70 protein-coding genes, 2 tRNA genes and 1 pseudogene (1 of these 73 cut by a window edge) are annotated in these 82,892 nt (G+C 67.3%); 31 read left to right on the top strand and 42 right to left on the bottom strand.

Features of this window, described 5'->3' with window-relative positions; all coding sequences use genetic code 11:
* The first annotated feature begins 525 nt into the window (after positions 1 to 525).
* The gene (locus FHS02_RS17535) at positions 526 to 1,239 is read left to right on the top strand and encodes a DUF4198 domain-containing protein (protein WP_137313674.1); all 714 of its coding nucleotides are present in this window, start codon (positions 526 to 528) and stop codon (positions 1,237 to 1,239) included.
* 30 nt (positions 1,240 to 1,269) lie between these two features.
* Here FHS02_RS17535 and FHS02_RS17530 read toward each other — a convergent pair whose 3' ends face one another.
* The 7 genes from FHS02_RS17530 to FHS02_RS17500 all read right to left on the bottom strand — a co-directional run bounded on the left by FHS02_RS17530 (position 1,270) and on the right by FHS02_RS17500 (position 10,147).
* Positions 1,270 to 4,293, bottom strand: a complete 3,024-nt coding sequence (locus FHS02_RS17530) for a glycoside hydrolase family 2 TIM barrel-domain containing protein (protein ID WP_175424787.1) — start codon at positions 4,291 to 4,293, stop codon at positions 1,270 to 1,272.
* A gap of 79 nt (positions 4,294 to 4,372) precedes the next feature.
* Positions 4,373 to 4,771, bottom strand: coding sequence for a DUF779 domain-containing protein (locus tag FHS02_RS17525; RefSeq protein ID WP_137313676.1), 399 nt, complete (start codon positions 4,769 to 4,771; stop codon positions 4,373 to 4,375).
* A gap of 13 nt (positions 4,772 to 4,784) precedes the next feature.
* Entirely contained in the window at positions 4,785 to 6,305 is a 1,521-nt protein-coding gene (gene adh, locus FHS02_RS17520; protein ID WP_137313677.1) for an aldehyde dehydrogenase, read from the bottom strand.
* A gap of 190 nt (positions 6,306 to 6,495) precedes the next feature.
* On the bottom strand, positions 6,496 to 7,431 hold the full coding sequence (locus FHS02_RS17515; RefSeq protein WP_137313678.1) for a nucleoside recognition domain-containing protein: 936 nt from the start codon (positions 7,429 to 7,431) through the stop codon (positions 6,496 to 6,498).
* Between the two features lie 85 nt (positions 7,432 to 7,516).
* The gene (locus FHS02_RS17510; protein ID WP_137313679.1) at positions 7,517 to 8,074 is read right to left on the bottom strand and encodes a glutathione peroxidase; all 558 of its coding nucleotides are present in this window, start codon (positions 8,072 to 8,074) and stop codon (positions 7,517 to 7,519) included.
* Between the two features lie 69 nt (positions 8,075 to 8,143).
* A complete protein-coding gene (locus FHS02_RS17505) occupies positions 8,144 to 8,395 on the bottom strand; it encodes a hypothetical protein (RefSeq protein WP_137313680.1) in 252 nt (83 codons plus the stop codon).
* A gap of 129 nt (positions 8,396 to 8,524) precedes the next feature.
* Positions 8,525 to 10,147, bottom strand: coding sequence for a mechanosensitive ion channel family protein (locus FHS02_RS17500; protein WP_137313681.1), 1,623 nt, complete (start codon positions 10,145 to 10,147; stop codon positions 8,525 to 8,527).
* A gap of 164 nt (positions 10,148 to 10,311) precedes the next feature.
* On the opposite strand from FHS02_RS17500, the gene FHS02_RS17495 reads away from it, so the two are divergent.
* Positions 10,312 to 11,730 carry an arylsulfatase gene (locus FHS02_RS17495; RefSeq protein ID WP_137313682.1) on the top strand — a complete coding sequence of 473 codons (1,419 nt, stop codon included), beginning with the start codon at positions 10,312 to 10,314 and terminating at the stop codon, positions 11,728 to 11,730.
* A 1-nt stretch (position 11,731) separates the two neighbouring features.
* Here the strand turns inward: FHS02_RS17495 and FHS02_RS17490 are convergent, their stop codons facing one another.
* Positions 11,732 to 12,727 carry a formylglycine-generating enzyme family protein gene (locus tag FHS02_RS17490; RefSeq protein ID WP_217496926.1) on the bottom strand — a complete coding sequence of 332 codons (996 nt, stop codon included), beginning with the start codon at positions 12,725 to 12,727 and terminating at the stop codon, positions 11,732 to 11,734.
* A 111-nt stretch (positions 12,728 to 12,838) separates the two neighbouring features.
* On the opposite strand from FHS02_RS17490, the gene FHS02_RS17485 reads away from it, so the two are divergent.
* Positions 12,839 to 13,705 (top strand): MipA/OmpV family protein, encoded by an 867-nt coding sequence (locus FHS02_RS17485; protein ID WP_137313683.1) that lies wholly within the window; start codon positions 12,839 to 12,841, stop codon positions 13,703 to 13,705.
* 74 nt (positions 13,706 to 13,779) lie between these two features.
* On the opposite strand, the gene FHS02_RS17480 is transcribed toward FHS02_RS17485, so the two are convergent.
* The 8 genes from FHS02_RS17480 to FHS02_RS17445 all read right to left on the bottom strand — a co-directional run bounded on the left by FHS02_RS17480 (position 13,780) and on the right by FHS02_RS17445 (position 24,286).
* Positions 13,780 to 15,426, bottom strand: a complete 1,647-nt coding sequence (locus tag FHS02_RS17480; protein WP_175424788.1) for a DUF5060 domain-containing protein — start codon at positions 15,424 to 15,426, stop codon at positions 13,780 to 13,782.
* A 211-nt stretch (positions 15,427 to 15,637) separates the two neighbouring features.
* Complete coding sequence (locus FHS02_RS17475) at positions 15,638 to 16,279, bottom strand: glutathione S-transferase family protein (RefSeq protein WP_137317376.1); 642 nt, start codon at positions 16,277 to 16,279, stop codon at positions 15,638 to 15,640.
* Between the two features lie 262 nt (positions 16,280 to 16,541).
* On the bottom strand, positions 16,542 to 17,537 hold the full coding sequence (locus FHS02_RS17470) for a bile acid:sodium symporter family protein (RefSeq protein WP_371861479.1): 996 nt from the start codon (positions 17,535 to 17,537) through the stop codon (positions 16,542 to 16,544).
* 7 nt (positions 17,538 to 17,544) lie between these two features.
* A complete protein-coding gene (locus FHS02_RS17465) occupies positions 17,545 to 19,128 on the bottom strand; it encodes a gamma-glutamyltransferase family protein (RefSeq protein ID WP_137313686.1) in 1,584 nt (527 codons plus the stop codon).
* A complete protein-coding gene (hpxZ, locus tag FHS02_RS17460) occupies positions 19,118 to 19,537 on the bottom strand; it encodes an oxalurate catabolism protein HpxZ (protein WP_137313687.1) in 420 nt (139 codons plus the stop codon). Before hpxZ ends, FHS02_RS17465 begins: the two co-directional genes overlap by 11 nt.
* Positions 19,538 to 19,549: 12 nt before the next feature.
* Positions 19,550 to 22,195, bottom strand: a complete 2,646-nt coding sequence (locus FHS02_RS17455) for a branched-chain amino acid ABC transporter ATP-binding protein/permease (protein ID WP_371861463.1) — start codon at positions 22,193 to 22,195, stop codon at positions 19,550 to 19,552.
* Entirely contained in the window at positions 22,192 to 23,067 is an 876-nt protein-coding gene (locus FHS02_RS17450) for a branched-chain amino acid ABC transporter permease (RefSeq protein ID WP_137313688.1), read from the bottom strand. Before FHS02_RS17450 ends, FHS02_RS17455 begins: the two co-directional genes overlap by 4 nt.
* Before the next feature lie 37 nt (positions 23,068 to 23,104).
* Positions 23,105 to 24,286 (bottom strand): ABC transporter substrate-binding protein, encoded by a 1,182-nt coding sequence (locus FHS02_RS17445; protein ID WP_137313689.1) that lies wholly within the window; start codon positions 24,284 to 24,286, stop codon positions 23,105 to 23,107.
* Between the two features lie 203 nt (positions 24,287 to 24,489).
* On the opposite strand from FHS02_RS17445, the gene FHS02_RS17440 reads away from it, so the two are divergent.
* The 4 genes from FHS02_RS17440 (at position 24,490) to FHS02_RS17425 (ending at position 27,988) form a co-directional block, all read left to right on the top strand.
* Positions 24,490 to 24,930 carry a nuclear transport factor 2 family protein gene (locus tag FHS02_RS17440; protein WP_371861464.1) on the top strand — a complete coding sequence of 147 codons (441 nt, stop codon included), beginning with the start codon at positions 24,490 to 24,492 and terminating at the stop codon, positions 24,928 to 24,930.
* Positions 24,927 to 25,910, top strand: a complete 984-nt coding sequence (locus FHS02_RS17435) for a polysaccharide deacetylase family protein (protein ID WP_229422602.1) — start codon at positions 24,927 to 24,929, stop codon at positions 25,908 to 25,910. The genes FHS02_RS17440 and FHS02_RS17435 overlap by 4 nt, the downstream gene beginning before the upstream one ends.
* A complete protein-coding gene (locus FHS02_RS17430; RefSeq protein WP_137313690.1) occupies positions 25,907 to 27,124 on the top strand; it encodes an amidase in 1,218 nt (405 codons plus the stop codon). Before FHS02_RS17435 ends, FHS02_RS17430 begins: the two co-directional genes overlap by 4 nt.
* An 87-nt stretch (positions 27,125 to 27,211) precedes the next feature.
* A complete protein-coding gene (locus FHS02_RS17425) occupies positions 27,212 to 27,988 on the top strand; it encodes a GntR family transcriptional regulator (RefSeq protein ID WP_229422603.1) in 777 nt (258 codons plus the stop codon).
* A 24-nt stretch (positions 27,989 to 28,012) separates the two neighbouring features.
* On the opposite strand, the gene FHS02_RS17420 is transcribed toward FHS02_RS17425, so the two are convergent.
* A complete protein-coding gene (locus FHS02_RS17420) occupies positions 28,013 to 28,876 on the bottom strand; it encodes a serine hydrolase (RefSeq protein ID WP_137313691.1) in 864 nt (287 codons plus the stop codon).
* A gap of 274 nt (positions 28,877 to 29,150) precedes the next feature.
* Between FHS02_RS17420 and FHS02_RS17415 the strand changes: the two genes are divergently transcribed.
* The gene (locus FHS02_RS17415; protein WP_137317380.1) at positions 29,151 to 30,596 is read left to right on the top strand and encodes an NAD-dependent succinate-semialdehyde dehydrogenase; all 1,446 of its coding nucleotides are present in this window, start codon (positions 29,151 to 29,153) and stop codon (positions 30,594 to 30,596) included.
* A 367-nt stretch (positions 30,597 to 30,963) separates the two neighbouring features.
* Here FHS02_RS17415 and FHS02_RS17410 read toward each other — a convergent pair whose 3' ends face one another.
* Complete coding sequence (locus tag FHS02_RS17410) at positions 30,964 to 33,012, bottom strand: TonB-dependent receptor (RefSeq protein ID WP_229422604.1); 2,049 nt, start codon at positions 33,010 to 33,012, stop codon at positions 30,964 to 30,966.
* 178 nt (positions 33,013 to 33,190) lie between these two features.
* The gene (locus FHS02_RS17405; RefSeq protein WP_137313692.1) at positions 33,191 to 34,852 is read right to left on the bottom strand and encodes a serine hydrolase domain-containing protein; all 1,662 of its coding nucleotides are present in this window, start codon (positions 34,850 to 34,852) and stop codon (positions 33,191 to 33,193) included.
* A gap of 349 nt (positions 34,853 to 35,201) precedes the next feature.
* Between FHS02_RS17405 and FHS02_RS17400 the strand changes: the two genes are divergently transcribed.
* Genes FHS02_RS17400 through FHS02_RS17390 form a run of 3 tightly spaced genes read left to right on the top strand, consistent with a single transcriptional unit; the run spans position 35,202 to position 40,196 of the window.
* Positions 35,202 to 37,397: a TonB-dependent receptor gene (locus tag FHS02_RS17400; RefSeq protein ID WP_175424789.1), complete on the top strand. Its 2,196-nt coding sequence runs from the start codon at positions 35,202 to 35,204 to the stop codon at positions 37,395 to 37,397.
* Complete coding sequence (locus FHS02_RS17395) at positions 37,398 to 38,885, top strand: M81 family metallopeptidase (protein ID WP_137313694.1); 1,488 nt, start codon at positions 37,398 to 37,400, stop codon at positions 38,883 to 38,885.
* A 15-nt stretch (positions 38,886 to 38,900) separates the two neighbouring features.
* Positions 38,901 to 40,196, top strand: a complete 1,296-nt coding sequence (locus FHS02_RS17390) for an MFS transporter (protein WP_137313695.1) — start codon at positions 38,901 to 38,903, stop codon at positions 40,194 to 40,196.
* 21 nt (positions 40,197 to 40,217) lie between these two features.
* Here the strand turns inward: FHS02_RS17390 and FHS02_RS17385 are convergent, their stop codons facing one another.
* Positions 40,218 to 41,351, bottom strand: a complete 1,134-nt coding sequence (locus tag FHS02_RS17385; RefSeq protein WP_137313696.1) for an NAD(P)/FAD-dependent oxidoreductase — start codon at positions 41,349 to 41,351, stop codon at positions 40,218 to 40,220.
* Between the two features lie 144 nt (positions 41,352 to 41,495).
* Positions 41,496 to 42,161, bottom strand: a complete 666-nt coding sequence (locus tag FHS02_RS17380; RefSeq protein ID WP_137313697.1) for a helix-turn-helix domain-containing protein — start codon at positions 42,159 to 42,161, stop codon at positions 41,496 to 41,498.
* Between the two features lie 202 nt (positions 42,162 to 42,363).
* On the opposite strand from FHS02_RS17380, the gene FHS02_RS17375 reads away from it, so the two are divergent.
* Both FHS02_RS17375 and FHS02_RS17370 read left to right on the top strand, forming a co-directional pair.
* The gene (locus FHS02_RS17375) at positions 42,364 to 43,344 is read left to right on the top strand and encodes an aldo/keto reductase (RefSeq protein WP_137313698.1); all 981 of its coding nucleotides are present in this window, start codon (positions 42,364 to 42,366) and stop codon (positions 43,342 to 43,344) included.
* A 112-nt stretch (positions 43,345 to 43,456) separates the two neighbouring features.
* Positions 43,457 to 44,383 (top strand): LysR family transcriptional regulator, encoded by a 927-nt coding sequence (locus tag FHS02_RS17370; protein WP_137313699.1) that lies wholly within the window; start codon positions 43,457 to 43,459, stop codon positions 44,381 to 44,383.
* Positions 44,384 to 44,399: 16 nt separating this feature from the next.
* Here the strand turns inward: FHS02_RS17370 and FHS02_RS17365 are convergent, their stop codons facing one another.
* On the bottom strand, positions 44,400 to 45,299 hold the full coding sequence (locus FHS02_RS17365; protein ID WP_137313700.1) for a LysR family transcriptional regulator: 900 nt from the start codon (positions 45,297 to 45,299) through the stop codon (positions 44,400 to 44,402).
* Positions 45,300 to 45,404: 105 nt separating this feature from the next.
* Between FHS02_RS17365 and FHS02_RS17360 the strand changes: the two genes are divergently transcribed.
* On the top strand, positions 45,405 to 46,250 hold the full coding sequence (locus tag FHS02_RS17360) for a pirin family protein (protein ID WP_137313701.1): 846 nt from the start codon (positions 45,405 to 45,407) through the stop codon (positions 46,248 to 46,250).
* 113 nt (positions 46,251 to 46,363) lie between these two features.
* Entirely contained in the window at positions 46,364 to 46,921 is a 558-nt protein-coding gene (locus FHS02_RS17355; protein WP_137313702.1) for a flavin reductase family protein, read from the top strand.
* Positions 46,922 to 46,931: 10 nt separating this feature from the next.
* Here FHS02_RS17355 and FHS02_RS17350 read toward each other — a convergent pair whose 3' ends face one another.
* Positions 46,932 to 47,240: an Atu4866 domain-containing protein gene (locus tag FHS02_RS17350; protein WP_137313703.1), complete on the bottom strand. Its 309-nt coding sequence runs from the start codon at positions 47,238 to 47,240 to the stop codon at positions 46,932 to 46,934.
* Positions 47,241 to 47,552: 312 nt separating this feature from the next.
* Between FHS02_RS17350 and FHS02_RS17345 the strand changes: the two genes are divergently transcribed.
* The 3 genes from FHS02_RS17345 to budC are packed head-to-tail and all read left to right on the top strand — an operon-like array spanning position 47,553 to position 49,480.
* Positions 47,553 to 47,807 (top strand): putative quinol monooxygenase, encoded by a 255-nt coding sequence (locus tag FHS02_RS17345; protein ID WP_371861480.1) that lies wholly within the window; start codon positions 47,553 to 47,555, stop codon positions 47,805 to 47,807.
* 10 nt (positions 47,808 to 47,817) lie between these two features.
* The gene (locus tag FHS02_RS17340) at positions 47,818 to 48,657 is read left to right on the top strand and encodes an oxidoreductase (RefSeq protein WP_137313705.1); all 840 of its coding nucleotides are present in this window, start codon (positions 47,818 to 47,820) and stop codon (positions 48,655 to 48,657) included.
* A gap of 55 nt (positions 48,658 to 48,712) precedes the next feature.
* The gene (gene budC, locus FHS02_RS17335; protein WP_137313706.1) at positions 48,713 to 49,480 is read left to right on the top strand and encodes a meso-2,3-butanediol dehydrogenase; all 768 of its coding nucleotides are present in this window, start codon (positions 48,713 to 48,715) and stop codon (positions 49,478 to 49,480) included.
* Positions 49,481 to 49,496: 16 nt separating this feature from the next.
* On the opposite strand, the gene FHS02_RS17330 is transcribed toward budC, so the two are convergent.
* The 6 genes and pseudogenes from FHS02_RS17330 to FHS02_RS17305 form a co-directional block, all read right to left on the bottom strand.
* A complete protein-coding gene (locus FHS02_RS17330) occupies positions 49,497 to 49,895 on the bottom strand; it encodes a helix-turn-helix domain-containing protein (RefSeq protein WP_137313707.1) in 399 nt (132 codons plus the stop codon).
* Positions 49,896 to 49,998: 103 nt separating this feature from the next.
* A complete protein-coding gene (locus tag FHS02_RS17325) occupies positions 49,999 to 50,538 on the bottom strand; it encodes a Cif family virulence factor (protein ID WP_137313708.1) in 540 nt (179 codons plus the stop codon).
* Between the two features lie 112 nt (positions 50,539 to 50,650).
* On the bottom strand, positions 50,651 to 51,421 hold the full coding sequence (locus FHS02_RS17320; RefSeq protein WP_137313709.1) for an SDR family oxidoreductase: 771 nt from the start codon (positions 51,419 to 51,421) through the stop codon (positions 50,651 to 50,653).
* A gap of 34 nt (positions 51,422 to 51,455) precedes the next feature.
* Positions 51,456 to 51,902 (bottom strand): ester cyclase, encoded by a 447-nt coding sequence (locus FHS02_RS17315; protein ID WP_137313710.1) that lies wholly within the window; start codon positions 51,900 to 51,902, stop codon positions 51,456 to 51,458.
* A 24-nt stretch (positions 51,903 to 51,926) separates the two neighbouring features.
* Positions 51,927 to 52,568, bottom strand: a pseudogene (locus tag FHS02_RS17310) (NADPH-dependent F420 reductase); the annotation flags it as partial.
* 75 nt (positions 52,569 to 52,643) lie between these two features.
* Positions 52,644 to 53,561 carry an AraC family transcriptional regulator gene (locus tag FHS02_RS17305; protein WP_137313712.1) on the bottom strand — a complete coding sequence of 306 codons (918 nt, stop codon included), beginning with the start codon at positions 53,559 to 53,561 and terminating at the stop codon, positions 52,644 to 52,646.
* A 297-nt stretch (positions 53,562 to 53,858) separates the two neighbouring features.
* Here FHS02_RS17305 and wrbA point away from each other — a divergent pair, with 297 nt between their 5' ends.
* Entirely contained in the window at positions 53,859 to 54,464 is a 606-nt protein-coding gene (gene wrbA / locus FHS02_RS17300; RefSeq protein WP_137313713.1) for an NAD(P)H:quinone oxidoreductase, read from the top strand.
* A gap of 103 nt (positions 54,465 to 54,567) precedes the next feature.
* Positions 54,568 to 55,338, top strand: a complete 771-nt coding sequence (locus FHS02_RS17295; RefSeq protein ID WP_137313714.1) for an SDR family NAD(P)-dependent oxidoreductase — start codon at positions 54,568 to 54,570, stop codon at positions 55,336 to 55,338.
* Here FHS02_RS17295 and FHS02_RS17290 read toward each other — a convergent pair.
* Entirely contained in the window at positions 55,261 to 56,271 is a 1,011-nt protein-coding gene (locus FHS02_RS17290) for a helix-turn-helix transcriptional regulator (protein ID WP_137313715.1), read from the bottom strand. The two genes, FHS02_RS17295 and FHS02_RS17290, sit on opposite strands and share 78 nt — an antisense overlap.
* A gap of 136 nt (positions 56,272 to 56,407) precedes the next feature.
* On the opposite strand from FHS02_RS17290, the gene FHS02_RS17285 reads away from it, so the two are divergent.
* Positions 56,408 to 57,118 (top strand): response regulator, encoded by a 711-nt coding sequence (locus FHS02_RS17285; RefSeq protein WP_229420752.1) that lies wholly within the window; start codon positions 56,408 to 56,410, stop codon positions 57,116 to 57,118.
* Here FHS02_RS17285 and FHS02_RS32110 read toward each other — a convergent pair.
* The 4 genes from FHS02_RS32110 to FHS02_RS17265 form a co-directional block, all read right to left on the bottom strand.
* Complete coding sequence (locus FHS02_RS32110; protein WP_175424790.1) at positions 57,105 to 60,068, bottom strand: sensor histidine kinase; 2,964 nt, start codon at positions 60,066 to 60,068, stop codon at positions 57,105 to 57,107. The genes FHS02_RS17285 and FHS02_RS32110 overlap by 14 nt on opposite strands.
* A 172-nt stretch (positions 60,069 to 60,240) precedes the next feature.
* The gene (locus tag FHS02_RS17275; protein WP_137313717.1) at positions 60,241 to 60,498 is read right to left on the bottom strand and encodes a hypothetical protein; all 258 of its coding nucleotides are present in this window, start codon (positions 60,496 to 60,498) and stop codon (positions 60,241 to 60,243) included.
* A 656-nt stretch (positions 60,499 to 61,154) separates the two neighbouring features.
* On the bottom strand, positions 61,155 to 61,910 hold the full coding sequence (locus FHS02_RS17270; protein ID WP_130188492.1) for an SDR family NAD(P)-dependent oxidoreductase: 756 nt from the start codon (positions 61,908 to 61,910) through the stop codon (positions 61,155 to 61,157).
* 306 nt (positions 61,911 to 62,216) lie between these two features.
* Complete coding sequence (locus tag FHS02_RS17265) at positions 62,217 to 63,131, bottom strand: helix-turn-helix domain-containing protein (RefSeq protein WP_137313718.1); 915 nt, start codon at positions 63,129 to 63,131, stop codon at positions 62,217 to 62,219.
* 240 nt (positions 63,132 to 63,371) lie between these two features.
* Between FHS02_RS17265 and FHS02_RS17260 the strand changes: the two genes are divergently transcribed.
* Positions 63,372 to 63,791 (top strand): DoxX family protein, encoded by a 420-nt coding sequence (locus FHS02_RS17260; RefSeq protein ID WP_137313719.1) that lies wholly within the window; start codon positions 63,372 to 63,374, stop codon positions 63,789 to 63,791.
* Positions 63,792 to 63,859: 68 nt separating this feature from the next.
* On the opposite strand, the gene FHS02_RS17255 is transcribed toward FHS02_RS17260, so the two are convergent.
* Positions 63,860 to 64,780: a LysR family transcriptional regulator gene (locus FHS02_RS17255; RefSeq protein WP_137313720.1), complete on the bottom strand. Its 921-nt coding sequence runs from the start codon at positions 64,778 to 64,780 to the stop codon at positions 63,860 to 63,862.
* A gap of 85 nt (positions 64,781 to 64,865) precedes the next feature.
* On the opposite strand from FHS02_RS17255, the gene FHS02_RS17250 reads away from it, so the two are divergent.
* Positions 64,866 to 65,843, top strand: a complete 978-nt coding sequence (locus FHS02_RS17250; protein WP_229422605.1) for an MBL fold metallo-hydrolase — start codon at positions 64,866 to 64,868, stop codon at positions 65,841 to 65,843.
* Between the two features lie 19 nt (positions 65,844 to 65,862).
* On the opposite strand, the gene FHS02_RS17245 is transcribed toward FHS02_RS17250, so the two are convergent.
* Both FHS02_RS17245 and FHS02_RS17240 read right to left on the bottom strand, forming a co-directional pair.
* Positions 65,863 to 66,831 (bottom strand): quinone oxidoreductase family protein, encoded by a 969-nt coding sequence (locus tag FHS02_RS17245; RefSeq protein ID WP_175424791.1) that lies wholly within the window; start codon positions 66,829 to 66,831, stop codon positions 65,863 to 65,865.
* Between the two features lie 332 nt (positions 66,832 to 67,163).
* Positions 67,164 to 67,391: a hypothetical protein gene (locus tag FHS02_RS17240; protein ID WP_137313721.1), complete on the bottom strand. Its 228-nt coding sequence runs from the start codon at positions 67,389 to 67,391 to the stop codon at positions 67,164 to 67,166.
* Positions 67,392 to 67,422: 31 nt separating this feature from the next.
* Here FHS02_RS17240 and FHS02_RS17235 point away from each other — a divergent pair, with 31 nt between their 5' ends.
* Positions 67,423 to 68,706, top strand: a complete 1,284-nt coding sequence (locus FHS02_RS17235) for an aminotransferase class V-fold PLP-dependent enzyme (RefSeq protein WP_137313722.1) — start codon at positions 67,423 to 67,425, stop codon at positions 68,704 to 68,706.
* 79 nt (positions 68,707 to 68,785) lie between these two features.
* Here FHS02_RS17235 and FHS02_RS17230 read toward each other — a convergent pair.
* Both FHS02_RS17230 and FHS02_RS17225 read right to left on the bottom strand, forming a co-directional pair.
* A tRNA-Gly gene (locus tag FHS02_RS17230) sits at positions 68,786 to 68,861 on the bottom strand.
* A gap of 37 nt (positions 68,862 to 68,898) precedes the next feature.
* A tRNA-Gly gene (locus FHS02_RS17225) sits at positions 68,899 to 68,974 on the bottom strand.
* 755 nt (positions 68,975 to 69,729) lie between these two features.
* Between FHS02_RS17225 and FHS02_RS17220 the strand changes: the two genes are divergently transcribed.
* The 4 genes from FHS02_RS17220 to FHS02_RS17205 all read left to right on the top strand — a co-directional run bounded on the left by FHS02_RS17220 (position 69,730) and on the right by FHS02_RS17205 (position 76,185).
* A complete protein-coding gene (locus tag FHS02_RS17220) occupies positions 69,730 to 71,868 on the top strand; it encodes a TonB-dependent receptor (protein ID WP_175424792.1) in 2,139 nt (712 codons plus the stop codon).
* 82 nt (positions 71,869 to 71,950) lie between these two features.
* Positions 71,951 to 73,321 carry a glycoside hydrolase family 1 protein gene (locus FHS02_RS17215; RefSeq protein ID WP_137313724.1) on the top strand — a complete coding sequence of 457 codons (1,371 nt, stop codon included), beginning with the start codon at positions 71,951 to 71,953 and terminating at the stop codon, positions 73,319 to 73,321.
* A gap of 12 nt (positions 73,322 to 73,333) precedes the next feature.
* Positions 73,334 to 74,806 (top strand): DUF1593 domain-containing protein, encoded by a 1,473-nt coding sequence (locus tag FHS02_RS17210; RefSeq protein WP_137313725.1) that lies wholly within the window; start codon positions 73,334 to 73,336, stop codon positions 74,804 to 74,806.
* Between the two features lie 86 nt (positions 74,807 to 74,892).
* A complete protein-coding gene (locus FHS02_RS17205; protein ID WP_137313726.1) occupies positions 74,893 to 76,185 on the top strand; it encodes a sugar MFS transporter in 1,293 nt (430 codons plus the stop codon).
* Here FHS02_RS17205 and FHS02_RS17200 read toward each other — a convergent pair.
* Both FHS02_RS17200 and FHS02_RS17195 read right to left on the bottom strand, forming a co-directional pair.
* Entirely contained in the window at positions 76,157 to 77,131 is a 975-nt protein-coding gene (locus FHS02_RS17200; protein ID WP_137313727.1) for a LysR family transcriptional regulator, read from the bottom strand. The two genes, FHS02_RS17205 and FHS02_RS17200, sit on opposite strands and share 29 nt — an antisense overlap.
* 368 nt (positions 77,132 to 77,499) lie before the next feature.
* Complete coding sequence (locus tag FHS02_RS17195; RefSeq protein ID WP_137313728.1) at positions 77,500 to 79,197, bottom strand: GH39 family glycosyl hydrolase; 1,698 nt, start codon at positions 79,195 to 79,197, stop codon at positions 77,500 to 77,502.
* A 229-nt stretch (positions 79,198 to 79,426) separates the two neighbouring features.
* Here FHS02_RS17195 and FHS02_RS17190 point away from each other — a divergent pair, with 229 nt between their 5' ends.
* The 3 genes from FHS02_RS17190 to FHS02_RS17180 all read left to right on the top strand — a co-directional run bounded on the left by FHS02_RS17190 (position 79,427) and on the right by FHS02_RS17180 (position 82,716).
* Complete coding sequence (locus FHS02_RS17190) at positions 79,427 to 80,791, top strand: glycosyl hydrolase (protein ID WP_137313729.1); 1,365 nt, start codon at positions 79,427 to 79,429, stop codon at positions 80,789 to 80,791.
* Positions 80,792 to 81,031: 240 nt separating this feature from the next.
* On the top strand, positions 81,032 to 82,108 hold the full coding sequence (locus FHS02_RS17185) for a 2,3-butanediol dehydrogenase (RefSeq protein WP_183444263.1): 1,077 nt from the start codon (positions 81,032 to 81,034) through the stop codon (positions 82,106 to 82,108).
* Positions 82,109 to 82,125: 17 nt separating this feature from the next.
* A complete protein-coding gene (locus FHS02_RS17180) occupies positions 82,126 to 82,716 on the top strand; it encodes a VOC family protein (protein ID WP_137313731.1) in 591 nt (196 codons plus the stop codon).
* Between the two features lie 33 nt (positions 82,717 to 82,749).
* Here the strand turns inward: FHS02_RS17180 and FHS02_RS17175 are convergent, their stop codons facing one another.
* Positions 82,750 to 82,892, bottom strand: the end of a protein-coding gene (locus FHS02_RS17175; RefSeq protein ID WP_137313732.1) for a sigma-54-dependent Fis family transcriptional regulator. The gene runs 1,822 nt beyond the window's last position; the window shows 143 of its 1,965 coding nt (coding positions 1,823-1,965); its start codon lies off the right edge, out of view; its stop codon occupies positions 82,750 to 82,752.

Raw genomic sequence — 82,892 nt, 5'->3', positions numbered from 1 at the left:
AGCAGGGGTTTCGCGGAGTACACTCCGCGCCTGCGCAGCGGTACTCCCGTGCACGGGAGTACTCCTTCCTGTCCCCGCCAGTCCGCGACCACCGCTCCAGTTGCCGGCCTCAATCAAGGGGACTGACCCCGGTTTCCCTGCATAGGATGTCGCAGATAGCAGTCGCGTTGCAGGGGGCGAAGCAGGGGTTTCGCGGAGTACACTCCGCGCCTGCGCAGCGGTACTCCCGTGCACGGGAGTACTCCTTCCTGTCCCCGCCAGTCCGCGACCACCGCCCCAGTTGCCGGCCTCAATCAAGGGGACTGACCCCGGTGTTGCTTGTGTAGCAGTGTTGCTGACAAAAACCGGGGTCAGTCCCCTTGATACGAGCCGACGACTGGAGGTATGCAGTATCGACTGGCGGGGACAGACCCCTGCCGCTCCACCGCCATTTGCGACATCTAACTTGCGCAACCCCGCGCCCATTTGTCAATGCGAATGATTCGCATTACAATAGCTGCCCACCACAACCCTCCCCAAGGCCCCATGAACAAACTGCTGCTCTCCCTCGCCCTCCTGGCCGCCCCGGCCGCCCACGCCCACCACGTCTGGCTGGAACAGGACGGCAAGACCGTCAAGCTGCAGTTCGGCGAGTTCGCCCTGAACCAGCGCGAAACCACGCCTGGCCTGCTGGACAAGTTCGTGGCCCCGGCCGCCACGCTGATCGGTGCCGCGGGCGAGCGCGCGCTGACGGCCGACAAGACCGCGAAAGGCTTCGTGCTGTCCGCCGTGCCGGCCGTCGGCGAATCGATCGTGGCCGAGGAAGCGAACTACCCGTCGTGGGATACCACCGAGAACGGCAAGGTCAGCACGCATGTGTGGATTCCCGCCGCGCGCCTGGTGACGAACTTCGCCGCACAGGCGCCGAAGCTGGCGCTGGACATCGTCCCGACCGGCAAGGCCGGGCAGTTCAAGGTGTTCTACAAAGGGCAGCCGCTGCCGAAGGTGGCGGTGAATGCCATCGTGCCGAGCGGCTGGGCCAAGGAAGCCACGACCGACGAACAGGGCGCGGTGCAGTTCGACCTGCCGTGGCGCGGCGTGTACGTGCTGGAGACGGAGCACACCGACAAGGCCGGCGGCGAGCGTGCCGGCAAGGCCTATGCGAGCGCCAGCTACGTGACGTCGCTGACGGTCAGCCAGCCGAAGGGCCTGGCCGCGCTGCCGGCCGGGCCGGTCATGGCACCCGAGGCGGCGCACTGATACCGATGCCGCGCCACCCTGCGCGGCTGCCTACTGGTCATAGCTGTGATGGAAAGGCCGGTACACGTCCGTGGCGCCGGCCGGCTTGCCGAACCAGCGCGCCAGCGGCGCCGGCCAGGCCGGCGAAACGGGGTAGAGCCGGAACGTGCCGGCGATCTCGGCGATGCCGGCGACCGGCAGCGCGACTTCCGGCTTCGTCAGCTTGTTGCCCAGGCTGCCGATCAGCGCATTGTGGCTGACGAGGATCCGCCCTCCTTCCCTTTCGACCGCCACGTCGCCGGCCGGCATCGCGACGACGAAGCCCGCGCCGGCGGCCGTCGTCAGCGCCGCCACTTCCGTTTCGCGGCGGTTGCCGCGGAAACGCAGGTCGGCCTCGTTCAGGTGGAACAGCCCGAACTCATTGAGCCGGTCCTTGCCGGGATAGCCGGCATGCGGCCCCTGGCCGATCCAGCGGAATTCGCCCAGGCTGGCCGGCGCGGCGATGGACAGTCCCGCCTCCGACAGCGTGCCCTTCGCATGATCCAGCCTGAACGCATACCGCACGGCGATGGCGCCATTGGCATCGATATCGAGCCGGTAGCCGCCCGCCAGCGCCTCGTCGTCGGCGCCGGGCTTCGGATAGCGTCCTGCCACCTCCACCTGCACGCCATTGCCCTCGCGCGTCAGGATGACCTTGGCCTGCTGCAGCGCCGTGAGCGCCGTGGCATGCCACAGCCCGCCCTCCTTGCCGTTCAGCTGTTCGGCCATCGTCGGCCGCCGGCCGGTATGCGGATACAGGCCCGCCACCAGCACGCGGCCATCGCGGTCGGTGATTGTCAGGTTGCCCGAATGGCGGCCCACCGTCAGGATCCATTGCGCCGCCGTGACCTTGAACTCCGCGTGCGTCTCGCCGACCCGGAGCGCTTCGCCAGCCGGCGATGCCAGTTCGCCGTCGAGCGCCCGGTGCAGGGATGCGGACGGCAGGTCCAGCCGGACCACCCGTTCGTTGACCTGCATGCCCGCCTCGTCGACGGCGCGCACTTCCAGCGCCAGCACGTCGCCGGCGGCGTCGGCGGGAATCTCGACCGGGATGCGCACCGTCTCCGTGCCGCGCGCCGGCGCCTTCGGCGCTGCCTTCCCTTGCTGGACCGCCTTGCCGTTGCGCCGCAGCGCCCAATGCAGCGTGATCCCGGCCAGCGAACGGAAATCGTGGCGGTTCTCGACCGTCAGCGCGACCAGCTGCCTGCCGGGGCGCACGGCGGCCTGGCGTTCGGCGATCTGCACCGGCGCATAGACCTTGCGCATCTGCCAGAAATCGGACTGCGGCGTGCGGTCCGCGTAGGTCACGCCATCGGCGCCGTCCAGCCCATGCGTGTCGAAGTACTGCTGTTCGTTCAGCCAAACCAGCTGGGTGGGCTTGCCGGTATCGACGGGCTGCGCGCTGTTGCGCAGGATGCCCTGGTCCATGAAATGCCAGATCGAGCCGCCGGCGAATACCGGGTGCTTCTGGATGATGTCCCATTGATCCTGGATGCGGTCGGTCGCCAGCCCCAGCGCGTGCGCATACTCGGTGAAGATGGTGGGCCGGTCCAGCTTTGCCGCGTAGTCGGCCATGCGCGCATTGGTCGGGTAATGGGGCGCATGGAGTTCGACCGAGGCGGGAATCTTCCCGTGGTTGGCGGCGAAGTAGCTGCCGATCTTCGGGATCGTCACCGGCCGGCTGGGATCGAGCGACTTGGCCAGCCGGGCCGCTTCCAGCTCGGCCTCGGTGATCGGGTTTTCATTGCCGATGCTCCAGACCAGCACCGACGGCCGGTTCTTGTCGCGCCCGATGGTCGGCGCCACGCGCGCCAGGATATTGGCGCGGTATTCCGGCTTTTCCAGGTTCTTCTCGCCGTGGCCGATCGACACTTCGTCCATCACGTACATGCCCAGTTCGTCGCACAGTTCCAGCAATCGCGGGTCCGGCGGGTAGTGCGACGTGCGCAGGTAGTTGACGTTGCCCTTCTTCATCAGTTCGATATCGCGCCGCATCTGCTCCACGGTGATGGCGCGGCCGTGGCGCGGCTCCAGGTCGTGGTGGTTCACGCCGCGCATCTTGATCGGCCGCCCGTTCAGCAGCAGCACGCCGTTGGCGATCGAGACTTCGCGCAGGCCCACGCGTTCCTCGATGACGTGCACCGGCTTGCCGCCCGCCGACACGGTGACCCGCAAGCGGTACAGCGACGGCGTCTCGGCGGTCCACAGGCTGGGTTTCGCCACGCGGATGGTGCCGGCATTACCCTGCTCCCCGCTGCGTGCAAGCGCCGCCTCGCCCGCCAGGCGGCCATCGGGCCCGTACAGTTGCGCGCGCACGTCGCCATCGGGACGGCTCAGCGCCACCGCCACCGTCAGTTCGGCCGCGCCGCCGGCGCCCAGCTTCGTGGTGGCGGCCAGGTCGCGCACGTGGGTTTCGGGCACCGAGAACAGCGTCACGTCCCGGTAGATGCCGGACAGCGACCAGTCGTCGTTCAGGTCGAACTCGAAGCCGTGCGGCCTGGTGGTGACGCGCACTGCCAGCACGTTGTCGCCGCCGTCGCGCAGCAGTTCGGTGACGTCGAAGGTATGCCGGTTGAACGCGCTGGCCGTCGATTCACCGGCCTTCGTGCCGTTCACCCACACTTCGTAGCCGAACGCCACGCCTTCGAAACGCAGGAAGGTACGCCGGCCCCGCCAGTCCGGCGGCACGGCGAACGTGCGGCGGTACAGGCCGAGGCCTTCCTTCAGTTCGTCGGCATACGACGGTTCGGCGAAGCCCTTCAGTTCCCAGTTGGCGGGAACGGCAATCGTGTCCCACCGCGCCACGTCGAACTGCGGCGCAACGAAGCCGGCGTCGCCGCCGGCCTCCAGGCCCGGCACGTAGCGGAAAGCCCAGTCGCCGTTCAGCGAGCGGATGAACGCAGGATCGCGCGGCGCATGCGCTTCGGCGGCGATGGCGGGCGTGCCGGCGAGTGTGTCGGAAAACGGCGTGGCGAGCAGGAAGACGAGCAGGAAGACGAGCAGGAAGGCGGGGACGGTGCGTTGGCGGGTGTTCATCGGCGGTCGAATGAAAGTGGCACGAGGACGCATATCTTGGCGGCTTTCGCCACGCCATGCGCCCTCGCCCGTCAATCACTCACGCCGATGATCGGCTGCGCGCGCCGGGCGGCTCGCGCTGCAACTGCCTGCACTCCTCGTCCGTAAACAGCCGCGAACGGGTGAGGAAACGCCGCCCGGTACCGTTATCGAGCGAGAACATGCCGCCGTTGCCGGCGACCACGTCGATGATCAGCTGCGTATGCTCCCAATACGCGAACTGCTCCATGCCCATGTAGAACGGCGCGCCATCCAGGTCGCCCAGGTGCACGTCGGTGTCGCTCAGGTTGAACTCTCCGTGCGGGTAGCACATCGGCGCGCTGCCGTCGCAGCAGCCGCCGGACTGGAAGAACATCAGCGCGCCGTGGCGCCGCCGCAGCTCGCCGATGAAGGCCAGCGCGGCGGGCGTCGCGGTCACGCGTGCGATCGAAGTCCCCATGGCAGCGGCGGCTTCAGAAGAAGCCCAGCGCCTTCGGGCTGTAGCTGACCAGCAGGTTCTTCGTCTGCTGGTAATGGTCGAGCATCATCTTGTGATTCTCGCGGCCGATGCCCGACTGCTTGTAGCCGCCGAACGCGGCGTGCGCCGGGTACAGGTGGTAGCAGTTGGTCCACACGCGGCCGGCCTGGATGGCCCGGCCGACGCGGAAGGCGCGGGCGCCGTCGCGCGTCCACAGGCCGGCGCCCAGGCCGTACAGCGTGTCGTTGGCGATGCGCAGCGCGTCGGCTTCGTCCTTGAAGGTCGTCACGGAGACGACGGGGCCGAAGATCTCCTCCTGGAAGATGCGCATTTTATTGTCGCCCTTGAACACGGTGGGCCGCACGTAGAAGCCGCCCGACAGGTCGCCCTCATGCACGGCCCGTTCGCCGCCGGCCAGCACCTCGGCGCCTTCCTGGCGGCCGATGTCGAGGTAGGACAGGATCTTCTCCAGCTGTTCCTGCGATGCCTGGGCACCGATCATCGTGTTCGCGTCGAGCGGATTGCCGGCCCGGATCTTCGCCACGCGCGCCAGCGCCCGTTCGATGAATTTCTCGTAGATCGATTCCTGCACCAGCACGCGCGACGGGCAGGTGCACACCTCGCCCTGGTTCAGCGCGAACATGGCGAAGCCTTCCAGGCACTTGTCGAAGAAATCGTCGTCGGCATCCATCACGTCGGCAAAGAAGATGTTCGGCGACTTGCCGCCCAGTTCCAGCGTGACGGGGATCAGGTTCTGCGCGGCGTACTGCATGATCAGCCGGCCGGTGGCGGTTTCGCCGGTAAACGCGATCTTGGCGATGCGCTTGGACGATGCCAGCGGCTTGCCCGCTTCCAGCCCGTAGCCGTTGACGATATTGAGCACGCCGGCCGGCAGCAGGTCGCCGACCAGTTCGGCCAGCACCATGATCGAGGCGGGGGTCTGCTCGGCCGGTTTCAGCACCACGCAGTTGCCGGCGGCCAGCGCGGGGGCTAGCTTCCATACCGCCATCAGGATCGGGAAGTTCCACGGAATGATCTGGCCGACGACGCCCAGCGGTTCGTGGAAGTGATAGGCGTAGGTTTCGTCGTCGATCGTCGAGATCGCGCCTTCCTGCGTGCGGATGCAGCTGGCGAAGTAGCGGAAATGATCGATGGCGAGCGGGATGTCGGCCGCTGTCGTTTCCCGGATCGGCTTGCCGTTGTCGATGGTCTCGGCGGTGGCCAGCAGCTCCAGGTTCTCCTCCATGCGGTCGGCGATGCGGTTCAGGATGTTGGCGCGTTCGGCCGGCGACGTCTTGCCCCACGCTTCGCGGGCCGCGTGGGCGGCATCGAGCGCCAGTTCGATGTCTTCGGCCGACGAGCGGGCCACCTCGCAGAACGGCTGGCCCGTGATCGGCGTGACGTTGGCGAAGTATTCGCCCTTCACCGGCACGGTGAAGCGGCCGCCGATGTAGTTGTCGTAGCGTTCGCGGAACGGGTTGGCAACGCCCAGTTTGCTGATGTCGGCAAGATTCATGTCGTCTCCTGTGCTTTCTCTGTGGAAGTAAGGGAACGCTTGCGCGTGATGCAGTGCCCGCAAGCGCCGCGGCGCCCTGTTTCCGGTCTGCCGCCGGCTGGACGTCACCGGACGATTATTCCACAACGGAGCAGCTCAACAATGCGGCGCGGTACATCGTGGTGCCGGCCCGACGGCTATGGGGCAGCGATCAGCCCAGGAGAACGTGCGCCACGGTGCGCGCCCCGATGCCGATGCAGCCGCCGAGGACGGCGGGCGCGCACACCTTCGCCACGCGCTTGCCGGCGGAAATCAGGATGGCCACGCCGGGAACGTCCATCGTGTGGATCAGCCAGCCCGCGCTCTGGTTGACCAGCGCAGCATGGGCGGTTCCCTCGCGGTGCATGTCGTCCAGCAGGCCGAACACCGCGGTGCCGCCGGCCAGCGCCTTGGTCAGCGTCAGCAGCACCAGGCTGGGATCGATGGCGGCGGCCTGCAGCAGCGGCGCGAGCAGGCCGGTGAGCCAGGCGAACAGCCCGACCCCGCGCAGGATGGTGATGGCGACCAGCGACAGCACCAGCATCGGGATCACGCCGACGGCGATCCTGAAGGCTTCCGCCCCCGCGCGGTTGATGACGTCGAGGATGCCCTTGCCGTCTTCGGCCACCGGATGCTTCAGCGTCTCGTCCATCGGTTTCTCGGCGCCGGACAGGCCGCGGCCGAAGCCGTAGTACGTCGCCGCGGCGGCGAGCAGGCCGCCGGCCAGCGATACCGCCAGCGCGAAGCCCAGACGCAGGTCCAGCGCGGCCATCGGGAACATCACGTTGGCCTGGCCCATGGCGAACACCATCGCCAGCGTGGCCGCCAGGTGGCGGTCGGACGCGCCGCGCTGTTCCATCATCGCCAGCGTGGCGATCGGCGCGGCGAAGCTGACAAAGCTGATCTGCAGCGCGGCGAAGACGCTCAGGCCCGTCAGGCCGACCGGCTTCAGCACGGGCGCCAGCCTTGCCACCACCCAGTCCATCACGCCGCGTGCTTCGAGCAGGCGCATCAGGCACAGCATGACGACCATGATGGGCAGCAGGATGAACAGCGACAGTTCGACGGCCGAGCGGCCCGCCTTCAGCACGATGTCGATCAGTTCCATGGCATGCGGGGAACGCTGGAAAGTGCGCGAGGTCCGCGCGTGCAAAAGCCGCGCGCGAAAACTTCGCGGCGCGGCACCACGACGCTTACGCCCTGGCGAGTTCGGCGTCGATCGCGGCCACCAGGCGCGGATCGTCGGCCGTGACGTCCGGCGCGAAGCGGCCGGCGACGTCGCCGTTGCGGCCAATGAGGAATTTCTCGAAGTTCCACAGCACGTCTTCCTTGCGTGCCGGGTGCACGCCGTACTGCGTGAGCTTTTCGCGGAACGGGCCGTCGCCGGTGGCTTCCGGCTGCGCCGCGACCAGTGCGGCATACAGCGGATGCTGCGTGTCGCCGAGCACGGAGATCTTTGAATACAGCGGGAACTTGACGTCGTAGTTCAGCGAGCAGAACGAACTGATCTCTTCGTCGCTGCCCGGTTCCTGGCCCTTGAAGTCGTTGGCGGGGAAGCCCAGCACTTCGAGGCCCTGCGCGCGCTTGTCCTGGTACAGCGCCTCGAGGCCCGCGTATTGCGGCGTCAGCCCGCACTTCGAGGCGACGTTGACGACCAGGAGCACCTTGCCGCGGTGCGCGGCCAGCGTGTCGTCGGTGCCGTCGATGCGTTTCAGGGGGATGTCGGCCAATGCTTCATGCGTTGCGGTCATGGAAGTCCTTTCGTTGTCTGAAAGGCCATTGTACCGGCGCACGCCGGCGCGTGCTTCAAGGCCAGTACTTCAGACGAACGGCCAGCCGAGAATGCGTTTCGCGTGCAGCACCGAGCGCAGCACGAGATAGCCGACCGCGCCGCCGAACACGAGCAGGCTGCGCAGGTCGCCCATGAACGCCAGCCAGAAACCGCCGACGGTGGCGGCGGCCACGGCCACCATCAGCCACGTTTCGATACTGAGGAAAAACGGCATCGCTGCGCGGCAGGCGCGCAGGACGAGGGCAATGGCTTCCCTGACGGTGGTGGCTTCGCTGTTCATGGTACGTGGTGGCTTCTGGACGGGACCCGACATCTTACGCGCAATCAACTAAATTGACTACTTTTGCATGGCGGAAGCGGCCACGATGTTGCGCGATGGCACCCGATACATGCCCGATCCGTGCGCCCGTCAGCGGGGCAGTTCCTCCGCCAGTTCGGCGGGTGCCCGCTCGCCGCCCGCCGACAGCAGGATGGTCTGGTTCGGGAACGCCAGGTCGATGCCGGCCGCCTCGAGGCGCTCGTAGATCGCCAGCAGCAGCGCTTCGCGGATGACGACCTGCACGTCGAACTCGCGCACGTCGATATAGGCGAACACGTCGATGTTGAAGGAGCGCTCGCCGATGCTGCCGAGCCGGGCCCGGGCGCCGTCGGCGATGTGTTCGTGCTCGGCCAGCACGCCCTGGACGATGGCGATCGCCTCCTTCAGCTTCGCCGACGGCGTGGCATGGTCGACGGCGATCACGGGATTGAACAGGAAGCGGTCGCGCGCGGCGAAGTTCTCGATCTGGCGGGCCGACAGGTCGCCGTTGGGAATCGTCACGACGGTGCGTTCGCCCGTGCGGATGCGCGTCGAGCGGATGCCCACGTCCTCGACGGTGCCGACCACGTCGCCGACCTTGATGAAGTCGCCCACCTGCAGCGGGCGGTCGGCGATCACGGTCACGCTGCCGACCAGGTTTTCCACCGTTTTCTGCGCGCCCAGCGCCAGCGCGATACCGCCGATGCCCAGCGCCGCGATGCCGGTCGTGACGTCGATGCCGAACGTGTCGAGGATGCCGATGCCGGAAAACAGCAGCAGCAGGACCTTGACGGTACGGCGCGCCAGCGTGATGACGGAAACGATCTGCCGCCGGCCGCGCCGCTGCATGCGCGTGATGGCCAGTTCGGCGACCGCGTCGACCAGCCGCAGGCCGAACCAGACCACGGCGATCACGGCGACGATGCCGGCGTAGCGCAGCAGGGTCTGGCGCGCAACGATGGCGACGGGTAGCCGGTCCGCCCAGTTATAGAAGATGCCGACAGCGATCAGGAGGCTCAGCGGCGGCAGCGCCGCCTCGACGAACCGGTACATGGCATTGGCCGCCGGATCGGCCACCAGCCGGCGCGCGGCCGCCACCAGCAGCGCCGCCAGCATCCACAGGCCGCCGAAGACCAGCACGCCGAGCCCCACCAGGATCGCCCAGTCCTTCAGCGGCGCGCCGGCAACGACGAATTCCTTCTCCTGCGCCGCCTGCTCCGCCTCCTGCGCGGCGGTCATGCGCCCGGTGGCGGCGGCGATCTGGGACAGCGTTTCCTTCGAGACGCGCCATACCTGCCGCTCGCCATCCTGGCCGCGCGTCAGCAGCACCGGCACCGCCTTGCCCTTCACGGTGATTTCGCCGATGGCTTCCTGGTCGATCGGCAGGTCGTCGTCGAGCGAGCCGCCGGCTTCGTTCGACAGCGCGGCAAAGGGCCGCAGCGAACCGCCATCGTCGAGCAGCGCATGGAAACCGCGCGCCTGGCCGATCGCCTGCATGCGCTGCCGGTTGCTGCTCACGGCGGGTATGTCGAAATACAGCGCGGCGCGGTCGTAGTCCAGCTCGGCAAGAGCCTCGATCAGGCCGGACACCATCGCGCGCGGCGTTTCGCGGCCCAGCGGGTCGGGCTGGATGACGACGGCGGTCGGTGCGGGAGGCTTGGCAAACAGGGCGTGGCCCGGAAGGCTGGCCAGCGAAAACAGCAGGAAAATCAGGCTACGGAAAATATAACGCATGCGTGGGACGCCTCCTTCGGCTACTACTTGTCAAGATGTAAAGTTTAACATCGTTGCCGGCAGGCAGCCGCACAGTTGCCAACTTGGAAACTTTACCAATGCTCAACAACTTGAGCAACCGTGGATTTTTCACATGCTAAGCTCGTGCGCTACGAGGAAACCACATGATCCGCAGAGAATTCATCGCCAGCGCGCTGGCCGCCATCGCCACCGCTTCGGCCTCCGCCCTTGCTGCGCCGCCGTCCGGTACCCGGCGCCCCAACATCATTTTCATCCTGGCCGACGACATGGGTTATGGCGACACGGCCGTGTATGGCCAGCGCCGCATCGCCACGCCCAATATCGACCGCCTGGCCAGGGAGGGCATGCGCTTCACGCAGGCCTATGCGGGCGCGCCGGTGTGCGGGCCGTCGCGCTGCTCGCTGATGACGGGCATGCACACGGGCCACGCGCGCATCCGCGACAACACGGCGCTGGCCGGCGGCAAGCTGGGCACGAAGGGAAAAGGCAAGCAGCTGTGGCGCCGCCCGAACCTGCTGCCGGAAGACAGGACGGTGGCGCAGTACCTGCGCGATGCAGGCTACCGCACGGGCCTGATGGGCAAATGGCACCTGGACGGCTTCGAGACGCAGGCCACGCCCATCCAGTTCGGTTTCGACGAGTTCAAGGGCTGGCTGACGCCGCTGGAGACCACCCACGGCTACTGGCCGGCGCAGCGCATGCACGGCGACACGCTCGTCGATATCCCCGAGAACGCGAACGGCAAGCGCGGCCGCTACGACACCGCGATGATCACCGGCGATTCGATCGATTTCATCGAACGGCACAAATCGCATCCGTTCTTCCTGTACGCCGCCTACAACAGTCCCCATTCACCGTTCACCGCGCCCGACTTCGGCCCGTATGCCGACCGGGCTGGCTGGTCGGACGATGAAAAGACCTATGCGGCGATGATCCACTATCTCGACCTCGGCATCGGCCAGCTGCTCGACAAGCTGGCCGCCTCAAGCCTCGACAGGGATACGGTGGTCTTCTTCGCTTCGGACAACGGGCCGCGCTCGGAACCGACGACGCAGCAGACCCGGGTCGCCGACTTCTTCGATTCGAACGGCGGCCTCACCGGCTACAAGCGCGACATGTACGAAGGCGGCATCCGCACGCCGTGGATCGTGCGCTGGCCGGGCAAGGTCGCCGCCGGCGCCGTCACCGACGTGCCGGTGTACTTCCCCGACTTCCTGCCCACCGCGCTCGACCTGGCCGGCGCGCCGCGCGAGAAAAGCGATGGCGTGAGCCTGAAGCCGTTCCTGGCCGATGCGCAGCGCTCCGGTGAACAGCGCTTCCTGTACTGGGAGTTCTACGACCCGGAGTTCCGCCAGGTGGCGCGCTGGGGCAAGTGGAAGGCGCTGCGCATGAAGCGCGGCGGGCCGCTGGAACTGTACGACCTGGAACGCGATCCGAAGGAAAGCAGGAACATCGCCGACCGGCATCCGGACATCGTGAAGCTGATGGCCGACGGCATGGCGCGCGAACACGTGGCTTCCGTCGAATACCCGGACCCGGCGCCCGAACCCGTCAAGGGCTAGTTCACGCGACCGGCCTGGCGCAGCGGAAGCCGATGTTCGAGGCCGCGCTGTCCGGCGTGTTCATGGTGCGCGCGGCGGGCCGGTAGCGGTTGCAGTACGACGCGTGGCACAGGAAGGAACCGCCCTTCATCACGCGCGCGGTGCCGCGATCCAGACCTTCAGGGCCTTGCGGATCCCGGGCCGGCGCGGCGCTGAATCCGGTGCTCCAGAAGTCCGCGCACCACTCCCAGGTATTGCCGGTGACCGAATACAGGCCATGGCCGTTGGGCGGAAACGCGTCGACCGGGCTGGTGCCGGTGAAGCCGTCGTCGCCCGTATCCAGCACCGGGAACTCGCCCTGCCACACATTGCACAGGTGCCGGCCCTGCGGCGCCAGCTCGTCGCCCCACGGGTACAGCTTCTGTTCAAGGCCGCCGCGGGCGGCATATTCCCACTGCGCCTCGGTCGGCAGGGTCGCCCCGCTCCACGCCGCATAGGCCATCGCGTCGTTCCAGGAAACGTGCACCACCGGATGCGCCATGCGGGTGTCGATCGACGAACCGGGGCCCTCCGGCGTGCGCCACGCGGCGCCCCGCACCAGGCACCACCAGGGCGCCGCCGCCAGCGTATCCTCGACCACTTCCCCGTAGCGTTCGTCCGGGATCTGCCCCTGGAACACGAACGAGGTGCCGAAGCGCTCGGCCTCGGTGACGTAGCCGGTGGCGTTGACGAACACGGCGAAATCGGCGTTCGTCACCGGATGGGCATCGATCCAGAACGGCGAGAGCGAGACCGGCCGCACCGGGCCTTCGCCGTCGCCCGGATTGGCGCCGGCGTAATCGGTTCCCATCAGGAAAGTGGCGGCCGGCAGCAGGACCGCGGCGCGCCGCGGTGCCGCCATAGTGGAAGGCGACGGCGATGATGGCGGCTCCGCTATCGCCGCAGCACTGGTGCCGGCGCGCGATGCGGCGCAGCAGGGTTTCACGGGCGCGGCGGGAGTCGTGGGCTTGGTCGTCATGCGCGGTCGGCTACGAAGGCAAAACCCGAGTATAAGGGCGGCACGCTTCCCTTACTACAGACGGTCCGCGCATGGTAATGTGCCGGCATCGTCATCAGCCCGCGACCGCCCATGCCCAGCCATCCAGTATCGACCTCGCTAGCCACTTCCCTGTTGACCTCTTTCTGGACCTGCCTCGCCGTGATGGCGCCGGCTGCCGCGCAGCAGGCTCCGGTCCCGGCCCCGGACCTGCCGCTGTGGGAAGTCGGCGTGTTCGGCGGCGCAGCTTCCACGCCGGCGTATCCCGGCGCGGACGATCGCTCCGCGCGCGGGCTCGTGCTGCCGCTGGTGATCTACCGCGGCAAGATCATCCGCGCCGACCGTTCCGGCGTCAGCGCGCGCCTGATCAACAGCGACCGCGTGGAACTCGATCTGGGCTTCGCCCTGTCGCTGCCGGCTCGTTCCGACGACGTGGAAGCACGCGAGGGCATGCCGGATTTGAACTCGCTGCTGGAGTTCGGGCCGCGCCTGAAAGTGCTGCTGGCGGAACCTTCGCCGAACAGCCGCCTGCGGCTGGAACTGCCGCTGCGCATGCCGCTGGAATTGAGGAATGGCTTCGAGCGCCGCGGCCTCGTGTTCGAACCGCGGATGGTGTTCGAGACCGGCGACGGCACCGGCAAGTGGCAGGCCGACGCCACCGTGGGTGCGGTGTTCGGCAATGCGCGGCTGAACGCGTATTTCTATGACGTGGCGCCGCAATATGCGACCGCCGCGCGCCCGGAGTACCAGGCCTCGGGCGGCCTGTTGATGACGCGGCTGGGCCTGAGCCTGTCGCGGCGGCTGACGCCGGACTGGCGCGTGTTCGGATTCACCCGCTACGACAACCACAGCCACGCGGCCAACCGCGACAGTCCGCTGTTCCGCAAGACCAGCGGGGTGTCGGTGGGCGCCGGATTCACGTGGACGATCCACCGGTCCGCGGCGCGGGCCTGGGAATGAGCACTGCGCGCCAGTTGACGCCATACGGCAACGCATGCGCCGCCTCATCGAAGCCATCGCGCGAGACAGGCAGCCTATAACTCTTCCTCGACGATCGCGCCGGGCGCCGGCTTTGGGGCGGTCTTCGGCATTTCGCCGACGCGCTGGATGCGCAGCGCCATGTATGGCTTGCCCGGCAGCCTGATGACCCGGCTGTCCACGTCGGCCACGCGGTAGCGGGGCGGCTCGCCGATCTCGAACGTGTCCGGCACGGGCGTGACCGTCATGTTCCACGTGTCGATGATGTCGGCCCTGAACTTCATCCCCTTGCGCAAGGCCTTGACGGGCAGGACGAACGGGAATTCGGTGGGCCTGTCGTCGCCGAAATAGTAAAGATAGTATTCGCCGGCCTGGCCGGCGGCGTTCATCACGAACAGTTGGTCGATCGGCGCCAGGCCGCCCTTCGGACCGGTTTCGACGATCTTGCGCAGGAAGCCGATGCGTTCCGGGCTGGTGCCCGCCAGGTGGCCGCCGCCGGCGATCCAGCCGCGCGCCTTGCCCGAGTCCAGCACCTCGCCGTGGGTCGCATAGGCGCCGCCGACCAGCGCGACCCAGAAGCGGCGCGTCAGCTCCTCGCCCGACAGCTGCCCCCAGCGGCTGGGCGAATTGCCCTCGTAGTTGATCTCGTCGTGCACGATGGGCTTGCGGTACATGTCGCGCAGCATCGGCGATACGCCGAACACCTTGACGGCGTTGTAGTACTGCAGGCTGACGTGCGTGACCCACGGCTTGTTGTAGTCGTAGATGCGGTCGGCGTTGTGGATCGAGCGCAGGTGGTTGTACGGGTCGTACTTCCGCACGATCTGGAAGTAGCGGTCGAAATCCTCGTCCGTCAGGTGCCGGATGTAGCTGTTCTCGTTGGCCAGGCTCCACCAGATGTTCTGGAACGCGGCGAAGCGCGCCACCATGTAGCGCACGAAGCGCTGGTTGACCGCGTCGCTGGTCGTGTCGAAGCCCCATTGGCCCTTGTCGTACGGCCGGAACAGGATCAGGTCGACCTGGATGCCCAGGTCCGACAGCCGCTTCACGTCGCGCTCCAGGCTGCGGAAGTACGCGGGATTGAAGCGCGAGAAGTCGAAGTTGTCGCGCGCCGTGCCGACGAACGGGAAGTCGGTCAGCTTGCCGGGACCGTCGAGGTAGCCGGGCTTGTACGGCGGCACGGCCAGCATGCGCGCCTTGTTGAACGGCGCCTTCTTCAGCGTGGCCAGCGTTTCCAGCTTCTGCGCTTCGGGCTGGAACGCCCACTCGTAGATCGTGGTGCCGAACGGCAGGAACGGCGTGCCGTCCGCATGCGCGAAGTGATGCGTGTTGGCCACGCGGACCGGCCCCCTGTTCGCCCCCTTCACGACGGTGAACGCCCCCTTCTTGCCGTCCAGGTCCGGATGGTTGCTGTGCGTGACATAGGTCCACTGCCCCGCGCTGGGCGGCATGAAGCGCACGCGGTAGGTGCCGTCGCCGTCGTAGAAGCCCTCCGGCGTGAAGCTTTCGCCGCCCCGCGTGAAGGTGGCGGTCAGTTCCAGGTCGATGAACGGATTGCCGGCGTCCTTGCCTTTCAGGACGACTTCATGCACGCCGTATTGTTCCACGCGCTCCTGGGCGGCGGCGGGCGCGCACAGGGTCCATGCGAACAGCAGCGATGCCAGGAGGCAAGTGAGCCGATGAGCAAGCCGATGAGCGGACAAGCGGGTGCTCGTCCGTACGTGCCCGTGCGTTGCCGAGCCCGGCGGGAATGGTCGTGCCATGCCGTGGATGTCTCCGTTTTATCGTTCAGCAGCAGGTTGTCTGATGACCTTGCCACCGTAGCAGAGCCATGCACCGAACTCAAGCGCCGACGCGCGACGATCAACGGCGTGATCGATCAGGGCCGGGCAGCGTGCCAATCATGCGTGCCGGCTATGCGCGCGCATTGATGGCCAGCTGCGCGGCAAACGCGCGCCGGTAGGCCTGCCGGGCTTCGCCGCGGGCGACGTAGGCGGCCAGGTTCGGATACTCGTCCAGGATGCCCGACGACCTCGACCTGAGCAGCACCGACACCATCATCAGGTCGCCGGCACTGAACGGGCCGTCGAGCCATTCGGCGTCGCCCAGGCGGCTGGAAAGCAGGTCCAGGCGGTCGCGCACCCTTGCCTCGACCATCGGCAGGCGCTCGGCGTACCAGGGCTGGTCGCGTTCCAGCAGCGTGACGGTGGACAGTTCGAGGATCGGCGGTTCCACGGTATTGAGCGCGGCGAACAGCCAGGCGATCGCGCGGGCCCGCGCATTGGCGTGGTGCGGCAGCAGCCCCGCGTGGCGTTCGACGATGTGCAGCACGATCGCACCGGACTCGAACAGCACGAGATTGCCTTCCTCGTAGGTGGGGATCTGGCCGAACGGATGCTGCGCCAGGTGGGCCGGCTGCTTCATCGCCTGGTTGGCCACCAGGCGGACCTTGTACGGTTGCCCGGTTTCCTCCAGCGCCCAGCGCACGCGCATGTCCCGCGCGAGTCCTTTGCCGCCGTCGGGCGAATGTTCGAAGGCGGTAATGGTAATGGTCATCATGCGTCTCCTCGTCGGCAAACCGGCCAGCGGGCGGGCGCCGGTGCCGGACTGCTACCGGCCCGGACCGGCAACCCGCACCAGCCGTTCGACGACGAGTATAAATGAGAGTGCGGCCCGCCCGATTGGCCCTGCGTTGCCGTTGCGGGACAGCGCACGATTGAACCGCCGCTAAACGGACTGGTGTCGGACACCGGCTGTTCGGTGTCGGACACCGGTTTTCACGCATTTCCATTGCCGCGCCTGCCGCGAATTCAGAACACTACGCCTTCACCTCCGCCGCCTTGCCGCCTGCCGCCGCGTAACGCTGGGCAAGCACGGCGCAGGCCATCAGCTGCAACTGGTGGAACAGCATCAGCGGCAGGATCACGCCGCCCAGTGCGCCGCCGGCGAACAGCACCTTGGCCATGGGCACGCCGCTGGCGAGGCTTTTCTTGGAGCCGCAGAACACGATGGCGATGCGGTCGGCCCGGCCGAAGCCGAGCCGGCGGCCCAGCCACGCGGTGGTGCCCAGCACCAGGGCCAGCAGCACCGCGTTCACCAGCAGCAGTCCCGCCAGCGCGCCGGGCGTCAGGCGCGTCCATACGCCCTGCACCACGGCTTCGCTGAAGGCTGTATAGACCACCAGCAGGATGGCGCCCTGGTCGACGGCGCGTGCCAGTTTCTGGTGGCGCGCCACCCATGGGCCGATCCAGCGCCGGGCGACCTGGCCGGCGGCAAACGGCAGCAGCAGCTGGAGCGCGATCTTCAGCGCGGCGTCGCCCATCCCGCCGCCGCCGGCGTGGCCCGCCACGAACAGTCCGACCAGCAGCGGCGTGAGGGCGATGCCCAGCAGGTTGGAGGCGGACGCGCTGCAGATGGCCGCCGGCACGTTGCCGCGCGCGGCCGCCGTGAATGCGATCGACGACTGCACGGTGGACGGCAGCATGCACAGGAACAGGATGCCGACGTACAGTTCCGGCGTCATCAATGGTTCGAGCGCCGGCCGCAGCGCCAGGCCCAGCACCGGAAACAGCAGGAAGGTGCACAGCAGTACCGTCAGGTGCAGGCGCCAGTGCACGATGCCCGCCACCACCGCCTCGCGCGGCAGCCGCGCGCCGTGCAGGAAGAACAGCAGGCAGATGGCGGCATGGGTGACGTGGCCGAACGCTTGCGCGGCCGCGCCGCTGCACGGCAGGAGGCTGGCGACGGCAACGGTAGCCAGCATGGCCAGCGTGAAGCGGTCGAGCTTGAAGCGGTCGAAGTTTGGACGTGGCAGCTTCATGTCAGGCTCCGGCGCAGGCGCCGTCGGCGCGCGGATCGGTGGCCCCTTCGATCATGCCGTTCGGATGGAAGGCCACGGCGCCGGCATGGCCCATCATGTCCTCCCAGGCACCCACCACTTCCAGCTCGTGGCCGCTGGCCGCGAGCTGCCCGATCACTTCCGGTGCCACGCGCGACTCCACCTTCAGGTTAGTGGACGCGGCGCCCCACGTGCGGCCCAGCAGCCAGCGGGGCGCGTCGATGGCGGCCTGCATGTCCTGCCCGAACAGCACGTGGCGCGTGAAGAAGGCCGCCTGCGTCTGCGGCTGCCCTTCCCCGCCCATCGTGCCGTAGGCCAGCGTGCGGCCGTCGGCCAGCCGCGCGAGCGCCGGGTTGAGGGTATGGAACGGCAGCCGGCCCGGTCCCAGTGCATTTGGTCCGTCCTCCAGCGTGAAGCTGGCGCCCCGGTTCTGCCACAGCACGCCCGTATCGCCGGCCACCACGCCGCTGCCGAATTCCCAGAAGATGCTCTGGATGTAGCTGACCACCCGGCCATCGCGGTCGGCCGCGCCCAGCCACACGGTGTCGCCCGGCTTCGCCGGATGGGGCCACGGCGCGGCGCGCGCCATGTCGATCGACGCCGCCTCCCGCGCTAAATCGGATTCGCGCAGCCAGTCGGCCGGATCGAACGGCATGCGGCCGGGGTCGCCCACGTGGGCATTGCGCAGGATGAAGGCGCGCTTGGTCGCCTCCACCAGGCCATGCACGTGCTCACGCCCCTCGGCACGCGCCACCTCCAGCCGGTCGAACAGCGCCAGGATCATCAGCGAGGACACACCCTGCGTGGGCGGCGGCAGGTTGTACACGCGGCCCGCGCGCAGCTGCACGCTCAGCGGCGCCAGCGACCGTGCGCGGTAAGCCTCCAGGTCGGCCAGGCGCAGCGGGCTACCCACCCGCTCCAGGCCGGACGCCAGCGCGCGCGCCACGTCGCCCCGGTAGAAATCGTCCAGTCCCGCCTCGGCCAGGCGCGCCAGCGTGGCGGCCAGCGCTTCCTGCCGCTGGATCGCGTGCAGGGCGGGCGGACCGTCTGGCGCATACGTGGCGGCGTAGCCCGGCTGCGCCTCCAGCTCGGCCTTTTTCGACAGTGCCAGCGCGGCCTGCGACGCGGTGACGGGAACGCCGTTGCGGGCGTGCGCAATGGCGTCTTCCAGCAGGCGCGACAGCGGCATACGGCCGCCGGCGGCGCGGGCGTGGCGCAGCGCCTCGTCCCAGCCGCCGATCGCGCCTGCCACCGTCAGCGCGGCACGCGGGCCGCGCGTGGGGATGGCCGTGTCGCCGTGCGCCGCGTAGAAATGCGTATCGGCCAGGCCGGCGGCCGGGCCGCAGGCGCGGATGGCCACCGGTTCGCGCCCCGGCTCGGCGATCAGCCAGAAGCCGTCGCCGCCGATGCCGTTCATGTGGGGATAGACGACGGCGATGGCGGCGGCCGCCGCGACCATCGCCTCGATCGCATTGCCGCCCTCGCGCAGCACGGCGGCGCCGGCCTGCGCGGCCAGGTGGTGCGGCGCGGTGACCATGCCGCCGGTACAGGTTCGGCTACGCAGCATGATGGGCCTCCGCTTGCCGGGCCTGCGGCGCTTCGATCACGGAAACATGGGCGGCGACGATGCGCCAGCCCTGCTCCGTGCGCAGCCAGGTGTGGCTTTGCCGCCCGACTGTTGCCGAACCCTCGCGGCTAAATTCCGTGTTCGCCGTGGCGAAATCGTGGCCATAGGTCGTGATGACGGTGTGGCGCAGGCTGCGCGCCAGCCCCGCCGCCGGCCGCCCCTTGCGGAATGCCTGGATGGCCGCATGGCCGTGCAGGTTCTCGGCGGCGCCATAGCGGATCGTGTGTTCGCTGTGCCAGAACAGGTCGTCCAGCGTGGCGAGGTCGTTGCCCGTCAGCGCCAGCTCGTAGCGGGCGAAGGCCGCCGCGACTTCGGCGTGGACGGCGGGCAGGTTGATAGCGTGTTCCATGAAATCCTTTGGTTAATGTCCGCCCAGGTAGGCCTTGGCCAGGGCGCTGTCGCCGGCGATGTCGGCCGCCGTGCCTTGCGCGACGACCTTGCCGCCTTCCAGCACATAGGCGCGGTCGGCAAGCGCGAGCGCGAGCGACGCCATCTGGTCCACCAGCAGGATCGTCAGCGCTTCGCCGCGCAGCCGGTCCAGCACGGCGAACAGGTCCTCGATCACTTTCGGCGCCAGGCCCAGCGACGGTTCGTCCAGCAGCAGCACGCGCGGCTGCGCCATCAGGCCGCGGGCGATGGCCAGCATCTGCTGCTCGCCGCCGGACAGCAGCCCGGCGCGCTGGTGGGCGCGCTCGCGCAGCCGCGGGAAGCTGTCCAGCATGGCTTCCAGCCGCGCCTCGGTGCCGGCCGGGCAGCGGAAGGCGCCGAGCCGGATATTGTCCAGCACCGACAGTTCAGGGAAGACCTGGCGGCCCTCCGGCACCAGGATCAGGCCCTGCCGCACCACCTGCTCGGCGCTCATGCCGTCCAGCGCCACGCCGTCGAGGTGCATGCCGCCCTGCACGGGCCGGTGCAGCCCGGCCAGCGCGCGCATCAGCGTCGACTTGCCCGCGCCGTTGGCACCCAGCAGCGCCACCAGCTCGCCCTCGCGCACCTGGATGTCGACCTGCTGCAGTACGGGGGCGGCGCCATAGCCGGCGCTCAGCGCACCGATGCCCAGCAGTTCGGCGCCGGCGTGGCGGGCACTGCCCGAGGCGGCCAGGGCGGGCACGCCTTCGCCCTCGCCGAGATAGGCGCGGCGCACGGCGGGATCGTCGCGGATCTCGGCGGGCGTGCCTTCGGCCAGCGGCTTGCCGGCGTCGATCACGACGATCCGGTCGGAGATGCCCATCACCAGCGGCATGTCGTGTTCGACGACCAGCACGCCGATGCCGGCCCGCGCCACGCGCGTCAGCAGCTCGGCCAGGCGTCCCTTGTCCTCGCGCGACAGGCCGGCGGCCGGTTCGTCGAGCAGCAGGATGTCGGGATCTGTGGCCAGCGCGCGGGCGATTTCCACCAGCCGGCGGTCGACGTGCGCCAGCCCCGAGGCCGGCGTCGCCAGGTCGCCGCGATAGCCGCAGAAGGCCAGCAGCCGGGCGGCCCGCTCGCGCGCGGCCGGCGCCGCGCACCGCGCGCTGCCCAGGAAGCCGCCGAGCCGTCCGCCCGTCATGGCCAGCGTCACGTTGTCGAGCACCGTCAGGGAACCGAACAGCAGCGAGGTCTGGTACGTGCGCGCCACGCCGGCCCGCGCAAAGCGGAAGGCCGGGCGGCCGCCGCATGCAACGTCACCGACGGTGATCTGCCCTTCCGTCGGCCGATAGAAGCCCGTCAGCATGTTGATGACGGTGGACTTGCCCGCGCCGTTCGGCCCGATCAGGCTGGTCAGCGCGCCGGGCTGCACGGTCAGGCTGATGCCGGACGCGGCGCGCAGGCCGCCGAACACCATGGCCAGCCCGCTGGCGCGCAGCGGCTGCCGGTCCCGCACGGCGATCGCTTCGCCGGCCGGCACGTCCGGCATGGGTGGCAAGGCGATTGCCGCCGGGCGCGCAGCAGCGGGCCGCACGCGGCGCGCCAGTCCCTGCAGCAGCCCCACCGCGCCGCCCGGCGCCACCAGCAGCACCACCAGCAACAGCGCGCCGAAGAACAGCAGCCGGAATTCCTCCAGGCTGGCCAGCCACTCCGGCAGCAGCCCGACGATGACGGCGCCGATCAGCGGCCCGGCGATGGCACCGGCGCCGCCGATCATCACCACCAGCACGAACAGGATCGACAGCGGGAAGTTGAAGCTGTGCGGCGTCACGAACCCGGACAGCGGCGCGAACAGCCCGCCCGCCAGGCCGGCCAGCGCGGCCGAGAACACGAACGCCGCCGCCTTGACCCGTAGCGGATCGATGCCGAGCGACTCGGCCGCCGTTTCGCTGTCGCGCACCGCGCGCATGGCGGCGCCCCACGTGCCGCGCGCCAGCAGCGCGCAGACCCACATCGCCGCGACGGCCGCCAGCAGCGCCAGGATGGCCACCGTGCGCTCCGTTTCCAGGCTGCCGAACGCGGGCGCGGCGATGCCCATGATGCCGTTCTGGCCGCCCGTCAGGTCGCGCATCTCGACGATGCCGTGTTCGACGATGAATGCAAACGCGATCGTCACCATCGCCAGGTAGGGGCCGCGCACGCGCAGGGCCGGCACGGCCAGCAGGCCGCCGGCGAATGCCGCGACCGCCACGCCGGCGGGCCAGGCCAGCCAGAAGCTCCAGCCCGCACCGGTGGTGAGCATGGCCACCGTGTAGGCGCCCAGTGCATAGAAGCCGACATGGCCGAACGACATCATGCCGCCCAGGCCGATCAGCACGTTCAGGCCGAAGCCGACGATCGCCAGCAGGGCCACGCTGGCCAGCACGAAGGCATGGTACGCATTCAGCGTGAGCGCCAGCACGATGCCCGCGACCAGCATGGCCAGGACGCCGGCCACCTGCCCCGGCGTGCCGGGCAGCCAGGCGCGCTGGCGCAGCGGCGCGACGGCGGCGGGCGCCGCGGCGGACGATTTGCCGGCGAACTTCCGGTCGCCGCGTTTCAGATTCCCGGATTTCAGGTCGCCGAGCTTCAGGTCGCCCAATTTCAAGTCTCTCTTCATACCTTCCTCACCTGTGCGCGGCCGAACAGGCCATCGGGACGGACCGCCAGCACCGCGATCACCAGTCCGAACATCAGCAGCTGCGTGTAACCCGATCCCAGCGTGGCGGCGATCAGGGCCTCGGCGATGCCGAACAGCAGGCCGGCGATCATCACGCCCCAGGCGCTGGTGATGCCGCCCAGGATGGCGACGGCGAACGCCTTCAGCCCGAACAGCGTGCCCATGTCGGCATGCACGTTGAACAGCGGCGCCACCAGCACCCCGGCCACGCCGGCGAGCAGCGTGGACAACGCGAACGCCGCCGCCACCACGCGCCGGATCGGGATGCCCATCAGCCGCGCCGCATCGCGGTTCTGCGTGACGGCCAGCATGGCGGTGCCCCAGCGGGTGCGCCGCGACACCATATGCAGCAGGGCCGCCAGCGCCAGCCCGATCATGGGAATCAGCACCTGCAGCGGATACACGCCCAGGCCCGTGCCGCCGAACTGCAGCGGCGTCACCGCCAGCGGCGACGGCAGGTTGCGCGGCTCCTTGCCGAACGCGTACATCACCAGGTTGTCGAGCAGGATGCCGAGCGCCACCGTGGCCATCAGCCACGCATCGGAGCCGCGGCTGACGAACGGCCGCACCGCGATGCATTCCACCAGCAGCCCGTACAGCGCGCACAGGGCCAGCGCCAGCACGATGGACGGCACCAGCGGCCAGCCCAGCGTCTGGGCGAACATGAACGTCAGCACCGCGCCCAGCATCATCGAACTGCCCTGGGCGAAGTTGACGGTGCCGGACACCGCGTACGTCAGGTAGAAGCCCAGCGCCATCAGGCCGTAAATGCTGCCGAGGCCGATACCGCTGATCAGTGCGGACAGGAGCATGGCATCTTCCTTGTGAAGGTTATCGGGGACCGCGGTTTCACTGGCTCACGCCCACCGGCAGGATGCGCTCGCCGACGAAGCGGGCCCACACGTAGTCGTCCTTGCTCAGCGCATCATGCACGCCGGGCGCGAACGGTTTCTTGTACGTCTTGATCAGTCCCGCGTATTCGTCGATCTGGTAGAGCGACTTGCGCACCGCGTCGCCATTCGTCGTGCCGGCCTTGGCGATGGCCCTGGCCACCAGCTGCATGCCGTCGTAGGCATTGGCGACACCCACCGCCGGCGTGATGTTCTCCGGTCCCTTGACGTCCGGGTACTTGGCCATCATCGCCTTGATCACCTTGGCGCCGACCGGCGACTGCTGGCCGAAGAAGCTGTACGTCTGCACGAAGTGCACATTGGCCGCGCTGGGTCCGGCCAGCTCGGTGAAGCGGCCGCCCAGCGGTCCCCAGTGCGACACGATCGGCACTTTCCAGCCCATGCGGTCGAGCGAGCGCACCACCAGCGCCGACGGTCCCACGTTGCCGACCATGAACAGCGTATCGGCGCCGGCCGCCTTCAGCCGCGACAGCTGCGGTACGACGTCGACATCGTTGCCCTCGAATTTCTCCACGCCGACCGGCGCCATGCCCTTCTCGCGCAGCGCGGCGCGCAGGCCTTTCTCGTTCGATTCGCCCCACGGATTGTTCACCAGGATCATGCCGAACTTCTTGCCGTTGAAGGTCTTCAGCCCATAGTCCAGCATGGCCTGGTCGACGATCTCGTCCACCGCCGACACGCGGAACACGAAGTTCGGCTCGGTGCCATTCTTCGTGATGCCCGTGCCCGCGGCCCACGCGCCCATGAACGGAATCTTGGCCTGGTTGGCCAGCGGCACCACGGCCAGCGAAACCGGCGTATCCAGGCCGCCGAACAGCACCGCCACCTTCTCGCGGAAGATCAGCTCGCGCGCCGCCACCACGCCCTTGGCGGGATTCGATTCGTCGTCGCGCCGCACCAGCACCAGCTTGCGTCCGCCCAGCAGGCCGCCACTGGCATTGATCTCGTCGATGGCGATGGTCAGACCGCGCGTGATCGCTTCGCCGGAACGGGCGGACTGGCCCGACAGGGCGGTCATCAGCCCGATTTTGATCGGCTCGGCCGCCTGGGCGGGCGCAGCCAGGTGGAAGGCCGCGATGGCGGAGGCGGTGGCGATGAAGACCCTGCGTGACATGTTCATGCTGGAAAACTCCTGTAGGAAAAAATGCGGTCGTCCCACAGCAATGCAATCGCCGTGCCAGGTGATGGCAATTCAGCCACTTAATCTGCCAGCACTATGAAAATCAAAGTGTCGACACTCTGGCACTCATCTTGCGTGCAGTAGCGCCAGATACCGTTTTCGACCCAACCAGCACCCCACTGGTGCACAAAGGAGAATTTTCGATGCAGGACGCACCAATTCCAGTCATTGCCGACAACGACAGTGCACGGCGCGCCGCCGTGACGGTCGACACTTACCTGCGCACGCTGATGATCCCCGACCCGGACGGCGCGCGGCGTTTCATCGCCCCCGGCCTGCGCATCCGCTTTACCGGCGGGCGCGCGATGAACGACCCGGCCGAATGCGCCGCCTTCAATGCGACCCGCTACGCATGGGTGAAGAAGCGCTTCGAACGCATCGAGGTGGTGTGCGGCGCCACCGACGACGAGGCCATCGTCTACAACCTCGGCACGCTGCATGGCGCCTGGCCGGACGGCACCCCGTTCGAAGGCAACCGCTACGTGGACCGCTATATCGTGCGCCACGGCCTGATCGCCGAGATGCAGGTGTGGAACGACAGCGCCGAGTGGCTGCTCGACCGCGCGGAAGTGGAGCGGCCATGACCGACGCGTCACTCTTTGCACGGCCGGCCGACCACGGCCGCTTCGCCTACCAGCCCATCACGCGCCGTCCGGCCTACCGCTGGCCTGCCGGCAAGGGCCTGGCGGTGTACATCGGCTTCAACCTGGAGCACTTCGCTTTCGGCGAGGGACTGGGCGCGCGCCTCGGTCCCGCCTCGCCCGAGCCGGACGTGCTGAACTTCAGTTGGCGCGAGTACGGCAACCGGGTGGGCGCGTGGCGCTGCCTGGAACTGTTCGACCGGCTCGACCTGCCCACCGGCGCGCTGGTCAATACGGCGCTGTACGAGCACTGCCCGGAACTGGTGGCCGCCTTTGCCGCGCGCGGGGACGAACTGATCGGCCATGGCCACACCAATTCGGCGCGCCAATCCGAACTGGGCGAACACGCCGAGGCGATCCTGCTGGCAGGCTGCCGCGAACGGATCGCCGCCGGCAGCGGCACCGCGCCGGCCGGCTGGCTGTCGCCATGGATCTCGGAAAGCCGCCTGACGCCCGACCTGCTGGCCGAAGCAGGCTACCGCTACACGCTGAACTGGTGCCACGACGACCAGCCGATGCCGATGCGCACCCGCTCCGGACGTCGCCTGTGGTCGATCCCGTATCCGCAGGAACTGAACGACATCCCGATGCTGGTCGGGCGCGCGATGGACGCCGCGCCGTTCGCCGACATGATCATCGACAATTTCGACGAAATGCGCGAGCAGGCCACCCGGCAGCCGCTGGTGATGGGCATCGCGCTGCACCCTTACCTGGTGGGCCAGCCCTATCGGCTGCGGCACCTGCGGCGTGCGCTGGAACACATTGCCGCCGCGCGCGACCGCGGCGAGATCTGGTTTACCACGCCCGGCGCGATCTGCGACCACCTCGATGGACTGGCCAGCATGGACCACGACATGGGCCACGCCGATGCCGGCCAACCGCCCTGCCACTCCCCCTTACTCTCCACCGAACGATGCGCATGAACACGAATACCGCCCCGCACACCTGCGACTTCCCGATCCACGACACCGTCAACGCCTGGGTGGCGCACGGCCGCTTCACCGTGCCGCCCACCGCCAGCGGCCCGCTGGACGGCCTGCGCTTCGCGGTGAAGGACATTTTCGATGTCGCCGGCTACCCCACCGGCGCCGGCAACCCGCACTGGCTGGCCAGTAACCCGCTGCCGGTGCGCAGCAGCCCCCTGGTCGACACGCTGCTGGCAGCCGGCGCGACCCTGGTGGGCAAGGTGCTGACCGACGAAATCGCCTACAGCATCAACGGCGACAATGTCCATTACGGCACGCCGCTCAATGTGCGTGCTCCCGGCCGCGTACCCGGCGGCTCCTCCAGCGGGTCGGCCGCGGCCGTGGCCGCAGGCCTGTGCGACTTCGCGCTCGCCAGCGACACGGGCGGCTCGACGCGCGTGCCGGCCAGCTACTGCGGGCTGTGGGGACTGCGCACCACGCACGGCGTGCTGCCCTGCACCGGCATGGTGCCGCTGCATCCTTCCTTCGATACGGCGACCTGGCTGGCCCACGATGCCCGGACGTTCGCGCGCGTGGCCGCCGTGCTGCTGCCGCCGTCCTCGCACCGGTTCCGCCGCGTGCTGCATCCCGAAGCCGTCTGCGCGCTGGCCGATCCGGCATTCGCGGCGCCGCTGGCGCAGGTGCTGGCGGCAGCCACGCGCGTGCTGGACGCCGCCGCCGAACCGGTGAGCCTGACGCGCGACGGCGAAACGCTGGATGACTGGCGCCAGGCGTATGCCACCGCGGGCGGCCACGAAGCCTGGCAGACCCATGGCGCGTGGATCACGGAGCACCAGCCCGTGTTCTCGCCCGCCATCGGCGGCCGCTGGACCAGCGCGGCCGGCATCGGCGCCGAGGCGGCGCGCGCTGCGTGGGACCGCGTGCACGGCATCCGTGCGCACGTGCGCGGACTGCTCGGCAACGATGCCATCGCGGTCATTCCGTCCTCGGCCGGCGTGGCGCCGATGCTCGACGCCAGCGGCGCCGCGGTGGATGCGCTGCGCATGCGCACGCTGCAGATCACCTGCATCGCCGGCATCGCCGGCCTGTGCCAGGTGAGCATCCCCTTGAGCTGCGCCGATGGCCTGCCGCTCGGCATCTCGCTGGTGGGCCCCGCCGGCAGCGATGCCGAGTTGGTAAAATTGGCCCTGCATGTCGCCGCGGCGCTGTAACGAGCCGGCGCTGTAACAAGCGGAAATATGCAGCAGAACACGAATCGCCGCCCGCCAGTACGCCGGGCGGCCCATCCGACAAACACGATGAAGCAGATGCCCCCCACTTCCCACGCCGCCGAACACCAGCTGCATGACGACCTCGCATCCGCCGCGGCGGAAGCGAACGACGCGCCCTCCGGCGGCCGCCGCGGCAGCGGCGACATCGAGGCGCGGATCTACCAGTCGATCTACGAAGGCGTGATGAACCAGCGCCTGTCCCCCGGCACCCGCCTGCCGGAGGCGGTGCTGGGCAAGCTGTTCAAGGTGAGCCGCTCGACCGTGCGCAAGGTGCTGCAGCAGCTGGCGCACGACCACATCGTCGAACTGCGGTTGAACCAGCAGGCCGTGGTGGCCACCCCGACGCCGGAAGAAACCCGTGCCATCTTCGAGACGCGCCAGGCGCTGGAAGCGGCCATCGTGCGCCTGGCCGCTCAACGGGTCACGGCCGACGACATCGCCGCGCTGCGCACCCAGCTGGCCGAGGAACATGCGGCCATGCACCGCTACGACCAGCCGGCCTGGGCCCGGCTGGCCAGCAGCTTCCACCTGAAGCTGGCCGAACTGTCCCGCAATCCCGTGCTGTCCGGCTACCTGGCCGAGCTGGTGCCGCGCTGCTCGCTGATCGTCGCGCTGTACGAACCGCCCGGCAACGCCAGCTGCGAGCACGACGAGCATGGCCAGATCGTCGACTGCCTGGAGCGCGGCGATGCCGACGGCGCCGTGGCGCTGATGCAGGCCCACCTGGCCACGCTGGAACGCAACGTCTGCCTGGACCGCTCCGGCGAGGAACACGGCCTGGCGCGCCTGCTGGGACTGAGCTGACGCGTCGGCGGCAGGCGGCAACGGTCAGCGCCGCTTGCGCCTTGCCGCCGCGGCCTTGCGGCGCACCGCCTTGCTGGCGGCCGCGTTCGGCGTGGCCGGCTTGGCGAGCATGCGCCGGATGTTCAGCGCATCCGCGATCCGGGTAGCCGAGGTGCCGGCGTTCAGCAGCACCATCGTGGCGCTCTTGCCCGCGGCGCGGATCCGCATGATCAGGCAGCGCCCCGCCTCGTTCGTGTAGCCCGTCTTCGACAGGCGCACGTTCCATCCCCTGGCGCCGACCAGGCGGTTGGTGTTGTGGTATTCCACGTCGCGCCCCTTGATGCGGATGATGTCGCGCCGGTCGGTCGTCAGGCGCTTGATGACGGGATAGCCGGCCGCCGCCGCCGCCATCCTGACCAGGTCTTCCGCGGTGGACGTGTTGGCGGGCGACAGGCCGGTTGGTTCCTGGATGCGGGTATTGTCCATGCCCAGCGCGCGCAGCTTCGCATCGACCGCCGCCTGGAAGCCCGCGGGCCCGCCGGGAAAGGTGCGCGCCAGCGACGCGGCCGCGCGGTTATCCGACGACATCAGCGCCAGGTGCAGCACGTCGGCGCGCGACAGCGTGGCGCCGACCGGCACGCGCGACCGGCTGTATTTCAGGCGGTCGACGTCCTCGCTGTCGATCCTGATCCGCTCGTTCATGTCGAGCCGGGCGTCCAGCACGACCATCGCCGTCATCAGCTTCGTCAGGGAGGCGATCGGCATCACCCTGTCGGCGTTCTTTTCGAGGAGGACCTTGCCGGTGCGGTTTTCGACGACCAGCACGGACTGCGATCCCAGGGACACGGCGGCGACGGCGGGGACAGTGGCCACCAGGAACGGCAAGGCAGCAACGAATTTCTTGATCATTTGGCGAAGTGAAGGGAAAACGGACGCAGGATGGGAATACATTTCCGCAAATGTATTTCATCATAACATCGAAATCGCCGGCTGGTGCCGTTCCCGCAGCCGGGACGGCGGCCGCATCCCTGCCGATGCCTAATTGCCGGAGTTCCCGGCGCGGCAATCGTCCGCCGCATCGCACACGCTGTCGCAGCCCGCTTCACGGCAGCGTGCACGCACTCGCCTGCAGGAGATCGGCGTACGAGGTAACATGTTTTTCCCCACACAGAGATTCAACACCATGACGACGTCCAGCTATCCCGATACCCGCCTCCTCATCGCCAACGAGTGGATCGATGCAACCGGCGGCAAGACCATCCCCGTGATCAATCCCGCCACCGGCCAGCCGATCGGCACGGTGGCCCACGCCAGCGTGGCCGACCTCGACCGCGCGCTGGCGGCCGCCCAGCAGGGCTTCGAAACGTGGCGCGCCGTCCCGGCTGCCGAGCGCGCCGCCATCATGCGCCGCGCCGCGACGCTGCTGCGCGAACGTGCCGGCGACATTGCCCGCCTGCTGACCCAGGAACAGGGCAAGCCGCTGGCCGAAGCCAAGGGCGAAGCGCTGGCCGGCGCGGAAATCATCGACTGGTTCGCCGCCGAAGGCATGCGCGTGTATGGCCGCATCGTTCCCTCGCGCAACCCAGCCGCCCAGCAGCTGGTGCTGAAGGAACCGGTCGGCCCCGTCGCCGCCTTCACGCCGTGGAACTTCCCGATCAACCAGATCGTACGCAAGCTGTCGGCCGCGCTGACCACCGGCTGCTCGTTCCTGTGCAAGGCGCCGGAAGAGACTCCGGCGTCGCCGGCGGCGCTGCTGCAGTGCTTCGTCGATGCAGGCTTGCCGCCCGGCGTGGTGGGCCTGGTGTTCGGCAATCCTGCCGAGATTTCCGGCTACCTGATCCCGCATCCGGTCATCCGCAAGGTGACGTTCACCGGTTCCACGCCGGTCGGCAAGCAGCTGGCCGCCCTGGCCGGCGCGCACATGAAACGGGCGACGATGGAACTGGGCGGCCATGCGCCGGTCATCATTGCCGAGGATGCCGACGTGGCGCTCGCGGTCAAGGCCGCCGGCGCGGCGAAATTCCGCAATGCCGGCCAGGTCTGCATTTCGCCCACCCGCTTCCTGGTGCATAACGCGATCAAGGCGGAATTCACGCGCGCCCTGGTGCAGCATGCCGAGGGCCTGAAGCTGGGCGACGGCCTGCTGGAAAGCACCACGCTCGGCCCGCTGGCCAACGCGCGCCGCGTCAGCGCCATGTCGCAGGTGGTCGAGGATGCGCGGGCCAAGGGCGCCACCGTCGCCACCGGCGGCCTGCGCGTCGGCGATACGGGTAATTTCTTCGCGCCGACCATCCTGGCCGACGTGCCGCTGGACGCGAGCATCTTCAACGACGAGCCATTCGGCCCGGTCGCCGGCATCCGCGGCTTCGACAGCCTGGAAGACGCCATCAGCGAAGCCAACCGCCTGCCGTATGGCCTGGCCGGCTACGCGTTCACCCGTTCGATCAAGAACGCGCAGCTGCTGATGAACCGCATGGAAGTGGGCATGCTGTGGATTAACCAGCCGGCCACGCCGAGCGCCGAACTGCCGTTCGGCGGCATCAAGGATTCGGGCTACGGTTCCGAAGGCGGTCCGGAAGCGCTGGAGTCGTACCTGAACACCAAGGCGGTGTCGATGGTCGGGGTGTAACGCTAATGGCGCTTAGATAGCGCAATTAGATGTCGCAAACAGCGGTCGCGTCACTGGGGGCATAGCAGGGGTTTCGGGAAGCTTGCTTCCCGCCTGCGCAGCGGTAATTCCGTGCACGGAATTACTCCTCCCTGTCCCCGGTAAGTGAAGTCTCCAGCCACAGTTGCCGCCATTTCAAGGGGACTGACCCCGGTTTTTGCCAAGGCCATCGAGATGCGGCAAAAACCGGGGTCAGTCCCCTTCATCATTGCCAGCGCCCCGGATAGTGCCAACGACTGGCGGGGACAGACCCCTGCTGCTCCGGCGCCCTTTCGACATCAAACATCGCAGACTAAGCGGCTCTAGCGTCTGTGGCCCTTTACTACCTTCACATCCTGACGTTCAGGGAGACGTAAGCGGAACGGCCCGGTCCGGACGAGAACATCGGCTGGGCCTGGCCGGCTGGCCAGAAGAAATTGTCGTACCACGCATATTCGTAGCGCCGGTCGGCCAGGTTCTTCACCTGCACGTCGATGCTGGCCCGTTCGGACAGCCGGTAGCGCAGGCTGGCGTCGAACAGCACGAAGCCGCCGAACTTGCCCTGCTCGTTCGGGCTGTCGATGAAGTAATCGCCCTGGGCGCGGCCCTGCAGGCCGAAGCGCAGGCGGTCCGACGCGCGGTATTCGGCGCCGGCCGTGGAGATGTACCGCGGCGTGGAAAACACTTCCTTGCCCGCCAGCGAAGCGCCGGCCGCCGTGAAGGCCTTCACCACTTCGGCCTTCTGCAGCGAATGCGACGCCCACAGGTCGAGTTTCCCGGCCACCTGGCCGGAGACCTGCAGGTCCACGCCCTCCCGGCGCGTTTCGCCCAGGCCGACGGTGGTACCGGTGGCCGGCATGTTGGCCACTTCGCCGGTGGCGTCCTGCCGCCAGGCGGCCAGGCGCATCTCGGTATGCGGAGCCGGCTTGAACTTGATGCCCACTTCCTTGCCCGTGTTGATCGACGCGTCGAACGTGGCCTGGCCGGGCGCCAGGTAGGCCGGCGCGCCCGAGCCGGTGAGGACCTGGAATGTGCGCCCCCAGTTGGCGTACAGGCTCACGCTGGCGGCCGGGTTGTAGACCATGCTCAGCTTGGGCTGCCTGATCCAGCCGTAGTCCTGCAGACGCGCCGATCCGCCCGCCATCAGCGTGCTGTGGCCGGAAAATTTGTCGGCACGCCAGCCCGGCACGATCTTCACCGATTCACTCGGCCGGATGATGGCCTGCACATAGGCACCCACGTTGTCGAGCGTGTACGCATCGTCGTTCTGCACCAGCACGGGCGTGCCGAAATCGGTCGGGCTGGCATAGCCGAAGCGCATCCGTCCATACCGGTTGTCCTGCTGCTCGGCGTTGACGCCGCCATCGAGCGTAACGAGGTCGTTCGCACGCCACGTCAGGTTGCCCAGGTAGCCCACCTGCCGTTCGTCCCAGGTACGGCGCTGCCGCGGGGCGGAGCCCGCAGGGTTGCTGGTGAACGTGACGCGGCGGTCGTCGTCGTAGCGGTTGTAATAGACCCGGTTGCTGAAGAACGCGTCGGGCGTGATCTGCCAGTCCAGGTGCACGCTGGCGTGCCGCATCTCGCGCTCGCTCCGGTCGTTGGCGTTCTTCGCCGGCGACTGGCGCCGGTCCGCGGCCAGCTCCGCGGCGGTCAGAAAGCCCGGTTCGCCGGCATCGTGCTTGTAAGCGCGCACCACCAGGCCGGCCTTGACGGCCTTGCTGGCCGACGTGACGAACCACTTGCCGCCGACCGAGTATTTTTCGGAACCGGTGCCGCGGTACTCGTCCGACTGCTGCGAGGCGATGAAGTAATTCTGCGCAAAGGACCCGTCCTCGCGGCCGACGGCGAGCTGCGCCTCGCGCGTGTCGTAGCTGCCATAGGTAACGCGCCCGTCGGTGTAGTTGCCGCCCTGGCGGGTGCCGAAGTTGATGTTGCCGCCGATATTGTGCAGGCCGTAGCGCGGATCGTTGGTGCCGCGCACCACCTCGATGTAGTCGATCTCCAGCGGGAAGATCATGTCGATGAAGCGCTGGTTGCCGCTGTTGACGTTGCTCGGGATGCCGTCGATCAGTACCTTGATGCCGTTGATATAGCCTTCCCCGTTGAAGGCGCGGAACGTGGCCTTGCCGGATTCCGCGCCCATGCGCGTTTCGGTTAGTTGCACACCGGGCAGCTGGCCCACCAGCTCCCAGCTGTTCATCACGTTCTCGTCCTCGACCTTGTCGGCCCCCAGCACGTCGACCGACGTCAGGATGCGGTTACTCGCCAGCGGCCCGCCGGCACGCTGGGCACTGATGCGCACTTCGCCCATCACGATGGCGGGATCCTCCGCATGCGCGCTCGGGCTGGACAGCGCCGAAGCGGTTGCAAGAAGCAGGCACAGGCGTTTTTTCTTCACGGTCGACTACCTTATCAGGATTGAGCAGATTGAATATTCGCCGGCCCGCGCCGGCGCCGGCCCGGCGCAGTAATGCCGGTCAGTCAATAATGATATAGCATTCTCATTAGAGGCGGCAACTCCGCACCGTCGCCGATGTTCCCTGCCCCCCCGGCCGCCTGCACGGCCGGGAGGCGACCTAGCGCCCCTGCCGCATGAAACGCATGCCGCGCGTGCGCGTGGTGTCGATCGCCAGCTCCGTGACCACGCCATTGCCATCGCGCCGCACGTGGGCAATGCCGCGCAGCGGGATGTCGGCGCCGTCCATCCGCCACCCCAGCAGGCCGGGCCCGAACGGTTCGAAGCGCAGCACCGTTGCACCAAAGCGGCCCTGCACCCGCATCGTCAGATCCTCGCCTTCCTGCGCGATGGTGGCGCGCGCATCCAGGTCGGGCACCGTGTATTCGCCGGCCAGCGCCGCCGCGAAGGGTGGCAGGCCGCCCTCGGGTGCCACCAGCAGGTCGTAGGGCTCGGGCACGCCGGCCTCGCCGAACGGCAGCGTTGCCGGCGGCGCGCCCTCGCCTTCCAGCGCACGCGCATCGAGCACGAACGGACCGGCCGCGATATCCTCGAACGGCAGTCGCAGTTCGCCGCCGCTGCCGTACAGCGGCATCGGCGGCAGGTTCAGCAGCGATAGACCCAGCGCGCCCTCGACGTCCGCGAAGCCGATCACGAGACCGGAAGCCCGGCCCACATAGCGCGCGCCGATCAGGCGGCGGTACGGGGTGCTGTCGGCCTTGGCCGGCACCGGCCCGGCCAGCGCATCGCCCAGCATCTTGTCGAGCACCTGCATGGCCAGTTCGTGCGGATTGACCGGCGCGCCATTGCTCATGATGACGATGTCGAGCGCATGCGCCGGCACCGTCAGCATCTGGCAGGCGCCGCCGATCACGGCGCCGGCGTGGTGGATCACTTCCACGCCGCGGTACGGGTGGCGCATCAGGCCATAGCCGTAGGGCACGGCGACGCCGTTCGCCAGCCGCGTCGGCGCCGTCATCCGTTCCCAGGCCGCCGCGCTGCCGACGCGTTTCGGGCCGCGCAGGTGCGCGAGCCAGCGCAGCATGTCGTCCAGCGTCGAGATCATCGCCCCCTCGCCCAGCAGCTCCATGCTGGGGAAGACACCGCGCTTGTAGCCGCCACCCGGCAGCGGCACGTGCAGCGTGGCCAGGCCCGGATGGATCGCGAAATCGTCCGGCACGGACTGCGTATCGTGCATGCCGAGCGGCGCGAGGATGCGCTCCGCAAGGAAACGTTCGAACGGCATGCCGGCGGCACGCGCGATCGCCAGCGACAGCAGGTGATAGCCGCCGTTGTTGTACATGAACTTCTCGCCCGGCGCGAAATTCACATCGCGCATGCGCACCTGCCCGGCCAGCATGCTGCCGGCGGGCCGGACCGCCATGCCCTCGGCCAGGAACCCCGCGTCCAGGCCGCAGCGCAGGCCGCTCGTGTGGTTCATGAACTGGCGCAGCGTCGGCATCGCGCCTTGCGTGACGAGTTCGGGCACGTGGCGGCTGGCCGGCGCGTCCAGGTCGAGCAGGCCGTCCTCTTCCAGCAGCAGCGCGGCCAGGCAGGCGAAGTGCTTGCTGGTCGAGCCGATCCGCATCCGCGTCCACGGCGTGTTGGCCACGCCCAGTCCGACGCTGGCCAGGCCGAAGCCGCGCCGGTAGACGGGCTTGCCGTCGCGGGCCACGGCGACCACCAGGCCGGGGGCGTCGGCACGGTTGAACGGTGCGAACAGCGGATCGAGCGCGGCGGCCGCCTCGCTGGGGTTGTCCATATCGGCGGAAACGGTGTTCATCGATTCTCCTGGCTGCGGTTGAGATGGCGGCGACTGGCGGCGGGGCAAACCCGCTTCCTGAACCACTTTATCTGAATTAGAAAATTTTTACAAACGCGAAAAAATAGAAGTTTCCCCCACCATCACGACATCATTGCGCTCCTCCCGGAGCGCGGGGCAAGCACATTTTTCGAGATTAGAAATAAAAATTGACATGTTAGAAAACCGGGAATACGCTCCATTGCAACCTTCTCCGTTTTCAAGGAAACCCATGAACGCAGCCGCCTGTCTCCCTGCCCGCGCCGCGCGCCGCGCCGGCCCCGCCTTGCCTCCCGTCGCTTTGCCTCGCCCTGCTTTGCCTCGCCTAGTTTTGCTTCCGCTTGCCCTGCTGCTGCCGCTTGCTTTTGCCGGCGCCGCCAAGGCGCAAACGGCGGAGGCGCCTGCGGCGACAGCCGCCGCGGAGCCGCAGGTCGTCACCGTATCGGCCAACCGCCGCCGTGAACCGGCGCGCGAAGTGCCGATGCAGGTCGACATGCTGCCCGCCGGGCAGCTCGAGCAGGCGGGCGCGAAGATGCTGAGCGACTACCTGGCCAACCAGCCGGGCGTGGATGTGAAGAACGGCGGCGGCGCCGGCTTCGGCAGCATCAGCATCCGCGGCGTGTCGACCGGCGACCAGACCATCGCCACCGTGGGCACCTATATCGACGACGTGGCCTACGGTTCCAGCACCCCCTTCGCGCTCGGCTCCGTCACCTCGCTCGACATGGCCCTGCTGGACTTGCACCACATCGAGCTGCTGCGGGGCCCGCAGGGCACGCTGTATGGCGCCGGCGCCATGGGCGGCCTGCTGAAGTACGTGACGAACGAGCCGAATCCGCGCGAGTTCTCCGGCAAGGCCGCCGTCGGCTTCAGCGCCACTCGCGGCGGCCGGCCCGGCCATACGGAAAACATCGTGCTGAACGTGCCGCTGCGCGAGAACGTGGCGGCGCTGCGCGTGGCGGCGTTCACCGACAAGTCCGGCGGCTACATCGATGCGACGGGACCGGCGGCCGGTGCCAACATCAATGGCGGGCGCAACAGCGGCGCCCGCGTGTCGGTGCTGGTGGAGCCCGGCAATAAGCTGAAGGTGAGGCTGACCGCCACCGCCCAGAACACGCGGCGCGACAGCACCGATTACGTGGACTACGACGCCGGCACGGGCCGCCCCTCGGGGCGCGAGCTGACCCGCCACGCCGCGCTGCGCGAACCGTACGACATCAAGGTGCGCATCGCCGCCGCCGACATCGAGTACGACTTCGGCTGGGCGCGGCTGAACGCGATCACGGCGCGGCAGACCAACGACATCGACCTGCGCCTGGACTATACGGGCGTGTATGCCCCGCTGCTGGCGCCGCTGGGGCTGGACCTGGCCGGCGTGGGCGTGCACCAGTCCACGCGGGTGCGCAAGTGGACGCAGGAGTTCCGCCTCACGTCGCCGGCGCGCCGCACCGTCGAATGGCTGGCCGGCCTGTTCTACGACGACCAGCGGGGCGGCAACGAGCAGCTGCTCGGCTCCACGCTGGCCGGCGCCGGCGCCGCGCCGGGACCGGACCTGCTGCGGGCCAGCGTGCCCAGCGAATACCGCGAGCTGGCCGCCTATGGCGACGTGACGTGGAACGCCACGCCGCGCCTGGCGCTGACGGCCGGCGTGCGCGTGGCCCGCAACGAGCAGGACTACCACCAGCGCGCCTCCGGCATGCTGCTGGGCGAGGCAACCGACATCGTGTCGGAGTCGAAGGACACCAGCACGACGTACATGGCCACGGCGCGCTACGCGCTGGATGCCACCAGCAACGTGTATGTGCGGGCCGCGAGCGGCTACCGGCCGGGCGGCCCGAACGCCGTGCTGAAGGATTTCCAGACCGGCGCCACCGCCGCGCCGCCCACCTTCGACCACGACGAGCTGTGGAGCTATGAACTGGGCTACAAGGCCGACCTGCTGGGCCGCAAGCTGGGCGTGGAGGCGGCCGTGTACGACATCCGCTGGGACGATATCCAGCAGTTCTACGCCGTCAACGGCATCAACGTGATCGTCAACGCGGGCAAGGCGCACATCCAGGGCGCGGAACTGAACCTGCAGTACCGGCCCACGGCAAGCTGGCAGTTGAATGGCGCGCTGACATGGATCGACGCCCGCCTGTCCGAGGACGCACCCGGCCTGGCGCGCGACGGCGCGCGCCTGCCCAATACCGCGCGTGTCTCGGCCAGCATCGGCGCCCGCTACAACGGCGAGCTGGCTGGGCGGCCCGCCTACGCCGGCATCGACGCCCGCTACGTCGGCAAGCGCAACGCCGGCTTCGACGAGAACCCGACGCTGCCCAACTATGTGCTGCCGTCGTATGCGATGGTCAACCTGCAGGCCGGCATGACGTTCGGCGCGACCACGGCCAGCGTGTACGTGAACAACCTGCTCGACCGCCGCGCCCAGCTGGCCGGCGGCACCGGCTTCGTGCCCTACGGCGCGCCCGTGAACATGACGGTGCAGCGTCCGCGCACGGCCGGCGTGATGCTGACGCGGGAGTTCTGAATGCGCGTCTTCCTTGCCGCCTTTGCCCACGAGACCAACAGCTTTTCGCCGCTGCCCACCACGCTGCGCTCGTTCCGCGACGATATCCTCCACCTGCCAGGCGATGCCGCCACCCGCGACAAGGCGCGCGGTTTCGCCGGCTATGCCGACCTGCTGGCCGTGGCGGCCGCGCGCGGCGACGAGGTGGTGGCCGGCATGTGCGCCTGGGCCCAGCCGGCCGGCCCGGTGGCGCGCGGCGTCTACGAGGGACTGCGCGACGAGCTGCTGGCCGAGCTGCGCGCCGCCGGGCCCGTCGATGCGGTGCTGCTGGTACTGCATGGCGCGATGATGGCGGACGGCTATGCCGATTGCGAAGGCGACCTGCTGCGCCACGTTCGGGGGCAGGCCGGCCCCGCGATGCCGGTCGGCGCCCTGCTCGACCTGCACGGCAACGTGACGCCGGCCATGCTCGGCAGCGGCGCGCTGCTGGTGGCCTGCAAGGAATACCCGCACACCGACTATGCCGAGCGCAGCGCCGAGCTGTATGCTTTGCTGGCCGCGATGGCCGGCGGCGCGCCGGCGCCGCGCATGCTGATGCGCCGCGTGCCGATGCTCGGCCTGTTCGGCACCACGGAAGGGCCGATGCGCGCCTTCGTGCGGCGCCTGGAGGAGGCCGAACGCCAGCCCGGCATCCGCTCGGTGTCGGCGATGCACGGCTTTCCGTGGTCCGACGCCGTGGATACGGGAGCGGCCGTGCTGGTGGCGCACGATGCACCCGCCGCGCAGGCCGCGGAGGAGCTGGCGGGCCGGCTCGCTGGCGAGATGTTCGCGCTGCGGGGCGCCGCCGCGGCACGCCTGCCGCTGGACCAGGCGCTCGATGCCGCGCTGGCCATCGACGGCGCGGGCAGGCCGGTGGTGCTGGCCGACGGCGCCGACAACCCGGGCGGCGGCGCGGCCGGCGACAGCACGTTCGTACTGCGCGCGCTGCTCGAACGTGGCGTCGACAATGCCGCGCTGGGCATGATCTGGGATCCGCAGGCCGCCGCCATCGCCGCCGATGCCGGCGCGAGCGCCCGGCTGCCGCTGCGGATCGGCGGCAAGGTGGGGCCCCGCTCGGGTGCACCGGTGGACGTGGAGGCCGAGGTGCTGTGCGTGCGCGGCGACGCGCGCCAGCCGGGCCTGGGCGGCAAGGGCAGCGACGCCCTGGGCCTGGCCGTGGCGATCCGCGCGGCCGGCATCGACATCGTGCTGAACACGGTACGCCAGCAGGTATTCTCGCCCGAGTGCTTCACCGAACTGGGCATCGACGTGCGCGCACGGCGCCTGGTCGTCGTCAAGTCGACCCAGCATTTCCGCGCCGGATTCGATCCGATCGCGGCCGCCACCGTGTACTGCGACACGGCCGGGACGCTCAGCGCCGACATCGCCGGCATTCCCTACCGCGCCATCGCGCGGCCGATCTGGCCGCTCGATCCGGACCTGGGCGACCTGCCTGCCCAACCCGCATAACCGATAGGACTATCCATGCAAGCCACCGTTCTGCACCGCCGGCCCGCCGTCAACCTGACGCATGTCTCGATCGGCCTGCTCGCGCTCACGCTGTTCATGGGCACCGCCGCCAAGGTCGTGCTCAGCCCCTTGCAGGAACTGGTGCGCGCGGACCTGGGCCTCAGCGACAACGAGATCAGCCTGATCCAGGGCCTGGCGCTGGCCATTCCGCTCGCCCTGCTGTCCGTGCCGCTGGGCCGGCTGGTCGATTCGACCAACCGTTCCCGCCTGCTCGTCGTGGCCGCCCTGGCCTGCGCCGCCGGCAGCGCGCTGACCGCCTTCGCGCACGGCTTCGCGATGATGTTCGCCGCCCGCATGCTGGTCGGCGCCTCGGTCGCCGCGGCCGTGACGGCAGCCGTGTCGCTGGCCTCGGACCTGTCCGACGCGGGCACGCGCGGCCGCACGCTGATGCTGCTCGGCCTCGGCCAGGCCTGCGGCGCCGCCGCCACGTTCGCGCTGGTGGGCGTGCTGCTGGGCTGGCTGCCCGGCGTGCTGCCGGCCGCGGCGCAGGGCGCGGGCCTGACGCCGTGGCGCCTGGTCCAGCTCAGCTTCGCTGCCGTGATGGCGCTGGCGGGCCTGGCCCTGCTGGCGCTGCGCGAGCCGCCGCGGCGCGAGGAAGGCACGGCCGTCGCCGGCGATGTGCGCGCCGCGCTGCGCGAACTGTGGACGTATCGCCGGCTGATGATCCCGATGGTGGTCGGCATGACGACGATCGGCATGGCCGACGCGGCGGCCAGCATCTGGGCCGTGCCGGTGCTGACGCGCGTGTTCCACCAGCAGCCGGCCGACTTCGGCGCGTGGATGAGCGCGGTGTTCCTCGGTTCCGGCATCGTCGGTACCGCGATCGGCGGCTACCTGGCCGACATCGGCCAGCGCGCGCGCGGACGCAGCGGCATCCTGATCGGCACCATCGCCGGCGCGGCACTGTCGATTCCCGCCGCCTTCTTCCCCGTGATGCCCAGCGCAACCGCGTTTGCCGCACTGTTCGCGCTGCTGCTCACGGCGGGCGCCATCACCGGGATCGCCTCGACGGCGGCGGTGGCCGTGCTCGTGCCGAATGAACTGCGCGGCATGTCGATCAGCCTGATCAATGCGGTAGCGCTGCTGATGAGCTACGGCGTGGCGCCGTCCGTCGTCAGCGTCAGCGCCGGCCTGTTCGGCACGCCGGACGATATCGCCGTGCCGCTCGCCGTGGTTGGCGTCGTCACCAGCATCTGCGGCACGCTGGCGTTCCTGCTGGCGATGCGCGTAGCGGAACGCCGGCCGGACTGACCGGCGAGCCGCCTTTCAGCCTTATTCTTCAGCAAGCCCCGGCCGCGCCGGGCTGACGGCGGCCGGGTCGACCCCGGCCAGCGATGCCGGCAGCGCATGGCCCAGCGCCAGCGCGGCGCACAGTTCGCCCGCCGCCGGCGCCGTCTGGATGCCGTAGCCGCCCTGCCCCGCCGCCCATACGAAGCCGGGAACCAGCGGATCCTGGCCGATCACGCATTCGCCGTCGGCGACAAAGGAGCGCAGGCCGGCCCACACGTGCCGCGGGCGCCGCACGGTCAATGTCGTCATCCGCTCGATGGCGTCGATCGCGATGGCGATGTCGAGTTCTTCCGCCTGCACGTCATGCGGGACTACCGGGTCGGCGTTGAACGGTGAGCCGAGCAGCAGCCCCGCATCCGGCTTCACGTAGAACTCGTGCGCGGCGTCCATGAACATCGGCCAGCCGCCTGTCGCCATGCCTTCCGGGGCGCTGAACAGCAGGGCCGATCGGCGCTTCGGCACCAGCCCGACAGGAGCGGCGCCGGCCAGCGCGCCGACCGCGTCCGCCCAGGCACCGGCGGCGTTGATGACGACCGGCGCGCGGAATTCGCCGGCACCGGTCTGCACGCACCACTCGCCGCCGGTACGGCGCAGCGCCTGCACGCCGGCGCCGCAGACGACCTGGCCGCCGCGTGCGCGCACGCCGCGCAGGAAGCCCTGCAGCAGCGCATCGACGTCGATGTCCGTTGCGTCTTCTTCGAGGACGGCGCCGAGCAGGCCCTTCGGCCGCAGCACGGGTACCTGCGCCAATGCCTCGGCGGGGGTGAGCCGCCGCACCCCGGCCGACACGGAGCGCACCAGCGCCTCGTGCGCGGCCAGCGCCGCCTCGCCGCCCTCGTGCGCGAACAGCAGCGCACCGCGCGGTGTCAGCAGCGGGTGTTCCGCGAAGCCCGGCGGCGGCACGTCGAAGAACGGCCGGCTGGCGAGCGTGAGCGCGCGTACCTGCGGCGGCCCGTAGCTGGCCATGTACAGCGCGGCGGAGCGTCCCGTGCTGTGATAGCCCGGCTGGCTCTCCAGTTCCAGCACCGTGACGCTGGCCGTGCGGGACAGCCACCAGGCGGCCGAGGCGCCGGCGATGCCGCCGCCGATGACGAGAAAATCGCTGCGTGCCTGCATTGCACCTCCATTTTCAAATTAAGAAAGTTTTTCTATATTTGAAATATAGGGCACGCAGGCATCCGCTGGCAAGCACGGCGTGCCTGCCTGCGGGTCACAGCAAGATTTGCAGCACCCTTTACAGGATGCCTTTACAGGATGCCTTTACAGGATGTCGGGACGCGATTCGATCAGGTGTTCGGCATCGCCCGAGCAGATCGACAGTACCCGGCAGGCACCGTCGCCCACGGCCAGGTAGGCATGGCCCATGCCGCTGTCGAAGTAGATCGAGTCGCCCTGCGCCAGCCGCACGGGCGCATACAGTTCCGTGTGCAGTTCCACGGTGCCTTCCAGCACGTAGGCATATTCCTCGCCGGGATGGCGGATCAGTTCGCCGAACTCCTTCAGCGTGCGCGCGCGGATGTCAGCGATGATGGGCACGATGCGCTTGTTCAGCAGATCCGCCGCCGGGTAAAGGTGGGCGTAGTTCGATGTTTCGATCGCATAGCCGCTGCCGGCGCGCGTGATGCTGCGCCGCCCGCTGGGCGCGGGCCCGGCCACCGGCGCAACCGACGGCTCGGTGGAAAACAGCTGGCCGATGTCCACGCCCAGCGCGCGCGAGATGCGCAGCATCTTGTCGTAGCTGACGGACATGCGGTTGTTTTCGATCTTGGACAGCGTGGACACGGGCAGGCCGGCGCGCTCGCTGGCTTCGCTCAGCGTCATGCCGCGCTGCTTGCGCAGTTCGCGCAACGATTTGCCGAGCTCGCCGGCGGCGGGGTTGGCATGATTGGCAGGATTGGCGGAGTCCGGTTTCGTACTCTTGCTCATCAGAGTTTTCTTCTGCGATGGAAAATCCAACGATACCATAGACGACGGCGGAATTTTGCGGGATCGGAAAACCGTTTTTTCAAACGTGGAAATCCGGTTGATCTCGCCGATAGCAAGATCCCGACAGCCGCCGCAACCGTCCGCCTGACACCGCAAACCCGCCGGCCCATGATGTGTCCATCACACACCAACGGAGGACCACATGAAATACCGCACCATCGCAAACATGCGCGTTTCCGCGCTGGGCCTGGGCTGCATGGGCATGTCCGAGTTCTATGGCGCCACCGACGAAGCGCAGTCGCTGCGCACGCTGGAAGCAGCGTACGACGCCGGCGTCACGCTGTTCGACACCGCCGAATCGTACGGCAACGGCGACAACGAGCGCCTGCTGGGCCGCTTCCTGGCCGGCCGCCGCGCCGACGTGCGGGTCGCCACCAAGTTCGGCATCGTGCGCGAAGCGGGCAGGTACGAGCGGCGCATCGACAACTCGCCGGCCTATATCCGCCAGGCCGTCGAGGGCTCGCTGTCGCGCCTGGGCACCGACACGATCGACCTGTACTACGTGCACCGCATCGATCCGGGCGCTGCGCTGGAAGACACGATCGGCACGCTGGCCGGCCTGGTCGACGCGGGCAAGGTGCGCGCCATCGGCCTGTGCGAAGTGACGCCGGCCACGCTGCGCCGCGCCGCGGCCGTGCATCCGATCGCCGCGGTGCAGAGCGAGTATTCGCTGTGGACGCGCGATCCCGAGGACGGCATGCTGGCCGCGTGCGCGGAGCTGGGCACGGCGTTCTGCGCCTACAGCCCGCTGGGCCGCGGTTTCCTGACCGGGAAATTCGACAGCGCCACGCCGCTGGCGCCGGACGATTTCCGCAGTTTCAATCCGCGCTTCACGGGCGACAACCTGCAGGCCAACCTGAAGATCGCCGACACGGTGCGCCGGCTCGCGGCGGACAAGGGCTGCACGCCGGCCCAGCTGGCGCTGGCCTGGCTGCTGGCCCAGGGCGATCATGTGATCCCGATTCCCGGCACGAAGCGCGAGGCCTACCTGCGCGAGAACCTGGGCGCGGTCGACGTCGTGCTGGCGCCGGCCGAAGTGGCGGCAATCGGCGCCGCGCTGCCGCGGGGGATCGCGGCGGGCCAGCGCTACAGCGACGAAGGCATGAAAGGGCTGAACGCCTGAGCCGTGATGGCGCGGCGTGGCGGAGGTCCGCCGATGGACGTTGCCGGCGCGGCCGATCCCCACCATAATCGCGCTCTCGCCATTCACGATTGCCAGGAACCAGCCCATCCCGATGGATAACCTCACCGCCGTCCGCACCTTCCTGCGCGTCGTGGAAACCGGCAGCTTCGCGCGCGCCGCCGACACGCTGCAACTGCCGCGCAATACCGTCACCAAGCTGGTCCAGCAGCTCGAGGCGCACCTGCGCATCAAGCTGCTGAACCGCACCACGCGGCGCGTGTCCCCGACCAGCGACGGCACGGCGTATTACGAGCGCATGGTGCGGCTGGTGGAGGAATGGGACGAGGTCGAGGACGAACTGGCGCGCGCCCGCAGTCACCCGCGCGGACGCCTGCGCGTGGACATGGGCACCACGATCGCCTCGCTGCTGCTGATCCCGTCGCTGGCCGCGTTCCATGCCCGCTATCCGGACGTGCAGATCGACATCGGCGCCAGCGACCGCCCGGTGGACCTGGTCGGCGAGCGGGTCGATTGCGTGATCCGCGCCGGCACCGTCACCGATCCATCGCTGATCGCGCGCCACCTGGGCAGCCTGCCGCAGGCGGCCTGCGCCAGCCCGGCCTACCTGGCGGCGCGCGGCATGCCCGTCCACCCCACCGACCTGGAACAGGACCATACGATGATCCGATATGTGTACGCCGGCTCGAACCGCCCGCAGCAGGTCGTGCTGGCGCGCGGCGATGAAACGGTGGAGGTGAAGGGGCGCCACTTCGTGTCGGTGAACGAGAGCGGCGCGCTGCTGTCCGCCGCGCTGGAGGGACTGGGCATCATGTACGCGCCCGCGTTCATCTCCGGCCGCCATGTCGACAGCGGCGCCCTGGTGCCCGTGCTGGAAGGCTGGCGCGGGCCGGACGTGCCGATCTACATCGTCTACCCGGCCAACCGGCACCTGAGCGCGCGGGTGCGCGTGTTCGTCGACTGGATGATCGACCTGTTCCGCGCCAGCCCCTACACGCTGCCGCCCGGACCGCGCGGCTGAACCGTTACGACCGGTTCTACCCGGGCTGGCAGCCCTTCAAACGTTCGACGAACCAGCGTCCCGCCGGTCCCGGCGGCAGGTCCTTGCGGTGGATCGCGTGCATCGAGAAGCCGGCACCCAGGGTGGGACTGGTTTCCAGCGCGATCCGCACCAGCGTGCCGTCGCGCAGGTCGCCTTCGACCATGTGCAGCGGCATGTGGCCCCAGCCAAGCCCCGCGCGCAGGAAGGCGTGCTTGGCGCCCAGGTCGGCCAGCCGCCAGGTCTTGGCGGACAGTACGCCGAAGTTGCGGCCCTCGGTCAGCACCGAGCGGTCCGTCAGCACCAGCTGCACGTGCTGCCCGGCGGTCTCGCGCAGCACCACACCCTTGACCTGCGCCAGCGGATGCTGCGGCGCCACCACGGTGACGGCCCCCACCTCGAGCAGGTATTGAGACACGCAGTCGGCCGGCACGTCCGGCAGCGAACCGATGATCGCGATGCGGCACTGGCCCGCCAGCAGCGGCTGGACGACGGCGCCCAGCGCTTCCACGTGCAGGCGCAGCGGCGTGGACGGGAACTGCTGCTGGAACGCCTGCACGGCCGCCGTGAGCGTGGCGATCGGGAACATCACGTCCACCGCCACGGCCAGCTCCGGCTCCAGCCCCTCGGCAAGCGTGCGGGCGCGCGCCTTGAACGCATCCATGCTGCCCACCGCGGCACGCGCGCCTTCCAGCAGCGCCCGGCCCTGCTCCGTCAGCACGGGATAACGCCCGGTGCGCTCGAACAGCGCGAAGCCCACCTGCAGCTCCAGGTTGGCCAGCGTGTGGCTGACCACCGACTGGGCCCGGCGCAGGCGCCGGCCCGCCGCCGAAAAGCTGCCCTCCTCCGCCGCGGCGATGAAGGTGCGTAACTGGTCCAGCGACAGTGCGTCCAGCATCCATCTACTCCTTGGATTGAATGTATCGAATTATATCGGCTATTCAGATCGATTGTCGACGCCTACGATGGCTTCACTTCCCTCACACCTGCCAGGAGATCCATCATGAATGCACGTATCGACATTGCTTATCCAGCCGCCGCCGAACGCGGCATCGTCCACCGCACCCGCGGCCGTGGGCGCGGCGGCGTCACCCGTTTCGTCAGCCCGGGAGACCTGGGCGAACTGATCAAGCCATTCGTCTTCGTCGACCTGTTCGAGCTGGAATCGTCGCGCCACAAGATGGGCATGCACCCGCACTCCGGCATCGCGACCGTGACGGTGATCCTCGACGGCGCGCTGGAGTACCGCGAGACCACCGGCAGCCGCGGCGTGCTGCCGGTCGGCGGCATCGAATGGATGCGTGCCGGCGGCGGCGTATGGCACGAGGGCGGCCCCGCCGATGGCGGTGGCGTGACGGGCTTCCAGCTGTGGCTCGCGCTGCCCCCCGAAGACGAGAACGGCCCGACCCAGAGCATCTACCTGGCGCCGGAACATGTGCAGTCGGACGGGCCGGCGCGCGTGGTGATCGGGCAGTACGGCACCGCAAGCAGCGCGATCCGCCCGCGTGCCCCGATCAACTACCTGCACGTGACGCTGCGCGACGGCGAGACATGGCGCTACCAGCCGCCGGCCGGCCATGACGTGGCCTGGGTAGCGGTCGGCCGCGGCGCCGTCGACACGGCAGGCACCACGCTGGAACGGGAAGTGGCCGTGTTCGAGGAAGGCGGCGGCGAACTGGTATTCACCGCGCGGGGCGCGACCGACTTCGTGCTGGGTTCGGCGCCGAAACACCCGCACGACCTGGTCACCGGCTACTACTCGGTGCATACCAGCCATGCGGCGCTGGACCGCGGCGAAGCGGAGATCGCCCGCATCGGTACCGAGCTGCGCGCCGCCGGCGTGATGTAGGTTCCTTCCCGTCCGCAGGCAGCAAATCCCCGACAGTTCCCGCAAGCACCCGACTGACCGTGCCGCGCCAAGGCGGCACCATGGCGGCTCACCAACGCATGCGGAGAACTGCCATGTACAAAGACCTTCCCCCTTCGACCGCCTATCGCCTGCTGGAGTCCGGCCCGATATTGCTGGTCTCGACCGGCAACGACGAGCAGCACAATGTGATGACGCTGGGCTTTCACATGATGCTGCAGCACGAGCCGCCGCTGGTGGCCTGCGTGATCGGCCCGTGGGACCACAGCTTCGAGACGCTGCAGGAAACCGGCGAATGCGTGCTTGCCGTGCCGACCGTGGACCTGGCCGAGCAGGTGACGAAGATCGGCAACTGCTCCGGCGTCGATGTCGACAAGTTCGCCGGGTTCGGTTTGACCGCGCAGCGTGCGAAGACCGTGGCGGCGCCGTTGATCCGCGAATGCCTGGCGAACCTGGAGTGCCGCGTCGCCGATGCATCGATGGTGGATCGCTACAGCATGTTCATCCTCGAAGTGACGCGCATCCGTATCGACGAGAAGCGCGCCGAGCGCCGCCTGATCCACCATGCGGGCGATGGCCGGTTCATCGTCGACGGGGATACCGTCGACATGGGCCGGCACATGACGCGCTGGCGCTACCTGATGGACAAGTGACCGCGCCGGATCACCCCTCTTCGCGGTACAGCACCATGCCGGCGTGATACAGCACACCGTCGCGAAAATCGCCGTCGGCGGTAAACCCCGTGTCGTCCAGGTATTCGATGTGGTCGCCCGCGACCCAGTAGCGGCCCCGGTATGCGCTGCGCCGGCGGCCGCGCGCTTCGTCGTAGCGGCCGTTCGCCAGCAGTTCATGCCGGATGTAGCCATCCGCCGTGACCCACATGCCGGCATAGGGGTGGCCGGAGCCTTGCGGCGATCGCTCCCGATTGCCGGGGCGCGCCGCGCCGTTCGTGTGGAATGCCGTGTCATCCATGATCATCTCCCGTGGTGTGAATGAAGCAAAGTGTAGGCGCCCGCACCTGCGCGGACGATGCCGTTTCGTCGCCTTCGATTGCCTCATCCTCTTGCGCTTACCTTTACACGCCATCGATATATTCCACCGATTTACATGGCGCATTCGCGCCGCAAATCCACGACAGCACGCGCAAACACGCGACGGACAGCGCCGGCACGCGGCGGCAAGATCTCTCCACGGTCAACCACCAAGGAGAATCCCATGAGTACCCTGATCAACGTCGCATCCTTCCATGCGCGGCCGGGCCAGTCGGCCGCACTGGGCAGCGCGCTGCTGTCCCTGGTTCCCCTCAGCCGCTCCGAACCGGGCAATGTCCAATACGACATCAGCCAGGCCATCGACGATCCCGACACCTGGCTGGTGTTCGAGCAATGGCGATCGCGCGGCGATTTCGACTTCCACATGACCACGCCGTACGTCGCGCAGTTCCTTGCCGCCGTGCCGGACCTGTGTGACGGCGACCCCGACCTGCGTGGCTACACGCTGCGCTCGCGGGACACCGGCGAACAATCCCGACCTATCTGAGGAGGCCGCCATGAACCAGCACGCCCCCCAGGTCTGGCTGATCACCGGCTGCTCGACGGGCTTCGGCCGAAGCCTGGCCAGCCATCTTCTCGACAGCGGCCGCTGCGTCGTCGCGACCGCGCGCAAGCCGGAACAGCTGGAAGAATTCAAGGACCGTCCGAACGCGCTGCTGCTGCCGATGGACGTGACCGACGCGGCCAGCGTCGAGCGCTGCGTGGCGGCGGCGCTCGACCGTTTCGGTCATGTCGATGTCCTCGTCAATAACGCCGGCACCGGCTACTTCGCGGCTGTCGAGGAAAGCGACGAGGATGACGTGCGCGCAATGTTCGAGGTCAATTTCTTCGGCACCGCACGCACCATCCACGCGCTGCTGCCGCACCTGCGCGAACGCCGCAGCGGCACGATCGTCAACCTCACGTCGGTCGGTGGCTTCATCGGTTATCCGGCGGTCGGCTATTACTGCGCCAGCAAGTTCGCCGTGGAAGGCTTGTCCGACGCGTTGCGCATGGAACTGGCGCCGCTCGGCATCCACGTGATGACGGTCGAACCGAGCGCCTTCCGCACCGAATGGGCGGGTGCTTCGGCCGAGCCGGAATCGACCATCGCCGACTATGACGCGACCGCGGGCGCGGCACGGCGCGCCTACCGGGAATCCGTCGGCCACCAGGCTGGCGACCCTGCCCGCGCGGCACAGGCGATTGCCGCCGCGGTCGATGCCGAACGGCCTCCCGGCCGCCTGTTGCTCGGCAACGAAGCGGTGGATGAGGCGCTGAAACGGCTGGAAACGCTACGGCGCGACTTCACCGACTGGGAACCGGCCGCGCGCGGCGCCGACTTCCCGCAGGACTGAATTCCGCAAGACTATTTTCCACATGACTTAGCGACAACTTCACAAGGAGGACATCATGCAACGATTCGACGAGAAGGTTGTACTGGTAACCGGCGGCGGTTCCGGCATAGGCGCCGCGGCGGCAAAACGCTTCAGTGCCGAAGGCGCCAGGGTCGTCATTGCCGGCCGCAACGCCGACAAGCTGCACAAGCTCGTGGCCGAACTGCCGGCCGACCGGACGCTGGCCGTGACGGCCGACGTCTCCGACAGCGGCGAATGCGCACGGCTCGTGGCGGCGACGGTGGAACGATTCGGCCGGCTCGACACGCTGGTCAACAACGCCGGCGCGAACATCGTCGGCAGCGTCGCCGAAACGGATGACGAGACCTGGCGAACCTGTATCGGCGCCGACCTGGACAGCGTGTTCTACATGATCCGCGCCGCCCTGCCCCATCTTGAAAAAGCGCAGGGTTCGATCGTCAACGTGGGGTCCGTGTCGTCGCTCGGCGGCGGCTGGAGCCATGCGGCCTATTGCGCGGCGAAGGCGGCGGTGGCAAACCTGACGCGCTCGGTCGCATGCGATGCCGGCAAGGCCGGCGTGCGTGCCAACACCGTTTGCCCGGGACTGACGGTCACCGACATGGTCAGCGAAATCATGAAGGACGAGGCCCTGCTGGAGAAGGCCTGGGAACGCATCCCGCTCAGGCGTGCCGGCGAACCGGCGGAGGTCGCCGCGGCGATCGCCTTCCTGGCCAGCGACGAGGCGAAGTTCATCACCGGCGCGGCATTGCCGGTCGATGGCGGCCAGACGGCGACCGATGGCGGCCCGGAATGGGGTAAATAATGAGGTAAATGGAAGGTCACGTGCAGCCGGCAGCCAGTCCATCCGGCTGGCTGCCGGTGCCCTGTGCCGCGCTGGCCGGCCGATGACTGTCGAGGAGTGCCACCCTCCCCGGTACCGGACCACCCGACGCATGCCGGTAATCGGTCGGTGAACAACCCGTCGATTTCCGGAACACATGCGAAAAGTGGCTCGGGCTCCGGTAGCCCACGGCAAGCGCCACTTCGAGAATCGTGTGCCGGCATTCGCCCAGCATGCGGCTGGCCTCCGCCATGCGCAGCTGCGTCAGGTACACGGATGGCGAAACGCCGGTCGCCTTCTTGAACGAAGTGCGGGCACGGTGCCTCGCGCAGCCGGGTAGCCATGTACAAGGCTTCCACCAGCGCCCGCAATGTATCGTCGCGTTCGCCCATGACATCGCGAAATGCAAAACCGGAAGGCGGCTTGTTGACGATGTCCTGCACGGTTTGTGCCAGCAATGCGGGACTCAGGGACACCCGCAGCGTGGCATCTGGCGCGCGTCATTTGGCGTTCCGCCAGGCGGCAGCCGTCGTTGGCCGTGCCGAGTTGTGTTCCTTGTAGATCTTCCATCCGGCCGGGGTGCAGCGCCACAGGATCGACGTGCGGGAAATCAGGTGCATGACGTCGCCCTGTTTCGGCGTCACTTCGAACACGAACTCCAGCACCGAATGGCTGTAGCCGGGACCGACGGCGACCGCGTGCGGCTCTTCGGTGATCTTGTGGTGCACGCTCTTGAACTTCGGCACCAGGCCATACCAGACCTTGCCGTAGTCGTCGGCCGTGGTGCGCACGCGCAGTTCGGGATCGAAGTCGTCGAACAGGCTCAGGTCCGTGCTGGTGAAGTCGTACCAGCGGGCGAGATCCTTGCGGAAGTTGAACTCGGGATCGCCTGCTGCGCGCTCCCATCCGGTCATCACCCAGTCGCGGTGCAACGCGGCCGCGCCGTCCTTGCCCGACAGCGGGCAATCGGTGGGCAGGTCGGCGGCCCAGGCCGGAGCGAACAGCAGGGCGGTGGTGAAAGCCATGGCGGTGTGCTTCATGATGTCCTCCGTGATGTCGATGGAGACATCATCGGATAACGCCGCTCGGTTGTCCGCCGTGCGGTTGCGCCGGCTGTCGGTATTTTGCTGCCGGGAACGGGCCGGTAAAACGTCAGATCACGGCGAGCAGGCCGCCATCGACCTGCAGCGCAATGCCCGTCACGTAGCTGGACATGTCGGAGCCCAGCCAGACCACCGCGTCGCCGATCTCCTCGGGCTTGCCGAGACGGCGCAGCGGCGTGCGCTGGCGGAAGCCTTCGGCCGCGTCGGCAATGCCGGCCGCGGTGCGCAACAGGTGCGTGTCGATCGTGCCCGGCGCCACCGCGTTGACGCGGATCCCGTCCGGCCCCAGCGCATCGGCCAGCGATTTGGCCATCAGCACCACACCGCCCTTGCTGGTGGAATAGGCCACCGTCATGCCGGCGCCGACGATGCCGCCCATGCTGGCCATCAGCACGATGCTGCCGGCCTTGCCGTTCGCCTTCATCTGCCGCGCCGCGGCCTGCGCCGAGAACAGCGTGCCGTCCAGGTTCACGGCCATCAGGCGGCGGTAGCTTTCCTCGCTGACGTCGGCGCCGTCATCGCGCGCCGTGATGCCGGCATTGGCCACCATCACGTCCACGCCGCCGAATGCCGCCGCGGCCTCGACGAGCCGGTCGACATCGGCCTTGCGGCTCACGTCGGCCTGCACGAAGCGCGTGGCCACGCCCAGCGCCTCGATCTCCTGGGTGGTCGGAGTGCCCCCCTCGCGGGGCAGTTCGGCGATATCCGATACCAGCACGGCCTTTGCCCCATGCCGGGCCGCCGAGATGGCGATGGCGCGGCCGATGCCGCTGGCGGCGCCGGTGACGATGACGACTTTGTCCTGTAAAAGGTTGCTCATTGCTTTCTCCTGGTGATGGTCGTGCGAGGGGCGTTCAGGCGGCCGGGAACATGGCCGGCAGTGCGTTCAGTTGCTGCAGCAGCGAGTACAGGTGGGCCACACCCCAGTGCTCGGTGATGCGGCCATCCTGCACGCGCATCACGTCCACCGTATCGAACTGCACCTTGCGGCCGGTGGGCGCGATGCCGAACAGCGCTCCCTCGTGGGTGCCGTGGTAAGTCTTGAACGTGGTGACCCGGTCGCCCTCCACGGACTGCCAGTGGATCTCCGCCTGGAAGTCCGGGAAGGCCTGGCGCAGCGCCGCGTACAGCGTGCGGGCGCCCGCCTTGTCCGGCGTACCGCCCGGTTGCGGCGTGTGGTCGACGAAATCGTCGGCGAACAGTTCGTCGAACAGGGTGAAGTTCCCGCCGCCCTGCACTTCCTCGGTATTGCGGCGGACCACGGCCTTGGCGATGGCGCCGATATCGGTATTGGTGTTCATGTCATGCTCCTAGCGTTGAAGGGCTCAGCCCAGTTTGACGAGATTGACCGCCGGCAGTACGCCGCCGGGGAATTGCTGCAGGGCGCCGCCCACTTCCAGGCTGCCCAGGTCGATGCCGGCGAAGCCGAGGCGCTCGATCAGGCCGGCCACGACCGCTTTCGCTTCGCGGTCGTCGCCGGACTGGAACACCACGCGGCGCCCGCCGCCTTCGCGCGGGTCGCTGGCCAGCACGGCGGCCAGCAGCGTGTTGAAGGCCTTGACCACGCGGGCACCCGGCACGAGGCTGGCGAACACCTGGCTGGAATTGCGCCCGCCCAGTTCGGCCAGGCGGTAGCCCGGCAGCAGCACGGGATTGTTGGCATCGATGACGATGCGGCCGGACCAGTCGATGCCGGCCACGGCTTCTTCCAGGCGCGACCAGTTGACGCTGACGAACACGATGTCGGCCTGCGCCGCCTGTTGCGGCGTGCCAGCGGTGGCACGCGGGCCGAGCGCGTCGACAACACCGGCCAGCGACGCCGGGCCGCGGCTGTTGCTGAGGATGACGTCGATGCCGGCCCGCACGAGCTGTTTGGCGATGGCCTGGCCGATGGCGCCGGCGCCGATGATGCCGACGGACTTGATGGTGTTGGTCGTGGCGTTGGTCGTCGTATTCATGGTGTTCTCCTTGAGGTCGTTGGGAGCGCGTTTCCTGCGCTGATGGGATCAGTGTAGTGGGGCAGAATGCGGTGATAAATACGATTAATACTGCTTCACTATTCCCATATTGATGACAATCGAACGACTCGGAGGGCCGCTGCACGCCAGCGTGGTGCGCAGCGCCGAAGCTTCACGGGCGGGGCTGCGGCCGAACAGGCGCTTGAATTCGCGGCTGAACTGGGAGCAGCTCTCGTAGCCGACGAGGCGCGACGCGCAGGCGGCGCTGACGCCGTCGCGGGCCATCAGCAGCCTCGCATGGCGCAGCCGGGTCGACTTCAGGTACTGCATCGGCGTCGTCAGCGTCAGGGCCTTGAAATGGGCGTGGAAGGCCGTGACGCTCATGCCGGCTTCGGCTGCCAGCGAAGGGACATCGACCGCCTGGTGGTAGTCGGCATGGATGCGCCGCAGCGCCTTGCCGACACGCCCCGCATGACGGTGCTGGCCCAGCGCCGCATGCACCGCCCCGCCCTGCGGGCCGACCATCACGCGGTACAGCACCTCGCGCACGATGGCCGGACCCAGCACGCGTGTGTCGGTGGGCGAACGCAGCGTCTTGAGCAAGCGCACCAGCGGCTCTCCCACCGCATCGTCCAGCGCCACGGGACCGGCACCGCCCTCGCCAGGCCCGGCAGGGGAAGCACTGGCCGGCAGCAGCAGCATGATTTCCGCCGCGGCCTTCAGGTCGATGTCGAACCGCACGGCCAGCGCTGCCGTCGCGCAGCCGGGCGGCACCATGGTCAGTGCCGATGGCAGCACCAGGCACTGCAGCGGTTGTGGCTTGCCATCCGGGCAGCCGGCATCGAACCGGCCGATCACGATGGCCGGGAAACGGCCGGCCGGCATTGTCAGGTCGGCGTTGCGCAGCAGGTAGACACCGTCCAGGCCGCAGCAGCCGACGTCGTTGGCAAAGGTGCCCGCGTCGAGCAGGTCGACGAGGCGTCGTTCCAGGTTCGCATGCATGTGTGGTCCTCCAGTGATGTGCCGCCGGCGAAGTGACGCCGGCGCAGTGACGCCAAATGTGCTGCTAGTGTCGCTGGGGAAAGTATCCGGGCCCGTCGCGATATTGCTGCCGGTATCGGCCGCTTGCTGCTTCGTTGCGGGGGTGCGCATCCGGGCCCGGTCAATTGCACGATCGGGCAAACCGGCCATGCAATCGGGCATTTCCAGAGGGATATGCAGGGCTGATACTGCCGGTGACGCGGCGGCGCCAGGAGGCGCTGCCGGTTACTTCTGACTACCCATCACCGGAGATCCACAATGCCCAAAGTCCTCGTCCTGTATTACTCGTCGTATGGCCACATCGAAACGATGGCGCAAGCCGTCGCGGAAGGCGCCCGCGCGGAAGGAGCGGAAGTCGATATCCGGCGCGTGCCCGAAACGGTACCGAACGAGATCGCCGCATCGGCCCATTTCAAGGTCGACCAGCAGGCCCAGGTGGCCACGGTGGCGGAACTGGAACAGTACGACGCGATCGTCATCGGCGCGCCGACGCGCTACGGCCGCATGCCGTCCCAGATGGCGGCCTTCCTCGACCAGACCGGCGGCCTGTGGGCGCGCGGCGCGCTGAACGGCAAGGTGGGCGCGGCGTTCACCTCCACCGCCACGCAGCACGGCGGGCAGGAACAGACGCTGTTCTCGATCATTACCAACCTGCTGCATTTCGGCATGACGATCGTGGGCCTGCCCTACAGCCACCAGGGCCAGATGTCGATCGACGAGGTGGTGGGCGGCAGCCCGTACGGCGCCACGACGATCGCCGGCGGCCAGGGCCAGCGGCAGCCCAGCGAGATCGACCTGGCCGGCGCCCGCCACCAGGGCGGCCTGGTGGCGAAGGCCGCGGCGAAGCTGTTCCCGCCGCGCTGACCCGATTATCCCCGTCGCGGGAACAGTGCTTCCCGCGGCAGGCCGTTTATCGGCACGCCGTGCGTGCCTATGATGGATTCATCGAAAACGAACGGAGCACATCATGGAACACGATTTTCACGGCAAGGTAGTGCTGGTAACGGGCGCCGGATCCGGCATCGGCAGGGAGGCGGCGCTGCGCTTCGCGCGGGCCGGCGCCCTGGTGTATGCGGCCGACCTGAGCGCGAACGGGCTCGAAGAGACGGGCGCCCTGGCCCATGCAGCAGGCGGCGAGCTGCGCACGGCGATCGTCAACGTGGCGCAGGAGGACGATGTGGCGACGCTGCTGGCACGCATCGACCGCGAGCAAGGGCGCCTGGACGCGGCGTTCAACAACGCCGGCATCACGGGCGGCACGCATCGCATCGAGGACTACCCGGTGGACGATTTCGACCGCGTGGTCGGTGTCAACCTGCGCAGCGTCTTCCTCGGCATGAAGTACGAGATTCCGCTGCTGCTGCGCCAGGGCGGCACCATCGTCAACACGGCATCCGTGGCCGCGATCACCGGCCCGGCCGGCATGAGCGCCTATGCCGCCTCGAAGCACGGCGTGCAGGGACTGACCCGCGTGGCGGCCATGGAGAATGCCGCGCGTGGCGTACGGGTCAATGCGATCGCGCCGGGCTGGACCGAGACGCCGATGGTGGTCGCCAACAGCGCGCAGAATCCGGCATTCGCCGCGCTGGCCAGCCGTGCGATCCCGGCGAAACGGGGCGCGCATCCGGGCGAGATCGCCGAAGCGGCACTGTGGCTGTCGTCAACAGCTTCCAGTTACGTGCATGGCCAGCTGCTCGTCGTCGACGGCGGCATGACGATCGGCGGTTTCGAACTGTAGGTCCGACGCGGGATGCCCGGCCCCGCCCTGCCGGTACACGGTGGGCGAGACGCCGGTCGCCTCGCGAAACACCTGCGCGAAGTGGCTTGGACTGCGGTACCCGAGCGACAACGCCACGTCGATGACGGGCTGGCTGGTTTCGCACAGCAGGCGCCGGGCTTCCTCCATGCGCAGGCGTGCGAAATAGCGCGACGGCGACATGCCGGTCGACTTCTTGAACATCCGGCTGAAGTGGAATGGGCTGAGGCGTGCCTCGCCGGCAAGCTGGCCCAGGTCGAAGGGTTCGGACAAGCTGTCGCGCATCGACCGTACGACACGCTGCAGCTTCCAGCCCGGCAGGCCGTCCGCATGGGCGGGTGGCGTAACGCCTGAGGGAACGTGGCAGCGGATCACGTGCGCAGCGATTGCCTGCGCCATGCCCTGCATGAAGTTCCTGCACGGGCGCGGATGGTCGGCCAGGACCGTGCGCAGCAGTTCGAACAGGGCGGCGAGAATATCGTCCCGCACGATCGGAGCATCAGGCAGCGCGATGTCGTCGAGCCTTTTACCGCGAACGTCGCGCAGCACCGCCGCCAGCAGCGGCAGCGGGATCTGCACGTGCATCGTCCTGAATGGCGCGTCGGTCACGCAAGTCCAGCGCAACTCGATCGGAATCCGGGAAGGACGCAGGTAAAAGGAGCCCTTGCCGATGGGCGCTTCGCTCCACTCCCCTCCCTCCGCCCGATGCGCCAGCCGCGCCGCTCCGGAGACGATCCATATGATCTCCAGTTCGGGCGCCGCCGGCACATCGATGCACTGCGCTCCGGCGTCGTGCTGGACGACCCGCACGCCGATATCGCGCACGTCAGCCGCCTTGCGCTCCAGCGGCAAAGGGCCGGGAAGGTGCTGCTGGACGGCTTCGATGCCGGCTTCGATGGCGGTGGTCTCGATCATGATCGCAGGGCGCAATGCAACGCTTCGACGGATGATCCGATTCTAGGTCCCGGCCCGGCCGACGACCATCCCTGTGTCGCGGTACAGCGCGAATCCCTCTTTCGAGGGGCCGTCGGAAAATCGGACACGAGGTAATATGGCAGCCGATCAGACTCCGCAAGGTCAAACCATGCAGACATCCAGTGAGAATGGCGAGATAAAGCACCAGGAGAGAGAGCAGAGAGCGTTCGCTCCCATCACGATCGTGATCGCGGACGACCACCCGCTGCTGCGTTACGGGCTGGTGTCGCTTCTCGCCGGCCACGCCGACGTTGCAGTCGTCGGTGAGGCTGCCAACGGCAGGGAGGCGCTGGACCTGTGCACGGCGCTGCAGCCGGACGTGGTGCTGATGGATCTGCAAATGCCCGTACTGTCGGGATTCGATGCCATCGAGGCGATCAAACGCATATCCCCCGAGACGCACATCCTGGTGGTGACCACGTTCGACGGCGATGGCCATATCGCCCGTGCGCTGAAGGCAGGGGCGACCGGATACCTGCTGAAAGCATCGCTTCGCACCGAGCTGCACGCGGCGATCCGCGCCACGCACCATGGCCAGCGCTACCTCGCCGCGGAGGCAGCGATGGCGCTGGCGCACCGCTTCGACGAACGGGACGTCGCACCGCGCGAACGGGAAGTTCTCCGCCTGGTCGGGCAAGGGAACTCCAACAAGCAGGTCGCCAGGGAAATGGGCATTACGGAAGAAACCGTAAAATGCCACATGAAGACGATTCTTTCCAAGCTGGGGGCGAATGACCGCACGCATGCGGTAGCCATTGCCATTCGCCGCGGGATCATTGATCTTTGATTGCTTCCCGCACCCGATAAGCCATATCGGCGCCGATCCGCAGGCACAGCAAAGTTCCCTTGCCGGGTGACGACTCGATATCGAGCGTCGCCCCCATGCCTTCGGCCCGTTCGCGCAGTCCACGCAAGCCCCAGTGGCCGTCGGGCGCGCCATCGGCCAGCACCTGCGGATCGATGCCACGGCCATCGTCGCGCACGCATAGCCGCACGAACCGGGCATCGCATTCGAGGGATACGGTGACCCGTCCGGCCTGCGCGTGCCGGCAGGCGTTGAAGATCGCTTCGCGGGCGAACAGGTGCAGCTCGTCGGCGACGATCGGATCGACATCGCGCCGCGTGCCGGTCGACGTGAAGGAAAACTGCACGGGAAACGCTTCGGCCAGCGATTGCGCCAGCGCAGTCAGGTCATGCTCGACATCCCGTGCCGGCGGCGCGCGCAGCGCGCTGACGTTGTTGCGCCCTTCCACGATGACATCCTCGGCCATGTCCAGCAGTTTTTCCATCTGGCCCCGCATCGTGCTCTGCGCCGGCAGCGAATTCGCCAGCCCCTGGAATGCGTACGTCAGGCCCTGCACGCTTTGCAGAAAGGTGTCGTGCAGCAGCCTTGCGATGCGTTCGCGTTCCAGCTGGCGGGTGCGCATGTGCTCGACGATGCGCCGCTCCGAGCGGCGCAGCCGCATGCGGTGCAAGGCGTAAACCAATGCCAGCGACAGCACCACGCATAACACGATGAACGGCCGCGACTGCGTGATCGTCGGTTCGATCTTGAAGGAAAACGTGACGGGTGCGGGATTCCAGACACCGTCTTCGTTGGTCGCGATCACGCTGAAACGATGCTCCCCTGGGCCCAGGTTCGTGTAGTAGGCGGCACGGCGGGTTCCGGCTTCAACCCAATCGGGGTCGACGTCGTCCAGGCGGTAACGGAAACGTATCCGTTCTGGCATCGTATAGCCGAGCGCCGTGTAGTCGATGCGTAAACCCGATGACCCAGGCGGAAGAACCATGCCGTCAATGCTGCGATAGCGTTGAGTGGGTGTTTCCAATGCGGTGACGAAGACCGGAAGCGGGCTCGCCTTCCGTAGAGGCGCTTTCGTGTCCAGGCTGGCTACACCTTCACTCCCGCCGAACCAGAGGATTCCTGCAGAATCGATGGCCATTCCCTCAATTAAGGACGTAGCCGCGCCGGGATAGCCATCAAGTGTGTCGATCAATGTATAGCGCAGTGGTTGCGTCGGCTGTGCGGTCATTGCGCGCCAATCCGCGGCTTTGACGTAGACAAGTCCTCGGGCGCCGTTCAGGTAGCGATCGCCATTTGGTGCTTTTGCAATCCCGACGACATTGTAAAGAACTCTCGGGTCTTCTGCCTGAATACGGAAAAAACGGGTGACACTCAGGATCGCTGTGCCGTCCGAGCCGCCAACAAGGATACCGTCGCGGGCGTCGACAAACGATGCGTTTTCGAAATCAAGCCCTTGCGCCGGACCGAATTTCGTAACGTTGTCACCTGTTATCCGAACTGCAGATCCATCACGACAACCAAACCATACCTCTCCCACCCCAGCCGGCGCCGAGGAGCGCGGTTTGCAAATCGGGGCCAGCCAGCTCCACGTACTCTCCCAACGTCCAGCACGATAGCGCCAAAACACTCGCCTACGAATGTATACCCACATTGACACGCCATCGTATGTCACGGACCCTACGTTAGGAATAGTCTCTCCTTCGGCTTGGGGCAAGGGTATCTTGCGCGCATCGGCTTCAAAGCCGAACTGGATGTATCCGGGAATTGCGAGCAGTGTGTCACCCGACAGCGAAGCTGTGAATGTGTCAACACCTTTTGCCACGACAGCAGAGTCATGCCGATTATGTAGCGCCCAAACGTTTTGTGAGGCAGCATGCACGTATGCCCGTCCTTCGCCATCCATCGCAATCTTCATTGATTTACTGGCGGGAATTGGCGCTTTTTTGATTCGTTTGTCTCTTAGTCGTGCAATTCCGATATTCGTACTGATCCAGATATTCGCGTCCCGATCCTCGAAAAGCTTCAACCCGACCGTGCCATACAAAGGACTGCGCGGACTCGGACGATCTAAGGCGTTTTTGTCGAGTACAAACGTCGTCCCCAGTTTCGTGCCCGGCCTAGCACCCACACCACGCCAGAGACAGACGGCCGCGCCTTCGCAATCGATTGTCCAAAAATTGCCGTTGCGATCGAATTTGCCGACATCTGAAGTGACTGCGTCTCTCCGCCGTTGACTGGAGTTCGCACTATTGGATAGTAGGGTGAGCTTCGTGCCTGCGCTATGCCAATAACGGCCATCCGGCGAGTGGATCAGCGAAGATGCAGTTCCATGAAGACCGACCGGCTCGAATTTTCCGCTCTGGCGCGCCAGGCGATATACCGTATGCGAATTCGTCACCCAAAGCTGTCCTGTCCTGTCGATGCCGACGTTGTCCGTGGTACCGGGTGGGGGTGGAATATTCGCTTCTTCTCCAATGATGTTCCACTTGCCCCCGCTGTAGTGCCTTAACCCCAACGAGGTTGCGGCCCAGACCGAATTATCGGTATCTACGACAATACTGTAAGTGGCCGAACTGATTGGGCTGTCGGGGCGACTCGAGGCTACGTGAGTCAGCTTACCCTGCCTTAATACGCTGAGGCCGGCCGAAGTATAGCCAATCCAGAGGTCGCCATTAGGCTCAGCGCGAAGTGTCGTGATCGGCGCTTTGGGAAGAGGATCACCTGAGACAGGCACAAAACGTTCGAAGCGTACGCCATCGAAGCGGAACAATCCATTGTGTCCCCCTAACCATAACCATCCGTCAGGTGTCTGGGTGAAGGCCAAAACGTCGGATGGCGCACCTTCCTTCGCCGTCCAGACATCAAGATAATAATCGGATAGCGTGGCATGGGGATCGAGTGCATAAACATTTGGCGCTATGACGAAGCTCACGCAAAAGACTGCCGTCACGCAGCAAATATGACTCGACGAGCCATTCAGAAAAGTGCGAAGAGAATTTATAAAACTCATAACATTATCGTCATTTTGCGGCGGACATGCGGATCCTTTTTGCACCAGATGCCATCGTGAGCTACCAACTGCAGTGAAATTTCTTACCCTTGCTTCAAGTCCAGGAACGGTGCATTAAATTACGGCCAAACGATGATTTGTCCATCAGCACAGGCCGCTGAGCCACGGCGTCAACGAACCCTCTCACCCGCCGAGCGTCCCATTTTGCCGGGCGCAGCTGTTTAGCTTCATACATGACTTCCTTCTCGTTTGCGCAAGCGGCCAGCGCCGACAAAACCGCCGCCGCGCCAGACCTCAGAATCATGCCGTCGATGCGTTTGGCGGCAAAAAATTTGGTCGCGCCATACGTCATTACGTGACGGAACGCGCGCTCTGGATAGGCCGGCGCGCGCCTGTGATTCCGGGCGAGGTTCCACCCGGTTTGCCTGCTTCAGCACGAGAGCTTCCGATGACGGAACGTTCAAGCGGATACGATAATCCGGTACCTGGAATTCACTCGGCTGAAGCAAGGATCTGGCTTGGCGCGACGCGATGTCAGCGACTGGCTATGTACATGGATGACACACTTCAAGTATAGCGGCGATTTGCTTCTTGAAAGCAGCACTGCCCCGCGAAAACCCGCAGGAAAATCGGATAATTCAGCCCGCACATGGTCATGGCTTCGCTACGCCGATCGCCGATATTCAAACTGGCCAAACCAATGTTCAAGTGATGTCAGGTGATGAGGGCGGGAACCCGGAGGCATTCAATTCACACCGGGTCGTAAAGGGGAGATCAGCATCGGTGTTAGCCCGTAGCCATCGGCTGGGCTGATGTTGTCGCCCAGCTTGGCGGGGATGGATGCGACAGCGTGTGGCGCTGCCCTGCATCCATCGCTGAAGAATTAATTAAAGTAATTTCATCGACGTTTTTCCCGCATGTTTGATGCGCTGATGCGGGATTCCTTTTTCAGTAGCGGTGCACGGCATGGCAACACGCCGGGCTCCGTTACTGAAGAAGGCTTGCTGCTTAGCCGATCTGCACGCTCATGCCGCCATCCGCCATCACAACCGAGCCGACGATGAAGCTGGCGCGATCCGACGCCAGGAAGGCCACGATCTCGGCGATCTCCTCCGGTTGCGCGGCACGGCCTATCGGCGCAGCCTTGCCGTGCTCGGCCAGGAATTCACGGCCGTCCTCACGGAAGTGATTCAGCAGGTTGGTCACCACGTCGCCGACACCGATCGCGTTGACGCGGATGCCGTGCTCGATGGCTTCCAGGGCCTGGGTCCGCGTCAGCTGCGCCAGTGCACCTTTCGACGCGGTATAGGCGGCGATGCCGGGGAAGGCGAAATAGGATGCATAGGAAGCGATATTGACGATGGCGCCGGACTTCTGCTTCATCATCGCCTTCATGGCTTCCCGCGAATGCAGGAAGGCGCCCGTCACGTTGGTTTCCATCTGCCAGTTCCAATCTTCGCGGCTCATGTCGACCAGGTTCTTGTACACGATGCGGCCGGCGTTATTGACCAGCACGTCGAGCTTGCCGAAATGTTCGATTGCCAGCGCGACGGCCTGCTCGGCGGTGCCGTCCTTCGTGACGTCTGCAACGAAAGGAACCAGCCCTTCACGCTTCAATTCGTTGACCGCCGGGTCGATATCCTCGGCGATGACGCGTGCGCCCCGCGCATGCAGCACTTCCGCAATGGCACGGCCGATGCCGCTGGCTGCGCCAGTCACGATCACGGTTTTACCTTCGACTTCGTTGACGTTGAATTTGCTCATTTTTGGCTCCTTTTGGGTTGGAAAATGCTGGTCGTTGCGTCGGATCGCTTCCTTCCGATTCGCTCGAAACGCCGATCCAGTGAGGTCATTGTGGCGTCGCGGCGATTGCGCGTCCCTCCATGATTTGCTGCCACTATCGCGATTTTGCTTTGCAGGTGAGCGGCGGGCGGCGGCGGTGAGCTGCGTGTATGCGGCGCAAGCGCGCGCTGAAGGCGAATGGAAAATCACAAAAAAGCCGCGCGGCCCGGCGGGCGGCGCGGCTTGCTGGATCGGCCGTTTGGATGTATCTCGACATCGCTTCCCTCCCTACGCGGCCCTCTGCCGCGCGGCGCGCCAGGCGCTGGGCGACGTGCCGGTAGCGTCCCTGAACACCTGGGCGAAGTGGCTGGGACTCGTGTAGCCGACAGCCAGGCCGACGTCGAGTACGGACTGGCTGGTATCGGCAAGCAGCCGGCGCGCCTCGTCCATGCGCAGCCGCGCGACATAGCGCGATGGCGACATGCCGATGGCCTGCTTGAACACGCGGGAAAAATGAAACACGCTCAGCTCAGCCAGTCCGGCCAGCCGGCCCAGGTCGAACGGCTCGGCCAAGCCGGCGTGCATGGCGTCGAGCACGCGGCGCAGCTTGTGCGCCGGCAGTCCGCCGCGCATCACTACCCGGCCATCGGCGGCGCACTCGTAATGCGCCACCACGTGCGCGGTGATCGCCTGCGCTACGCCGTGCACGAAGCTGGGGGCCGCGGGCACGGGGCCGGACAGCGCGCCATGCAGGGCCTCGAACAGGCCGCACAGCACGGGATCGCGCTCGCCGGACACCTCGCGCAATGCGAACCGCGCCAGCTCCTTGCCGGTCAGCTCCTTGACCAGGCGCGCCAGCAGCGGCAGGCCGAGGTACACGTGCATGACGCGGAACGGCTCGGCGCCTGTGTTCCGCCAGCGCATCTCCACCGGCGCGGGGGATGTCGTCAGGTAGAAATCCCCGCGCCGGACCGGCACGGCCAGCCATTCGCCGCCCAAAGGCCGTTCCTCGACGACAGGCTCGCCGGACACGATCCACACCAGCATCGGCTCCGGTACCGCCGGCACCACCACCGGTTCCTGCACCGGGGCGTGCGCGTGGATCTCGACGTGGATATCGTCCGGCGTGCGGGCCTTGCGCTCGCGCAGCAGCATGCCGGGAATATGGTCTTTCATCGATTCGATCGATGCCGTACGGGGCATGGTCATCCTCCTCATCGCAAAAAGTCGAAGCAAGTATGCGGACTGTCGCCCCGCCTGGGAATGAACAGGATTCCGCGCGGGTTGCCCGATTCTACAAAGTCCTCCACCCCATACAAGAAATCGATACATTCCATCGATTTATATAGGCTATCCAGATGGTTTGCCGAAGCCTAAGATGACTTCATCGCTGCAGACAACACGATGTGTGCAGAAACTCCAACCACTCTGAAAGGAAACATCATGAACGCCTTCTCCGCCAACTCCTTCGTTCCCGCCATCGGCCGCGTCCTGCTGGCAACCATCTTCATCTTCAGCGCGATCGGCAAGATCGCCGCACCGGAAGCGACGATCGGCTACATCCAGTCGGTCGGCCTGCCGTTCGCGACACTGGGCCTGGCGATCGCGATCGCCGTCGAACTGGGTGGCGGCCTGCTGCTCGTCCTCGGCGTCAAGGCCCGCGCTGTCGCGGCAGTGCTGGCGGTGTTCTCGATCGTCACCGGCGTCGCCTTCCACAGCGCGATCGGCGACCAGAACCAGCTGATCCACCTGCTGAAGAACTTCGCGATGGCCGGTGGCCTGCTGCAGGTGGTGGCCTTCGGCGCCGGCGCCTTCAGCGTGGACCAGCGCCTGGCCCGCCCGGCAGCGCGCCAGTTTGCCTGATCCGGTCTCCGACACCGCTTCATCCAGCGTCCCGCGCGGCCCCGCCGCGCGGGATTTTTCTTATGTACCTACTCGCGCGCCACTGCGGCGATCACGTCCAGCAGCCAGGCCAGCGCCGGATCGCGCTCGCGGCGCACATGGCCGATCGCGCTCACGTCGAACGCCGGCAGCGCGACCGGCACCGGGCAGGACACCAGGTCCGGCCACAGCGGCGCGAGCACCTCGGGAGCAGTGCCGATCGCCGGGCTGTGGCGCAGGATTTCGGGCACCAGCGAAAAGCGCGGCGTTACGTAGCGCACGTCGCGCCGCAGGCCCTGCGCGGCAAGCTGCTCGTCCGCCGCGCTCTCGAACGCGGCGCGGTAGCTGACCAGCACATGCGGATGCGCGGTGTAGTCCGCCAGCGCCAGCCTGCCGCGCCGGCGGGTCTTCACGAGCGCCGGATTGAACAGGCAGCGAAAGCCCATCGTGCGCAGCGGCGTGTATTTCTGCCAGCGCGGGCCGTCGCGAAACGCGCCGATACCCAGGTCGATCTCGCCCGCTTCCAGCATTGCCGTGCCCGTGAAGGGATCGCAGACCTTCACGGCGATGCGCACGCCGGGCGCCTCCAACCGCACCCGCTCGAACAGGCGCGGCATCAGCCACAGCTCGACCCAGTCCGGCATGCCGAGGGTGAACGTGTGCCCGGCCGTGGCGGGGTCGAACGCTACGGCGTCGAACAGCGCCGACTGCACGTCGCCCAGCGCCGGCGCGAGCGCCGCTTCGAGTGCCAATGCCCGCGCGGTCGGCTCCATGCCATGGGGACCGCGCACCAGCAATTCGTCGCCGAACAGTTCGCGCAGCCGCGCCAGCGCGCTGCTCGCGGCAGGCTGGCCGATGAACAGCTTGCGCGCCGCGCCGGACACGCTGCGCTCCCGCATCAGCACGAGGAACGTGACGAGCAGGTTCAGGTCCACGCCACGAAAATTGCGTTCGTTGATATTGGAAATCATGACAATCGATTTGATTGATATGCGATCAGCTTACATCATGGCGCCATCGCTGCGCCGTTGCGCGGCACCGCTGATGGAGAACGCCATGAACAAGACAAAGAAACTGATGATGACCCTGGTGGCCGGTGCTGCTTTCGCGAGCACGCTCACCGTACCGGCGGCACAGGCTGCGGCGCCAATGGTACTGGCGCAGGCGCCGGGCTACTACCGCATGATGGTCGGCACCGCCGAAGTGACGGCCATTTCCGACGGCACGGTGACGATCCCGCTGGACCAGCTGCTGACCAATACGACGCCGGCACGGCTGAACGCGCTGCTGGCGCGCAGCCACCTGGCGCCGCAGGTGGAAACATCGATCAACGCCTACCTGGTGAATACGGGAACGCACCTGGTGCTGGTCGATACGGGCGCCGGCAAGCTGTTCGGCCCCGGTGCCGGCGGGCGCCTGCAGGACAGCCTGCGCGCCGCCGGCTATGCGCCGGAGCAGGTGGATGCGGTGCTGATCACGCACGTGCACGGCGATCATTCGGGTGGGCTCACCGCCGACGGCGCCGCCCTGTTCCCGAACGCCACGGTGTTCGTCAACCGGCACGACGCGGATTTCTGGTTCGATCCGGCCAACAAGCCGCGCGCCGCGGAGAACCAGCGGGCGGGCTTCGACCAGGCGGCGGAGCAGTTCGCGCCCTACCGGGCCGCGGGAAGAGTGAAGACGTTCGACGGTGCCGCGGAATTGCTGCCGGGCCTGTCCACGCGGCCAGCCATGGGCCACACGCCGGGCCATACGGTCTATGTGCTGAAGAGCGGCGGGAAGGAACTGCAGTTCTGGGGCGACCTGCTGCACGCGAAGGATGTGCAGTTCGCCGCGCCGGACATCACGATCCGCTTCGACGTGGATTCGCCGGCGGCGGCCCGCCAGCGCAAGGCCGCTTTCGCGGATGCGGCCCGGCGCGGCTACCTGGTGGCCGCCGCGCACACGCCGTTCCCTGGCATCGGCTACGTGCGCACCGCGGGGACGGCATTCGACTGGCTGCCGGTGCCGTACACTGCGCTGGCGGCGCGCTGACGCGGATTTTTGCAACGACTTACGGCACCAGGATCGCGGCACCCGACAGGCGGCGTGCCGCGATGTCTTCGTGGGCGCGCGCCGCCTCGCCCAGCGGATAGCGCGTCACCAGCACTTCGCCGAACACGCCGTCGCGCATCGCCGCGAACAGCGTGGCGCTGGCCCGTTCCAGGCTGGCGCGCTCGCCCACGTACTGCCCGGTGCTGGGCTGGATGTAGCGGATGCCGCGTGCCGCCAGCGCGGCCTTGTCGACGACCGGGCTGCCCGAGGCATTGCCGACGTGGACGAGGTGGCCGCCATCGCGCAGCGCTTCCACCGATTGCGCAAACGTGTCCTTGCCCACCAGTTCATAGACGACGTCCACGCCGCGCCCGCCGGTCAGTTCACGCACTTTCGACGCCAGCGCCGGATCGTCCGACAGCAGCACATGATGGGCGCCATGGGCCTGCACGGTGGCGGCCTTGCCGGCCGAACCGGCAGTGGCGATCACGGTCGCACCCAGCGCCTTCGCCCAGCGCGCCACCATCGAGCCCACGCCGCCGGCCGCGCCGTGCACGAGCACCGTTTCGCCGGCCCGCAGCTGGTGGGCGCCGAACAGCATCATCCAGGCCGTCAGGCCTTTCGTGAACGTGGCGGCGGCCGTCTCCGGTGCGACCTCCTCCGGCAGGCGCACCAGCTGCTGCGCATCGATCAGCCGCTCGGTCGAGTAGGCGCCGAATGCAAAGAAGTACGCGGCGCGGTCGCCCGGCTGCACGTTCGTGACGCCCTCGCCCACCTGCACCACGATGCCCGCGCCTTCGACGCCCATCGCCAGCGGCAGCGGCACCTTGAATGCGCCGGAACGGAACAGCGTATCGACGAAGTTGACGCCGATCGCCTCGTGCCGCAGGCGCACCTGGCCGGGGCCGGGGTTGCCGATATCGGCAACGGCTTCGTACTGCATCACGGACGGGTTGCCGGTTTCGCGGGCGATGACTTGGTGGATCATGATGTGCTCCTGGTGAGTGGTTGATGGAGTCATCATAGTGGCCACCGACGGGATGACAAACACAGCAATTGAGGCTTCACTGTTCCCTTTTTGGTGATAATCCCCCATCTGGCCAGGCTCGTCGAATAGTTGCTGGTAGTGGTGGCGAGAAACACAGCTGTCGTAGGGGTGTACGGGACATGGCGTGGCAGGATGAAATCTATTATTGATAACGTCTTATCATTAGCATATAGTACTGCTTCCGGTCGAGCTTTGCAGTCGAGCCAGGCTTTGCCGGGATGGCACCGTCCCGCACCGCTCGGTGCTGGCTGCTGGTACGCCCTCCCCAATCATCACAGCATCATGAAGAAAAACATCGTTCCCTGCTGGCCGGCGCCATCGCTGTCAAAACCGATGCCGCCGGCCAGCGCCGACGAGCAGCCGATCGCCAGCGTCACCATCTGCGCCGCGTCCAGGCTGGCATCCGACGCCGTGACCGATGCCGGCTCGCGGCTCGGGCTGACGCTGGCGAAAATCCGGCATCGGTCGAGGTGATCGACCGCGCAGCGGCCCCTATCCATTCTTTGACATCACCAACCACGAGGAACATGCATGAGCACATTCGTCCAACAACGCCGCGCCTTGCTGCGCACCGCCGCCAGCCTGACCGCGGGGCTGGCCGCAGCCGCCGGCGGCGCCCGGGCTGCCATCCCGGCCGCCGACACAGCGCCGGTAGGCAACTGGCAGAAGCTGGCCGCCAGCTATGACGTGGCCAGCGACTTCGTCAACCTGGAAAATGCCTACTTCGGCATCATGGCGCGGCCGGTGGCCGACGATTTCAAGCGCAATATCGATTACCTGAACCGCTACAACTCGCATTTCCTGCGCCGCGAATTCGACCGCGACGGCATCGAGGCCATCCGCGCCCAGCTGGCGGCGCACGCCGGCGTGGCGACCGGGGAACTTGCCATCACGCGCGGCGCCACCGAGTCGCTGCAAAACCTGATCTGCAATTACCGGCTCGTGAAGCCCGGCGAGACGGTCATGTACGGCAACCTGGACTACGACACGATGATCGACGCGATGAACGACCTGGCGCGCCGCAGCGGCGCCGGGGTGGCGGCGGTGCAGGTCCCGGAGCCGGGTACCCGCCAGAACGTCATCGATGCGTATGAACAGGCCTTGCGCCGGCACCCGCGCACCCGGCTGCTGCTGCTGACGCACGTCAGCCACCGCACGGGACTGGTGATGCCGGTGGCGGAGATCGTGCGCATGGCAAAGGCGCGCGGCGTGGACGTGATCGTGGACGTGGCGCAGTCGTGGGGCCAGCTCGATTACCGTATCCCGGACCTGGGTGCCGATTTCGTCGGTGCCAACCTGCACAAGTGGGTGGGCGCCCCGCTCGGCCTCGGCTTCCTGTACATCCGCGAAGCGCGCCTGGCGGACATCGGCGTGCAGGCCGGCGCGACGAACTTTCCCGCGACGGACATCCGTTCGCGCGTCCATGCCGGCACCGTCAACATGGCCGCCATCATGACGATTCCGGCGGCACTGAAGTTCCATGGACAGGTTCCGCTGGCCGAACGCGCGGCGCGGCTGCGCGGGCTGCGCGACGAGTGGGTGCGCCAGGTAATCGACGTGCCGGGCGTGCAGATCCTCACGCCCGAGGAGCCCGGCATGAGCGGCGCGGTGACATCGTTCCGGCTGCGCGGGCGTACCGGTTTCGAGGACAACGTGGCGCTGTCGCGGCGCCTTGCCGACGATTTCGGCATCTTCACCGTGGCGCGCGCCGGGCCGGTGGGCGGCAGCTGCATCCGCGTGACGCCGTCGTACTTTACGCGTGGCGCCGACCTTTCCAGGCTGGCGGCGGCGATCCGGCAGCTGGCGCCGGCGTAAGCGGGTTCGCGGCAGCGGAAGTCTGAAAATTAGAATCAAAATGCGAAAAGGCAGCCACACGGGCTGCCTTTTCTGAAACTGGAGCGGGAGAAGAGTCTCGAACTCTCGACCTCAACCTTGGCAAGGTTGCGCTCTACCAACTGAGCTACTCCCGCATGGAGTGGTATTGCCTGCGCGCGTCCCCAGGAAAACTGGAGCGGGAGAAGAGTCTCGAACTCTCGACCTCAACCTTGGCAAGGTTGCGCTCTACCAACTGAGCTACTCCCGCGCGGAGCAGAACTATACCAGAGCCGGCGGGGGTTTGCCAAGCGGGGGGATGCAGGCACGCACCGGACCGGCCGATATCGTCGCATCGCCGTCGGCGCAGTTTCCCATGCCACGACGCGGAGACTTCCTGCTCCGCTGCCCCTCCCGCCGCAACATCGGTAAAACCGCACGCTCGAATCGGCAAAATCGTTTTTACACGCCAATTACTCGCTGCTATCTTCCAAACGGTGCGCGGTTTACAAAAATCCATTTACACGGCCCATCGCACAATCATCAGGAGACAAAATGGCATCGATCGATCGTTGTGTGCGTATTACCCACATCAAATCCATTCACCGCGCAATTCATCGCCCCGGCACTTTGGGGAACGATATTCGCCTGCAACATCTGTAATTGCCGCGCGCTGGCGCCAGCATAAGCCCCGGCCCGGCATTACCCCAGACTCTGCAAATCCCGGCAGGTGCGCAAGTCCCTGCCGGCAGGGACTTGCGCGCCGTTCCGCGGAGATTCTCCAGGCATTTTCCTTTTCCGCCATATCGCGCAGAGATGTTCATCCGATCAAGATGACTGCACACACAGGCGGATAAATCGGCAGCCCGTCGGCCGGATCAAGGGCTCCGGGATATTGATACCCCACCTGCCAGCTTGTTCTGGCGGCCCCCGCGCGACGCATTGGCGGTAATCGCACACACCGCGTAACACCGCACGTCGACGCATAAAACAGAAACAGAACAACCCAACCGGAGGAGATACATCGTGCATCACAATAACGCCGTCAGATTCAGGCCCATCATCCTTGCCGCGCTGATCACGGCCGCTTTCGCCGCCGATGCCGGCGCGCAGCAGACGGCCGGTACGGACAGGCAGGAAATCCAGGAAGTCATCGTCACGGCGCAGAAACGCCCCGAGGCGGCCTCGCGAACCCCCGTGTCCCTGACCGCGCTCAGCGGCGACGAACTGCAGAAGAAGGGAATCCAGAACGCCGAGGACCTGACCAATGCCATTCCCAACGTCCAGATCGGTACCGAAGGCGCCGGCAACACCAACATCTATATTCGCGGCATCGGCAGCAACAACACGACGGAGCAAGGGGACCCTGCGGCGGCATTCCATATCGACGGCGTGTATCTCGCCCGTCCGGACCAGGCACGCAATGCGTTCCTCGACGTCGAACGCGTGGAAGTGCTGCGGGGTCCGCAAGGAACGCTGTACGGCCGAAACGCAACGGCCGGTGCCGTCAACGTCATTACCAACAAACCGGCCGAACAGTTCGATGCAAGCGCCAATCTCGAGGTGGGCAACTACAACCTGCGCCGCGCCGAAGCAATGGTCAATGTTCCGGTGAACCAGACACTGGCGCTGCGCGCCGCCGTCCTGGCCAGGAGCGAAGACAATTACATCGATACGCCGCGTGCAACCGGCAACCGGGCAAGCCAGAAGACCGCCCGCCTGCACGCGCTGTTCAAGTTCACGCCTTCGTCGACGTGGCTGGTAACGCTGGACGGCTCGCGCTTCGAAGGACCGGCAAGTCCCGGCGTCCCGCTGCCCCTGACCGTGCGGCATGGCAGCGGCGGGCAGCGGAACGACACCGTGCTGCGCGCCGACGGCGACTCGTACTACACGGGCGTCACGTCCGAGCTCAACACCGCCGTGGACAACCTGACCTTCACGTGGCTGGCGTCGACCCGCAACCGCCGCCTCGACTGGCGCAGCCGGCTCATCACGCCGATGGCCCCGAACGGCAGCGAGAACGGTTCCTACACCCGTTCCGAACAGCTCTCCAACGAATTCCGGCTGTCGTCGTCCGCCAATGGCCCGCTGCGCTGGGTGGCTGGTCTTTATTTCTTCAGCGAGACGCAGGATACCCAGGGCGCCTTCTCGGACGGCTTCCTCGATTTCGACGTGAATGACGCCGATGCGAAATCGCGCGCCCTGTTCGGACAGGCGACCTACACCTTCACGCCCGCTCTTCGGGGAACCCTGGGGCTGCGCAGCACACGCGATGAAAAATCCTGCGGCGATTGCGTGCGCTCCGTGGCGGGCTTCAGCGCAACGACCAACGAGGAACGCTCCTGGTCGCACAATGACTGGAAGCTCGGCCTCGACTACGACCTCGACAAGAACACCATGGTGTATGCGGTGGCGGGCAGCGGCTACAAGGCGGGCGGCTACAACCTCGCCGCACCGGCGGTTCCCTTCCTGGGCCAGGCAGCAGCGCCAGCCCATTTCTACGATCCGGAACAACTGCTGTCGATCGAGGCGGGCATCAAGGGCCGCATCCTGGGCAACCGGGGCCGCTATACGGCGGCGTTTTTCGTCTATGACTACAAGGACCTGCAGGTCAGCACCCTGTTGCCGCTGGGGGGCGGCCTGACTACTGGCGGTGTCGGCAATGCAGCGAAGGCGCGGGTATATGGCTTCGAAGCCGAATCGCGGCTGCGCGCCGGACAGAACGGTACAGTGACCTCGTCCATCGGCCTGACCAGCGCCAAGTACGACACATACACCTCTTGCACCGATGAACTCGTTGGGACCCGTCTGGACTGCTCCGGAAACTACCTGCGAAACGCCCCCAAAGTGACCGTCACACTGGGGTATGAACACTTCATCCCGCTGGAACGGGGCGAACTGGTTGCACGTCTGGATACCCGCTACTCGTCGAAGTACTACAACGACGACGCCAACAGCGATGTGTTCATCCAGGACTCCTACACCCGTACGAACCTGTCGCTTCGTTACGATGCGCCGGGCGGCCGGTGGTACGCCACCGCGCATGCGCGCAACCTGGAAAACAACAACGTCGTGAATGCCCGCCTTTCCAACACGGTCTTCGGCGCATTCGGATACACGGCTTCGCCGCGTACCGTCGGCCTGTCCGTCGGCGCGCGCTACTGATCCACCAGCATGAGACGCAGGGTGCCGGCCGGTGGACGGCGGTGCCCTGCTTCGCCAAACGAGTACCATCCAGGGAGATACCATGAACGATTCGAACCACCGCCACAGCGCGGAACGCCGCCGCGCCTTGCTGGCGGGTGCCGGCCTGCTCGGCGCCACGCTGCTGCCACCGGTCGCCGCCGCGGCACAACCCGCATCCAGCAAGTTTTCCTTCCCGCGTGGCTTCCTGTGGGGCGCCGCGGTCGCCGGCCACCAGGTCGAAGGCCAGAACACGAACAGCGACGCATGGCTGCTGGAGACCATCGAACCGACGACGTTTGCCGAGCCTTCCGGCGATGCCTGCGACCACTACCGCTTGTACGCGCAGGACATTGCCATGGTTGCCGCACTGGGCCTGAACACCTTCCGCTTCTCGGTCGAATGGTCGCGGGTGGAGCCGGAGAACGGCATGTTCTCCGATGCCGCGCTGGCACATTATCGCGACGTGCTCGAAGCCTGCCGCAAACAAAAGATCACCCCGGTGGTCAGCTACAACCACTTCACTACGCCGCGCTGGTTTGCCGCATCGGGCGGCTGGGAAGGGACCGACGCGCCCCGCCTGTTCGCCCGCTACTGCGCGCGGGTCACCGAAGCGCTGGGCGACCTGATGGACTTGACGACGACCTTCAACGAACCCAATCTGGCCAAGCTGCTGTTCGGCTTCCCCGGCCCCCTGCAGCAGTTTTCGGGCAACCCGAAGGAAAAAGCGATGCTGGCGCGCGCCGGCGAGGTGGCAGGCACCGGCCGCTTTTCGGCCTGGATGTATGGCGACCTGGACAAGATCCAGGCCGGCCAGCTTGCCGCCCACGGCGCAGCCTACGAGGCCATCCACCGCATCAACCCGCAGATCAAGGTCGGCCTGACCATCGCGATGGCGGACGACCAGGCGGCCGGCGCCTCCGCCGAGACCATGGCGCGCCGCCGCGACATCGCCTACGGTCCCTGGCTGGCACTGGCGGCAACCCATGCGGATTTTGTCGGGGTCCAATGTTATACCCGCGCCCGCATCGGTGCCGACGCCGAACTGCCGCCGCCGGACGGGGCGCGCCTGACCGACATGCGCTATGAGTTCTATCCGCAGGCGATCGAAGGCGCGTTGCGCTACGCCGCCTCCCGTGTGCAAAAACCGTTCTACGTGACCGAGAACGGCATCGCCTCGATGGATGACGCGAACCGCCAGGAGTACATCCGCGGTGCCGTCAGCGGCGTTGCACGCTGCATGCGCGATGGTATCGACGTACGCGGCTACCTCCATTGGTCGTTGCTGGACAACTACGAGTGGGGATTCGGCTACGGCCCCCACTTCGGCCTGGTGAGCGTCGACCGCAAGACACAGAAGCGCACGCCCAAGGCGAGCGCACGCCTGCTGGGAACGATCGCGCGCCAGAACGCGATCGCGATCGAGAAGGCATAGCCCGCGATGACCATGCATAAACTTGCTCTTGCATTCCTGCTGGGCGGTGCCACGTGCGCTTCCGCCGGCACTGCGGCTGCCGAACCGGCGCGCCACGGCGCTTCCCAGGAGTCCCGTCAGCGCCTGTTCGTGCTGACCGATATCGAAGCGGACCCTGACGATGCCCAATCGCTGGTCAGGCTGCTCCTGTATGCGAACCAGTTCGACATCGAAGGCCTGGTCGCCACGACGTCCGTGCACCTGAAGGACTCGGTCCACCCTGAAAGCATCCGGACCTTGATCCAGCGTTATGGCCAGGTGCAGCCGAACCTGCTCAAGCACGAGCCGGGCTATCCGGCAGCGGCGCGCCTGCTGTCGCGGGTCAGCCAGGCCCTGCCGGTGTATGGCATGGCCGGCGTGGGCGACGGCAAGGACTCGCCCGGCTCCGACGTGCTGGTGCGCGCCATCAAGGCGGACGACCGCCGTCCGCTCTGGATTACCGCCTGGGGAGGCACGAATGCGCTGGCGCAGGCGCTGTACCGCCTGAAGCAGACGACACCCGCCGCGCAGCTCGATGGACTGCTCGGCCGTCTGCGTGTCTACGCCATCTCGGACCAGGACGACAGCGGCGCCTGGATCAGGAAGAATTTCCCATCGCTGTTCTACATCGTCAGCCCGGGGGGATACGGCAACGCCACCTGGCTCGGCATCAGCGCGGTCGTGGAAGGCATCGACAACACCAGGGTCGGCAATGCCTGGATCGCCTCCCATATCCAGCAGGGACAGGGGCCGCTGGGCGCTGCCTATCCCGACGTGGCCTGGGGGATGGAGGGCGACACGCCCAGTTTCCTGGGGCTGATTCCAAACGGGCTGAATGTTCCCGATCGTCCCGACTGGGGCGGCTGGGGCGGACGCTACCTCCACCGTACGCCGAGCCTGGAGGAGACCGATCCCAAAGGCTTCAACGGCGGCGTGCCGGTGGCGGCGGAAACCCGGCCGATCTGGACCAATGCCAGCGACACCATCATCTCGCGCGCGCCGATGGAATACAACCGGTTCCACCGCGGCGGCAAGTCCGAACCCAAAGAATTCGCCGGACCGCAGGTATCGCTGTGGCGTTGGCGCGATGATTTCCAAAACGATTTCGCCGCGCGCATGCGCTGGACCACCCAGTCCTACGCCAATGCCAATCACCCGCCGAAACCCGTGCTTGCGCATGCCGACCGCTTGACCGTCCAGGCAGGTGCACCGGTCAGGCTCGATGCAAGCCGCTCGACGGACCCCGACGGCGACAGCCTGAGCTATCACTGGTTCCAGTATGGCGAGGCGGGAACGCTGAAAACCGCCATGCCGATCCCCGCCGACAACCTGGCGCGCCTGAGCCTCGTGGCGCCCGAGGTGAGCAAGCCGGAAACCGTCCACTTCATCGTGCGCGTCACGGACAAGGGTTCTCCGGCACTCACGCGCTACCAGCGCGTCGTCGTGACGGTCGTGCCGCGCAACTGATCCTACCTGCCCGCTTCACCGGCTGCGGATGGCGCGCGTGAGCGTACCATCCGCGGCACTTTTCCCTGACTTTCGAAAAAGGGCTTATGCCACACCATTCCCACGCCGCGCACGTTCGCGGCACCGACGGGCCGCCGGCCGACGCACGCGAACTGTCCAGGCCACTCATCGTCGTCACGCTGCTGTTCTTCATGTGGGGCCTGCTGACATCGCTGAACGATGTGCTGATCCCGCACCTGAAGGCCGTGTACACACTGACCTACGTGCAGGCCATGCTCGTACAGTTCTGCTTCTTCGGCGCCTATCTGCTCGTTTCGGTGCCGGCGGGCCTGCTGGTCCGGCGGCTTGGCTACCAGCGCGGCGCGGTGGCAGGGCTCGTCGTCGCGGCGCTCGGCTGCGCACTGTTTTACCCGGCCGCAGTATCGGGCTACGGCATCTTTCTGTTGGCGTTCTTCGTGCTTGCTGCCGGAATCACGGTGCTGCAGGTCGCCGCAAATCCTTATGTGACGGTACTGGGCGATCCGCGCACGGCGTCGAGCCGCCTCACGCTGACACAGGCTTTCAACGCGCTGGGTACCACCGTTGCCCCCATACTCGGCGGCATGCTGATCCTGTCCGGCGACATGCCCGATGCCGCGCAGCGGTCGGCACTGCCGGCCGCGCAACAGCTGGCGTATCGCGCGCACGAGGCGGCCAGCGTGCAGGTGCCCTACCTCGTGCTGGCCGGCGCGCTTTTACTGCTGGCTATGCTGTTCGCGCTGGCACGGCTGCCGAGGATCGCCGACGCCCCGGGCGACGCGCCCCCAGGCCGTTTCGCCGACCTGCTCGCGCACCGGCACTTGATGCTGGGCACGCTGGGCATCTTCCTGTATGTCGGTGGCGAAGTATCGATCGGCAGCTTCCTTATCAATTTCATGGAAGACCCGCGGATCGGCGGCATGACGGCCGCGCAGGCCGCCAATTACGTCAGCCTCTACTGGGGAGGGGCGATGGTGGGCCGCTTCATCGGCTTCGCCGTGATGCGCAAGGTCAGCCCCGGCAGGGCGCTCGCCTTCAATGCCGTCGTCAGCATCGCCCTGATCGCGGCCGCGGTTCTCGGTAGCGGAAAACCGGCGATGTACGCCATCCTGGCCGTAGGCCTGTGCAATTCGATCATGTTCCCGACGATCTTCAGCCTGGCCCTGCACGGGCTCGGCAACAGGACGGGCCAGGCGTCGGGCCTGCTGTGCATGGCGATCGGCGGCGGCGCGCTGGTGCCGTTCGCCCAGGGGGCGCTGGCCGACGCGGCAGGCGTACAGCTTTCGTTCATCGTGCCGGCGGCATGTTATGCATTCATCGCCTGGTTCGGAGTCAGGTTCGCGAATCTGCACAAGCGATAGCGCCGTCAGCCTCCGCTTGCAACGGCACGGAGCCTGTACCGGACGGATCGCCGCGCGCGATCTCCGCCAGCGTCGAGCGCAGCCAGACGTGCGAGGGATCGCGGTCTAGGATGGGATTCCACTGCATGCACATCTCCACCGCCGGAATCTCGAGCGGCAGCGACAGCAGCCTGATCGGATAGTAGCGCGACAGCGTTTGCGCCAGGCGCGTGTGCATCGTGGCGATCCGGTTGGTGCCGATGACAAAGTGGGGAATGCTGGTGAAATTGGTTGTCGTCACTTCGATACGCCGATCGTAGCCCGACACTTTCAGGAACCATTCTTCGAAGCTCATTGTCGCCGCACCGAAGCGGGACGAGACGTGGCCCAGCGCCATGTAATCCTCCAGTGTCAGTTCGTTCTCGATCAGCGTATTGCCCGTCCAGGCGACGCAGGTATAAGTCTCTTCGAACAGCACCTGGATCGGATGCACCTCGGACATGAACTTGCGCGGCAGGATGACCAGATCGGCTTCCGAGCGCTCCAGCAGTTCGACCGGATTGAATTTCATTGCCAGCAGGTTGAGCGTGATATTAGGCGCCGTTGCCGCGATCCGTTTGCCGAGATCGCCCAGCAGGACGGTCGCTATGTAGTCGGATGCCAGAATGCGGAAATCGCGCAAGGCAGTCGATGGATCGAATTCGGGCCGTAGCTCGATGGTGGCCTGGATCTGCAGCAGCACCCTGCGCACCGGATCGGCCAGGCTGACGGCCAGTGGCGTCAGGTTCAGGTTGCGCCCCACCTGCATCAGCAGCTCGTCGCCGAAGTATTCCCGCAACCGGGCCAGCGCGCCGCTGGTGGCGGATGGGCTCAGGTTCAGCCGCCGCGCGGTGCGAGTGATGCTTCTCTCGCTGAGCAGGACGTCCAGTGCGACCAGCAGGTTCAGGTCGAGGCGATTGAAGCGCATGGTGTCTCCTTGATGATTTTCAGTGGCGATAGTGCCACAGTCCGCGCGGGGCGGTCTTCGACAGGCGACGAGGGGGAAGTCGTGCAGTGCATGGCGAAAGCGGAGGGAGGCTGGCTCCACTCGACATCTTCCGCGGCGGCGAAGCCGGCGGTCGATGTCGCGCGAGGGAAGCGAGGCGGCGGCCCATGGTACCGCCAGTCAAAGTCTCTACCTGTCGTTGTAATTCCAGCGACGATAGCAGTGCTTTCCCTGCAAGGAAAATCGGTTTTTCCGATGAACGGTATTGGCCGGGCAGTTTTGACGGAATGGGCGATGCGGGTGCCACGGCGCAGCGGTCCCCGCCTCACGCCAACGCAAGCCCACTGCGCTCAATACGACAGCACCAGCAGCGACACCGCCTGGCGCGGCAGCCGCATCCGCAACGTGGCGACGCCGTCGCGCACGGTCACGGTGGATGGTTCGGCAAACTGCGCCAGCCCGCTGGCCTTCTGCAGCGCAGTGACCTGCGCGGCAGTCGGGCTGGCCGGCGATCCCATGCGCTTCCAGGCCGCATACGCGTTGCTATGCTCCTGGTCGATGCGATAGTGCCGCACGGTGGCGCTCTTTGCGGGGATGCCGCCCAGTGCCACTTCGACGGGCGAACCGGCGTCGATCACGTCGTCGTCATGATAGTTCCAGACCAGTACCGCCACCTCGCGCCCGTTGCGGCTGGCCAGCGCGTTGATGTCGGTGCGTGCGCTGCGCACGCCTTCACGCTGGATACGTTCGGCATCGTACGCCCGGTCGCCGCCGACCTTCAGCCGCGCGCCGCGCATCATCCCCAGCATGCGGAACACGTTCAGCACCGGCTTGTCGACGCCATTGGTGGCCAGGTCGCGGTAGCCGGCGAACCACGGCTGGTCCTCGAACAGGAAGGACCAGTTCACGGCGCCGATCAGGTTGGTGCCGCGGCGGTCGGCCAGCTCGTACAGGCGCGCCACCGATGCCGCCGTATAGCTGGCGTACAGCGTGCCGTTGCGGTAGGCGTTTTCCGGATTGGTCTGCATGCCGCAGGCCGCGCAGCCTTCCGGGTCCGATTCGCCGATAATGACAGGAATCCCCTTCAGCTCGGGATACTTCGCCACCATGGCGAAGCCGCGGTCGAGATTGCGGAAGTGGGTGTCCATGCCCATCCGGACAACACCGTCGACAACCTTCGGCGCGCCCTTCGCATGCCAGGCCACGAAGTCGAGCGGCGAACCTTTCTTGCCGGTCGCATGGTTGGTGCCGTGCAGCGCGTGCTGCAGGAATGCTTCCATGAAGTCGCCCGCCACGGCCGTGTGCGGGCCGCCGAACCGCGCGGTCGGCAAGGCACGCTTGACCGCGTCGGCGGCGTGGTCGTACATCTTGAAATAGGCCTGGCGCCGGTCCGGCGCGATCAGGTAGTGTCCATCGGGCTCATTCCACACTTCCCAGTACCAGCTCTCGACTTCCTGCTGGCCGTAGCGTTCCACGCAGTGGCGCACCCACTGGTAGATCAGCTCCGACCATTTCGCATAATCCTTGGGCGGATAGGCCCATCCCGTCATGATGTCCTCGTAGCGCACGCCCGGCTTCCAGCGGTGCTGGTACGGCTGGGGGTTGGGCGACAGCGCTTCCGGCATGAAGCCGATCTGCGCCAGCGGCTTCATGCCGCGTTCCACGTAGGCGTCGAAGATGGCGTCGACGATCTTCCAGTTGTAGACCGGCTTGCCGTCGGCATCCTCGCTGTACATGCCGGTCGAACCCCATTTGAGCGCATGGCTGCCGTCGCCCGAGGTCATCAGGTTGTGCGCGCGCACGTAGACCGGCACCGGGCTCATTGCCGCCAGCTCGGACAGCAGCTTCTTGCCGTTCGGCGTCGTAGTGTAGTTCGGCTCGTCGTAGCCGAACCAGGCCCACAGGGGCGTCATCGGGCCGGTTTCGGTGCGCGTGTCGACAGTGAGCTTCACGACGGCCGCGGCGGGCGACGGCTTGGCCGGTTCGGCCATGGCGGCGGACGGCAGCAGGCCGGCGGCCAGGCAGGCGCCGGCAAACAGGGTTTTCATGGATGTCTCCGAATGTAGTTATGCGCCCGAGTCTAGGCGAAACGGCGTGGCGCGACCAATGACGAATTTATCGGCTGCGATATCGATTCGACATGTGGATGCCCCCAACGGGCGCCGGCCGGGGATCACTAAACAAGGCTAAACACGGCACTGTTTCGCTTGCCGGTCTTGCTGCCGGCGGGCTGCTCGCCTACAGTGCGCGAACATCGCAACCAGCATCGGAGACTAGATGACCACGACCAGCCCGCCCGGCGGTGTCCGCCCCCTGCCGCCAGGCGCCACGCCGCGTTCCAGCCCGGCAGCCCTGAAGCTGCTTGCATCGCTCGCCATCCTGGCGCTGGCGGGGTGTGCCAGCGAACCGCCCGCCGTGGCGCAGACCTGCCTCGTCAATGCCAAGGCCTGGCCCGTGTGCGCCAAGGGCGACGGCTGGGGCTTCGAGGAAGGCCGCTATTGCATCGCGCGCAGCTTCTGCCCCGATGCCCGGAGCACCCTGCCGGCGGGGCCCGGGCGCGACACCCCGGTCGACGCGCAGGCAACGCCGGCCACCCGCGGTCTATTCAGCTACCTGCGCGGCACTTGGGGAAAATCCATCCTGTCCGGCCAGTCCGACCTGACCTGGCAGGATGCGATCGACATGGCCGAACGGGTGCATGCCGATACGGGCAAGTATCCGGCGCTGATGGGCTACGATTTCATGAACTACGGGATGCCGGCCGGTTCGGCCAGCGGCCTGCGGCAGACCGAGGAAGCCATCGCCTGGGCCCGGCGGGGCGGGCTGGTCACATTTACCTGGCACTGGCGCGACCCGGCGCTTCTTCGCACGCCGTCGGTCAGCAAGGCTAACTTCTACGTGCGCGACGACAACCCGGAGAAGAACACCACGTTCACGATTCCCGTTGCCAGGGGTGCGCTGGACAGGGCCAGTCCGGCCATGCGGCAGATCGACGACGGCATCGACCTGGTCGCGGCCGAATTGAAGAAGCTGGCGAGCGCCGGCGTGCCCGTCCTGTGGCGCCCGCTGCACGAGGCATCGGGCAAGGATGGCGACGGCTGGTTCTGGTGGGGCCGCACCCGCACCGACGGCGTGCCGCAAGCCTATGCCAGCATCCTGTTGTGGCGCCATATGTACGACCGCCTCGTCAACGTCCATGGCATCCACAACCTGGTCTGGGTCTGGAATGGCCAGGACCCCGCCTGGTATCCGGGCGACGACGTGGTCGACATCATCAGCCAGGACATCTACGACGAGGCCGACAACAAGACCTACGGCGCGCAGTTGCCGGCCTACCTGCAGGCGCGCAGGACCACGGCGGACAGCAAGCCGGTCGCTCTCAGCGAGAACGGCTACATTCCCGATCCGGACAAGATCGCCGCCGAGGGCGCGTGGTGGCTGTGGTTCATGACCTGGAACGACCGCGACACGCCGGCCGGGGTGACCGCGAAAGAGAATTTCTGGACGGGCGAGTACTACAACACCGATGCGCACAAGCGCAAGGTCTACCATCATCCGCTGGTGATCACGCTCGACAGGCTGCCGCGCGAGGTTGCTGGCCGGCCCGGGCAGGCTGCCGCGGATGGGGTGCCGGCACGATAGCTTCCCCCGCGACCGGCGCACCGGACGCCGGATACTGTCGCAGCTGCGACAGCCGGCGCAGGCACAGGTGTCGCAGCCGCACGATGGCGGCGCCACCCGGGCCGCAGCCCTGCCCGGGCAGCGGCCAATATGGCGCCCCGCCCCTGCCCGGATCGTCTTGGCACGCGTGTTGCTGTGTTCCTGTCTCCACAACAAAGGAGACAGAACATGACCGATCCGCAAACCGATACTTCGCGCACAATGCGCGCGGCTGTCTGGCATGGCCGCCATGACATCCGCGTCGAAGCCGTCCCGCTGCCGCCGCCACCGCCCGAAGGGTGGGTGCAGATCCACGTCCACTGGTGCGGCATCTGCGGGTCCGATCTCCACGAATACCTGGCCGGTCCCGTGTTCATCCCCGTCGCCGCGCCCCATCCGCTGACGGGTATCCAGGGGCAGTGCATCCTGGGGCACGAGTTCTGCGGCGAGATCGCCGCGGTCGGCCCCGGCGTGCACGGCTTCGCCGTCGGCGAACGGGTGGCCGCCGACGCGTGCCAGCATTGCGGGCACTGCTACTACTGCACGCATGGCATGTACAACATCTGCGAGCAACTCGCCTTCACGGGACTGATGAACAATGGCGCGTTCGCCGAGCTGGTCAACGTTCCGGCCGAGCTGCTCTACAAGCTGCCGGCCGGCTTTCCCGCCGAAGCGGGCGCCCTGATCGAACCCCTCGCCGTCGGCATGCACGCGGTGAAAAAGGCCGGCAGCCTGCTCGGACGCAGTGTCGTCGTGGTCGGCGCCGGAACGATCGGCCTTTGCACGATCGCGTGCGCGCGCGCCGCCGGCGCCGCGCAGGTGATCGCCCTGGAGATGTCGGCGGCGCGCAAGGCGCGCGCCACGCTGGTCGGCGCCAGCCACGTGTTCGACCCGTCCTCGTGCGACGCGCTGGCCGAGGTCCGCCGCGTCACCAATGGGCTGGGCGCGGACGTCAGCTTCGAGTGCATCGGCCACAGGGACACGGCGAAGCTGGCGATCGACGCGATCCGCAAGGCCGGTACCGCCGTGCTGGTCGGCGTCTTCGAGGAGCCGAGCAGCTTCAATTTCTTCGAACTGGTGGCCACTGAAAAGCAGGTGATCGGCTCGCTGGCCTACAACGGCGAATTCGCCGATGTGATCGCCTTCATCGCCGATGGCCGCATCGATGTGGCGCCCTTCATTACCGGCCGCATCGGGCTGGAGGACATCGTCGGCGAAGGCTTCGAACGGCTCGTCCGCGACAAGGAAAACAACGTCAAGATCATCGTGTCGCCCGGCCTTGCCGCGGCATGCGCGTAGCCATTACAGGAGACATCATGCGACTGAAACAGACCTTCGCCGGCGCCGCACTCGCGCTGGCACTGCCGTTCTGCGCCCACGCCGGCATGCCCGGGATGAAGGGCGCCCACCACGTGGGCATTACCGTGCCGGACATGCGCGACGCCGTGCGCTTCTTCGTCGACGTCATCGGCTGCGAGGAATCCATCGAGCTCGGTGCGTTCAAGTTCGCCGACGACTGGATGACCGTCCACCTCAACGTCGATCCGCGCGCCGAGATCCGCCGCTTCCAGATGGTGCGGTGCGGCCACGGCATCAACGTGGAGATCTTCGAGTATGCGGCGCCCGGCCAGTCCGCCACGCTGCCGCGCAACAGCGACATCGGCGGCCACCACCTTGCCTTCTATGTCGAGGACATGGACAAGGCGGTTGCCTACCTGCGCGCGAAAGGGGTGCGCGTGCTGGGCAGTCCCAGCACGTTCAAGGACGGTCCGGCGGCCGGGCTGACGTGGATGTATTTCCTCGCGCCGTGGGGATTGCAGCTCGAGATCGTCAGCCTGCCCGGCGGCATGGCGTACGAGAAGACGATGAAGCCGCTGCTCTGGGATCCGCGCTACCCCGACCGGTAGCACCGCCGGCCAGCGCCGCCGCGGCATGCGGCGCTAGCGCTGGTTCGGCGGAACGATGCCGAACTTGCGCATGTAGCGGTAGACGGTGGCGCGCGCCAGGTTCAGATCGGCCGCGGCGCGCGTGACGTTCCACTTGCTGCGGACGAGGGCGGCATGCAGTGCGCCGGCGTCGGCGT

The sequence above is a fragment of the Pseudoduganella umbonata genome (assembly GCF_014192225.1).
GTDB classification, from domain to species: Bacteria; Pseudomonadota; Gammaproteobacteria; order Burkholderiales; family Burkholderiaceae_D; genus Rugamonas; species Rugamonas umbonata.
This window is presented reverse-complemented; position numbering and strand designations above follow the sequence as displayed.

Excerpts from the sequence above, each read along its gene's own strand:
- FHS02_RS17430 (WP_137313690.1), top strand. The coding sequence starts at position 25,907 with ATGAACACGAATACCGCCCCGCACACCTGCGACTTCCCGATCCACGAC.
- FHS02_RS17255 (WP_137313720.1), bottom strand. The coding sequence starts at position 64,780 with ATGATTTCCAATATCAACGAACGCAATTTTCGTGGCGTGGACCTGAAC.
- FHS02_RS17350 (WP_137313703.1), bottom strand. The coding sequence starts at position 47,240 with ATGGATGACACGGCATTCCACACGAACGGCGCGGCGCGCCCCGGCAAT.
- FHS02_RS17525 (WP_137313676.1), bottom strand. The coding sequence starts at position 4,771 with ATGGGGACTTCGATCGCACGCGTGACCGCGACGCCCGCCGCGCTGGCC.
- FHS02_RS17185 (WP_183444263.1), top strand. The coding sequence starts at position 81,032 with ATGCGCGCGGCTGTCTGGCATGGCCGCCATGACATCCGCGTCGAAGCC.
- FHS02_RS17295 (WP_137313714.1), top strand. The coding sequence starts at position 54,568 with ATGGAACACGATTTTCACGGCAAGGTAGTGCTGGTAACGGGCGCCGGA.
- FHS02_RS17265 (WP_137313718.1), bottom strand. The coding sequence starts at position 63,131 with ATGCCCCGTACGGCATCGATCGAATCGATGAAAGACCATATTCCCGGC.
- FHS02_RS17425 (WP_229422603.1), top strand. The coding sequence starts at position 27,212 with ATGAAGCAGATGCCCCCCACTTCCCACGCCGCCGAACACCAGCTGCAT.
- FHS02_RS17530 (WP_175424787.1), bottom strand. The coding sequence starts at position 4,293 with ATGAACACCCGCCAACGCACCGTCCCCGCCTTCCTGCTCGTCTTCCTG.
- FHS02_RS17420 (WP_137313691.1), bottom strand. The coding sequence starts at position 28,876 with ATGATCAAGAAATTCGTTGCTGCCTTGCCGTTCCTGGTGGCCACTGTC.
- FHS02_RS17360 (WP_137313701.1), top strand. The coding sequence starts at position 45,405 with ATGAATGCACGTATCGACATTGCTTATCCAGCCGCCGCCGAACGCGGC.
- FHS02_RS17510 (WP_137313679.1), bottom strand. The coding sequence starts at position 8,074 with ATGACCGCAACGCATGAAGCATTGGCCGACATCCCCCTGAAACGCATC.
- FHS02_RS17435 (WP_229422602.1), top strand. The coding sequence starts at position 24,927 with ATGACCGACGCGTCACTCTTTGCACGGCCGGCCGACCACGGCCGCTTC.
- FHS02_RS17455 (WP_371861463.1), bottom strand. The coding sequence starts at position 22,195 with ATGAAGAGAGACTTGAAATTGGGCGACCTGAAGCTCGGCGACCTGAAA.
- FHS02_RS17485 (WP_137313683.1), top strand. The coding sequence starts at position 12,839 with ATGCCCAGCCATCCAGTATCGACCTCGCTAGCCACTTCCCTGTTGACC.
- FHS02_RS17505 (WP_137313680.1), bottom strand. The coding sequence starts at position 8,395 with ATGAACAGCGAAGCCACCACCGTCAGGGAAGCCATTGCCCTCGTCCTG.
- FHS02_RS17320 (WP_137313709.1), bottom strand. The coding sequence starts at position 51,421 with ATGAGCAACCTTTTACAGGACAAAGTCGTCATCGTCACCGGCGCCGCC.
- FHS02_RS17315 (WP_137313710.1), bottom strand. The coding sequence starts at position 51,902 with ATGAACACCAATACCGATATCGGCGCCATCGCCAAGGCCGTGGTCCGC.
- FHS02_RS17270 (WP_130188492.1), bottom strand. The coding sequence starts at position 61,910 with ATGAGCAAATTCAACGTCAACGAAGTCGAAGGTAAAACCGTGATCGTG.
- FHS02_RS17275 (WP_137313717.1), bottom strand. The coding sequence starts at position 60,498 with ATGACGTATGGCGCGACCAAATTTTTTGCCGCCAAACGCATCGACGGC.
- wrbA (WP_137313713.1), top strand. The coding sequence starts at position 53,859 with ATGCCCAAAGTCCTCGTCCTGTATTACTCGTCGTATGGCCACATCGAA.
- FHS02_RS17205 (WP_137313726.1), top strand. The coding sequence starts at position 74,893 with ATGCCACACCATTCCCACGCCGCGCACGTTCGCGGCACCGACGGGCCG.
- FHS02_RS17385 (WP_137313696.1), bottom strand. The coding sequence starts at position 41,351 with ATGCAGGCACGCAGCGATTTTCTCGTCATCGGCGGCGGCATCGCCGGC.
- FHS02_RS17330 (WP_137313707.1), bottom strand. The coding sequence starts at position 49,895 with ATGTCATGGGCGAACGCGACGATACATTGCGGGCGCTGGTGGAAGCCT.
- FHS02_RS17390 (WP_137313695.1), top strand. The coding sequence starts at position 38,901 with ATGCAAGCCACCGTTCTGCACCGCCGGCCCGCCGTCAACCTGACGCAT.
- FHS02_RS17500 (WP_137313681.1), bottom strand. The coding sequence starts at position 10,147 with ATGCGTTATATTTTCCGTAGCCTGATTTTCCTGCTGTTTTCGCTGGCC.
- FHS02_RS17325 (WP_137313708.1), bottom strand. The coding sequence starts at position 50,538 with ATGAAGCACACCGCCATGGCTTTCACCACCGCCCTGCTGTTCGCTCCG.
- FHS02_RS17340 (WP_137313705.1), top strand. The coding sequence starts at position 47,818 with ATGAACCAGCACGCCCCCCAGGTCTGGCTGATCACCGGCTGCTCGACG.
- hpxZ (WP_137313687.1), bottom strand. The coding sequence starts at position 19,537 with ATGGAACACGCTATCAACCTGCCCGCCGTCCACGCCGAAGTCGCGGCG.
- FHS02_RS17465 (WP_137313686.1), bottom strand. The coding sequence starts at position 19,128 with ATGCTGCGTAGCCGAACCTGTACCGGCGGCATGGTCACCGCGCCGCAC.
- FHS02_RS17200 (WP_137313727.1), bottom strand. The coding sequence starts at position 77,131 with ATGCGCTTCAATCGCCTCGACCTGAACCTGCTGGTCGCACTGGACGTC.
- FHS02_RS17375 (WP_137313698.1), top strand. The coding sequence starts at position 42,364 with ATGAAATACCGCACCATCGCAAACATGCGCGTTTCCGCGCTGGGCCTG.
- FHS02_RS17235 (WP_137313722.1), top strand. The coding sequence starts at position 67,423 with ATGAGCACATTCGTCCAACAACGCCGCGCCTTGCTGCGCACCGCCGCC.
- FHS02_RS17490 (WP_217496926.1), bottom strand. The coding sequence starts at position 12,727 with ATGACGACCAAGCCCACGACTCCCGCCGCGCCCGTGAAACCCTGCTGC.
- FHS02_RS17195 (WP_137313728.1), bottom strand. The coding sequence starts at position 79,197 with ATGAAAACCCTGTTTGCCGGCGCCTGCCTGGCCGCCGGCCTGCTGCCG.
- FHS02_RS17515 (WP_137313678.1), bottom strand. The coding sequence starts at position 7,431 with ATGGAACTGATCGACATCGTGCTGAAGGCGGGCCGCTCGGCCGTCGAA.
- FHS02_RS17495 (WP_137313682.1), top strand. The coding sequence starts at position 10,312 with ATGATCCGCAGAGAATTCATCGCCAGCGCGCTGGCCGCCATCGCCACC.
- FHS02_RS17475 (WP_137317376.1), bottom strand. The coding sequence starts at position 16,279 with ATGACCATTACCATTACCGCCTTCGAACATTCGCCCGACGGCGGCAAA.
- FHS02_RS17395 (WP_137313694.1), top strand. The coding sequence starts at position 37,398 with ATGCGCGTCTTCCTTGCCGCCTTTGCCCACGAGACCAACAGCTTTTCG.
- FHS02_RS17405 (WP_137313692.1), bottom strand. The coding sequence starts at position 34,852 with ATGAACACCGTTTCCGCCGATATGGACAACCCCAGCGAGGCGGCCGCC.
- FHS02_RS17250 (WP_229422605.1), top strand. The coding sequence starts at position 64,866 with ATGAACAAGACAAAGAAACTGATGATGACCCTGGTGGCCGGTGCTGCT.
- FHS02_RS17365 (WP_137313700.1), bottom strand. The coding sequence starts at position 45,299 with ATGCTGGACGCACTGTCGCTGGACCAGTTACGCACCTTCATCGCCGCG.
- FHS02_RS17355 (WP_137313702.1), top strand. The coding sequence starts at position 46,364 with ATGTACAAAGACCTTCCCCCTTCGACCGCCTATCGCCTGCTGGAGTCC.
- FHS02_RS17415 (WP_137317380.1), top strand. The coding sequence starts at position 29,151 with ATGACGACGTCCAGCTATCCCGATACCCGCCTCCTCATCGCCAACGAG.
- FHS02_RS17535 (WP_137313674.1), top strand. The coding sequence starts at position 526 with ATGAACAAACTGCTGCTCTCCCTCGCCCTCCTGGCCGCCCCGGCCGCC.
- FHS02_RS17440 (WP_371861464.1), top strand. The coding sequence starts at position 24,490 with ATGCAGGACGCACCAATTCCAGTCATTGCCGACAACGACAGTGCACGG.
- FHS02_RS17285 (WP_229420752.1), top strand. The coding sequence starts at position 56,408 with ATGGCAGCCGATCAGACTCCGCAAGGTCAAACCATGCAGACATCCAGT.
- FHS02_RS17260 (WP_137313719.1), top strand. The coding sequence starts at position 63,372 with ATGAACGCCTTCTCCGCCAACTCCTTCGTTCCCGCCATCGGCCGCGTC.
- FHS02_RS17305 (WP_137313712.1), bottom strand. The coding sequence starts at position 53,561 with ATGCATGCGAACCTGGAACGACGCCTCGTCGACCTGCTCGACGCGGGC.
- FHS02_RS17290 (WP_137313715.1), bottom strand. The coding sequence starts at position 56,271 with ATGATCGAGACCACCGCCATCGAAGCCGGCATCGAAGCCGTCCAGCAG.
- FHS02_RS17240 (WP_137313721.1), bottom strand. The coding sequence starts at position 67,391 with ATGGATAGGGGCCGCTGCGCGGTCGATCACCTCGACCGATGCCGGATT.
- FHS02_RS17180 (WP_137313731.1), top strand. The coding sequence starts at position 82,126 with ATGCGACTGAAACAGACCTTCGCCGGCGCCGCACTCGCGCTGGCACTG.
- FHS02_RS17450 (WP_137313688.1), bottom strand. The coding sequence starts at position 23,067 with ATGCTCCTGTCCGCACTGATCAGCGGTATCGGCCTCGGCAGCATTTAC.
- FHS02_RS17245 (WP_175424791.1), bottom strand. The coding sequence starts at position 66,831 with ATGATCCACCAAGTCATCGCCCGCGAAACCGGCAACCCGTCCGTGATG.
- FHS02_RS17190 (WP_137313729.1), top strand. The coding sequence starts at position 79,427 with ATGACCACGACCAGCCCGCCCGGCGGTGTCCGCCCCCTGCCGCCAGGC.
- FHS02_RS17370 (WP_137313699.1), top strand. The coding sequence starts at position 43,457 with ATGGATAACCTCACCGCCGTCCGCACCTTCCTGCGCGTCGTGGAAACC.
- adh (WP_137313677.1), bottom strand. The coding sequence starts at position 6,305 with ATGAATCTTGCCGACATCAGCAAACTGGGCGTTGCCAACCCGTTCCGC.
- FHS02_RS17210 (WP_137313725.1), top strand. The coding sequence starts at position 73,334 with ATGCATAAACTTGCTCTTGCATTCCTGCTGGGCGGTGCCACGTGCGCT.
- FHS02_RS17445 (WP_137313689.1), bottom strand. The coding sequence starts at position 24,286 with ATGAACATGTCACGCAGGGTCTTCATCGCCACCGCCTCCGCCATCGCG.
- budC (WP_137313706.1), top strand. The coding sequence starts at position 48,713 with ATGCAACGATTCGACGAGAAGGTTGTACTGGTAACCGGCGGCGGTTCC.
- FHS02_RS17380 (WP_137313697.1), bottom strand. The coding sequence starts at position 42,161 with ATGAGCAAGAGTACGAAACCGGACTCCGCCAATCCTGCCAATCATGCC.
- FHS02_RS17215 (WP_137313724.1), top strand. The coding sequence starts at position 71,951 with ATGAACGATTCGAACCACCGCCACAGCGCGGAACGCCGCCGCGCCTTG.